At 74.5% G+C, this 114,613-nt stretch carries 91 protein-coding genes and 2 pseudogenes (1 of these 93 running past the window's edge); 39 read left to right on the top strand and 54 right to left on the bottom strand.

Going from position 1 to position 114,613, the window contains the following annotated elements; all coding sequences use genetic code 11:
* Positions 1–376 (bottom strand): annotated as a pseudogene (locus ACIRPH_RS17460) (WD40/YVTN/BNR-like repeat-containing protein); its annotated part reaches 2,103 nt to the left of the window's first position; the annotation flags it as partial.
* Between the two features lie 447 nt (positions 377–823).
* Positions 824–3,313 (bottom strand): glycosyl hydrolase family 95 catalytic domain-containing protein, encoded by a 2,490-nt coding sequence (locus ACIRPH_RS17455; RefSeq protein ID WP_402915425.1) that lies wholly within the window; start codon positions 3,311–3,313, stop codon positions 824–826.
* A 101-nt stretch (positions 3,314–3,414) separates the two neighbouring features.
* Between ACIRPH_RS17455 and ACIRPH_RS17450 the strand changes: the two genes are divergently transcribed.
* Entirely contained in the window at positions 3,415–5,664 is a 2,250-nt protein-coding gene (locus ACIRPH_RS17450) for a beta-galactosidase (RefSeq protein ID WP_402915422.1), read from the top strand.
* A gap of 207 nt (positions 5,665–5,871) precedes the next feature.
* Positions 5,872–7,029: a xylose isomerase gene (gene xylA, locus ACIRPH_RS17445; protein ID WP_402915419.1), complete on the top strand. Its 1,158-nt coding sequence runs from the start codon at positions 5,872–5,874 to the stop codon at positions 7,027–7,029.
* Between the two features lie 287 nt (positions 7,030–7,316).
* Here the strand turns inward: xylA and ACIRPH_RS17440 are convergent, their stop codons facing one another.
* Both ACIRPH_RS17440 and ACIRPH_RS17435 read right to left on the bottom strand, forming a co-directional pair.
* On the bottom strand, positions 7,317–7,571 hold the full coding sequence (locus tag ACIRPH_RS17440) for a DUF397 domain-containing protein (RefSeq protein ID WP_402915416.1): 255 nt from the start codon (positions 7,569–7,571) through the stop codon (positions 7,317–7,319).
* Entirely contained in the window at positions 7,568–8,383 is an 816-nt protein-coding gene (locus ACIRPH_RS17435) for a Scr1 family TA system antitoxin-like transcriptional regulator (RefSeq protein WP_402915413.1), read from the bottom strand. The genes ACIRPH_RS17440 and ACIRPH_RS17435 overlap by 4 nt, the downstream gene beginning before the upstream one ends.
* A 335-nt stretch (positions 8,384–8,718) precedes the next feature.
* Between ACIRPH_RS17435 and ACIRPH_RS17430 the strand changes: the two genes are divergently transcribed.
* Both ACIRPH_RS17430 and ACIRPH_RS17425 read left to right on the top strand, forming a co-directional pair.
* Positions 8,719–9,201: an ATP-binding protein gene (locus ACIRPH_RS17430; protein ID WP_402915411.1), complete on the top strand. Its 483-nt coding sequence runs from the start codon at positions 8,719–8,721 to the stop codon at positions 9,199–9,201.
* A 153-nt stretch (positions 9,202–9,354) separates the two neighbouring features.
* A pseudogene (locus tag ACIRPH_RS17425) lies at positions 9,355–9,516 on the top strand (BldC family transcriptional regulator); the annotation flags it as partial.
* A gap of 539 nt (positions 9,517–10,055) precedes the next feature.
* On the opposite strand, the gene ACIRPH_RS17420 reads toward ACIRPH_RS17425, so the two are convergent.
* The gene (locus ACIRPH_RS17420) at positions 10,056–11,039 is read right to left on the bottom strand and encodes a LacI family DNA-binding transcriptional regulator (protein WP_402915409.1); all 984 of its coding nucleotides are present in this window, start codon (positions 11,037–11,039) and stop codon (positions 10,056–10,058) included.
* A 310-nt stretch (positions 11,040–11,349) separates the two neighbouring features.
* On the opposite strand from ACIRPH_RS17420, the gene ACIRPH_RS17415 reads away from it, so the two are divergent.
* Together ACIRPH_RS17415 and ACIRPH_RS17410 are read left to right on the top strand one after the other, a co-directional pair.
* Complete coding sequence (locus ACIRPH_RS17415; protein ID WP_402915407.1) at positions 11,350–11,730, top strand: hypothetical protein; 381 nt, start codon at positions 11,350–11,352, stop codon at positions 11,728–11,730.
* A gap of 10 nt (positions 11,731–11,740) precedes the next feature.
* A complete protein-coding gene (locus ACIRPH_RS17410; RefSeq protein WP_402915404.1) occupies positions 11,741–12,379 on the top strand; it encodes a hypothetical protein in 639 nt (212 codons plus the stop codon).
* A 118-nt stretch (positions 12,380–12,497) separates the two neighbouring features.
* Here the strand turns inward: ACIRPH_RS17410 and ACIRPH_RS17405 are convergent, their stop codons facing one another.
* Positions 12,498–12,983: a DUF6194 family protein gene (locus ACIRPH_RS17405; RefSeq protein WP_402915402.1), complete on the bottom strand. Its 486-nt coding sequence runs from the start codon at positions 12,981–12,983 to the stop codon at positions 12,498–12,500.
* 96 nt (positions 12,984–13,079) lie between these two features.
* Between ACIRPH_RS17405 and ACIRPH_RS17400 the strand changes: the two genes are divergently transcribed.
* Positions 13,080–13,799, top strand: coding sequence for a MerR family transcriptional regulator (locus ACIRPH_RS17400; RefSeq protein WP_402915400.1), 720 nt, complete (start codon positions 13,080–13,082; stop codon positions 13,797–13,799).
* A gap of 97 nt (positions 13,800–13,896) precedes the next feature.
* On the opposite strand, the gene ACIRPH_RS17395 is transcribed toward ACIRPH_RS17400, so the two are convergent.
* The 6 genes from ACIRPH_RS17395 to ACIRPH_RS17370 form a co-directional block, all read right to left on the bottom strand.
* Positions 13,897–16,338, bottom strand: coding sequence for a PEP/pyruvate-binding domain-containing protein (locus tag ACIRPH_RS17395; RefSeq protein ID WP_402915397.1), 2,442 nt, complete (start codon positions 16,336–16,338; stop codon positions 13,897–13,899).
* A 218-nt stretch (positions 16,339–16,556) separates the two neighbouring features.
* Complete coding sequence (locus tag ACIRPH_RS17390) at positions 16,557–17,276, bottom strand: class I SAM-dependent methyltransferase (protein WP_402915395.1); 720 nt, start codon at positions 17,274–17,276, stop codon at positions 16,557–16,559.
* A gap of 11 nt (positions 17,277–17,287) precedes the next feature.
* Positions 17,288–17,659, bottom strand: a complete 372-nt coding sequence (locus ACIRPH_RS17385) for an STAS domain-containing protein (protein WP_267947713.1) — start codon at positions 17,657–17,659, stop codon at positions 17,288–17,290.
* Positions 17,660–18,010: 351 nt separating this feature from the next.
* On the bottom strand, positions 18,011–19,054 hold the full coding sequence (meaB, locus tag ACIRPH_RS17380; protein ID WP_402915391.1) for a methylmalonyl Co-A mutase-associated GTPase MeaB: 1,044 nt from the start codon (positions 19,052–19,054) through the stop codon (positions 18,011–18,013).
* A gap of 61 nt (positions 19,055–19,115) precedes the next feature.
* Positions 19,116–21,341, bottom strand: coding sequence for a methylmalonyl-CoA mutase (scpA, locus tag ACIRPH_RS17375; RefSeq protein WP_402915388.1), 2,226 nt, complete (start codon positions 21,339–21,341; stop codon positions 19,116–19,118).
* Complete coding sequence (locus ACIRPH_RS17370; protein WP_402915385.1) at positions 21,338–23,263, bottom strand: methylmalonyl-CoA mutase family protein; 1,926 nt, start codon at positions 23,261–23,263, stop codon at positions 21,338–21,340. Before ACIRPH_RS17370 ends, scpA begins: the two co-directional genes overlap by 4 nt.
* Before the next feature lie 435 nt (positions 23,264–23,698).
* Between ACIRPH_RS17370 and ACIRPH_RS17365 the strand changes: the two genes are divergently transcribed.
* Both ACIRPH_RS17365 and ACIRPH_RS17360 read left to right on the top strand, forming a co-directional pair.
* Entirely contained in the window at positions 23,699–24,529 is an 831-nt protein-coding gene (locus ACIRPH_RS17365; RefSeq protein ID WP_402915382.1) for a transporter substrate-binding domain-containing protein, read from the top strand.
* Between the two features lie 179 nt (positions 24,530–24,708).
* Entirely contained in the window at positions 24,709–25,497 is a 789-nt protein-coding gene (locus ACIRPH_RS17360) for a DUF4184 family protein (protein ID WP_402915380.1), read from the top strand.
* A gap of 55 nt (positions 25,498–25,552) precedes the next feature.
* Here the strand turns inward: ACIRPH_RS17360 and ACIRPH_RS17355 are convergent, their stop codons facing one another.
* Together ACIRPH_RS17355 and ACIRPH_RS17350 are read right to left on the bottom strand one after the other, a co-directional pair.
* Positions 25,553–25,951 (bottom strand): spore-associated protein A, encoded by a 399-nt coding sequence (locus ACIRPH_RS17355; RefSeq protein WP_402915377.1) that lies wholly within the window; start codon positions 25,949–25,951, stop codon positions 25,553–25,555.
* A 29-nt stretch (positions 25,952–25,980) separates the two neighbouring features.
* Entirely contained in the window at positions 25,981–27,609 is a 1,629-nt protein-coding gene (locus tag ACIRPH_RS17350) for a serine/threonine protein kinase (RefSeq protein ID WP_402915374.1), read from the bottom strand.
* A gap of 358 nt (positions 27,610–27,967) precedes the next feature.
* Here ACIRPH_RS17350 and ACIRPH_RS17345 point away from each other — a divergent pair, with 358 nt between their 5' ends.
* Both ACIRPH_RS17345 and ACIRPH_RS17340 read left to right on the top strand, forming a co-directional pair.
* Positions 27,968–28,216, top strand: a complete 249-nt coding sequence (locus tag ACIRPH_RS17345; protein WP_402915371.1) for a hypothetical protein — start codon at positions 27,968–27,970, stop codon at positions 28,214–28,216.
* 506 nt (positions 28,217–28,722) lie between these two features.
* Positions 28,723–31,236 carry a protein kinase gene (locus ACIRPH_RS17340; RefSeq protein WP_402915368.1) on the top strand — a complete coding sequence of 838 codons (2,514 nt, stop codon included), beginning with the start codon at positions 28,723–28,725 and terminating at the stop codon, positions 31,234–31,236.
* 58 nt (positions 31,237–31,294) lie between these two features.
* Here ACIRPH_RS17340 and ACIRPH_RS17335 read toward each other — a convergent pair whose 3' ends face one another.
* Both ACIRPH_RS17335 and ACIRPH_RS17330 read right to left on the bottom strand, forming a co-directional pair.
* Positions 31,295–32,629 (bottom strand): zeta toxin family protein, encoded by a 1,335-nt coding sequence (locus ACIRPH_RS17335; protein WP_402915365.1) that lies wholly within the window; start codon positions 32,627–32,629, stop codon positions 31,295–31,297.
* Positions 32,630–32,631: 2 nt separating this feature from the next.
* Positions 32,632–32,907: a hypothetical protein gene (locus ACIRPH_RS17330; protein WP_402915362.1), complete on the bottom strand. Its 276-nt coding sequence runs from the start codon at positions 32,905–32,907 to the stop codon at positions 32,632–32,634.
* 546 nt (positions 32,908–33,453) lie between these two features.
* Here ACIRPH_RS17330 and ACIRPH_RS17325 point away from each other — a divergent pair.
* From ACIRPH_RS17325 to ACIRPH_RS17310, 4 genes are read left to right on the top strand one after another with little or no spacing between them, the layout of a single operon-like run.
* Positions 33,454–33,978 carry a hypothetical protein gene (locus ACIRPH_RS17325; RefSeq protein ID WP_402915360.1) on the top strand — a complete coding sequence of 175 codons (525 nt, stop codon included), beginning with the start codon at positions 33,454–33,456 and terminating at the stop codon, positions 33,976–33,978.
* A 42-nt stretch (positions 33,979–34,020) separates the two neighbouring features.
* Complete coding sequence (locus ACIRPH_RS17320; protein WP_402915357.1) at positions 34,021–34,443, top strand: hypothetical protein; 423 nt, start codon at positions 34,021–34,023, stop codon at positions 34,441–34,443.
* Between the two features lie 15 nt (positions 34,444–34,458).
* Complete coding sequence (locus ACIRPH_RS17315) at positions 34,459–35,304, top strand: hypothetical protein (RefSeq protein ID WP_402915355.1); 846 nt, start codon at positions 34,459–34,461, stop codon at positions 35,302–35,304.
* A gap of 9 nt (positions 35,305–35,313) precedes the next feature.
* A complete protein-coding gene (locus tag ACIRPH_RS17310) occupies positions 35,314–35,736 on the top strand; it encodes a hypothetical protein (protein WP_402915353.1) in 423 nt (140 codons plus the stop codon).
* Between the two features lie 133 nt (positions 35,737–35,869).
* Here the strand turns inward: ACIRPH_RS17310 and ACIRPH_RS17305 are convergent, their stop codons facing one another.
* From ACIRPH_RS17305 to ACIRPH_RS17250, 12 genes are all read right to left on the bottom strand, one after another.
* Positions 35,870–36,361, bottom strand: coding sequence for a DUF4913 domain-containing protein (locus ACIRPH_RS17305; protein WP_402915350.1), 492 nt, complete (start codon positions 36,359–36,361; stop codon positions 35,870–35,872).
* Between the two features lie 246 nt (positions 36,362–36,607).
* Positions 36,608–38,224 (bottom strand): hypothetical protein, encoded by a 1,617-nt coding sequence (locus ACIRPH_RS17300; RefSeq protein ID WP_402915347.1) that lies wholly within the window; start codon positions 38,222–38,224, stop codon positions 36,608–36,610.
* Between the two features lie 22 nt (positions 38,225–38,246).
* Positions 38,247–39,617: a hypothetical protein gene (locus ACIRPH_RS17295; RefSeq protein WP_402915345.1), complete on the bottom strand. Its 1,371-nt coding sequence runs from the start codon at positions 39,615–39,617 to the stop codon at positions 38,247–38,249.
* 68 nt (positions 39,618–39,685) lie between these two features.
* Entirely contained in the window at positions 39,686–40,339 is a 654-nt protein-coding gene (locus ACIRPH_RS17290; RefSeq protein ID WP_402915343.1) for a hypothetical protein, read from the bottom strand.
* Positions 40,340–40,386: 47 nt separating this feature from the next.
* A complete protein-coding gene (locus ACIRPH_RS17285; RefSeq protein WP_402915340.1) occupies positions 40,387–42,201 on the bottom strand; it encodes a type IV secretory system conjugative DNA transfer family protein in 1,815 nt (604 codons plus the stop codon).
* A gap of 8 nt (positions 42,202–42,209) precedes the next feature.
* A complete protein-coding gene (locus ACIRPH_RS17280) occupies positions 42,210–43,763 on the bottom strand; it encodes a hypothetical protein (RefSeq protein WP_402915337.1) in 1,554 nt (517 codons plus the stop codon).
* A 12-nt stretch (positions 43,764–43,775) separates the two neighbouring features.
* Positions 43,776–45,245 (bottom strand): SCO6880 family protein, encoded by a 1,470-nt coding sequence (locus ACIRPH_RS17275; protein WP_402915335.1) that lies wholly within the window; start codon positions 45,243–45,245, stop codon positions 43,776–43,778.
* The gene (locus ACIRPH_RS17270; RefSeq protein WP_402915332.1) at positions 45,246–46,820 is read right to left on the bottom strand and encodes a hypothetical protein; all 1,575 of its coding nucleotides are present in this window, start codon (positions 46,818–46,820) and stop codon (positions 45,246–45,248) included.
* A gap of 47 nt (positions 46,821–46,867) precedes the next feature.
* Positions 46,868–47,740 carry a hypothetical protein gene (locus ACIRPH_RS17265; protein WP_402915330.1) on the bottom strand — a complete coding sequence of 291 codons (873 nt, stop codon included), beginning with the start codon at positions 47,738–47,740 and terminating at the stop codon, positions 46,868–46,870.
* Positions 47,741–47,760: 20 nt separating this feature from the next.
* On the bottom strand, positions 47,761–48,105 hold the full coding sequence (locus ACIRPH_RS17260; RefSeq protein ID WP_402915327.1) for a hypothetical protein: 345 nt from the start codon (positions 48,103–48,105) through the stop codon (positions 47,761–47,763).
* 1 nt (position 48,106) lies between these two features.
* On the bottom strand, positions 48,107–48,442 hold the full coding sequence (locus tag ACIRPH_RS17255; protein ID WP_344185299.1) for a hypothetical protein: 336 nt from the start codon (positions 48,440–48,442) through the stop codon (positions 48,107–48,109).
* A 16-nt stretch (positions 48,443–48,458) separates the two neighbouring features.
* The gene (locus ACIRPH_RS17250; RefSeq protein ID WP_402915323.1) at positions 48,459–48,992 is read right to left on the bottom strand and encodes a hypothetical protein; all 534 of its coding nucleotides are present in this window, start codon (positions 48,990–48,992) and stop codon (positions 48,459–48,461) included.
* Between the two features lie 601 nt (positions 48,993–49,593).
* Here ACIRPH_RS17250 and ACIRPH_RS17245 point away from each other — a divergent pair.
* The 7 genes from ACIRPH_RS17245 (at position 49,594) to ACIRPH_RS17215 (ending at position 58,824) form a co-directional block, all read left to right on the top strand.
* A complete protein-coding gene (locus tag ACIRPH_RS17245) occupies positions 49,594–50,214 on the top strand; it encodes a hypothetical protein (protein ID WP_402915322.1) in 621 nt (206 codons plus the stop codon).
* On the top strand, positions 50,214–51,677 hold the full coding sequence (locus ACIRPH_RS17240; RefSeq protein WP_402916008.1) for an NlpC/P60 family protein: 1,464 nt from the start codon (positions 50,214–50,216) through the stop codon (positions 51,675–51,677). Before ACIRPH_RS17245 ends, ACIRPH_RS17240 begins: the two co-directional genes overlap by 1 nt.
* A 46-nt stretch (positions 51,678–51,723) precedes the next feature.
* Entirely contained in the window at positions 51,724–52,125 is a 402-nt protein-coding gene (locus ACIRPH_RS17235) for a hypothetical protein (protein WP_402915319.1), read from the top strand.
* A gap of 194 nt (positions 52,126–52,319) precedes the next feature.
* Positions 52,320–53,333 (top strand): AAA family ATPase, encoded by a 1,014-nt coding sequence (locus ACIRPH_RS17230; protein ID WP_402915316.1) that lies wholly within the window; start codon positions 52,320–52,322, stop codon positions 53,331–53,333.
* A complete protein-coding gene (locus tag ACIRPH_RS17225; RefSeq protein ID WP_402915313.1) occupies positions 53,333–54,460 on the top strand; it encodes a DUF58 domain-containing protein in 1,128 nt (375 codons plus the stop codon). Before ACIRPH_RS17230 ends, ACIRPH_RS17225 begins: the two co-directional genes overlap by 1 nt.
* Positions 54,448–56,712: a transglutaminase-like domain-containing protein gene (locus ACIRPH_RS17220; protein ID WP_402915311.1), complete on the top strand. Its 2,265-nt coding sequence runs from the start codon at positions 54,448–54,450 to the stop codon at positions 56,710–56,712. The genes ACIRPH_RS17225 and ACIRPH_RS17220 overlap by 13 nt, the downstream gene beginning before the upstream one ends.
* 48 nt (positions 56,713–56,760) lie before the next feature.
* Positions 56,761–58,824, top strand: a complete 2,064-nt coding sequence (locus ACIRPH_RS17215; RefSeq protein WP_402915309.1) for a protein kinase — start codon at positions 56,761–56,763, stop codon at positions 58,822–58,824.
* A gap of 97 nt (positions 58,825–58,921) precedes the next feature.
* Here ACIRPH_RS17215 and ACIRPH_RS17210 read toward each other — a convergent pair whose 3' ends face one another.
* The 5 genes from ACIRPH_RS17210 to ACIRPH_RS17190 form a co-directional block, all read right to left on the bottom strand.
* Entirely contained in the window at positions 58,922–59,359 is a 438-nt protein-coding gene (locus tag ACIRPH_RS17210) for a spore-associated protein (protein WP_402915306.1), read from the bottom strand.
* Positions 59,356–61,575: a fibronectin type III domain-containing protein gene (locus ACIRPH_RS17205; protein ID WP_402915304.1), complete on the bottom strand. Its 2,220-nt coding sequence runs from the start codon at positions 61,573–61,575 to the stop codon at positions 59,356–59,358. Before ACIRPH_RS17205 ends, ACIRPH_RS17210 begins: the two co-directional genes overlap by 4 nt.
* Positions 61,576–61,852: 277 nt before the next feature.
* The gene (locus tag ACIRPH_RS17200; protein ID WP_402915301.1) at positions 61,853–63,328 is read right to left on the bottom strand and encodes a PQQ-binding-like beta-propeller repeat protein; all 1,476 of its coding nucleotides are present in this window, start codon (positions 63,326–63,328) and stop codon (positions 61,853–61,855) included.
* A 116-nt stretch (positions 63,329–63,444) separates the two neighbouring features.
* A complete protein-coding gene (locus ACIRPH_RS17195; protein ID WP_402915298.1) occupies positions 63,445–64,065 on the bottom strand; it encodes a YigZ family protein in 621 nt (206 codons plus the stop codon).
* A 125-nt stretch (positions 64,066–64,190) separates the two neighbouring features.
* Positions 64,191–65,777, bottom strand: a complete 1,587-nt coding sequence (locus ACIRPH_RS17190; protein ID WP_402915295.1) for an SLC13 family permease — start codon at positions 65,775–65,777, stop codon at positions 64,191–64,193.
* Between the two features lie 403 nt (positions 65,778–66,180).
* On the opposite strand from ACIRPH_RS17190, the gene ACIRPH_RS17185 reads away from it, so the two are divergent.
* Positions 66,181–66,798 (top strand): superoxide dismutase family protein, encoded by a 618-nt coding sequence (locus ACIRPH_RS17185; protein ID WP_402915292.1) that lies wholly within the window; start codon positions 66,181–66,183, stop codon positions 66,796–66,798.
* Between the two features lie 22 nt (positions 66,799–66,820).
* On the opposite strand, the gene ACIRPH_RS17180 is transcribed toward ACIRPH_RS17185, so the two are convergent.
* Both ACIRPH_RS17180 and ACIRPH_RS17175 read right to left on the bottom strand, forming a co-directional pair.
* The gene (locus ACIRPH_RS17180) at positions 66,821–67,540 is read right to left on the bottom strand and encodes a YidC/Oxa1 family membrane protein insertase (protein WP_402915289.1); all 720 of its coding nucleotides are present in this window, start codon (positions 67,538–67,540) and stop codon (positions 66,821–66,823) included.
* A 111-nt stretch (positions 67,541–67,651) separates the two neighbouring features.
* Positions 67,652–67,942, bottom strand: coding sequence for a DUF6412 domain-containing protein (locus ACIRPH_RS17175; protein WP_402915286.1), 291 nt, complete (start codon positions 67,940–67,942; stop codon positions 67,652–67,654).
* A gap of 225 nt (positions 67,943–68,167) precedes the next feature.
* On the opposite strand from ACIRPH_RS17175, the gene ACIRPH_RS17170 reads away from it, so the two are divergent.
* The gene (locus ACIRPH_RS17170; RefSeq protein WP_355013198.1) at positions 68,168–68,485 is read left to right on the top strand and encodes a hypothetical protein; all 318 of its coding nucleotides are present in this window, start codon (positions 68,168–68,170) and stop codon (positions 68,483–68,485) included.
* 126 nt (positions 68,486–68,611) lie between these two features.
* Here the strand turns inward: ACIRPH_RS17170 and ACIRPH_RS17165 are convergent, their stop codons facing one another.
* From ACIRPH_RS17165 to ACIRPH_RS17150, 4 genes are all read right to left on the bottom strand, one after another.
* Positions 68,612–68,845, bottom strand: a complete 234-nt coding sequence (locus ACIRPH_RS17165) for a helix-turn-helix domain-containing protein (protein ID WP_402915283.1) — start codon at positions 68,843–68,845, stop codon at positions 68,612–68,614.
* Positions 68,845–69,342, bottom strand: a complete 498-nt coding sequence (locus tag ACIRPH_RS17160; protein WP_402915281.1) for a DUF2975 domain-containing protein — start codon at positions 69,340–69,342, stop codon at positions 68,845–68,847. The genes ACIRPH_RS17165 and ACIRPH_RS17160 overlap by 1 nt, the downstream gene beginning before the upstream one ends.
* Positions 69,343–69,753: 411 nt before the next feature.
* Positions 69,754–70,698 carry a sugar kinase gene (locus ACIRPH_RS17155; RefSeq protein ID WP_402916006.1) on the bottom strand — a complete coding sequence of 315 codons (945 nt, stop codon included), beginning with the start codon at positions 70,696–70,698 and terminating at the stop codon, positions 69,754–69,756.
* Positions 70,699–70,745: 47 nt separating this feature from the next.
* Positions 70,746–72,344: an amidohydrolase family protein gene (locus tag ACIRPH_RS17150; RefSeq protein WP_402915279.1), complete on the bottom strand. Its 1,599-nt coding sequence runs from the start codon at positions 72,342–72,344 to the stop codon at positions 70,746–70,748.
* A gap of 187 nt (positions 72,345–72,531) precedes the next feature.
* Between ACIRPH_RS17150 and ACIRPH_RS17145 the strand changes: the two genes are divergently transcribed.
* Entirely contained in the window at positions 72,532–72,912 is a 381-nt protein-coding gene (locus ACIRPH_RS17145; protein WP_402915277.1) for a RidA family protein, read from the top strand.
* A 189-nt stretch (positions 72,913–73,101) separates the two neighbouring features.
* Here ACIRPH_RS17145 and ACIRPH_RS17140 read toward each other — a convergent pair whose 3' ends face one another.
* Both ACIRPH_RS17140 and ACIRPH_RS17135 read right to left on the bottom strand, forming a co-directional pair.
* Positions 73,102–73,788 carry a class I SAM-dependent methyltransferase gene (locus tag ACIRPH_RS17140; RefSeq protein WP_402915275.1) on the bottom strand — a complete coding sequence of 229 codons (687 nt, stop codon included), beginning with the start codon at positions 73,786–73,788 and terminating at the stop codon, positions 73,102–73,104.
* A gap of 421 nt (positions 73,789–74,209) precedes the next feature.
* The gene (locus ACIRPH_RS17135) at positions 74,210–74,809 is read right to left on the bottom strand and encodes a TetR/AcrR family transcriptional regulator (RefSeq protein WP_267947662.1); all 600 of its coding nucleotides are present in this window, start codon (positions 74,807–74,809) and stop codon (positions 74,210–74,212) included.
* A gap of 191 nt (positions 74,810–75,000) precedes the next feature.
* Between ACIRPH_RS17135 and ACIRPH_RS17130 the strand changes: the two genes are divergently transcribed.
* Positions 75,001–76,806, top strand: coding sequence for an MDR family MFS transporter (locus tag ACIRPH_RS17130; RefSeq protein WP_402915270.1), 1,806 nt, complete (start codon positions 75,001–75,003; stop codon positions 76,804–76,806).
* A gap of 52 nt (positions 76,807–76,858) precedes the next feature.
* On the opposite strand, the gene ACIRPH_RS17125 is transcribed toward ACIRPH_RS17130, so the two are convergent.
* Together ACIRPH_RS17125 and ACIRPH_RS17120 are read right to left on the bottom strand one after the other, a co-directional pair.
* On the bottom strand, positions 76,859–77,308 hold the full coding sequence (locus tag ACIRPH_RS17125; RefSeq protein ID WP_402915267.1) for a GNAT family N-acetyltransferase: 450 nt from the start codon (positions 77,306–77,308) through the stop codon (positions 76,859–76,861).
* Between the two features lie 149 nt (positions 77,309–77,457).
* The gene (locus tag ACIRPH_RS17120) at positions 77,458–78,681 is read right to left on the bottom strand and encodes a cell division protein DivIVA (RefSeq protein WP_402916004.1); all 1,224 of its coding nucleotides are present in this window, start codon (positions 78,679–78,681) and stop codon (positions 77,458–77,460) included.
* Between the two features lie 394 nt (positions 78,682–79,075).
* Here ACIRPH_RS17120 and ACIRPH_RS17115 point away from each other — a divergent pair, with 394 nt between their 5' ends.
* From ACIRPH_RS17115 to ACIRPH_RS17105, 3 genes are all read left to right on the top strand, one after another.
* Positions 79,076–79,639, top strand: coding sequence for a gamma carbonic anhydrase family protein (locus ACIRPH_RS17115; protein WP_402915264.1), 564 nt, complete (start codon positions 79,076–79,078; stop codon positions 79,637–79,639).
* A 325-nt stretch (positions 79,640–79,964) separates the two neighbouring features.
* A complete protein-coding gene (locus ACIRPH_RS17110; RefSeq protein WP_402915261.1) occupies positions 79,965–80,513 on the top strand; it encodes a hypothetical protein in 549 nt (182 codons plus the stop codon).
* A 154-nt stretch (positions 80,514–80,667) separates the two neighbouring features.
* Positions 80,668–81,417, top strand: a complete 750-nt coding sequence (locus tag ACIRPH_RS17105; RefSeq protein WP_402915258.1) for a hypothetical protein — start codon at positions 80,668–80,670, stop codon at positions 81,415–81,417.
* Positions 81,418–81,537: 120 nt separating this feature from the next.
* On the opposite strand, the gene ACIRPH_RS17100 is transcribed toward ACIRPH_RS17105, so the two are convergent.
* The 7 genes from ACIRPH_RS17100 to ACIRPH_RS17070 form a co-directional block, all read right to left on the bottom strand.
* A complete protein-coding gene (locus ACIRPH_RS17100; protein ID WP_402915256.1) occupies positions 81,538–82,725 on the bottom strand; it encodes a sensor histidine kinase in 1,188 nt (395 codons plus the stop codon).
* A complete protein-coding gene (locus ACIRPH_RS17095) occupies positions 82,722–83,978 on the bottom strand; it encodes a sensor histidine kinase (RefSeq protein ID WP_402916002.1) in 1,257 nt (418 codons plus the stop codon). The genes ACIRPH_RS17100 and ACIRPH_RS17095 overlap by 4 nt, the downstream gene beginning before the upstream one ends.
* A gap of 374 nt (positions 83,979–84,352) precedes the next feature.
* Positions 84,353–85,210: an ABC transporter permease gene (locus ACIRPH_RS17090; RefSeq protein WP_402915253.1), complete on the bottom strand. Its 858-nt coding sequence runs from the start codon at positions 85,208–85,210 to the stop codon at positions 84,353–84,355.
* Between the two features lie 75 nt (positions 85,211–85,285).
* A complete protein-coding gene (locus tag ACIRPH_RS17085) occupies positions 85,286–86,284 on the bottom strand; it encodes an ABC transporter ATP-binding protein (RefSeq protein ID WP_402915251.1) in 999 nt (332 codons plus the stop codon).
* A 964-nt stretch (positions 86,285–87,248) separates the two neighbouring features.
* Positions 87,249–88,151: a serine hydrolase gene (locus ACIRPH_RS17080; protein ID WP_402915248.1), complete on the bottom strand. Its 903-nt coding sequence runs from the start codon at positions 88,149–88,151 to the stop codon at positions 87,249–87,251.
* Positions 88,148–89,041 (bottom strand): LysR family transcriptional regulator, encoded by an 894-nt coding sequence (locus ACIRPH_RS17075; protein WP_402915245.1) that lies wholly within the window; start codon positions 89,039–89,041, stop codon positions 88,148–88,150. Before ACIRPH_RS17075 ends, ACIRPH_RS17080 begins: the two co-directional genes overlap by 4 nt.
* Positions 89,042–89,118: 77 nt before the next feature.
* A complete protein-coding gene (locus tag ACIRPH_RS17070; RefSeq protein WP_402915242.1) occupies positions 89,119–89,754 on the bottom strand; it encodes a TetR/AcrR family transcriptional regulator in 636 nt (211 codons plus the stop codon).
* 64 nt (positions 89,755–89,818) lie between these two features.
* On the opposite strand from ACIRPH_RS17070, the gene ACIRPH_RS17065 reads away from it, so the two are divergent.
* Positions 89,819–91,153, top strand: coding sequence for an alpha/beta hydrolase fold domain-containing protein (locus tag ACIRPH_RS17065; protein ID WP_402915239.1), 1,335 nt, complete (start codon positions 89,819–89,821; stop codon positions 91,151–91,153).
* Between the two features lie 430 nt (positions 91,154–91,583).
* Here the strand turns inward: ACIRPH_RS17065 and ACIRPH_RS17060 are convergent, their stop codons facing one another.
* A complete protein-coding gene (locus ACIRPH_RS17060; protein WP_402915236.1) occupies positions 91,584–93,791 on the bottom strand; it encodes a (Fe-S)-binding protein in 2,208 nt (735 codons plus the stop codon).
* 691 nt (positions 93,792–94,482) lie between these two features.
* Between ACIRPH_RS17060 and dnaK the strand changes: the two genes are divergently transcribed.
* The 5 genes from dnaK to clpB all read left to right on the top strand — a co-directional run bounded on the left by dnaK (position 94,483) and on the right by clpB (position 101,738).
* Entirely contained in the window at positions 94,483–96,339 is a 1,857-nt protein-coding gene (dnaK, locus tag ACIRPH_RS17055) for a molecular chaperone DnaK (protein WP_267947649.1), read from the top strand.
* Positions 96,340–96,376: 37 nt separating this feature from the next.
* Entirely contained in the window at positions 96,377–97,144 is a 768-nt protein-coding gene (gene grpE, locus ACIRPH_RS17050; RefSeq protein ID WP_402915233.1) for a nucleotide exchange factor GrpE, read from the top strand.
* A 139-nt stretch (positions 97,145–97,283) separates the two neighbouring features.
* Positions 97,284–98,447: a molecular chaperone DnaJ gene (dnaJ, locus tag ACIRPH_RS17045; RefSeq protein WP_402915231.1), complete on the top strand. Its 1,164-nt coding sequence runs from the start codon at positions 97,284–97,286 to the stop codon at positions 98,445–98,447.
* The gene (locus ACIRPH_RS17040; RefSeq protein WP_402915228.1) at positions 98,444–99,040 is read left to right on the top strand and encodes a heat shock protein transcriptional repressor HspR; all 597 of its coding nucleotides are present in this window, start codon (positions 98,444–98,446) and stop codon (positions 99,038–99,040) included. The genes dnaJ and ACIRPH_RS17040 overlap by 4 nt, the downstream gene beginning before the upstream one ends.
* Positions 99,041–99,125: 85 nt before the next feature.
* On the top strand, positions 99,126–101,738 hold the full coding sequence (gene clpB, locus ACIRPH_RS17035; protein ID WP_402915225.1) for an ATP-dependent chaperone ClpB: 2,613 nt from the start codon (positions 99,126–99,128) through the stop codon (positions 101,736–101,738).
* A gap of 177 nt (positions 101,739–101,915) precedes the next feature.
* Here clpB and ACIRPH_RS17030 read toward each other — a convergent pair whose 3' ends face one another.
* From ACIRPH_RS17030 to ACIRPH_RS17020, 3 genes are all read right to left on the bottom strand, one after another.
* Positions 101,916–102,902, bottom strand: coding sequence for an NAD-dependent epimerase/dehydratase family protein (locus tag ACIRPH_RS17030; RefSeq protein ID WP_402915222.1), 987 nt, complete (start codon positions 102,900–102,902; stop codon positions 101,916–101,918).
* A gap of 158 nt (positions 102,903–103,060) precedes the next feature.
* Positions 103,061–104,323, bottom strand: a complete 1,263-nt coding sequence (locus tag ACIRPH_RS17025; RefSeq protein WP_402915219.1) for an RNA polymerase sigma factor — start codon at positions 104,321–104,323, stop codon at positions 103,061–103,063.
* A 55-nt stretch (positions 104,324–104,378) separates the two neighbouring features.
* Positions 104,379–104,804 (bottom strand): YciI family protein, encoded by a 426-nt coding sequence (locus ACIRPH_RS17020; RefSeq protein ID WP_402915216.1) that lies wholly within the window; start codon positions 104,802–104,804, stop codon positions 104,379–104,381.
* A gap of 395 nt (positions 104,805–105,199) precedes the next feature.
* Here ACIRPH_RS17020 and ACIRPH_RS17015 point away from each other — a divergent pair, with 395 nt between their 5' ends.
* The 4 genes from ACIRPH_RS17015 to ACIRPH_RS17000 all read left to right on the top strand — a co-directional run bounded on the left by ACIRPH_RS17015 (position 105,200) and on the right by ACIRPH_RS17000 (position 114,470).
* A complete protein-coding gene (locus ACIRPH_RS17015; protein ID WP_402915213.1) occupies positions 105,200–105,886 on the top strand; it encodes a DUF1449 domain-containing protein in 687 nt (228 codons plus the stop codon).
* A 194-nt stretch (positions 105,887–106,080) separates the two neighbouring features.
* Positions 106,081–108,126 (top strand): SPFH domain-containing protein, encoded by a 2,046-nt coding sequence (locus ACIRPH_RS17010; protein WP_402915210.1) that lies wholly within the window; start codon positions 106,081–106,083, stop codon positions 108,124–108,126.
* Positions 108,127–108,137: 11 nt separating this feature from the next.
* Entirely contained in the window at positions 108,138–113,162 is a 5,025-nt protein-coding gene (locus ACIRPH_RS17005) for a DNA repair ATPase (RefSeq protein ID WP_402915207.1), read from the top strand.
* 273 nt (positions 113,163–113,435) lie between these two features.
* The gene (locus ACIRPH_RS17000; RefSeq protein ID WP_402915204.1) at positions 113,436–114,470 is read left to right on the top strand and encodes a hypothetical protein; all 1,035 of its coding nucleotides are present in this window, start codon (positions 113,436–113,438) and stop codon (positions 114,468–114,470) included.
* The last annotated feature ends 143 nt before the right edge of the window (positions 114,471–114,613 follow it).

The following is a 114,613-nucleotide window of genomic DNA, read 5'->3' as shown; positions in this document are numbered from 1 at the left end:
TCACCACGCCCGTCCAGCCCCAGTCGTCCCAGCCCACCCAGTCGAGCAGGGGGTCCCAGCGCTCGGTGGCGGTGTCCCAGCGGTAGGCGCCGCCGATGTCGGTGCGGGCGTAGGCCAGGCCGGGCTCGGTCTCGTTGAAGACGATGCCGGGGACGAAGCCTCCGCCGGCGATCTGCGCGTTGTCCCACGTGTACGCGTCCTGTGCGGGGGACGGCCCGGAGGGGGCGGCTCCGGCGGTGGTTCCGGCGGCCCCGACGGCCGTCGCGGCGAACACCGTCGCGGCGGCGGCGGCCAGCAACCGCCGCGCGCGGGCGGAGAGCTCGGGGGGATCGGACGGTTCGGGGGGTCCGGCGGGGCCGGGCGGGTGCGGAGGCATGTGCGGGCTCCTCGGTGGGGGGAAGCGTCCGCCGCCGGGAAATCCGGGGCCCGGGGGCAGGCGCGAATTCACCATTAGTCTGATTAGGCGACTAAGTAGCGGCAAGGGGTGTTGGGGCACGAATTTCGAAGCGCTTCGACTACGGTGCGGCCCCGCCTCCTCCGCCTCCGCGACCTCCTCCGTCTCCGCGGGCCCTGGGGCCTCAGCGGCCCCGCCTCCTCCGCCTCCGCGACCTCCTCCGTCTCCGCGGGCCCTGGGGCCTCAGCGGCCCCGCCTCCTCCGCCTCCGCGACCTCCTCCGTCTCCGCGGGCCCTGGGGCCTCAGCGGCCCCGCGGACACGCGGGAGCGGGGCCGGCTGGACCCGCCGCCCCCGCTCCCGGCAGCGCCGCGCCGGGGCGGCGGACGCCGCCGGCCCCTCCCCCGTCCCGGGGTCGGGGCGGCCCCGTGTCAGTCCGCGGGGTCCCGGTCGCGCCCCGTCCGGAAGACGACCCCGACGGCCCGTTCCGGTCCGACGCGGACCGTGCGCCGGGTCGCGTCGGGGAGCCCGACCACGGCGGTGCGCGGCTCCACCGAGCGCAGCTCGGCGCGGGCGGCGCCGCCCTCCCAGTCGAGGCTGTCGACGATGATCCCGCCGCGCGCCCGCAGGCCCTCGACCCGCCCGCTGCGCCAGTCCGGGGGCAGGGCGGGCAGGAGGTCCAGCCGGCCCTCGGAGGAGCGGACGAGCATCGCGGCGACGACCGCCGGGAACCCGCCGCCGATGTCGACGTTGAACAGCGCCCCCCTGTTGTGGGTGGGCACCAGGGTGGGCCGCCAGTAGCGGGTGGCGAGCAGGCCGAGGGCTTCGTGCGCCTCCCCGGCCAACCCCAGGTTGGCCGCCGCCAGCCCCAGCTGGACGAGGCCGAACGCCATCTCGTCGGCCTCCTGGCCGCGCCACCAACCGAGGCGGGCGCGGACCGCGCGGACCGCCGCCGCCCGCAGGCGGGGCGAGGCGAGGGCCGGGTCGGTCTCGTACCAGAGCGGGTAGAGGTGGGAGGCGTGGCGGTGGGCGTGGTTCTCGGTCTGCTCGACCGCCCCGGGGGCCGCGGGTCCGGCCCACTCGGCGAGTTCACCGCCGCGGGCGACCCGGTAGCCGGGCAGGCGTGCCCCGAGCTCCAGCCAGCGGCGGGCGCCGCGGGCCCCGTGGCCGCCGGGCGCGGATCCGTCGAGGACGCGGTGGGCGCGTACGAGGTTGCGGACCAGGTCGCGGGCGACGGCGACGTCCATGGTGGCGTTGACGGCGGCCTGGCCGTCGCCGTCGCCGGGGGTGTTCTCCGGGGAGTAGGAGGGGACGAGGCCGTCGTCGGTGACGAAGTCCTCGTAGAACTCCCCGGCCGCGGTGAGGAAGGGCAGGGCCCGGTCGCGCAGGAAGGCCCGGTCGCGGGTGTGGGAGTAGTGGTCCCAGTAGAGGCGGGACATCCACGCGGCGCCCGCCGTCCAGCAGGTGAGGCACCACTCGGGGCCGAAGTGGTTGTGCCGCCCGGAGGTGGAGGCGTGCGCGGGGAGCACCGCGCCCCGGCACCCGTGGAGGCGGCGGGCGTTCTCGGCGAGGTCGTCGGCCATGCCGTCGAGGAGGTCGAACACGCTGGTCATCAGTTCGGGCGTGCCGGTGGCGTGGAGGGCGGCGACGGCGGAGGGGAGGTTGCCGTCGAAGGTGTACCCCGAACGCCAGGGCGGGTCGTAGGTGCCGCTCCACACCCCCTGGAGGGTGGGCGGGAGGTCGCCGCAGCTGGAGATGACGGCGTACCGTCCGGCGTCGACCAGGCGGGCGACCAGGTCGGGGGTGGGGCCCGCCTCCAGGAGGTCCTCGCCGAGGGGCGCGCCGCCTCCGGCGGGGACCGCGCGGTCCGCGGCGCTCCCGTGGGCGGGGTGTCCCCCGGAGCCCCCGAGGCGGAGACGGAACCGGTCCATCAGCTCGCCGTGCGCGTCCCGGTTGCGGGCGAGGATCCCCTCGAAGTCCACGGCGGGGGGAGTGCCGGGGGCGCCGGAGGCCGGCGCGTCGCCGAGGCCGCCGGGCCCGGGGGTCTCCGGGGCAGGAACGGGCGGGGCCCCCGGACGGGACCGGGACCCGGGCCCCGGCGGCGGTTCGGGGGCGGCCACGCGCACGCGGGCGAGGATCCTGACGCGGGCGGCGCCCCGGAGTTCCAGACCGTCCTCCACGACGCGGACCCTCCCGCCCTCGGCGACGACCTCGCAGGTCACCGTGTACCCCGGCAGGGTCCCGGGCGGACGTGCGGGGAAGCCGACGCGCAGCTCCATCAGCCCGGGGGCCGTCTCGGACTCCACCGCCAGCGGGACCGGCGGGCTCTCCTCCAGGAGGGTGAGGCGCAGCAGCCCGTCCAGTCCGTCCCCGTCCCCGGGATCGGCGGCGGGCGCGGGGCCGGGCCCCACCGCGCCGCCCCCGGGGCCCGCGACCGCACCGGCGGAGGTGATCTCCACGGCCACCGCGTGGTCGGGGCGGGAGGCGAGGACCCGGTGCGCGACACCGCCCGGCAGATCCTCGGTGACCAGGCCCGTGTCCAGGTCGCACCGGCGCTCCACCGCCCCCGGCCGGGGTTCGAGCGGGACGAACGACAGCACGGCCGCCCCCACCAGCGGGTCGATCCACCGGGTCCGCGCGTACCCGGGATCCTCCTCGGCCGCCGTCCGGACGATGAGCGCGGCGGCCTCGCGCGAGCGCCCGCGGAGGAGGAGCCGCCGGACCTCGGGCAGGACGCGGGAGGTCCGCGGGGCGGGCAGGGACTCCGTGACGGGCAGGAACAGCCGTTCGTGGCTGAGGGTGACACGTGTGCGGGCGGCCGTGGAGTGCACGAGCGCGCCCAGGCGCCCGCTGCCGGTGACCAGCGCGTCCTCCCAGTCCGTGACCGGGTGGCGGGTGCGGACCTGACGTGTCGCGGACATGCGGGCTCCTCGCGTGGGGGTGTCGCCGGGGGACGCGGTATCGCCATACTTTGTTGGCCGACGCGCCGAACCGGCCCGCGCCCACCCTAGGAGGAGCCCCCATGCCCACCCCGCCGTCGCCTCCCCCGGACCGTCCCGCCCCGGAGGGGAGGCCGCACGGGGCGCCGCCGACGGCGCCGCCCCCCGCCCCGCCCGCGACGCCGCCCGCCCCGGCGGCCGCGGCCCCTCCCCCCTCCCGGCCCCCGGCCGCGCCGCCCACGACCCCGCCCGTCACACCCCCCGCGGCTCCCCCGGACCGGCCCGCGGCCTCTCCCCGGGCGGCCTCCGCCCCGGTCTTCCGGGCCTCCCCGTCGTCCCCGCTGTGGTTCGGCGGCGACTACAACCCGGAGCAGTGGCCGGAGAAGGTCCGGGAGGAGGACGTCGACCTGATGCTCCGCGCCGGGGTCAACCTGGTGACGGTGGGCGTCTTCTCCTGGGGTCTCCTCGAACCCCGCGAGGGCGAGTACCGGTTCGAGTGGCTGGACCGGACCATGGACAGGCTCGGCGAGGCCGGGATCGGCGTCGCGCTGGCCACGCCGACCGCGTCCCCGCCGCCGTGGTTCACCCTCGCGTACCCCGACGCGATGCCGGTGACCGCCGACGGCACCCGGCTCACGCACGGCAGCCGCGACACCTACGACGTGTGCGCCCCGGCCTACCGGGAGGCTTCGGCGCGGATCGCGCGCGCCCTGGCGGAGAGGTACGCGGGCCACCCGGCACTGCGGATGTGGCACGTCCACAACGAGTACGGGTCGTGGTCGCACTCGGACCACACCGCTCGGGCGTTCCGCGACTGGCTGCGCAGGCACCACCACGACCTGGGGAGGCTCAACGAGGCGTGGACGACGGCGTTCTGGAGCCAGCACTACTCGGAGTGGGAGCAGATCCTGCCGCCGCGCGCCACGCAGTACCTGCCGAACCCGGCGCACGTGCTGGACTTCCGGCGGTTCCTGTCCGACGAGATGCTCGACCACTTCCTCGACCAGCGCGACGTGCTGCGCGAGGTGCGTCCGGACGTGCCGGTGACCACGAACCTGGCGTTCGGGGACTGGGTGCCGGTGGACCCGTGGCGGTGGGCGGAGCACCTGGACCTGGTGGCGGTGGACGACTACCCCGACCTGACGGGGCAGGGCGGCGCTGAGCAGACCGCGTTCGCGGCCGACCTGGCGCGTTCGTGGGCGGCCCGGATCCCGGGAGGGGGCAGGCCGTGGCTGCTGATGGAGCAGGCGGCGGGCGTGACCTACACGGGCGAGCTGACCCGCCCGAAGAGCCCCGGCGAGACGGTGCGGCACAGCCTGGCGCACGTGGCACGGGGGTCGCGGGGGGCGATGTTCTTCCAGTGGCGGGCCTCCCGGGGCGGCGCGGAGCAGTGGCACTCGGGGATGGTGCCGCACGCCGGCCCGGATTCGCGGATCTTCCGCGAGGTGTGCGAGCTGGGGAGCCTGTTGCCCCGTGTGGCGGAGGCGAGCGACGCGGAGGTGGTCGCGGACGCCGCCGTCACCTGGGACCCGGAGTCCTGGTGGGCGCTGGGGAGCCCGTCGCTGCCCTCCCGGAGCGTGGACTACCTGGAGTCGGTGCGCCAGGTGCACCGTGTGCTGTGGCGGTCGGGCCGCACGGTGGACTTCGTGCGCCCCGACCGGGAGCTGCCCCGGGTCCCGCTGCTGGTGGTCCCCGCCCTGTACCTGCTGTCGGACGCGGCCGCGGAGCGGTTGGCGCGCTACACCGAGGGCGGCGGGACCCTCGTGGTGACCTACCTGAGCGGGCTCGCCGACCCCTCCGGGACGGTGCGGACCGGCGGGTACCCGGGGGCGCTGCGGGATCTGCTGGGGGTGCGGGTGGAGGAGATGTACCCGATGTTCGCCGGGGAGACGGTCGGCATGGACCTGGGGATGGTCCGCGAGGAGGTGACGACGTGGAGCGAGCACGTCCACCTGGCCGGGGCGGAGGCCGTGGCCAGGTACGCGGGCGGGCCGCTGGACGGGTTCCCGGCCGTGACGCGGCGGCGCTACGGGGCCGGTGAGGCCTGGTACGTGTCGGCCCGGCTCTCGGACCGCGGGCTGGGCCGGGTGGTCTCCGAGGCGGCGGGCTCGGGTCCGTTCCCCGAGGACGGGCTGGACGTGGTGCGCCGGGTCGGCCCGGACGGGGCGTGGGTGTTCGTGACCAACCACGACGACCGGTCCCGGCGCATCGACCCGGCGCGGCTGGGGCTGGGGCCGGACGCCGTGGACCTGCTGTCGGGTGCGTCGGCGAACGGGCTGAACCTGCCGGGGGGCGGGGTCGCCGTCCTGCGCGGGCATCCGGTCGCCGTCTGACCCGCGCCCGGTGCGGGGCCGCGCCCTCCCCTCCCGCCGCCTGCCCCGCACCGGCCCGCGGCGCGAACGGAACCGGGATCCGGCCGGGCGGGACGGGTCCCCGCCGCCGGACCGCACCCGGTCCCGACACCGGACCGCCGCACCGTTGACATTTAGTTGTCTGTCTAGACAAACTGATCGGAGGCCCCTACCCCCAGGAGACACGTCATGAGCGACTACCGGCCCGTGCCCGCGGACAGGTTCACCTTCGGCCTGTGGACGGTGGGCTGGCGCGGCGCCAACACGTTCGGCGACGCGGTGCGGCCGCCCCTCGACGGCGCCGACGCGGTACGCGCGCTCGCCGGCCTCGGCGCCCACGGGATCACGTTCCACGACGACGACCTCGTCCCGCCCGGGAGCTCGGCCTCCGACCGCGAGGCGATCCTCAAACGGTTCCGGGCCGCACTGGAGGAGACCGGGCTCGCGGTGCCGATGGTGACCACGAACCTGTTCACGCACCCGGTCTTCCGGGACGGCGGGTTCACCTCCAACAGCCGGGACGTGCGCCGGTACGCGATCCGCAAGGTGATCCGCAACATCGACCTGGCGGTGTCCCTCGGCGCCCGGACCTACGTGTGCTGGGGCGGCATGGACGGAGCGGAGTCGGAGGCGGGCAAGAACGACCACGCGGCCCTGGACCGGCTGCGCGAGGCGTTCGACATCCTGTGCGGCTACGTCATCGAGCAGGGCTACGACCTGCGGTTCGCGATCGAGCCCAAGCCGAACGAGCCGCGCGGCGACGTGCTGCTGCCGACGGTCGGGCACGCGCTGGCGTTCATCAACGAGCTGGCGCACCCGGAGATGGTGGGCGTGAACCCGGAGGTCGGGCACGAGCAGATGGCCGGGCTGAACTTCGCGCACGGCGTGGCCCAGGCCCTGTGGGCCGGGAAGCTGTTCCACATCGACCTCAACGGGCAGCGCGGGGTGAAGTACGACCAGGACCTGAGGTTCGGCGCGGGGGACGTGAAGGAGGCGTTCTTCCTCGTGGACCTGCTGGAGAGCGCCGGGTACGAGGGCCCCCGGCACTTCGACTTCAAGCCGCCCCGGACCGAGGACATGAGCGGGGTGTGGGAGTCCGCCTCGGCGTGCATGCGCAACTACCTGATCCTCAAGGAGAAGGCGGCGGCGTTCCGTGCGGACCCGGAGGTCGTGGCCGCCCTGGAGGCCTCGCGCGTGCCGGAGCTGTCGGTGCCGACGCTGGGCCCGGGGGAGAGCCTGGCCGACGTCCTGGCGGAGGAGATCGACCTGGCGGAGGTCGGGGAGCGCGGTTACCACTTCGAGCGCCTGGACCAGCTCGCCCTGGAGCACCTTCTCGGCGTCCGCTGACCCGGCCCCGGAGCGGGGGCCGCCCGGCCCCGCAGAGCATGGAGGGCCCCGCCGCGGGCCCGGACGGACCGACGGGGTCCGCGGTGGGAGCGGGTCGGCCGGGGCGGGGCGGCCGGGAGAGGGGCGGCGTGACCTCGGACGAGTACGGGAAGCGACCGCGCCCTGACGCTCCGGGAGGGGACTTTGGTCACCGGCACAGGCGGTGACCTGCGGGTAGTCTGGTCGGGCAGAACACGACCGCCCCCTGCCAACAGCCCTGGCAGGGGGCGGAACTGTGTGCGGGACTACTAACCGCGGAGTGCGAGACGCAGTGCGTCCCATTCGCGGACCGGCACCGACAGGTGGCCGGACCCGCGGTTCTGCGTGTCGCGCAGGAGCACGCGCGAGGCGGCGGAACCGGTCCGGGCCTCCACGCGATCGCCGTCGGCGCCGCCGTAGCCGGACTTGCGCCGGGTCTCGCCCATCGCGTGAACGCGTGCCTCCACGCAGTTCCCGCCGTCGCCGTTGCTGTAACTGGACTTGTGCCAGCTCTGGCCCATCATGCGCTACCGCCTCGAATCTGTTCCATCAGAGACCGTGATGCGGGAACCGGCAGGGCGGCGCTCCTCAGCTCCGCGAAGGTCCGGTCGTAGCTGGCCACGATCTCCGGTTCCTTGAGGGACATGCCCGCTTTGTGGCCTTCGACGTAGGCGAAAGTGCCACGGTCAGGGGCAGAACTAAGCATAAACGCGCCCCCCAGACCGGCGTGGCCCTCTGTGCGCATCGGGACGACCTGGAGGGTGATCCGGGGCCGGTGCGAGGCCTTGATCAGATGGGTGATCTGGGCCGGCATCACGCCGGGGTCCGAGAAGCGGCGGAGCAGCAACGTCTCGTCCAGCAGCACCGTCACCCTGGGGGGATGGGGTCTCTTGAGGATCTCCTGCCGTTTCAGCCGCGCCGTGACGATCTGCTCGATGGCGTCCGGGGAGGCGTGCGGCGAGCCGATCTGGATGACGGCCCGGGCGTAGTCCGCCACCTGGAACAGGCCGGGCACCAGCCCCAGGGCGTACTCGCGGATCTCCACCGCGACCTGCTCCGCCTCGGCGACGTCGCGGAAGTAGGTGTTCATCCCGGACGGCGAGAAGGCCGTGTCCCAGGAATTCACGAGAACGTCGTGTGCGATAAGCGCCCTGTCGATGCGTACCACTTGCTCACGCCGTGTCCCTTTGATACCACGTTCCAACTCGCTGACCGTACTCTGGGCGATCACGGCCGCCCGAGCCAGTTCGTGTTGCGTCATACCTGCTTGCAGGCGGTATTTGCGCACCAGTAGACCGAACCGCTCGCGTGCGGAATCCACTTCTCCACACCTCATCGCTCATATCGCTGGATTATCGTTTGTCATCGCGCGGCATACGAAAGGCAACGTCTTTCCTAATGAATGTAGACCAGGAAATGCCACAAGTGGAAGAGTCGTCGCCGGGAGGGGCCCGGACCGGCCACGATGCGGCGGCACGGGGTGCTCCCGGCCGCCCGCCCACCGGTCGGGAGGTGCGCATCCGAGCCGGAAGGACCGGACACGCGGGGCCGCTCCGTCCACCGGGGAACAGGGTGGGGCGGCCCCCCGGCACGAGTCGGCCCGGAGGCCGGGGACGCAGACGGCCGCCGGGACGAGGCCCACCCGACGACAGAGACCACGAGGTGAGACGTATGCAGCCTGCCGCCGCACCCCCGGCGCCTCCCGGCCCGGACCCCGAACCCGTTCCGTACCCGCACCGCCTCCGCTTCGAGGAGCGCCACCGGAGCGGCATCGTCCTCGGCCCCGAACCCGACTACCGGACCCTGGACTCCTGGGTGCGCGGAACCGTCCTCGGCCCCGCGTCGGACAGGGTCGCACGCGTCGCGGTCGCCCTCGCCTCGAACGCCCACCGCCACTCCCTCAGCGGTGAACCGGGCGGGAGCGTACGCGTCGTGATCGACCAGAACCCGTTCCTGCTCACCGTGCGCGTGACGGACGACGGCCCCCGGCCCGGGGCGGAGGTGCCGTATCCGCGCCTGGGGGCGCCCGGCCGGGGGCCGCTCTCCGGTCTGCGCCTGGTCGAGGAGCTGACCGTGTACTGGGACTGGGAGTGGGAGTGGCGGGGCACCACGATGGGCCCGCTCACGATCCGCGCCGTGGTCGAGACCCCCTGAGCCGGGTGCGGCGGTCGGCCCCCGCCGCCGCAGCCCCGCGCACCCGCGGAACCCGCAGACCCGGGAACCGCAACCGCATCCGCATCCGCATCCGCACCGCCCACCGACCGAGGAGACCGCTCCGTGCCCGCCCCTTCGCTCCGGCCCGACCTCATGGACACCGCCGAGGACCTCCTCACGCCCGGCGAGGTCGCCCGCCTGTTCCGCGTGGACCCCAAGACCGTCGCCCGCTGGGAGAAGGACGGCCGCCTGTCCTCCGTCAAGACCCTGGGCGGCCACCGCCGCTACCCCAGGTCGCAGATCACCCACGTCCTGCACGCGGGAACGGGCAGCGGCGAGGTCGTCCGCGCCCTGGAGGAGGTCCGCGCCCTCGCCCTGGAGGTCGGGGCGGTGGGCGACGCCGGACACATCGCGGCCCTCATCGACACCCTGCGCTCCGGCCGCGGCTGACCGCGCCGGACGGGAACTCGTACCACCGGGCCCCGCGGCCGCGCCGTCCCGGCCACGACAGGGGCCCGACACCGGAAAAGGTCCCCATCTCCCACACTGTTAACAAAAGTGTTCAATACCGACACCGAGCATTGTCCGGACCGGAACGGGAGAACCATTCCTTCTTTTCCGAACTCCCTGAACTGCGAGAAGGCGAAGGGGCGCGATTTTCTTCGCCTCTTCCGCGAAAAACGGCCTCCCCCTCGCTTTTCTCCTCTATCCTGTGGCCGAACAGGCATCCCTATCCGCACAATGTCCCCGACCGCGGTCGACCGACCCCCGGCGCCGGGGGCGGCGCGCCCGACCCCTTTCACCCGAAAGGAATATCGGCGGGCGCCGTCCGGCCTCGGGCGGGAGCACGGTGTTCAGGGCCGGGGCGCGGTGCTCTCCCTCGTGGTCAGCCTCGGCACCTGGAGGGTCACCCCCGGGTGCGCGGGCCCGTCGATCTTGTCCATGAGCAGGCCGACGGCGCGTGCGCCGACCTCCTCGGCGGGGAGGTCCACCGAGGTCAGCGGCGGGACGCCGGGCGGGACGGGCCCGATGGCGACCACGGAGAGCCCCGGGACGGTACGCCCGTGCTCCGCGAAGGCCTCGAGCAGCGGACCCACCGAGGGTTCGTTGTGCACGATGAGGCCGGTGACCCCGGGGTGTTCCCGGACCAGGGCTCCGGCGACCTCGCGGACGGTCTCGGGGGAGCAGGGGTGCGTGGTGGCGACGACCCCGCGCTCGGCCGCCGCCTCCTCGAACCCGGCGACGGTGCGCTCGGCGAACCCCGTGCGCCGCTCGTACACCGACGGGGGCTGTCCGACGAACGCCACCTCGGTGTGTCCCAGGTCCGCCAGATGGTGCACGCAGGCCGCACCGGCGGCCGCGAAGTCCAGGTCCACGCAGGTCAGACCCTCGGTGTCCTCGGGAACCCCGATCAGGACGGACGGCAGGTCCAGGGAGCGCAGGACGGGCACGCGCGCGTCCTCGGCCTCCACGTCCATGACGATCACGCCGTCCACCATCGCGCTGCCGGCGACCCTGCGCAGCCCGTCGGGCCCCTCCCCCTGCGTGAGGAGGAGGACGTCGTGGTCGAAGGCGCGGGCCGCGGTGACCACCGAGACCGCGAAGCGCATCGCGACGGGGACGTGGACGTCCTCGCGCAACGGGATGACCAGGGCGATCACGTTGCTCCGGCGGCTGGCGAGCGAGCGGGCGCCGGCGTGGGGCTGGTAGCCGAGCGCGTCGATGCTCTCGCGCACCCGGCGCGTGGTGGCCTCGGAGATCGAACGCTTGCCGCTGAGGACGTAGGAGACCGTGCTGGGCGACACTCCGGCGTGCCGGGCCACATCGGAGATCCGCAAGTGCCGTCCCGTCCATCGTCGAACCGGTTCGAAGCGATGTTACGCACCGCGCCGGACCGGCGCAACGCCTCGCCGCCACGGCCCGGAGCCGGTGGTTCCGGCGGGGGCCTGGGCGTATCCGGCGCGCGGACGGCGGTGGACCGCGCAACCCCGGGGGCGGCGGGGCGGGGGCCGGACGCGCACGCGGCTCCGGGGCGGAGGCCGGTGCGGTACGGCGCCGGGCGAACCGGTATGGCCGGAATCAGCCAGAACAGGGCGCGGAGCGCACACCCGTCGTTAGGGTCGGGATGTCCTGCCCCTCGGAGGCCCCATGTCCGGCACCCCCGTCCTCACCGTTCTCGTCTCCACGCTGACCGTCCTCCTGTTCGCGCTCCTCGGCCTCGTGGTCCTGGCCCTCTCCTTCGCGGCGCCGCCCGGCCGCAAGGGGCTGGTGGCCGCGAGCGGCTCGCTCATCACCGTCGGAGCGCTCCTGGGCGGACTCGTGCGGGCGGGCGGCCACTACGTCCTCACCGGCCTCGGGTACGAGGCCGTTCCTCCGCTCCTGTTCACCCTGGTCGCCCTCGTGCCCGGCCTCGTGTCCGCGGCGGGACTGCTCCTCCTGGTCGTCGCGGCGACCAGGCGCGCCCCGGGCCCCCACGGTCCCCCCGGGACGCCGCCTCCCCCCGTCTCTCCGACACACCAGGCGTCCTGAGGAGGCCGACGTGTACATCCTGAGCCTCCTCGTCACCGGCGTGGTCGTCGCGGGACCGCTCGCGGCGGTCGGGGTCGTCGCCCTCGTACGCGCCCGCAGGGCGGCCCGTTCCCCGGGCACGGTGCGGACCGCCGGCGCCCTGCTCCTCGCCGCCGCCCTCCTCCAGGCCGTCGGCGCCCTCCTCCCGCCGGCGCTCATCGCCTCGGGGCTGCCCCCCGACCGGTACCTCCTGGTCAACGGCATCGCGCCGATGGTCCTCGACGTCCTCGACGCCCTGCTGGTCTGCGGGGCCGTCGTCCTGCTGATCGCGGCCCTGATGCGGGCGAGGCCCCACCCGGCCCGGGGGCCCCGGCATCCGGGGGCGCCCGTCCCGGGACCGCCACCGCGTCCGGCCCCCCGGGGGCGGCCGGACACCGGCTACCCGGCTCCGGGCCGTGCGGCCTCCGCCGGGTACGGCTCGCAGCCGGTGTACGGCGCTCCGGGCCCCGACGCCTCGGGCCCCCGCGGCGTGCCGTACGGCGACCGCGGTGCGGACACCGGCGGGAGCGGCGGTGACGGCGGCGGCTCCGGAGGTTCGGGCTGGGGCGGCTGGGGCGGCGGAGGTGACGGTGGCGGCGGTGGTGACGGAGGGGGAGGCGGCGGCATGTGACCGCCCCCGGGAGACGGGGGCCGGGCGGCGGGCGGCGCCACCGGCCGGGTTCCGCCCCGACCGCCCCGGCGCCTCCGACGGCGGACCGGCGGGCCCGCCCCTCCGGCCGCCGGGTCCGCTACCGGAGGCGGGCCGGGTCCTCCCCGGCACGCCGCTCGTAGCGCGCGCGTGCCAGGCCGTGGGCGGTGCCCAGCAGGTCACGGACGGCCGACTCCGTGCGCGGGCCCGGGTCGACCACGGCCAGCCAGCCCAGCGTCCCGTAGACGGGGTGGGCGACCAGGACGTCGGCCTCACTCGGGTCGGACCCGTCCGCGGCCGCGTCACGCGGCCGGCGTCCCATCCTCTCGGCGAAGGCGTCCTTGCCCGCGGAGATGTTCAGGCGGAAGGCGCCGGGGCGGTCCAGGCGCGACGACGTGTCCTCCGGGTAGTCCTTCGTCACGATCGTCGCGAACGGCTGGGTCGTCTGCGGGACCTCGCCGTCGGGAGCGTAGTAGAAGAACGCGTCGCCCCAGCTGAGCTCGGGCGAACCGTCCCCGGGCCCGGGCCGGAGGGTCAGAACCCCGTCGAGGCCGCCGACGAACTCCATGATCTCTTCCATGTTCATGCCTTCTAGTATTCACTTCATGTGCTTGTGGAGACCTGGCGCCGAGAAAGCCCGGGAAGACCGGTGAAAAGTCGCAAGTCGGCTGCTCTGCGAACCGTGGACGTCGCACGCCGTGCCGGGTACTCGGTCCAACAGGTGCGCAATCTCGAACGGGACGGTGTGCTGCCGCCGGCGCCGCGCACCGGGGCGGGCTACCGGGCCTACGACGCGTCCCACCTGGATTCCGCACTCGCCTACCGGGCCCTCGCGCACGGCGCGGGGCCCGTGGAGGCCAAGAGGATCATGCGGGCGGTGCACGCGGGCCCCGGCGGGGAGCCGCTCGCGCTGCTCGACGCGGCGCACGCGCGGCTCCACACCGAGCGCCGGGCACTCGCTCTGGCCAGGAGGGCCGCCGGCCTGATCTCCGCCGAGCTGATCGGTGACGTGCGCCCCTCGGACGCCATGGGCATCTCCGAGCTCGCCGCCGCGCTCGGCGTGCGGCCCTCGACGCTGCGGCACTGGGAGGCCGAGGGCCTCGTCGCGCCGACCCGTTCCCCGCCGCGCGGTGCGCGGCGGTACCTCCCCGACGACGTCCGTGACGCGCGGATCGTCCATCAGCTGCGCCTGTCCGGCTACCGTGTCGCCACGCTGCGGGCGATGATGCCCGAACTGCGGCGCGCCCGCCGGTGGGAGGAGGTGGCGACCGCGCTGGACGCCCGGGACGCGGGCATCGACGCCCGGTCGAGGTCCCTCCTCGACGGCGCCGCCGCCCTCGCCGCGCTCGTCGCCCGGGAAGGGGAGCCGCCCCCCGGGGCGAAGGGGGACCGGCGTGGGTGAACCGGGCCCCGCACGCCGCCGGCGACGGGGGGAGGGGGCTCCCCCTCCCCCCGCCCCCTCCCACCCCCGCCCCTTCCCCGCCCCTCGGTCCCCGTCCTCAGTCCTCCAGTCGGACCGTGCCCGCGCCGCCGTCGATCGTGATGGTCCGTCCGTCGCGGACCAGCTCGGTGACGCCGGGCACGCAGATCACGCAGGGGATGCCGTACTCCCGGGCCACGGTCGGTCCGTGCGCCACCGTCGAACCGGTCTCCACCACCACCCCGCCCGCGGTCATGAACAGCGGTGTCCATCCCGGGTCGGTGGTGGGCGCGACCAGGATCTCCCCCGGCCCCAGCGACGCCCCGACCGGGTCGTGGACCACCCGTGCCACACCCGTCGCGGTGCCCGCGGACGCGGCCACCCCGACCAGTGCGCCGTCCCCCGCGGAGAGGGCGGGGAGGGTCGTCTCCACGTCCGTCCCGTCGGACAGCAGCACGGGGGGCACCCTGCGGCGCCGGCGCTCCCGCGTGTACACCGCCCGGCGCTCGGCGACGAGCTGTCGCCGGTCCGCCCCGTCCAGCGCCTCCCGGGCCTCCTCCAGGTCGAGGAACATGATGTCGTCGGGAGCGTCCAGCCTCCCCTCGGCCACCAGGGCCTCGCCGACCAGGAGGAGCTGGCGCCGCATCTCCCCGATCGCGAACAGCCACGCGAACTTGGGGTACTCGCGGAGGCCGGACAGTGCGCGCGCCCGGTCGAAGAAGAACGCGGCCAACCTGGCCCGCACCGGTCTGGACCCCGTCGCGCGGCGCACCAGCTCGTCCCGCATGCGTTCGGCCTCCGCCGCCGCGCGGGCGAAGCGCCGGTCCGGCGCCTGGTCGGGGTCGTCCACCCGCAGGTAGTTGGCGATCACCCCGAACAGCGGCGCGGGGTCCTCCGCCCAGCGGGGCACGCCGACGTCGATCTCGGCCGCGCCCCGGTGGCCGTAGCGTTCCAAGAAGCCGCCGAGCCCGAACTCGGGCAGCTCCCCGGCGCGGTACAGCTCGGCCAGCCGTTCGGGGGGCGTCTCCACGAACAGGGCGCGGTGGTGGCCGGCCTCCTCCGCGAGGCGCCACAGGGCCAGGTCCATCTCCGTGGTGACGTTGTGCGGCATGCCCCCGAGGACGGTGGCGACCTCACCCGGGTTCGCCACGCCCCGGAGCAGGAGTTCCGGCGCCTTGGCGGAGAGGATGCCGGTGTACAGGGCCCCCAGCATGGGGGTCATACCGCCCGTCATCACCGGGACCTGGACCCCCTCCGCGAAGGCCAGGCGCTCACCGGCCGTGACGACGCCCCTGGAGGACTCGGTGATCTGCCGCCGGATCCCGGGGCCGGCCCGCAGGACCCGGCGCCTGGCGTCGTCGGGGAAGGCGAGGGCGGTCACCGCCCCCGCGACGAAGTCGCGTGTGAGCGGCGCGAGCCCGGCGACGATCCGGGCCACGGCGCGCGGGTCGACGCGCCCGCCGCGCCGGGGCGCGAACCGGGGGTCGGCGAGGAGCGCGCGCACGGACGCGGCGGTCCGGGGGCCGTAGACGCCCGTCAGCCCCGGCAGGAGGCCGCGGATCACCCGGTTGCGCAGGAACGGCGTGAGGTCGAGGTAGAACCTCCCGCCCACCTCGGCGACCGACCGCTCCCCCGCGCCGCCCCTCGACGCCCCCACCGCGCGGAACCACGCGAGGCCGGCCACCCGGAGCGCGGAGAACCCCATGGGGGTGAAGGGCCGCAGCATGCCCTGCATGTTGCCGGACTCGAGGTAGGCGCGCGGCCCGTCGGAGGGCGGGGGGAGGGGGAACAGGGTGGTGATCGGGCGCGACTGGAGGATCCAGGCGGTCCCGTCGTGGTCGACGGCCCACTCGACGTCCTGCGCGGCGCCGAAGTGGGCCTGGAGCCGTGCGCCCGCGGCCCGGAGCTCGTCCACCTCCCCGGGGGAGAGGCAGCCGTCCCGGGGTCCGTCGGTGCTCCCGTCGGGGCGGACGACGTAGTGGTCGGGCTCGGCCGTGCCGTCCACGACGGCCGTGCCGAGCCCCGGCACGGCGTCGAGGACCGTCTCCCCGCGGGTGCCGGTGACCGGGTTCGCGGTGAACAGCACCCCGGCCGCGCGGGGGCGCACCATGCGCTGGACGATGACGGCCATGCGCACGGAGGCGTCGTCGATGCCGAGGTCGCGCCGGTAGGCGACGGCGCGGTCCGTCCACAGGGAGTCCCGGCACCGCCCGACGGCGGCGAGCACGTCCTCGACGCCCTCGACGTCGAGGTAGGTGTCCTGCTGTCCGGCGAAGGAGGCTTCGGGCAGGTCCTCGGCGGTGGCGCTCGACCGGACGGCCACGGGCCCGCCGCCGAGCGCCGTGTACGCGGCGGCCACCTCGTCCTCGGGGACCGCCCCGGAGGCGTCCGCCGCGGTGGTCACGCAGAAGCCGGGTGGGACCCTCTCACCCGCCCTGATCGCCTCGCCGAGCCCGGCGGCCTTGCCGCCGACCAGCCCGGCCGAGTCCGCCTCGATCCGATCCAGTGGAATCACCCGCACGGCCGTCACCTCCGTCTTCCCGTCCTCCTCCATACTTCCCCGCGGGAGCGGGGTGCACCGGGTTGTCCACAGGGCGGATTCGGGTCGTTCCCCCCGACTGCCGGGCGGGGCGGGAGGGCCCCGCGCCCGGCTCCCCGGGGAGCGGGGGCGGCCGCGCCGCGCGCGGCGCGGGGCGGGAGGGGGCCGGGGCGGGAGGGGGCCGAGGCGGGGCACCTGGTTCAGGCGGGGCGGTGGTACACCAGTGAGTACCGCCAGAACAGCAGCCTGCGCAGTCGGGCCCCGGGCAGGCGCCTGCCGACCGCCTCGGCGATCTCGCCCATGTCCATGTCGGGCTCGCGGACGGGCATCTCGGCCGTGGGGCCCACCTTGTGCAGGTCGGGCGTGCCGGTGAGGGCGCGCGCCAGCCCCAGGCCGACGCCGATCGCCCACTGCGGGCCGAGCGCGGCCAGGCCCACGGCCGCGTCGGTCCCGCCGCGCTCCCGGTAGTGGCCGAGGACGGCCAGGGTCCCGCCGGGGGCGAGGGCGGACGCCATCCGTTCGAGGGACGGCCCGAACGGCATGTGGTGGAGGCTGGAGACCGCGCTGACGAACCCGTACCCCGCCGGGTCCAGTTCGGCCTCCTCCAGGGAGGCCACCCTGTAGTCGATCGGCAGGCGGGGCGGTGTCAGCGTCCGTGCCAGGTCGATCATCCGGCTCGCCGGGTCGATGGCGTCCACGGCGAACCCCCGCGTCGCGAGGACCCGGGCGAACCTGCCGCCGCCGCAACCGACGTCGAGGGCCCGGGGCCGCGCGCGGAGCGTGTCGCGCGAGGCCCCCGAGGGGCCCCGGCGGTCGGCGCGCGGGCCGTGCCCGAGCGCCTGGCGCAGGAGGTGGCCGTGGTAGTGGCTGTTGTGGTCCCACGAGAAGTCGACGGGACCCGGGGGGAGAAACCGGCTCATGCGGCCGGAGACTACCCGGCCTGCCGCTTGGCCTCCAGCGCCTCCATGGCGGCGACGGCGGTGGCCACGGTCTGGTGGACCGGGACCTGGCGGTGCAGGCCGACCAGGCGGACGACCTTGGTGACGCGTTCGTTGAGGGCGGCCAGTGCCAGCGATCCGCCCATCTCGCGAACGGTCCGGTAGGCGTTGATGATGACGTTCAGGCCGCTCGAGTCCATGAAGTCCAGACCGGACAGGTCCAGGATCAGCCAGGGACCGTGGTCCTTGACGGCGGACTGGACGTGTTCCTGGAGGTCGGCGGCGGTCGCGATGTCGAGTTCTCCCTCGATCGCGACGATGACGCTGCGGCTCTCTACCCGCGTGCTCAGCCCAAGCCTGTGCACGTTCACTCCTCCCGGCCCCACATTGAGATGGTGAGGGGTCCCTCGCTTAACCATACGCAGACAGGCGAGTCGCGCCCACCCGGCCCGGCGCCACTCCCACGGAACCGGACCACCGAGGGCAGGACGCTTGCGCATCCGCGAGTCTGGTAAGTCGTTGGACACACACGGTATAAGCGAACCGCCCGTTCGGGAATGGCATAGGGCAAGAAATTTTCGCCTCGTGGGCACGAACCCCCCTCCGGCCAGGTGGTATCACCCGTTTACGCTGGGTCATTTCACGACATGGAACCCCCTGCGGCCGCACCCGCGTCGAACACCGGCGCCGGTCCCCCCTGTCCGGTCACGGTGTGTTCACCCCTTCGGGGAAGCGTCACCCTGGGTGAAGGCCTCCAGGAGGGTGAGCGCCGCGAGGGTCGCCGTCGTCTCCCCCGAGCGCACCCCGTCCTCCGCCCCCGGGATGAGGGAAGTCACCCCCGGGTCCCGCAGGAACGAGTCCATCAGCCTGTCCCGCACCTGGTCCCACATCCAGCTGACGCCCTGTTCCCGGCGGCGCTCCCCGAAGGCGCCGTCCGCCTCCAGCGTCCGGCGGTGCCGGAGGACCGCCTCCCACACCCCGTCCAACCCGTCCCCGGAGAGGCCGCTGCACGTCAGGACCGGCGGGCGCCATTCCGGGTGCACCGGCTGGAGCAGGCGCAGCGCGCGCGACAGCTCGCGGGCCGCCTTGCGGGCGTCGTCGGCGTGGGGCCCGTCGGCCTTGTTGACCGCGACCACGTCGACCAGTTCGAGCACGCCCTTCTTGATGCCCTGGAGCTGGTCGCCCGTGCGGGCCAGGGTGAGGAGGAGGAAGCAGTCCACCATCGCCGCCACGGCCACCTCGGACTGGCCGACGCCCACCGTCTCGACGAGGACCACGTCGAACCCGGCCGCCTCCATCAGCAGCATGGTCTCCCGGGTCGCCCGGGCGACGCCGCCGAGCGTCCCCGCCGTGGGCGAGGGCCGGATGAACGCGTTCGGGTCGACCGCCAGGCGGGCCATCCGCGTCTTGTCCCCCAGGATGCTCCCGCCCGACCGCGTGGACGACGGGTCCACGGCGAGGACGGCCACGCGGTGCCCGGCGCCGGTCAGCCGGGCGCCCAGCGTGTCGACGAAGGTGGACTTGCCCACGCCCGGCACCCCGGTGATGCCCACGCGGTGGGCCTTCCCGGTGTGCGGGAGCAGCCGGACGAGGAGTTCCTGCGCCGACCGGGCGTGGTCGGGACGCCGTGACTCCACCAGGGTGATCGCCCGTGCCAGCGTCGGCCGGTGCCCGGACAGGACCCCCTCGGCGAGGGCGGCCACGTCGGCCGGCCGCCTCCCGCCACCCCGCGCCCCCGGTACGGATCCCTCGTCGCCCACGCCTTCTCCCCTTCCGGCCCCTCGGCCCGTGTCGCCGTGCCGCCTCGCTGCCGGCGGCCCGCTACAGTCCCTCCCCGTGGCCCCCCAGCCGCTCCTCCAACTGGTCGAGCAGGTCGACGGCGGCCTCCGCGATGACCGTCCCCGGGGGGAAGATCGCCGCCGCGCCCGCCTCGCGCAGCGCCTCGAAGTCCTGCGGGGGGACGACCCCGCCGACCACGATCATGACGTCCTCCCGCTCCAGGGCGGCCAGCTCCTCGCGCAGGGCCGGCACCAGGGTGAGGTGCCCCGCCGCCAGCGAGGACACGCCGACCACGTGCACGTCGGCCTCCACCGCCTGTGCGGCGACCTCGGCCGGGGTCTGGAACAGCGGGCCGACGTCCACGTCGAAGCCGAGGTCGGCGAACGCGGTCGCGATGACCTTCTGGCCCCGGTCGTGGCCGTCCTGCCCCATCTTGGCGACCAGGATCCGGGGGCGGCGGCCCTCCGCCTCCGTGAACTCGTCCACCCTCCGGCTCACGCGCTCCATGAGCCCGGCCGCGTCCGCGCTGCCGGCGGCCTCGTTCCTGTACACACCCTGAATCGTACGGATCTGCCCCGAGTGGCGGCCGAAGACCTTCTCCATGGCGTCGGAGATCTCGCCGACGGTGGCCTTGGCGCGCGCCGCGTCCACGGCCGCGGCCAGGAGGTTGTTCGCCAGGGACTCGTCCGCCCTGGACTCGCGCCCCGCCGCCTCCGTGAGGGCCGCCAGGGCGCGGCGCACCCCGTCCTCGTCCCGCTCCTCGCGCAGGCGGCGCAGCTTGTCCAGCTGCTGGGCGCGCACGCTGGAGTTGTCGACCCTGAGGACGTCGATCTCGTCGGCCGTGTCGGGGCGGTACTTGTTGACGCCGATCACGGGCTGGCGGCCCGAGTCGATGCGCGCCTGGGTGCGTGCGGCGGCCTCCTCGATGCGCATCTTGGGCAGTCCGGCGTCGATCGCGGCGGCCATGCCGCCCGCGCCCTCCACCTCGCGGATGTGCGACCACGCCTTCGCCGCCAGCTCCTGGGTGAGGCGTTCGACGTAGTAGCTGCCGCCCCACGGGTCCACGACCCGCGTGGTCCCGGACTCCTGTTGGAGCAGCAGCTGGGTGTTGCGGGCGATCCGCGCGGAGAAGTCCGTGGGCAGGGCCAGGGCCTCGTCCAGGGCGTTGGTGTGCAGCGACTGCGTGTGTCCCTGGGTGGCGGCCATCGCCTCCACGCACGTGCGGGCCACGTTGTTGAACACGTCCTGGGCGGTGAGCGACCAGCCCGAGGTCTGGGAGTGGGTGCGCAGGCTCAGCGACTTGTCCCCGGTCGCGCCGAGGTCCCTGACCAGGCGCGCCCACAGCAGGCGGGCGGCGCGGAGCTTGGCGACCTCCATGAAGAAGTTCATGCCGATGGCCCAGAAGAACGAGAGGCGCGGGGCGAAGGCGTCCACGTCCAGCCCGGACCTCTGGCCGGCGCGGATGTACTCGACGCCGTCCGCGAGGGTGTACGCCAGCTCCAGGTCGGCCGTGGCCCCGGCCTCCTGCATGTGGTAGCCGGAGATGGAGATGGAGTTGAAGCGCGGCATCCGCCGCGACGTGAACGCGAAGATGTCGGAGATGATCCGCATCGAGGGCCGCGGCGGGTAGATGTAGGTGTTGCGGACCATGAACTCCTTGAGGATGTCGTTCTGGATGGTCCCCGACAGCTTCTCCGGGGGGACGCCCTGCTCCTCCGCCGCGACGATGTACAGCGCGAGGACGGGCAGCACCGCCCCGTTCATCGTCATGGACACGCTCATCCGGTCCAACGGGATGCCGTCGAACAGCTGGCGCATGTCGTAGATGGAGTCGATGGCCACGCCCGCCATGCCGACGTCGCCCGCCACCCGGGGGTGGTCGGAGTCGTAGCCGCGGTGGGTGGCCAGGTCGAAGGCGACGGAGAGCCCCTTCTGCCCGGCGGCGAGGTTGCGCCGGTAGAAGGCGTTGGACTCCTGGGCCGTGGAGAAGCCGGCGTACTGGCGGATGGTCCAGGGCTGGTTGACGTACATGGTCGGGTACGGGCCGCGCAGGTACGGCGGGATGCCGGGGAGCCCGTCCACGAACTCCAGGCCCGCGCGGTCCGCGGCGGTGTACAGGGGTTTGACGGCGATGCCCTCGGGGGTCTCCCACTCCAGGGCGTCCGCGGCCTTGCCGGTGGCGGACTCGACGGCCGCCCGCCAGTCGGCGGGAGCGGTGGGGCCGGCGCCGGGCGGTTCCGGGGCGACGGCGGAGAAGTCGGGGATCATGCGTGCGCCCCCTGGGCTTTCGTGGGTGGAGCGGGCGGCTCGGCGGCCAGGACGTCGACCAGGTCCGTGAGCAGGGCGACCGCGTCGCAGCCCCGGTGGGCGAAGGCGTCCACCCCGGCCTCGCGGTAGGCGTCGCGCGGCGATCCCGCGAGCAGCACCCTGCGGGCCCCGGCGCCCTTCAGCGCCCGCGCGACCGCCTCGGCGTGCTCCTCGTACACCTTGTCCGAGGAGCAGATCACCGCGACCCCGCACCCGGAGGCGGCGAACGCCCCGGCCGCGGCGTCGGCGTCGGCCAGCGGCCCGGGGTCCTGCACCCCCACACCGCCCGCGGCGAGGAGGTTCGCGGTGAACGACGCGCGGGCCGTGTGCACCGCGACGGGCCCGAGCGTGGCCAGGAACGCCGCCGGTCGCGTCCCCGTCCGCGCCTCCCGTGCGTCGCTGCGGTCCCGCAGCGCCTCGAAGTCCGCGGCGTACCGGCGGACCGGGAACCAGGCCCCGGTCACCGCGGCCGGGTCGGGCTCGCGGACCAGCCGCCTCTCGGCCGGGTCGGGGTACTCGCTGACCCCTGTCAGCGGCGACCTCCGGTGCGCGAGGTCGCGGCGGCGGCGCTCCCACACCTGGTCGACGCGCTCGCGCAGCGAACCGTCCGCGACGGCCTCGGCCGCGCCGCCCGCCGCCTCGATCTCCTGGAAGAACTCCCAGCCCGTCCGGTACAGGTCTCCGGTCAGGGCCTCCACGTAGAACGAGCCCCCGGCCGGGTCGATCACCCGCGCCAGGTGCGACTCCTCGATCAGGAGCGACTGGGTGTTGCGGGCGATGCGGCGGGCGAAGTCGTCCGGCAGGCCCACGGCCGAGTCGAACGGGGCGACGGTGACCGCGTCCGCGCCGCCGACCCCGGCCGCGAAGCACGCCACGGTGGTGCGCAGCATGTTCACGTGCGCGTCGCGGCGGGTCATCATCGCCTCGGACGTGGCGGCGTGCAGGCTCATGGAGCGCCGGCCGGCGGGCACGCCGCTGGCGGCGAGCACCTGGTTCCACATGCCGCGGACCGCCCTCAGCTTGGCGATCACGCTGAACTGGTCGGCGTTCGCGGCCAGGCGGAAGCCGATCCGGGAGGCCGCCTCGGCGACCTCCAGCCCGGCCGCGTGCAGGGCCCGCAGGTAGGCAGTGCCTGCGGCGATCGCGAACCCCAGCTCCTGCGCCTCCGAGCCGCCCGCGTTGTGGACGGGGGTGCCGTCCGCGACGAACAGGCCCAGGCCGGGGCGCTCCCGGGAGAGTTCGGCGGCGAGGCGGGCCGGGTCCATGACGTCGGGCCGCTCGCCCGCGCGCGCCGCCACGGTCAGGGGGTCGAAGCCGAGGTGGGAGACGATCCGGCCGTCGGGCACCCCCGCGTCCGCGTGCGCGCCGAGCAGTGCCGCCGCGGCGTCGGCGTGGTCGGCGCCGGGTTCCAGGACGACGGGCGCGAGGTCGAGGTGGACGTCGGCGAGGGCCTCCCCGAGCGCCGAGGGGGGCAGGCCCGCGCCGCCGACGGCGATCCACAGCGAGCCGACGCCGTTCATGAGGTCGGCGTGCAGACGGCGGCGGAGGACGGCCGGGTCGGCGTCGGTGTGGCGGGCGCGGATGTCCCAGCCGTCGGGCACGCTGCCGCCGGGCCGGTAGCCGCGGGTGAACGGGGGCAGTCCCGGGAAGCCCGGGTCCGCGGCCGGGGGCTCCGAGGTGTAGAGGGGCTCGATGTCGAACCCGTCGTAGGTGTGCGTGGCCAGCGCCGACTCGGGTGCATCGGCGAGCTTCTCCTCGGGGACACCGCTCTTGCGCAGCACCCCCGCGACGAGTTCCCGCCACCTTTGTGGGGTGGCGTCGGGAAACCCTTCGGCCAGGTTCGGGGCGCCGGTTCCGGCGGCCCCGCTCTCAGGGACGTCCATACACCGGATGGTAGAGAACCGTGTTCGGTTGCGGGGCTCCGGGGGCCCGTGCCGGGCGTGTCCGCGCGGCGGCCGGGCACGGGGGTCGGGTGGTGTGCCCGCGTCCGCCCAGGTGGCGGGTGAGGAAGCGCTCGGCCGCGCGGTGGAGAGCGCTCCTGTTCCGCCGGTGGCGGCGACCCTCGCGGGGGAGGGCCGGGTACCCGGCGCCGGCCCCTCGGGCGCGGAGGGCGTCGGCGGTCCGGTCGGGCCCGGCACGGACGCCGTCGGCGCGGCGGCGCCGGGGGCGGCAGGGTCCCCGTGCGGCCTCGCCGTGGCCGGCGGAGCCGCGGGCGGTCGGTCCGGGGGGAACCTCCGTCGGTAGCATGACGCGCGTCACACGGCGTCCCGCGCGGTCGGCCTCCGGCGGTCCGCGGGACGGAACACGGAGGAGACACAGTGAAGACCCGCGCCACCGCCCTCACCGCCCTCACGGCCCTGGCACTCGCCACGGGATGCTCCGCCGCCGACACCGGCGGCGCCGGGAACGCCCCCGACGGGGAACGGGTCGCCGGGAGCCGGCTCGACGAGATCCTGGAGAGCGGCACGCTGCGCGTGTGCACGACCGGCGACTACCGGCCCTTCACCTACCTCGACCCCGCGACGGACGAGTTCACCGGGATCGACGTCGACATGGCACGGGATCTCGCCGACGACATGGGCGTGGAGGTCGAGTGGGTCCGGACCAGCTGGGACGACCTGATGGGCGACTTCCTCAGCTCCTGCGACATCGCCGCGGGCGGCATCTCGGTCAGCACCGCGCGCGCCCGGCAGGCGTACTTCTCCGATGCGCTGATGGAGGACGGCAAGACGCCCATCACCCTGTGCGAGAACGTCGACGACTACCGGACGATCGAGCAGATCAACCAGCCGGGCGTCCGCTCGATCATGCCCAGCGGGGGGACCAACGAGATCTTCGCCGAGGAGCACTACCCCGAGGGGGAGCTCATCCGCCACGACAACAACACCATCTTCGAGGAGATCATCGCGGGCAACGCCGACGTCATGACGACCGACGCGTCCGAGACGCTCTGGGTGGCCAACGAGTACGAGGAACTGTGCGCGGTCCACCCGGACGAGCCCTTCGACTACTTCGAGAAGGCCTTCATGCTCCCCCTCGGCGACGAGGTCCTGAAGCACTACGTCGACCAGTGGCTGAACATCGCCCTCAACGACGGCACCTGGGACGGGATCGTCGAACCGTGGTTCGGCGAGGACGCGGAGCTCTGACCCCGGCGGCCGGGGGCGGAGCGGGCCGGACGCGGAACGGGCGCGCCCCGCGGCCCGGCGGTGCGGCCGGGCCCGTCTCCCGGGGCCCGCGGCACCGGGTTCCACGCGCTCGACCGCTCCTCGGGACGCCCGGTCTCCCGGCCCCCGGGGCCCGCTCGGGGGCCCGGTAGCCTGCCGCCGTGCCCTTCACCCTCAGCCACGCCGCGGCCGTGCTCCCCCTGACGCGCACCCGGCTCCCCCCGGCCGCGCTGGTCGTCGGGTCGGTCGTGCCCGACCTGCCGTACTACCTGCCGGTGCCCCTTTCCGCGACGACCACGCACACGCCCGCCGGGCTGTGGCTGGACGTCCTGCTCGGCGGGGCCGTGCTGGCGGTGTACACGTACGCTCTCCGGCCCCCTCTGCACGCCCTGGCCGGCCGGGCGCCCGTGCCGGGTCCCGGCGGGTCCGGGTCGGGGCGGCCGGTGCACGCCGCGGCACTCGCCGCGGCCGCCCTCGCCGCGGGAGCGGTCACCCACATGGCCTGGGACTCCTTCACTCAGGCCGGGGGCGCCCTCGTCCGGGCCTGGCCGCCGCTGAGCGCACAGGTGGTGGGCCCGCACCTGCTCCACAACGTGCTCATGTACGCGAGTTCCGCCCTGGGCCTGGCGGTCCTGGCGTGGTGGGCGTGGCGGAGGCGCGGCCGGGCCGGGGAGGGGGACGCCTCCCCCGGAGCGCCCGGCCCCGGCGCCGACCGGGCGCGTGGTCTCCCGACACCGCGGGCGCGCACCGTCGCACTGGCCGCCGTCGCCGCGTGCGCGGTGGCGGGCGCCGTGCTGAACGGCCTGTCCGAGCGGGCGGCGGCGAGCGGCTACGACCTGGTGCGCTGCCTGCTCGTCGGCGCGGTCACGGGCACGGCGCTCGGCCTCGCCGCGTGGACGGCCGCGTGGTGGGGACGGTTCGTCCCGGCGACGCGTGCGGGAGTCCCCTGACACGGGGACCGCCCTTCGCGCGAAGGTCCGGCCGGGGGGAGCAGCCGCGCCGGGGTCATCCGCAGTTGGTGCCGGTGCGGACGACCCACTCCCCGCCGATCACGCCGCCCCAGTCCACGCACTGCCCGGCCGCGTCCAGGTAGACCGGGCCGGCGTACTGCGTGAAGTTCCCCGGGTCGGTCTGCCACGAGGAGGAGTCGCTGCGCTTGAGGGCGGCGTCCATGTTCATCGGGGAGCCGGGGTCCGAGCGCTCGACCACGACGCAGTTGCGTCCGTTGGCGTTGTTGTACGTGAGGTGGACCGTCCCCCCGGCGATGGAGGTCTGGTTGACCTCCGTGTAGCCGCTCCCGCACTGGCCGCCGTACGCGGCGGAGGCGGGGGGCGCGGTGAGGGCGGTCGCCGCCAGCGCCAGCCCCAGTGCTGCGGCGGCCCTGCGGGCGAGGGGCCTCGACATGTCTCTCCTCACGGTTGCGGTCTTCCCGGCTACCACGGCGGCGTGCCGGAGCCGCTGGCGCGGTGCCGCTCCACCAGCCGGGTGATGGTGACGGCGCCGTCGTCGGCGGTCGTGTAGGTGACCTCGGCCGAGATCGTGCGGCCCCCCTGGTTCACGTAGCCGGTGAGGGCCGACGGGCTGGAGGCCACGGTCCCGGCCTCGCCGTCGCCGACCGCCCCGGCGCCGTCCTGGCAGAAGCTCCACGCGCACAGCACGGTCGCGCCGTCGAGGAGCGCGTACCGGGCGGAGCCGCCGGAGGGCTGGAAGGCCACGACGTGGTCGCCGGAGGGCTGTGGACCGCTCGCGCCGACCCCGGCCCCGACGAGGGCGGTCGCGGTGGCGGTCCCTCCCCCGCCGGGGTCGTCCTCACCGGCGCCCCCCGCGTCGTCCGAGGCCCCCGCGGCGGGGGCCTCGGAGGGCGGCGGGTCCTCCCCGTCCTCCTGGACCGCCGCGCCGGGGCGGCCCCCGACCTCGGAGGGCTCGTCGCCGCTCCCCGCCTCTTCCGCCGCACCGCCGTCGAACCAGGCCGCGACGGGCAGCGAGTCCCAGCCGCCCGCCACGGCGGCGCCCCCGACGGCCGCCCCCGCGAGCAGGAGCAGGGCCGCGGCGGCGGCGAGCACGGGCCACGCCCGCGACCGCCGCCCCCGGGGGGTCCTGCGGGGAACCGCGACCTCGCGCTCCTGCGGCATGCGCACACCGTGCCAGCCCGCGTGGAGCGTGGTGGCCACGGCGTCGCCCGCCCCCTGCGGGCGGGTGACGGGGGTTCCGCCCAGGTTCGCCGCCGCCATCACCCCGGTCACGAGGGCCAGGGCGTCGGGCCTGCGCGCGGCGTCCTTGGACAGGGCCCGCCGGGCCAGGTCCGCGAGCGGCCCGGAGAAGCCCTCCATGTCGGGTTCCCCGCTCAGCACCCGGTGGGCGACGGCCGCCGGGTCGCCGCCGCCGAACGGAGGACGGCCGGTCGCCGAGTAGGCCACCAGCGCGCCCCAGGCGAAGACGTCGTCCGCGGTGCTGATCGGCTCGCCCCGGTAGTGGGCCGGGCTGATCCAGCCCGCCGAGCCCAGGAGCGAACCGGTGCGGGTGAGCGCCGTCTGGTCCAGGGCCCGGGCGATGCCGAAGTCCAGGACCCTCGGGCCCTCGGGGGACAGGATGATGTTGGCCGGTTTGAGGTCGCGGTGCACCACCCCGGAGGCGTGGATCTGCGCGAGCGCCTCGGCGATGCCGACGGCCAGGCCGTACCGGAGGCCCTCCGGCAGCGGACCCTTGTTCTCCTTCAGGTACGCGGAGAGGGTGAGGCCGCGGATGAGCGGCGTGGCCAGCCACGGCTGCTCCCCGCGGGTGTCGGCGGCGAGCAGGGGGACCGCGCAGGCGCCGCCGACCCGCGAGAGCATCTCCACCTCGCGGGCGAAGCGGTCCCGGAACTCGGGGTCCGCCGCGTACTCGGGGTGGACGACCTTGACCGCGACGAGGTCGCCGTCGTCGGCGCGGGCCGCGTACACCACGCCCATGCCCCCGGCGCCCAGCCTCTTGAGCGGCGTGTAGGGACCGACCGCGGCGGGGTCCTGGGGCAGCAGGTCGGTGGCGGTCGCGGGAAGCGACGCGGAGGGGCGTGCGGGAGACATGGTGACTCACAGGTGAGGGTGCGTGGGGCCGGGATCGACGCTTCGGAGACAGGGAGCGTCGGAGAATCAACCGGACAAGGCATCTTAGCGCCGCGCTCGGAGCGGCGGCACGGCAGGGCGCTTCCACACCTGCGGGGGGAGCCCTGTGACCGGGGCCGACCGGTCTGTCGGGGCCTCGCGGCCCTCGGGGCCGCCGCGGCGGCGACGCCCCACGGGTGTGCGGGCACGGCCCGCACGGCGCCGGGGGGGTCGGCGCACGCCCCCCGGGGGCGGGGACCGTGTTAGCATCCCGTCCAACTCGGGGCACGTCGGCCCCGGTTCCCCTCCAGGACGCCAGGAAATACGGAGGATCCACCGCATGAGGAACCCCTTCAGACCACAGGACCATCCCAAGAACCCGACTCCGGGGACGCAGGGCACGGACTCCGGCACGAGCGATCCCGACAAGACCGGGGGGCGCCTGTCACGCGCCCTCAAGGGGAAGATGCCCGAGAACCCGACGCCCCGGAAGGAGACCCCGGTGACCGGCCGCCGGATGGGTGAGAGCAGCTCGGACTGGAGGCGCCGCCAGGGCACGGGTATCGACAGGCACGGCCGTTCCACCTGATCCGGGACAGGACACCGCTTCCTGTGCACGCCTGTCCGGCGCCGGGGCGCGAACCCCGGTGAGGCCGTGCGGGGCGCCCGCGGGGCACGGGCCCGTGGACGGATGAACGTCTTCTCCCCGGCGCGCCGCCCCCGTCCCGAACGGTGGACACGGGCGTGGAGGGCCCCGGTCCCGGCCCTTCCCGGTGTCCGCCCCGTGCGCTACGCTCCCAGAGCCGCAAGGGCGCCGGCGCCGCGCGCCGAGCCGACCGCTCCGCTCCGTGGGCCCCTCGCCCGGCCGGGCCCGGAACGGTCGCGATACGCCGGTTCGCTTCACGGGACCCGCGCCCCTGCTGTCGTGCGCCCGACCCCCGAGAGGGCCGTTTCCCCGACCGGCGTCCGGGCACTCGTCGAGCGCCGACGGCCCCGGGCCCGCCCCGAGTTCCCCGAGAGTCCCCGAACCGGACCCGGACGAGGCCCGACCGCGGGGTGAGGGCCCGGCGGGCATGCCCCACCAGGAGGGACGCCATGAGAAGGACCAGCCGCCGCGAACCGCCGCCGCAGTTCCCGGGCATGCGCGACCTGACGACGCTGCACTGCGGCAGGAACGCGCTCCTCTACCGGGCCGAACGCGAGTCCGACCGCGCCCCGGTGGTGGTCAAACTGCTGGGGCGGGGCCCCGGCGCCGCGGGGCCCGACGAGGCCGGGATCTGGGACCGGCTCACCCCCGTGCCCGGCGTCCAGCCGCTCCTGGCCTCGGGGGTCACCGAGGCGGGCCGTGCGTTCGCCGTGACGGAGTACCGCGGTGGGGGCGACTACGCCCGGGCCCTGGCCGAGGACGGGCCGCTCGCGGTGGACGAGGTCCTCGCCGTCGGCCGGACCGTGGCGCGGGCGCTGGAGGGCATGCACGGGCTCGGCCTGCTCCACCACGCGGTGACGCCGGCCAACATCCTGCGCGACGCGTCCGGGCCGACCCTGACGGACTTCGGCTCGGCCCTGCCCCTGGACCACCCCTTCCCGCCCGTGTACTACACGCGGGCGACCCTGGACCACGCCCCTCCCGAGGAGGCCGCCGGTTCGCCTCCCACCCCCGCGTCGGACGTGTACCGGCTGGCCTCGACCCTCTGGACCCTCCTGGCCGGGCACGCCCCGTTCGCCGGTCCGGGCCGGGAGGAGGCCGGTCCGCGGGAGTACCGCTCCCGCCTGCTGTCGGGCACGCCGCCGGAGATGGACCGCGAGGACGTCCCGGACGGGCTGCGCGCCGTCCTCCTCCGGGCGCTGGCCACCGACCCCGGTCGGCGGACGCCGACCGCCGCGGAGTTCGGCCGGGCCCTGGAGCCGGGGCCGGCCGGGCAGGACGCCCCCCTCCCGGACCGGGACCGGGTCGCCGTCGCGGTGGGAACCGCGGACGAGGGGCCCGGGGCGCCGGCGGCCGGGGTCCCGGCCGTTCCGGCGGCGCCGACCCCGGAGGAGGCCGGCCCCGCGGACGGCGCGGACGGCGCGGACGGCGCGGACGGCGTCGTGGCGGAGGAGCCCGGCGGGGAGCCCGCTCCGGAGGCCGAAGGACTCCCTCCGGAGGAGCCCGCAGGGGAGCCCGGCCCGGAGGCCGAAGGAGCCGGATCGGAGGAGCCCGGCGAAGAGCCCTCCGAGGAGCCCGGCGAACCCGGCGGGGGCACCGCCCCGGACCCGGACGACGACGGGTACACCGACGGCGCCCGGTACGACGACGAGGACGCCGACTGGTACGGGGGCGACGACGTCCCGGACGGGCACGGGGGCGGTGACGCCCCGGCCGAAGCAGGAGAACCGGTGTCCGCGAGCGGCGGCCCCGAGGCGGATGGCCCCGCACCGTCCTCCGGGCCGAACGCGCCGGCCCCTGCCGACGGCCCGTCCGGGGCGGACACGGCGGGTACGGCGGGTACGGCGAACGAACCGTCCGGGACGGGCGGGCCGGACCGGCCGGTCCTCCCGGCCGCCCCGGGCGGCGAGCGCTCCGAGGCGCACCGGGCGGCCCCGGCCACGGCATCCGTGCCGGCATCGACCGGGGGCACGGCCGGGACGGCCGACCCGGACGACGGGCTCCCGACCGGTTCCGAGGCCCACGGGCCGCGCCCGGCCGCGCCCCCGGCGCCGGTCGCGTCCTCCACGTCCGAGCCCCCGTCCCGCGCCTCCTCGCCGCCGGTTCCCGACCTCGACGACCCTCCCTCGGAGGCGGGGTCCGGGGCCCCGGTGTCCGCTCCCCCGGATTCGTCGGCCCTCTCCGCCCCCACGCCGGTCCTCGGTCCCGGACGCGCCGGGGAGGCCCCCGCCGGAACCGGCTCCGCGCCCGCCGGGGGCCGTCCGCCGGCGGCGGAGAGGACCGCTCCCTCCCCCTTCTCCTTCGAGGCCATCACACGCGGGGCGGAGCCGATGACCAACCGGTCCGCGCCCCCGGCCCACGCGTGGAGCGCCCCGAGCGCGCCCCGGACGTCACCGCGGACCGCCGACGCCGGCTCCGACTGGACCGGCGAGCGGCACGCGCCCGCGAACGCGGCGGCGTGGGCCCCGGCCCCTCAGCCGGAGCACCGCCGCACGGCGGTGCTCCTCCCCGTCCTGATCGGCCTCGCCCTGGTCACGGTCGTGGCCGTCGGCGCGCTCCTGGTCACCGGCCGGGACCCCGTCGCCCCCTCCGCGGAGGCGCCTGCCCCGGCCGGGGGCGGAGGGGCCGCTCCGGAAACCCCCGCGGGCGGTGACGGGTCCGCGGAGGGGACGGACCCGTCGGCCATCGCCCCGACGGCGGTGGAGGTCGCCGACGACCTCGTCGGCGTCTCGCTGTCCTGGACGGACAACACCGGCGGATCCACCCCCCACTTCGTGGTCGGCGGGCCCGTCGGGGCCCGCACCACGTCGATGGCGAACGTCCCGGCCGGGGCCTCGTCCGTCGACGTCAGCGGTCTCAACCCCGAGGTCGAGTACTGCTTCCGGGTGGTCGCCGTCCGGTCCACGGACGTCATGGCGCCCTCCGAGGAGGTCTGCACCTCCCGGGGCGCGGCGGGCGGCTGACCCCTCCCCGGGGCCCGCCCTCGCGGGCGGCCCGGCCCGTGGGGAGCGGGCCGCCCCCTCAGGCCCCCCGGCCCCGGCCGCGTGCCGCCCTGATCGTGGCGCGCGCCGCCGGGACCGCCGCACGCAGCCCGCCGAGCGCGGGGCCGCCGGCCCCCCGGCCCGGTCCCCGCCGGGCGGGGGCCAGCGGGCCGCGTGCGAGCCGTCCGCGCAGGCGGTTCTCGCGTTCGGCCTGCGGGGCGGGGATCTGCTGTCTCCGGCGGCGCTCCTTCTCCAGGTGGGGCCGGGCGACGTCGGCCGTGTCGGATCCGGCGCCGCGCTCGGAGAGCAGCGCGTCGAGCCGCTTCCCGTCCATCAGGAACAGCGCCGGCGACGCCGGGAGCAGCGCGCTGCGGACCCCCTGCCGGGAGGCCCGGTTGACGTAGCGCTGGACCCCCTGCCACGCCTGGTGCCGACGCAGCGCCGCCTCGTCGTGTCCGTAGGCGATCCGGGCGAGCCGGTCCGCGTCCCCGTGCAGGAGTTCGACACGCGGCAGGGTGGTGGGGGTGAGGGCGCCCTGCGCCGTGGCCAGGGCCAGGGTGGACCAGTACTGGTCCAGCCAGCGGCGCGCGTGCTCGGGGGTCGGGGGCCTGCCCCAGGCCGCGGTGAGCGCGGCGCCGGCCCCCGCGACCCTCTCCCACACGGTGCCGAGGCGCCTGTTCCTGTAGAGGAGCGCGCCGGCCCGGTCGATCAGCGTCACGCCGCGCGTGTTCCCCCGCTTCTCCAGGGCGTCCAGCTTCGGCGGGATGTGGGGTTGGCAGTCCTCGTGCGAGGCGTCCTGGGTCCACCGGGGCGTCTCGGCCCCGGGCAGGAGGTAGCGGGTCAGGGTGTCCAGGCGGCTCTGCCAGAGCGGTGTCACCACGACGACGACCTCGACGGCGACCGGTGTGCGGGGGCGGTCGCCGACCGGGGAGCCGTCGGGGGCCGCGGCCGGGGTGGTCTTCGCGGCGACCTCGAGGGGGTAGTCGGTCCGGAAGGAGTTCTCCAGGACCGCGGTGTAGCCGTGCTCGACCGCGTAGTCGATCGCCATGTCCCGGAGCGCCCCGGCCACCTCCTCGGTGACGTAGGGGAACGCGGAGGCGTCGCGGTCCACGTGCTCCCAGGCGTCCTCGCGCTGCTGGAACTTGCGCAGGTCGTCGCGGTCGATCACCACGGCGTCCGGGTGCTCGCGCAGGACGTACTCCTGCGCCCTCGTCTTGCCCGCCCCGGGCTGCCCGGTGATGAACACGACCGTGGCCCCGCCGGAGGGCGTCCTCCCCCCGAAGAGGTAGGGGACCACCCTCTCCTCGAAGACGCGCCGCAGCTCCTCGGGGGTCATCCGGAAGTCGGCGGGGTCCAGGGGCTGTGCGTCGGGCACGCTCACCGCCCCCGCAGGGCGTCGGCCTCGCGCCGCCAGGCGCCGATGCGGTCCGCCACCCGGTCGCGGCCGCCGAGCACGGCCTCCCGGCGCTCGTCGGCGAGCTCACGGACGCGCCGCCACGCGGCCTCCCCCTCCTCCGGTCCGGCACGCCGGGCGATCCTCGCGTACTCGGCGCCCAGCGCGTCCGCGGTCTCCGCGAGCACGTCGTGCAGGACACTGTCCGGCACGGCCGCGTAGGGGTCGTCCGGGTCGGGCGGTCCGAAGGGGGTGACCACTGGGCCTCCAGGGAGGATCGGGAGAGGTGGCGGGGCGGGCGAGGCCGGGGTCCCGGGACAGCGGCTCCCCGAACGGCCCGTGGCGGTCGGGTGCGGGCCGGACGCGGCGGCGGACGGACCGCGACGACCGGGCACGGGGGCGTCGACGCCATTGTCCGTAGGTGAGACGGAAACTTATCCATTCATATTCGACGGAGGCACCGATCGCCTTCCCCGCCCGTCGGCCGCGGAAACAGAGGCATTCCGCTCCTGCCGTCGACGCGAAATCCTAGCGCCCGCGTCACGGAACGGCGAGCCGGCGGGCACCGCCCCTCCCCCGCCGACGTTCCGCACACGGGACGGCACCTACCGCATCCGTCGGCGGCGGCCCGCCTCCGGAATTTCCGCATTCTTCATCTTGTGATGCAAGTCACACACCGGGCCCACCTGGGAAACCCTACGCTTGGTCCCCATGAGCAACAGAAGCCCAGACCAAGGATAAAGAGCGGAGATCCTTTCGTGCCCACCGGATCTTTTATGAGCCTCCTCCCGATATTCCTCCAACTCATGATCTGGTCCTACGGGGTCATTGCGGGAATGGGGCTCACGCTCAGCTATTCCATTCGGTCACGCCTGAACATCAACAACACGAAGAGCGACCGACTGCTCCAGAGCGGACCGCTTCCAGGCGAGGAGAACCAGTACTTCCCGTCGACGAAGGAGAAGATCGGCGATCTGAACATCGCGTCCAGGGAGGAGCTGAACGCACTCGACATCCGGATCGCCGACCTCAGGGACGGCCTGCGGGCGACCCAGGAGGAGACCCGCCAGGTGGTGGTCCACGGCGACAGGGCCAAGAGCCTCGCCTCCTTCCTCGAGGGGACCTCGAAAAGGTATGACGGACTGCTCAAGGAATCGCGACTGGTCCTGAAGGCCCTGGGGGTGGACGGTGACAAGGAGTCCACGAGCACCCCGGACGGCGCCGCGACACCGTCGGCGGGACAGTCGAGGGCCCGCCCGTCCGGCTTGGTCGTGGTGCGCAGCGAACGAAGGACCCGCCCCCCGAACCGGAGCGCCGGCCCCTCCCTCTAGGAATGTCGTGACCACCGCAATGCCGAAGAAAAGGTTCTTCCCATGATCGATGAGCGGGTGCTGGCCGTCGCCGGCGTCGCGGTTCTCATCCTGATCGCCCAAGGCCTGATCCACCTCTTCCTGACCGCGGCCGGGGTGTACCTGTCCGACCGCGCCCAGGCGGAGCCGGATTCATCCGACGACCGGAGGGCTCTGCTGGAGTACCGGTCGCTCCTCCGCGAGAGGTACCACCGCCTCGCCGCCGGGGACGGCGGGCCCCCCGGCGACGGGCCCGTTCCCGGAGGGGGGCCCGGCGACCGGCCGGCCGCCCGGGGGGAACGGGACGCACGGCTCGGTGAGGCCAGGGCCCGGGCCGCGCTCGTCAGGGACCGCCCGTCCCCCTCATGGCCCGGCATCCGGGCCGGCGCGCTGATATGGCCCGCCCTGGTGCTCCTGATCGCCCTGTCCGCCGTATCCAACTGGTAGCAGCGAGGAACACGCATGGTACCCATTTTGGTCGCCTCCATCCTCACGATCGCTTTCAGCGGCCTCATGTGGGGGATATCGACACAGATCAGAGACGCCTTCAAGAGCGCCAGGGTCAAACAGAGGGGAAATCACCTCAAGGCCAAGATGAGCGCCTCGGAGAAGACGAAGAAGCTGGCGGAGATCGATGACCTGCAGCGGGAACCGGAGATCCAGCGCGACAAGCGGGTCGAAAGCCTTGACAACCAGGCCAACGCCGTCAACAACGCCAGGCTCCACGCGAACGAGACGGCGCGCAAGCGGGGCGAATTCCTCCCCATGGCCGACCTGATGGAGAAAACGGGGGCCCTCGCCATCGGTTTCGTCCTCACCGACAAAGGGATCGCGGCCGACGCGGACAACGGGCTGATCGCCGCAGCCATCGGCGAGCGCACCGCGCTGGCCGACGCGGGGGACGACACCACCGAGGTCACCCGGGAACTGAGGAAGAAGGCGTCCTCCGGACTCGTGGTCGAACAGTACGAGGTGAAACCGGACAACCCCCTCTCCGGTGAGGACCTGGAAACCCTCAAAAGGCTCGTCGACGAGGGGAACCACCTCAGCTCGTTCGTCCAGGAGGCCTTGCGGGAAGGCCTGGAGATCCGCCCCGGCAAGGTCGCCAAGGCCCGGACCGAGCACGGTTTCGCGGTTCCCGGCAGCACGAGCGCCCTGCCCCCGCTCTTCCTGGGGGAGCTCGGACCCGCGCGGGGTATCTCCACGGCTCTCCAGAACCGGTCGGGCCAGGCTCCCGCGCCCCGTACCGCGCCCGCGCCCGGCAACCGCCCCCAGCCCCCCGCGCCCGGCCGGGCCACGGGTTCCTAGACAGGTCGGATGACACCCATGGTTCTTATTCTCTGCTTCTTCGCCGGGGCGTTCGTCTTCTCGACGTCCCTGCGCAGGGTCATGGAGCACCAGCTCGACGCACCGCGCATGAACACCGCCCTCGCCGCGGAGCACGAGCGGGCCCGTACGGAGCTGGCCGGGCTGGAACGCGTGGACGCCCTGTTGGACGCGTGGGAGGAGCGGCGTCCGGACCGGGAAGGGGAGGCCGCCGCCGAGGAGCGGAAGCGGATCGACGCGGCGTTCATCTCCGGGCGCGCCGAGGCCGAACGCGCGGCCGAGGCCGTCCGGGCGGGGCTTCCGCGCAAGGAGGGGCTGCGGTCCTTCGCACGGGTCGCGGACGTCGTCCTCGTCGTCGTCGGCGCGGCGCTGATGGTGGTCAGCCCGGTCCTCGGTGTCTCCATGGTCCTCTGACGGGCCCGCGGCGCGCGTGCGCGCGCAGGGCCGCCGGCGGGGTGCCGGGCGTCCGGGACCCCGGCAGGGCGGAGGGGCCCGCCGCGGGTGCGGGCGGGCCCCTCCGAGCCCCGTCACCGCGTTCGTGCGCCGGTCACCACTCGTCCTCGAACCAGCCCTCGGGGGACGGGTCGGCGGGAAGGGGGCGCGGCTCCTGGTGGCGGCGCGAGGTGCATTCGCGGAAGGGCCCGTTGTCCCCGAGGAGGATGCCCATCTGGAAGTCGAGGTGGTCCCGGTACCAGACCGCCATCCCGGTGCCCGCCTCCCACCGCAGCACCTCCCACGCGTGCCACAGCGCCTGGAAGCGCGACACCGCCTCGGCGTGCCGCCACCACTCCTTGCACCAGCGGAACTGGCCGCCCTCGGGCCGGACGTAGACCGGGAGGAAGCGCAGCCGCACGAACTCCTCGACGTTCTTGAACACCGGCTCCGGCGCCGGTTCGCCGTCGTCCTCCCCGCCGTCGACCCCGGCGACGGCCGAGGTGACGTCCGGGGCCTCGGCGGTGAGGCCCCCGCCGACGGCCGGGGCCTCCCGGGGCTCCTCCTCCGGGAGGTCCGCTGTGTGGTCGTGGGGTTCGGTGCTCATGGTCGGTGTCGTCCTTCTTCGCGTTCGTGGTCGTGTCGGGGCCCGTAGGGCCGGTCGGGTCGCAGGGGCGGCCGGGGCCCGTGGGGCCGTTCGGACCGCAGGAGCGGTCGGGTCACAGGGCCGGTCGGGTCACAGGAGCGGTCGGGGCCCGTGGGGCCGTTCGGACCGCAGGAGCGGTCGGGTCACAGGGCCGGTCGGGTCACAGGGGCGGTCGGGGCGCATGCGGCGGTCGGGCCGCTCCACGGGTCACCGCGCGCGGGCGGTCCGGGTGCGCGTGGTGGTGACGGAGCGGCGCCTGCGCTGTCCCTCGTGCACGGCCGTCAGCCTCCTGGCCGCGCGCTCCTGCTGGGCGCGTCGCGCGGGGAGCCCGCGCGGCGAGTCGCCGGCGGCGGCGCGGGCCGCCTCGCCCCGCCTGTAGAGCACGGCCTGCGCGCGGGTCCGGGCGAGCTCGGTGCGCTTCTCCCGGCGCTCGCGCTGCTCGGCCGCGCGTGCCCCGGAACCGCGTGCCCCGGAGCCGCGGCCCGGCGCGTCCCCCTCCCCGGTCCGCGCCCCGAGGGCGCGTACCTCGTCCGGACGCAGGACGGCGCCCCCGTTCGCGTCCCGGGCGCCGCCCAGCTGGGCACGGGTCACGGGGAGCCGGGAGTCGCCCAGGACCAGGGACGGGCCCAGGGCCCTGGTGGCGTCGTGCGCGCGCAGGTCCGCCTTGACCGCGTTGCCCGCGGCGACGGAACCGGCCCGGTCCGGCAGGCCGCCCACCGGGTAGCCGCGGGCCCGGTCGAGGGTGTCGAGCAGGGCGTCCCCCGGCGGGAAGGCGTCCGCCGCGCCCCCGGCCGCGCGTGCCCGCGCCCTCTCCAGGTTCCTGTCGTGGTCCTCGCCGAACCCGGGGAGGCTCTTATTGGCGGCCGCGTTGGCGCGCACGTCGGCCAGGACGGTGACCGGGACCCTGCCGTCGAGGACGGCCGCGGACAGCGACTCGGCGTCGTCGCGGAGCTTGTTCAGGTCGGCCCGGTTGTCCTTGAACCAGGGGACCGCCTTGGCCCAGTACTCCTCCATGGTCTCCAGCGGACGCCCGTCGGCCTGCGGCGAGGCGCCCGCCATGACGGAGTTGGCGTCGATCCGGGAGGACGCCGCGCTGCCCGTGTGGTTCGGGTCCCGCAGCATGTGGCGTTCCATGGACTCCGCGAGCTGCGGGTGCTTCCCGGCCAGCTCGGCGAAGAACCTCTCCTGGGCCTCCCGCGCCCCGGGCTCGGTGGAGTTGGCCGCGCTCAGCCAGTGCAGCGCGAGCTCCCGGGGGTTCATCCCGGCCGTGTCCAGGGTCTCGTCGAGCCCGCGCCGCCACAGGTGCTCCGGGGGCGTGTCCGGGTCCGGCCCCTGAGCCCGCATGCCGACCCGCAGGGCCTGCTCGATCCGCCCGGTGCGGTAGTCGGCGCGCAGCACCGCGTCCACGTCCCGGAGCGCCGTGTTCCGCTGGACCTCGCGGACCCGCTGGACGTCGGCGCCCAGGACGTCGGCGACCAGGCGCGGGTCGGCCCGGCGGAGGAGGCCGAGACCGCCCATCGCGACCTCGGGCGAGTACCCGACGTGCTCCTCCGCGAAGAACTGCTCCCCCCTGCTCTGCCTGCTCCGCTTCCGCAGGGAGTGGTACAGGGAGCCCCTGGCGAGGGCCCCCGAGTTGCTGATCCCTCCCGGGCCGACGGAGGAGCCGATCGCGGCGAGGAACAGGGCCTCGCGGATGTCGGCGTCACCGCCGCCGCCGGACCCCGCGTCCGAGGACGCGAGGAGTTCGACGAGCCGCGCGCGGTTGCGGCGCAGCTCGTCGGCCTTCTTCCCGCTGATCTGGCCCTTCGGCCGCTTCGGGCTCATACGGTCCTCCTGTCTGGTCCTGTCACGGGGTCGCCCTGCCGTTCCGTCCGGCCGTGCGCCCTCTCCGGACGTGGTGGGGCGCGGCGGCGGGGCGGGCCTGCCCGGCCCTCACCCGGCCGAGGGCGGGGGCGCCCTGACCGGCCCCGGCGCTCCGCGGTCCGGCGGAGGGCGCGCCGGGTGGGAGGGCGGGGGACGCGGGCGCGGTCCGGGCCGGGGCCGCCGGGGCCCGGGGCAGGTTCCGGCTCGCGGGGTCCGCCGCGGCCATGCGCTCGTTGAACCGGCGCCGCTGGACGGTCGCCTTGGCCGCGTTCCAGCGGAGGAGCTGCTTGGCGTCCTCCTTCGGGACGCCCCTCCCGCTGAGGCCCTTGAGGTCGTCCACGCGGTCGTCGACCTGGCCGACGTAGGCGTCGTGCGCGGCCCGCGCGGCGTCGACGGCGCGGCGCCCCCGGTCCTCGGCCCCGCTCACCAGCACGTCACGGCTCTGCTCGGCCGTCCGCACCAGGGCGTCGCCCTGTCGCCGGGCGTCCGCGACCCGCGCCGCTCCGGCCGCGTCCGTCCTGCGGACGTCCGCGTCGCCGGCCCTCACCGCCGCGGCGATCGCCCGGTTGCCCCGCGCCGTGGCCCCGGCCACCCGCCTCGTGCGCCGGTCCTCCGCCGCCCGGACGAGCGCGTCCCCCCGGCGTCCGGCGTCCCTCTCGGCGACGGCCCCCCTGCCGGAGGCGGCCTCGACCAGCTCCCGCCGCCGCCCCTTCGCCCGTTCGACGTCGGCGTCCGCGGACGACCTGACCCGCTCCTTCACGCGGTCGACCTGACGGCGGGCACCGGTGATCCGCGCGTTCCTCCTGTCCCGGGCGGCCTCCAGCTCCGCCGCGGCCCGCGCCCGGGCCCGGCCGACCGTCCGATCGCGTGCCTGCTCCGCGGCCCGCACCATGCCCTCGCCCCGGGCCCTCGCGTCGGCCACGTACGCCTCCGCCCGTCGGCGGGCGCCCTCCAGCGCCCGGCCCGCGCTGCCCTTGGCGAGCTCGGCCCGCGCCCGGCGCGCCATGACCCGCGCGCGGATCGGGACTCGGCCCTTCCGGACGCGCCACCGGACGAAGGCCGCGGCGAGCCGCGCCACCGGGCGGAGCACCGTCATCGCGAGCCCCAGCACCGCCTGGAGGAGCGCCCGGAGGATGCGCACCAGGTAGTCCAGGATCCACGCGGCGAACCTCGTGACGGAGGAGAGCGCGGCCTGGGTCTCCGAGGCCACGTCGCCGGCCCCGCTCACGCCCTGGGGCGCGTCCGGCGGGCCGATTGCCATGTTCCGCCGGTCGTGGGCGGTGTGCTGCCTGGCGGCGGGCTCGCCCCCCACCTGTGGAGGGGGCGGTTCAGCGGTGGCTGTCCGGGGGGCCATGGTCCCGCTCCTTGCCGGTCGGTGCTGCTGGGTCGAAGGTTCCGGTGCGCGCGGCGGAGGGCGTGCGCTCAGGCACTCGTCCCCCTCCTGCGCCGCTGCGCCGGGTCCCGCCGCCGTGCCGCGGGCCGGACGACGGCCCTCCCCTCGGCGGCCCGGGGCGCCCTCCCGGACCGGTCGTGCAGCTCGGTCCGGGGGAGCGGCGCGGAGGCGTCCGCCGCGCGTGCTCCCGGGACGGACGCGGCAGGGGTCACACGGGGGCCGGCCTCCTCCCGGGCGGGGACCGGGCGCACGAGCCCCTCCTTCTGGTCGAGGAGGGTGAGGAACCCCGTGAGCGCCTTCTCCCCCCGGTCCCTGTCCGTCCGGAGGGCGGAGTGGAGGTCGGCCGCGGCTCCCCGGCGGCCGGCCCTCCACGCGAGTTCGAGGTCGGTGACCCTGGTCCGGTTCCTGGAGAGGTCGAGCGAGAAGTAGGTGTGCGCCTTCTCGACCTCCGCGATCACCCGGCCGCTCAGGTCCCGGGCGGCCCCCGCGACGGCCCCGCCCCGCGGTCCCACGGCCCTCTGGTACTCCACGGCCGCGGCGCAGACCTCGGCGCACCGCCGTCCCGCCCTCTCCCGGTGGGCGTCGATCTCGTCCAGCCGGTTCGCGATGTCCCTCTGGAGGGGGGTGAGGGAGCGCGGCAACAGCGTGTTCAGCACTCTCGTCCCGCGACTGGTCTCCGCCATGGTCCCTCTCCTCGTCCTCGCCGGTCCGGTCGGTCGCCGGCGCCTGTTCACGCGCCCCGGGGCGCGTCGTACCTCGCACGGGCCCCGGCGGTGATCAGCGCCTCGGCGTCCTTGATCGCCGCGGTGACCAGCCTGGCCTTGTCGGTCCTGTACCAGGGGCGCATGCGCAGGATCGTGGGCCGGGCGGCCGTCGCGAAGAGCAGGCACTCGCCCTTGTCGATCTGGCGGATGTCGGACCCCTGCATGATCTCCTGCCTGCGGAGCTGCACGGAGTGGTTGCCCTTGCCCTCCCCGTAGCTGAACGACGTGGTGGAGACGTCGTGCTGGCCGATGAGCTTGGACAGGGCGTCCACGATCTTGTGGTCGTCCAGCCCGGCGCCGAACACCTTCACGGTGGCCGCGGACCACATCGCCTCCATGCCGTTCTCGGTCCAGACGCGCACGCCCTGCCGGTAGCTCTGGAGGATGGTGACCGGGACGATCCCACGCGATCCCAGGTGGGAGTACATGTCGGGGAGGTCCGCGATCTTGCAGATGTTCGCGGCCTCGTCCAGGACGGCCACCAGGGGCGGGTCGAGCCGCCCGCCCTGCGCCTCGGAGGCCTCCTCCCCCGCCAGGAAGATCGCGTCGGTCAGGGCCGCGATGAGCGGCGCGGAGGCGGCGCGGGACTTGCTGAGCAGGTGGAGCGTCTGCTTGCTGGTGACGAACGACCGCGGCTCGAACTCGGGGAGCGGACGGGCCCCCGGAGGGGTCACCCACTCCATGATCCTGGGGTCGTCGAGGCAGCGCGCGGCGGTGCGGGCCGTGGTGTAGATGCCGTCACGGGTCTCCGCGACGATGTTCTGGGTCTCGCGCAGGGCCTCGGCGTAGGCGGTGAAGCCGTGCTCGAAGAGGACGTCCACCGGCTGCGGGAGCTTGGTGTCGTGCAGCCACTCCCCGACGGTGGACAGCGACCTGCCCGAGAGCGCGGCGGCGAGGATGAGCTGGGAGAGGAGCGCGCGGGCCGCGGGGCCCCACATGTCCTTCTTCGAGTCGTCGTCGATGGTGAGGACGAAGTGCCCGGCGAGGCGGTAGGCCTCCTCGACTCCGCGGACGTCGGTGAGGGGGTTCCACCAGAACTCCTGGCCCTGGTGGGTGACCTGCTGGGGGTCGAACAGCCACACGCGCTCGCCGGTCGTGTGCTCGCGGATCCGCGCGGTGGCCGACCACACGTCGGCCTTGTTGCTCGTGGCCAGCGCCGGTCCGGGCGCGTCCAGGACGTAGGGGATGGCCATCGCGGTGGTCTTTCCCGCGCGGGGCGCCATGAAGGCGAGGACGGTGTCCTCCCACGACGCGAACAGGCGGGCGCCCGTCCGGTTCCCGTCACCGCGCATGTCGCCGACGGCCAGGCCCACGTCCGCGTCCTTGAGCCCCCTGCCCCGGCGTCCGGCCAGCGACCTCCTGCGCAGCCGCACCGCCTTGTCGGCGGCCTCGGGCCGGGCCAGCTCCGCGACCGTCTCGTTGTCCTTGTTCAGTGCGCCGATCGCGTCCGGCTGCCCGTACAGGGCGTTCCGGAGCCGGTGGAGGACCCACCAGAGGAGCGCCGCCGACAGCGCGGCGAAGACACCGAACAGCAGGACCACGGGGAGGGTCGGCGTGCCGGGCCAGACCGTGCCGGTGTCCCAGACGACCAGGGAGACGACCCACGCCATGCCGAACCCGCCGACGGTTCCGCCGGTCAGGGAGGCGACGATCCGCGCCGCCAGCCAGAAGAGGAAGAAGAGCCCCACCGTGCCCCAGAGGGCGACCAGCACCAGCAGGGGCGGCGCCCCCGCGGCGGCGGCCCCGCCCTTCACCTGGTACTTCGGGCGTTCACGTGACATGGTCGTCCTCACTCCCTCCGGATGGCCTGGTCCGTGTCGTACAGGGTGAGTTCGTCACGGGTGAGCGTCATCTGCACCGGGATGCCGAGCCGCTCGGCGCCGGTCTTGATCAGGTACTTGCCGCGCCCGGGGTGGCGTGCGCCCGGCTGCCAGGAGTCCGGCGAGGACCACGACGCCACCAGCCCCTGCTCGGGGCCGGTCATCGGGGTGATCCGGTTGACGGAGGCCAGCTCGCGCGGCGGCAGCCCGGCGAGGACGGTGATCGCGGAGCGGTCCACGAAGCCCCGGGCCTTGGCCCGGTCCTCCTCGGTGGCCAGCGCCTCCAGGTCGCCGAGGGAGTGCGTCACCATGACGGACGCCATGCCCTTGGAGCGGTTGAGCCGGGTGAGGGAGTCGGCGAACTCCACCAGGCCGGGGGCCCCGCGCAGGGCCCGCCACAGCTCGTCCATCACGCCGATGTAGGACCGGCGCCGGATGAGGCCGTGCTCGGAGAGCACGGCCGCGGCGTCGACCATCCCGAAGCCGTAGCTCCACGTGCACAGCATCGCCGCGGTCAGCAGCTTGTCGCCGGCGGCCCCCACGCGGGAGATGTCGACGCTGATCCCCGGCGCCTCCATGTCGAGCGGGCTCGTGGTCTCGCCGTCGAAGACCCCGGCCAGGGAGCCGGTGCACAGCAGTCGCAGGGTGAAGACGAGGTCGTCGACGCGCTTGTCGTACTGGTCCCGGGTGTCGGCGCGGGCGAAGGACCGCAGGGACTCGGGCCCCTCCTCGACGACCTGGAGGACGTCGATGACGTTGGGCTGGCGCGTCCCGGCCAGCCGCTCGTCCAGGAGGTCGACCGCGGCGCCGAGGACGACCTCCTCGGCGTTGGCGATCCTGTCCTCGCGGACCAGCGTGCACAGGGCCATCAGCAGGGAGATGCGGCGGGAGCGCACCTCCCAGCGCAGCTTCTCCCGCTCCACCTCGGTGAGCCGGTCCATGACCCCGCCCAGGGGGCCCGCGTCGAGCGGGTTGATCCGGTCCAGCCCGCGCCCGATCCGCACGACCTGCCCGCCGAGGTGGCCGATCAGGTCGGTGTAGTCGGGCTTGGTGTCGCCGAGGATGATGGCCTGCGACCCGAAGGCCACCGCCCCGGTGACGAGGCGCTTGACGAACGTGGACTTGCCCGTGCCCGGCTGCCCCAGCACGAAGCACCCGGGGTTGGTGATCAGCCCCGCGCGCAGCCAGGCCATCGGGTCGAGGCAGACGACCTCCCCCGAGAGCAGGTCGCGTCCGATCGGGGTGCCGATCGAGGGCGGCTTGCTGCTGGTGACGAACGGGAACAGGCCGCACGCCTGGGCGGTGGTGGCCTGGTACTCGACCGCGTTGGGGATGTTCGGCGAGGCGCCGCCGCCCCGGTGCCGCCAGCCGAGCAGGGGGGCGATGACCTCCCTGTCCCTCTCCGCCGACCGGTCCGGCCGCTCCGCCCTCTCCTTCTGCTCCTGCCTCTGCTTGAGGCGTTTGCGCTCCGCCCGCTGCTGGCGGCGCTCCTCGCGCCGGCTCTGCCGGTCCACGATCGCCATCGGTGCCCCCTTCTAACCCATACCGCGTTGGACGAGGAACGGCGGGCACACGCCGAGGGGCAGGGTCGTGGCGAACGCGACGTCCTGGCTGCCCCAGGCCCTGCGCAGCCGGATCCGGGAGGTCTCGGCCGCCGACTCGGTGTGCGCGACGGCCTGCTTGAGCCTCTGCTCGTCGTCGACGGTGGCCGTCGTGTACAGGCTCACCTGCACCAGACCGGCTCCGCGCGTCTCCTCCTGGGCCGCCTGCCGTGCGTACGCGAGGTCCTGGCTGTCCCTCGCGCTCACCCGGTGGCGGACCCGCCAGGACAGCTCGCTCTTGTACTGGGCCGCCGAGTTCTGGCTCTCCAGCGCACGTGCCGCCGCTGCCGCCGGCCAGGGCCGGAACAGCAGCGTGGTCCGCTTGGCCCAGCGGGTCGGGGAGAGGAGTTCGGCGAGCACCGTGCTCGTGACGTGGGTCCTCGGCGCCTCCTGCCAGATCCAGGAGACGCTGGTGCCGCTGTCGTGGGTGTAGCGGTCGTGGTGCGCCTCGGCCTCGACGGGGGTCGCGTCCGTCCAGTCGAGCGTCCCGATGTCCTCGGGCGTCGAGTGGAGCAGGGAGCTGAGGTCGTTGAGGGCCGTCGGGTCGTAGGCGGTGCGCACCATGGCGACGAGCTGCTCGGGCGTCGCGCGCCCCAGCACGGACACCCCCGTGGTGGCGAGGCTCGACTCGATCTGGTTGAGGTAGCCGCTGACCTCCACGGCCGCCTGCATGCGGTCCTTGGGGGCCACCGGGAACTTGCGGGGGTCGTAGGTGATGCTGATCCGGGTCTCGACCTGGGCGCTCACCGTGGGGGCGCTCAGCACGAGGTCGCGCATGATCTTGCGGGCCGCCGCCGGGGACTGCGGGTCGATGTCCGCCTCGACGTTGTTGCGCAGCGCGCTCCCGGGGTCGGGCCGCGACTCGACGGTGACCGTGACCCACTGCACCCACGGCATGTAGCCGAGGGAGGCCAGCCACTGGTGCCAGCTCGCCACCCAGGTGTCGACGTCGGCCGGCTCGGCGAGCCACACGGAGTTGGAGGAGACCAGGACCGTCGCGGTCATGTGCCCCAGCCGCCGGTTCCAGGCGAGGCCGAACCGCCCGCCCTTGCCGTCCTCGCAGGAGAGCAGGGTGACGGGGGCGAGGATGCCGGGCAGCTGGAAGGCCCGCGGGTGCTCCACCATGACGCCCGCGCGGTAGCGGGTGTGCCCGAGCACCTTGGCCCACCACCACCGCAGACGGGTGAGCAGGAAGCTCAGCAGGGACTCCCCCTGGACCGGCACCGCGGCGAACACGAAGGCCACCGCCATGACGGGGAGGAGGTAGAGGGCGAGGCCGGGCGCGAACATCCCGGCCAGCATCAGGACGACCAGGCCTCCGAGGAGGACGAGCGTCGCGGTGAGGCCGAGGCCGAACAGCCCGATGCTGCGGCGGCGGCGCCACCCCCCGTACGTGCGGACCACTTAGACCATCCTTCCGTCGGCTCCGTCGGCGAACTGCGCCCCGGACGCGCCTTCCGGCGACACCGCTGCGGCGCCGCCCGGGTACCCGCCGCCGGGGGCGCCGCCCGAGGCGCCGCCCGACACGGCCCCGGTGTCGGCCGCTCCCGCTCCCGCGGGGGCGTCACCGACCGCGCCGGGGTCGGAGCCGCCGTCACCGCCCGCGCCCGACGCCACCGTCTGGCTGTACCCCTGCTCCGAGCCGCTGACGGTCGTCGAGCCGACCGACTCCGTCGCGCCCGCGGCGGCCGTGCCCCCGCCGTCCTGTGCGCCGCCGCCCTCCGGGCCGCCCAGGGCGCCGTCCACGCTCGCGGTCCCGTCCGCGCCGCCCGTGCCGCCCAGGGGGCCGCCCGCACCGGCGCCGAGCCCGCCCTGGGTGCCCATGGCGCCGGTGTCCACGGCGCCCGTGCCGGCAGCGCTCGCGGCCACGGCCGACGACCCGCCCCCGGGGGGCTGTCCCCCGCCGCCCTCGTCGAGGTTGCGCGACACCGCGGCGGCGCGCTCGTTGGCGCCGGCCGCGGCCGCGGCCTGGGCCCCGCCGTCGGCGGACGGGGCGCTGCCCGAGGAGGAGGAGGAGCCGGACGCCGACGAGGGGGACGCGTCGGCGCCGCTGCCGCTCCCTCCTCCGCCCCCGCCGACGGAGCTGATGCCGCCCGCCGCGAGGGCCATCATCCAGACGCTGCCCGAGCTCATGAGCTTCATCAGGACGGGGAGGGCGCCGGTGGCCATGAGCATGACCGCCGCCCCCAGGAGGTACCTGGACAGGCCGCCCTCGGCGTCGGCGTCCGTGGTCGCGATGAGGACGAGGCCGGACAGGTAGACGAGCAGCAGGAGGGGCTTGTACAGGAGGCAGGCGAACAGCCAGCCGATGACCTTCGGGAAGATCTTCAGCCCGGGGACCAGGGAGCTCGCCGCGGCCAGCGGGAGCAGGCAGGAGAGCAGGTAGACGATCGACTTGAGCATCGCCAGGACGATCATCTGCGCGATGAGCCCGAGGATCACCGCGAGGCTGACCAGGTAGGTGACGGCCTCGCGCGCGGAGTCCTCCGCGAAGCCGAGGTCGTTGTCGCCGACGCCCACCCGCATGATGCTCGGGTAGACCTCCTGTGCCGCGACGAGGAAGCTGACCTGCCGTGACCCGTTGCCGTTGTCGTAGGGCGCCGAATACGTCCCGGTGTCCAGGATCATCTGGGTGAGGCCGCTGCTGAAGCCCGACAGGACGTAGACGAAGAAGAGTCCGGCGAACGTGGTGATGATGACGGTGAGGAGGCCCCTGACCAGGTCCATCATGGGATCGAGCCGGCGGGTCCAGAGCAGGCGGACGGCCGCCAGCAGGATGCCCAGCGTGGCCAGGAACAGGATCAGCGGGTTGAAGACGTTCTGGAGCTGCAGCACGCCCTGGTCGACGACGAGCTGGTTGCTGCCGTACTCCCGTTCGAGGGGCGCCCCGCTGCCGCTGCTGATGAGCAGGCCGAACATCCGCTCGATGACGCCCTGAAGGCTTTCCGTGATCCAGCTCGCCGTTTCCTCGTTCTCCATTCAATCACCCCGATTCCCAGCCGTGTCGCCCATATTCATCCAGAGCATTACTCATCCCTGGGGCAGAAATTGATTCTGATTCCGCCCCTCCCCTCGTTGGCGTCGGCCCACTCGGGGAATTCCTCGCAGATGTACTGCCAGCGCCACGGCTCCACCGGCGGGGGGTTCCTGCCTCCTGGGCGGTATTTCTCCGCGAGATCGTCCGTCCCGTCCGCCAGGCCATCGCCCTTGCAGGCACCGATCTCCTCGATCATGTTCCTGTTGAGCTGGGGGCAGTGGTAAGCGGCCCAGGGCCAGCCGCTCTCGGTCATGAGGTCACGGAGTTCCCTTTCCGGCGTACACGGTGACAGGGAGTGATTGGTGGGGCCACCCGCGTACATCGAATCCTGGAAACAGTACTCGTAGCAGTCCTCCTTGCCGTCGTACGTGCACCGCTCGTCGTCGGGGCCGGTGAGCGGCAGGGTGTGGGAGAGCCGCTCCCACCCGTCGTCGTCGGGGCAGAGGAACTCCTGGGAGTCGGGGTCCCGGAGGGCCCCCTCGCAACCGGCCGCCTCCCGCTCGACGTCGTCCTGCTCGGCGGCGACCCCCGAGATGAGGGACCCGAGGTCGTCCTCGGTCTCGTGGTAGGAGCCCTGGAGCAGCGTCCCGGCGAGGGTCCCGGAGGCGATGAGCAGTACCACCCCGAGGACCACCCAGGGGAGTTCGGCCATGCCGCGCGCGGCGATCCAGGGGTCGCCGGTGAAGTTGGCGTGGATCATGCGCCCGCCGATGATGATCAGCGCGAGGACGCCGACGACGGCCCCGGCCCAGGCGACGTATCCCAGCACCTCGTTCCCCGACTGCTGGAACTGCGCCATCGCCAGCGGGGACCGCGCCGCGTCGGCGGCGAGGATCCGCTCGTACGCCGTTGCGCCCTCCACCCGACCTCCCACGATCCGGTTCACGCCCCGACGAGCGTGGTGACGACGGAAACGGCGACCAGCATCAGCGAGACGCCCATGACGGTCCACACCACGCCGCCGACGCCCTCGGCGGCCACCTCGGAGCGGCCCAGCTTGCCGGCGGCCATCTTCGCGGCCGAGTACAGGATGCCGATGACGCCGATCACGACGACGACGCCCTGGGCGATGTTGAGGAACCGTCCGATCGGGTCCCCGTCGGGGTCCTGGGACCCCCCGACCCCCCAGTCCGGCATCCGCGGACGGACGTCCCACGTCACCTCCGCGGGAAGGACCGCGGCCAGGTGCGCCGCGTCCACCGCGGCCGGCAGGAGTTCCAGGGGCATGTCAGCCGCCCGCGACGTTCGCGACCGCCAGGATGACCGGGATGGCGACGAGCATCAGGGAGATCCCCATGACCGTCCAGACCAGCCCGCCGACACCGTCGGCGGCGAGGTCGGAGCGGCCGAACTTGCCGATGGCCATCTTGCCGGCGGCGAAGAGGATGCCGATGATGCCGATCACGACGATGATGCCCTGGCCCCAGCTGAACACCTGCTGGATCGGATCGTGTCCGTCCTCGAAGGCGGGCAGGTCCGGGTTGGTGTCCCAGCCGAAGGCGCCGTCCATCGGGACGGCGGCCATGTGGGCGACCAGGTCGTTGGTGGCGTTCAGAACGTCCATGCGTATCCAGTTCTCCTTACCCCGGGGCCTGACGCGCCAGGGTCTCGCTCGCCGCTGCGAGGCACGCGTTCCTGATCCGCTCCAGGGCCCGCCGCGCCCTCGCGGGAAGTTTCACCCGGTCCGCCTCGACGGCGTCCACGTAGCGCAAGGCCGGGACGAACGGGAAGCGGACGAGGAGGCCGACCCGGTCGCGCACCAGGCCCAGGCGCGCCGCGGACTCCGCGGGCTCGGGCCCGGCGCCGTCCGCCGCGACGACCAGGGCCGCGGGCCGGAGGCCGTCGGCCTCCAGGACGTTGATGACCTCGGCGGCACGGGCCGTCGAGGCGACGCTGTTCCGGGAGACGAGCACCAGGGGGCGTCCGAAGGCGCCGACGGCGCCGCGGTCGGAGGAGTAGGCGCCCAGGTCCCAGGGGGTGTTCAGCAGCACGCGCAGCGTGGTGGCGCCCGCTCCGCCGTGGCAGCCGAGCACGACGGCCTCCCCGGCCCAGTCGGGCAGGGGCGGGCCCGCGGGTTCGTCCCGGTCCGCGCCGCCGGCCTGTCGCCTCCCCATGTGGTCCCCTCGTCCGTGTCGTGAAGGCGCCGCCTCCCCGGCGGGGGCGGCGCTCCCCGCGCGGCCCGTGTTCCGGGACTCCGCGCCGGGTCGGGGGTCCGGGGGCCGGAGGGCGGTCGTCCGCCCCCGGAGACGTCCGGGCCCCGCCGCACCGGGGGTGTTTCGCGTGAGGACGCGAGAATGCGGTGGCGCCGTCGAACCGGGTTCGGGGGCCGAACAGCAGGCTATATATACCGCACCGAATCGAAACCGATCAAGTGACCGTTTTCATTCCTACTACTTTGCGTGACCGGCCGAGCATTGGAAACACTGGAAAGTGAGCGAGGCCGATCTTCTTTCACGAACGCAAAAGAGCCGATCCACTCTTCTGCGTGATAAGCCTTGATCAATGCCATTGCTGCGCACCGCCGCCCCGGAGGTCTCGACCTTTTTCCAGGAAAGAATCCGCAGCTCCCGGACCGAAACGTTATCGAACATCACCCTTCGTGACCCCCCTGTCGCACCTGCCCCATTGCGCTCCCGGTGCGCTCCCTGTACGCATGGGTGCATCTGTCCGCCCTCACGACTGGTGGGTTCCCATGATCAGAACAGCGTGTCCGTCATGAGCGACTTCGCCGGCGGTTCGCGGGAGAAGACGATCGTGTTCGGGATCCTCGCCGTCCTGGTCGTCGCCCTGGTCGTCCTCGCGCAGCAGCTGCTCTCCGGTCCGGACGACGGGGAGGCCGCGCCCCCGTCGGAGGCGTCCGCCGGGGCCGGGGGGAACGGGGGCGGAGGGGAGCCCGTCGGCGACGTCATGGCGCTGATGCCGTATTCGGAGGCCGAACTGGAGGCCGGGGCGGAGACGGCCCGGGCCTTCGTCGCCGCCTACAGCGAGGTGGACCCCGGGGAGAGCGACGACGAGCGCCTCGCCCGCCTCTCCCCCCTGCTCTCCGAGGACTTCTTCGGCGCCGTCGAGGAGTTCGTGCTCAGCACGCCCAACAGCGGGGCCTCCCGGGGGACCCCCCGGCGCGTCACCGCGGAGGCGACGGCCACGGCGATCCGCAACGTCGGCTCCGGATCGGTCATCGTCGAGGTGGAGGCGCGGTTCATGACGGAGACCGGCGACGACGGCGGGGCCGCGCCGGCGTCGTACGCGGTCACCGTGGTACCCGAGGGCGAGGGCTGGTCGGTCTACGCCTTCCAGGACGCGGCGGTCGGGAACATCGCCGAGGAGGGCGCGTGATGGGCGCCTCGGGCGGCGCCGTCGGGGCCCTGTGGGCGCGGGCCCGCGCCTTCCTCCTCCCCCGGCGCGGACGCGGCGGGGACCGCGGAAGCGCGACCGCGCGCGTGGGCGGGGGAGCCACGGCGCTCGCGGTCATGGGGGGCATCGCCTACGCCGCCACCGTGTGCGGCCCGGCGGGCGGGGCCACGCCGAGCAGCGCCGACGGGGGCGGCTCGTCGGGGGGCGTCGTCCAGGCGTCCGCGAACACGTCGAGCGAGACGATCGGCATCAGCGCGCACGGGGAGCCGGGGTCCTCGCGGAAGACCGTCCGGGTCGACATCCCCGACAACGTCCTGCGCGCGCACCGCATGGCGGCCGAGGCCTACGGCCTTCCCTGGGAGCTCATGGCCGCGATCGGCGCGATCGAGACCCAGAACGGCCAGTACGTCTCGACGGACCCCAACTGGCACTCCGGCCTCCGGGAGGGTGAGCGCAACCCCTACGGCGCCGCCGGGATCGTCCAGTTCGGCGTCCAGGACCTGCGGACCGGGCAGGTCGGCGGCCGGCTCGGCAGCGCGGGCAACTCGTGGGGCGGCAAACCGAAGGAGGCGGTCGAGGACCGCCGCTTCCACTACGCGGTGGGCGAGATGCCGGGCAACCCGACCTACTTCGGGATCGACGGCAACGACGACGGCATGGTCAACGTCTGGGACCCGTGGGACAACATCGCCTCGGGGGCCTTCCGGATCGCCTACTACGCCGACCAGGCGGAGAAGAGGGGGTCGGGCTCCGTCTGCGGGAGCGGCCGTGCGGACCTGACCCCGATCGAGTGCACGGTCTACAAGCACAACCCCGCCCGGTGGTACGTGGCGCAGGTGCTGGAGGTGGCCGAGTACTACAGCGGCTCCGGCCTCGCCCCGAGGTCCCCGTCCCTCGAACTCCAGCAGGTCTCCTCGGCCTCGGGGCAGGGGCGGGACTGCGAGGAGCAGGGCGGCGGCGCGACCCGGGCCGCGTTCCTGGGCGACGTCGGCGAGGAGCACCGGACCGCGGTGGAGTTCGCCAGGCGGCAGATCGGCAAGCCCTACGTGTGGGGCGCCCGGGGGCCCGACTCCTTCGACTGCTCGGGGCTCACCCAGGCCGCGTGGCGCGCAGCGGGGGTGACGATCCCCTGGGTGACGACGACGCAGTGGGACCCGGACAACGCCGAGTACCGAGGGGGGACGGCCCGGCGCGTCCTGGAGGGGGACCTGGACGTCTCCGCCCTCCAGCCCGGCGACCTCCTCCTTTTCCACACCAGCCCGAGGTACGCGAGCCCGTCGCACGTCGGCATCTACTCCGGCGGGGGCCGCATGATCCACGCCGCGAACCCGAGCAAGCCGATCGAGGAGGTGTCGATCGACTCCGAGTACTACCGCTCCTCCTTCGTGGGGGCGGTCCGGATCAGCCCCGACTCCGCCGGCGGCGAGGACAGCTTCGCGGCGTGACGGCCCGTCACCGCGTTCCACGAACCCATCGAGAGGATGATCCACCATGGTCGCACCTATCGTCGTCGCCCTCGGAGGCGCAGCGCTGCGCACAGGGGTGCAGCGGCTCGGCGGCGCCGTCGCCTCCCGCGGCGGGGCCTGGCTCGCCGCGCGAGGCGGCTGGAAGGGCCTGTTGAAGGCGGGCGCCAAGGGCGTCGGGGCCTTCTCCCTGGGCGCCCTCAAGTTCGGGGCGAAGGCCGGGCTCCAGGGCCTCGGGGCCCTCGGCGGCCTGGCCGCGGGGGCCGCCTCCGGCGTCATGGGCGCGGCCGGCGCCGCGGTGGGCGGCGCCACCGGCCTGCTCTCCGCCCTGGCGGGGGCCTTCGAGATCGCGGGCTCCGGACAGAGCTACGGCATGTCGGGACCGATGCTGCGAGGAAAGGGCAGGGGCGCCACACCGCTCCATGCCTGACTCCGCCCTCCCCGGACCGCTCCCCCGGGAGCGGTCCGCACCATCGGTGCCGTTTCGTGCGGTTTCGCCGTGATCGCGCTATCTTCACGCCGGTGAGCGCCTGCCCCGAGTGCTCCCTCCGAGACGCCTCCCCGCCGCCGTGAACGGCGGCGGCGCTCCACCCCCAGCACTTCACGCGGAAAGACGCCCTCTCCATGAACACCCACGTCTCTCCCCCCGCGGACGCCCCCCTGACCTCCGACGACGCGGTCATCCGCGCCGACGAGTTCGACGGCATCGCCGCCTCCGTCGAGGCAGCGGTCCTGGGCAAGTCCGACGTCGTACGCCTGGCCCTGGTCGCGATGCTCACCCAGGGCCACATCCTGCTGGAGGACGTCCCCGGCACCGGCAAGACCACCCTGGCCCGCGCCATCGCCGCGAGCGCGAACGGCGACTGGCGGCGCATCCAGTTCACCCCGGACCTCCTGCCCTCCGACATCAGCGGCGTCACGGTCTTCCACCAGGGGACCCGCGAGTTCGAGTTCCGTCCCGGCCCCGTGTTCGCCAACGTCGTCATCGCCGACGAGATCAACCGGGCCTCGCCCAAGACCCAGTCCGCCCTTCTGGAGGTCATGGAGGAGCGGGCGGTCACCGTGGACGGCGTCCAGCACGTCGTCCCCTCCCCCTTCCTCGTCGTGGCGACGCAGAACCCCGTGGAGATGTCGGGCACGTACCGCCTGCCCGAGGCCCAGCTGGATCGGTTCCTCATGCGCCTCACCCTCGGCTACGCCGACCCGGCGTCCGAGCTCGCGATCATCCGGGGCGACCGGCTCGTCACGCCCGAGGACCTGGAGCCGACCGTCGACGCCGAGCGGATGGCCGCCATGGGGCGCGACGCGCGGCGGGTGTTCGTCCACGACTCCGTCTACGAGTACGTGCTCCGGGTCGCCCACGCCACACGCGACCACCGGGAGCTGAGCGTGGGCCTGTCGACCAGGTCGACGGTGGCCATGGCGAGGACGGCCCGCATGCTCGCGCTCGTCTCGGGCCGCCCCTTCGTGGAGCCCGAGGACGTCAAGCTCCTGGCCCAGCCGGTCTGGGCCCACCGCCTGGTCCTGTCCCCGGAGGCCGCGGTCGGCGGGCGCACCGGGGCCGACGTCCTGGAGGGGATCCTCCGCGAGACCCCCGCGCCGTCCCCGGGCGCGGCCGGGGCCCCGGCGGTCCGCTGATGCCGACCGTCCGGGGGTGGCTCGTCGCCGGGGCGGGCCTGCTCCTCCTCGCGGTGGGCGTCGCGTCCCAGTACCAGGAGCTGGCCCTGCTCGGCGGCGTGGCCGTGACAGCGGTCGCCGCGGCGTCGATCGTGGTGGGGCGTCCGGCCGCCGTGGCGGTCCGGCGCTCGCTCCCCTCCCCTCGCACCTCGCCGGGGTCCGACCTGCGCGTGCGCCTGGAGATGCGCAACCCCGGCCGGCGCTCCGTCGGCGTGGTCGAGCCCGTGCGCGGCCACGGGGGCGAGCGGCCGGTCCGGCTGCCGTCCCTGGGAGCGCGCGCCACGGGCGGGGCCGAGTACCGCGTCCGGGCGACCCGGCGCGGGGTGGTCTCGCTCGGCCCCCTCCGGGTCGGGCGCGCGGACCCGCTGGGGCTCGCCGCGGTGTACCGGGAGTCCGGCGGCGCCGACCGGGTGTGGGTCCACCCCCGGTGGGAGCGCCTGCGCACCGTCCCGGTCGGCCGGGTGGCCGACCCGGAGGGCACGGCCGACGGCGCCCCGGCGGGCGCGCAGACCTTCCACTCGCTGCGCGACTACGTGCCCGGCGACGACCTGCGGCTGGTCCACTGGCGCAGCTCCGCGCGGCTGGACAGGCTCGTCGTGCGCGAGTACATCGACACCTCGCAGCCGCGCCTCCACGTCATCGTCGACGACCGGCCGACGGCCGGGGGCGAGGAGCGGCTGGACGAGGTGGCGAGCGCGGCCGCCTCGGTGCTGGCGACCGCGGTGCAGGCGTCGCTCCACTGCGAGGTGGGCCTGGTGAGCGGTCGGGGGCGCGACAGCACCGGAGGGCTGCCCCCGCTGCTCGACCTCCTGGCCGAGGCGCGTCCGGCGCCGGACGCCGACCTCGCGCAGGCCCTCCGCCTGGCCCGGACCCGGCCCTCCGGGGACACGGCCGTCCTGGTCAGCGGCGCGCTCACCACCGCCGACCTGCGGTCCTTCGGAGAGCTCGGGCACCACTACTCGGCCCTGGTCGCCGTGACCGTCGGCACGGAGGACCGGCCGGGCGTGCCCGCTCCGGTCACCCTGCTCGCCGCCGGCGACGCGGCGGGGTTCGTCGAACGCTGGAACGAGACGTCATGGCCACGCTGACCCCGCAGCGCCCCCCGGGCACCGCGCCCGCCCCCGGGCGGGGACCCGGCACTCCTCTCCGCTCCGTCCTGGCCCCCCTCGGGCTGGTCATGGCCGCCGCGGCGGGGGGCGTCGCCCTCGCCCCCGGTTACGCCGCCCCTGCGCCGGTCTACGCGGTGCTGCCCCTCTGCGCCCTGCTCTCCGTCGCCGTGACCCTGGCGGCGCGGGCCCGCCTGTCCCCGCTCGCCGGGGTCCTCGTCGGCCTCCCCCTGCCCCTCGCGGGCGTGGTGGTGTGCGCGGCCCGGCTGCCCGGCCAGGGGACGGGCGTGCTGGGAGGGACCGTGGAGGCCCTCCTCCACTCCGGGGCGCGCATCCTGACGAGTGCGGCGCCCACCCCCCTGAACGCGGACACCCTGACGCTGCCGCTCCTGGCCACGTGGATCACCGGCGTCGCGTCGGTGCTGCTCTGGCAGGGGAGCAGGCCCGCACTGGCCGTCCTCCCCGGGCTCCTGGCGCTCGTCGGCGCCGTCGTCCTGAACGGCCCGGTGGCTCCGCCGGGTTTCCCCTCCGTCGGCCTGGTCGCGGTCGCCGCGGTCCTGCTCATGGCGGCGTCCTCCGACGACCGGACCGCCGCGCGGGCGCGCGCCGGGTCCGGGGACCTGCGGATCGAGGTCGACGAGGCGGAGGCGCAGACCCTCGGACGGCTCGGTCGGACCCTGGTGACAGCGGTCACGGCGGCGCTGGCGGCCGCCGCCACGGTGTTCGGCGGCCCCGTCCTCCTCGCCCCCTGGGAGGCGGACCCGGGCGACCCGCGCGAGACCGTGCGGCCGCCCCTCGCGCCGGAGGCCGCCCTCAACCCTCTCGGCTACCTCGCGGCCTGGGCCGCCGAACCGGACGACCCACTGCTCACCGTCCGCTCCGAGGAGCCGGTGGACCTGCGGTGGGTCGCCCTCGCGGAGTTCACCGGGACCACGTGGCTGCCCGAGGGCGGCTACCGCGCCGCCGGCGAGGTGCTGCCCGACCCGGTGCCGCCGCCCCCGCACGCCACCGGGGTCAGCGCGGAGATCTCGGTCGGCGACGACCTGCCGGGCGGATGGGCGCCGGTCGTCGGGGTCCCGCGGCGGGTCGGGCTCCAGCCCCTGGGCTACGACGCCGTCTCGGGGACGGTGGTGAGCGCGGACGGCGGCATCGCGGGCGCGCGCTACGAGGTCACCGGCGACGTGGCGGACTGGAGGGCGGCCGAACTCGCGGACGCGTCCGTTCCGGCCGACGCGGTCTTCGACCGCTACCGCGAGCTGCCCCCGGGGGCGCCGCCGGTCCTGAACGACGTGGCGGCGGCCGTCGCCGGGCAGGGGTCTCCGTACGAGCGCGCCGTCCACCTCTCGGAGTACCTGCGCGAGTCCCACTACTTCTCGGCGCGGACGCCCGGGGGCCACGGCTACGCCAACGTGGCGGACATGCTGGCCCCGCCGGGGCAGCAGGGCGGCGGCGGGACCTCCGAGCAGTTCGCGAGCGCGTTCGCCATGCTCGCCCGCGCGGCGGGCCTGCCGAGCCGCGTCGTCGTGGGGTTCGGCTCCGGCTCCGACGAGGGGGACGGCGTGCGCACGGTGCTGACCGGTGACGCACTGGCGTGGGGCGAGGTGTACTTCGACGGCGTCGGGTGGGTGCCGTTCGCCGTCACCCCGGGGGAGGAGGGCGGGGACGACGCCGAGGGGGCCTCCTCCGGCGCGGCCGAGGGGGGGTCCCCCGAGGAGCCGGACGACGCGGACGGCGCGGACGACGGCGCCGACCCGGGCGCGCCGCCCGGGAGGGAGGCCGGTCCGGCGCCGCTGTGGCCCTTCCTGGCCACGGGGGGCCTGCTGCTCGCCGCCGCGGCCGCCGTACCGGCGCTGCGACTGGCGCGGAGCCGGTGGCGGCTGAGGCCCGGCGTCCCCGAACGGCGCGTGCTGGGCGCGTGGCGGGAGCTGCGCGACCACCTGCGCCAGTACGCGGGCGCGCCGCCGCCGGGCCACACCGTCGGCGACACCGTGGCGCTCGTCCGAGCGCTCCTGCCCGAGGAGGGGCGGGAGTGGGCGCGGGTCGACCTGCGCCGCCTCGCCGGGGCGGTCAACCGGGTCGGCTTCGCCCCGGGCGCCGGGGTCTCCGCGGCGGAGTCCGCGCACATCGTCGACGGGGTCCGCCGCCAGTCCCGCGCGCTGCGGCGCACGCTGGGCCGCGGCAGGAGGCTGGCCTGGTGGTTCGATCCCCGTCCCCTGTTCTGGCGGGCGCCGTGACGCCCGCCTCCGACCGTCGCCCGCCGCACGGCGGGGAAGGGGCGTTCCATGAGTAGTACGGGATCCGGCGGCAGCCTCGTCCCGGGGTTCCACTCCCTGGAGGTGCTGCACCGCGGCGCCTCCTCGACCGTCTACCGGGCCGTCCCGGACGCGGGCGGCGACCCGGTCGCCGTCAAGGTCCTGCGCGGCCCGGACGGCGGGGCCGAGTCCGAGCGCGCGCGCCGGCTGTCCGGCGTGCCGGGGGTGGTGCGGGTCCTCGGCCACGGTTCGACCACGTCGGGACGGCCGTTCGTGGCCATGGAGCTCCACGGGGGCGGGGACTACGGGCGGATCCTGGCGGACCGCCGTCCGCTCCCGGCGGACGAGGTCGTGCGCGTGGGCCTGGACGTGGCCGGTGCGCTGGCGGGCGTGCACGCGCTCGGCCTGCTCCACCACGCCGTGGAGCCGTCCAACGTGCTGGCGGGAGAGGGGCGCGCCGTCCTCGCGGACGCAGGCGCGGTGCTGCCCGGGGGCGCGCTCCCGCCTCCGGCCGGGCCGCGCACCGGCGCGCTGCTCCACGCCCCGCCGGAGGCGGTCCGGGGTGAACCGCCGACCGCCGCCTCCGACGTCTACCGGCTGGCCGCCACCCTGTGGGAGCTGCTGGCGGGACGGCCCCCGTTCGGTGACGGGGCGGAGGCCGCCGCCGACCCCTTCGGCTACCGGGAGCGCGTGCTCGGCGGCGGGGTGCCGGGGCCGCCGCGCCCCGGCCTGCCCGCCCCGCTGGTCGCGGCCCTCGCGCGGGCGCTCGACCGGGACCCCGGGAACCGCTACGCCGACGCGGAGGGCTTCGCCGCGGCCCTGGCCCCGGACGGCGCCGGGGCGGCGGGGGCGGCCCCCGCGGCTCCGGCGCGCGGCGGCGTCGCGGACGCGCCGGGGTCGGCGCCGCCCCCGGCTCCCCCCGTGGCGGGCCCGCCGCCGACCGCCCCCGGCGCGGTCCCCGGGCCCGGGGCCGCCTCGGCTGACGCGGGCACACCGGCGGCGGACGCCCCGCCGCGACCGCCTGCCGGAACCGGCCGGGCCTCGGGCGACGGCGCCGAGCCGTCGCACGCTCCCCCGAGGACGCGGGAGGAACCCGGCCCCGAGCGGGGGCCGGGGGCCGACACACCGGCGGCGGACGCCCCGCGGCCCGGCCGGACGGGCGCGCGCACCGTGCCGGGGTCCCCCGTGCCCGACCGGGTCCCGGGGCCGGACGCACCGGCTGCCCGCACCGCCGGCCGGGGACGGAAGGCTCCCGGTCCCGGTCCGGTGCCGGCCGCGGAACTGACGGGGGTCCCTGACGCCTCCTCCGAGTCCGGTGCCGCCGGGCGCCCCGGACGCCCGCCCGCCGACGGCCCGGCCCCTGCGGGCCCGCGCGCCCCCGGAACGGCTCCCCGGACCGACCCCGCACCGCCTCCGGGCGACGACGCCGACCCCTGGCAGGGGCTGGTGGAGTGGGAACCGCCCCGGGCCGCTCCCGCAGCGCCGCCGCCCGCCCCGGCGTTCGGGCCGGGCACGGCGTACGCGGATCCCGCCGCGCAGGCCCCGCACCGGCCCGCCACCGGCGGACCGGCCCCGGACCGCGGATCCGTCCCCCCGCCGGGGGCACGCGACGCCGGGGAACGGCGGTCCCGGCGGCTCCGCCTCGCCCAGGTGGCCGTGTCCTCGGCGGCGATCGTCGTCATCGCCCTGGGGCTGGCGGCCTTCGTGTACCCGGGGCAGGTCGCCGCGCTCCTGGCCTCCGTCGGACTCGTGGAGCCCGGGGAGGACCCGGCCCCCGCACCGGTGGACCCCTCCTCGGCCCCGCACGCCGCCGTCTCCCGGGAGTCGGCCCCCACGGACGTCGGGGTGGAGGACTCCGGCGGCGCGGTGGTCCTCACGTGGACGGACAACGCCGGGGAGGGCACGCCGCACCACGTGGTGGGCGGCCCGGCGGGCGGGGCCTACACGGCGCTCGCGGAGGCGGGACCCGGTGCGGCGCAGGCGCGGGTGACGGGCCTCGACGCCGGGGAGTACTGCTTCGTCGTCATCGCCGTCCTGAGCGCGGACGAGGTCGCGCCGTCGGAGGAGGCGTGCGCGGAGCTCGGAGCGGGGTGACCGGACGCGCCGGGGTCAGGCCCCGGGAGGGGGCGCGCCGCGGGAGCGGGCGCGCCGCGGGAGCGGGCGCGCCGGGGTCCGGCCCCCGAGGGGCCGGTCAGGCGCCGCAGTTGGTGCCGAGCCAGGTGGCCGACCGGTCCCCGACCGCCCCCGACACGTCGACGCACACGCCCTCCGCCTGGACGTAGACGGGTCCGGCGGTGCCGGAGCCCGTCCGCCACTGCGGGGCGCCCGCGCCGTCGGAGCGCCGGAGGCCGACGTCCGCGTAGCCCCCGTTGCCGACCGTCACCGCGCAGTTGTAGCCGGTCGCGCTCTCGTAGTAGAGGTAGACGCTGCCCTGCCCGTTCGGAAGGGGCTTGGGCCAGCCCGCGGCGTTCCGGCTGTAGGTCAGGGCCCCATCCGGGCTGTTCGCGTTGCACAGCGCGACGGGGTCGGCGCCCTGGGCGGCGGTGGCCGAGGACATCACCAGGACCGCGGCGGCCACGACCGCCGCGCCCGCCCAGGTCCGGCGGGCACGCTTCCGGCGGAGGCTCATCTGAACTCCTGTTCGCACCTGGACTGGCTGCTGGTACTGGAATCGGCGGCGGTCCCGTCCGCCCCCACGGCGACCACGGTGAAGGAGTAGCAGCGTCCCGTCCCCCCGCGCCCGAGGGTGTGGGAGAGCTGCCCGCCCCCGGCGGAGGACCCGGTCACCGTCACGGCCCCGAGCCCCCCGTCGCCGCGCGGCGTGATCGTGTACTCGGCCGCGCCGTCGACCTGGGTCCAGGTCACGGTCACGTTGTCCCCGGAGACCGTGTGCGAGACGCCGGACGGGGCGCCCAACCGCACCTCGGGCATCGTGAGCGGGGCGCTGTCGGTCGACGCCCCGCTCACCATGCCCTCCGTGCGGGCGGTGACCGTGAACGTGTAGGTCTCGCCGGGCGAGAGTCCCGCGACGTCCACGGACGTCTGCCCCGAGGTGCGGTCGCTGGGGTTCTCGCCGGATGCGGCCCTGGTGGCGACCAGGTAGTCGTTGGCGCCCTCGACCGCGCTCCAGGAGACGGTGGCCGTGCCGCTGCCCGAGGCCGTGGCCGTCACCTCGGCCGGGGCGTCCGGGGCCTGCGGGCCCGGCACGATCTCGGAGGTCTGGGCGGCCGGACCGGTGCCGTGGGAGTTCACCGCGCGGACCATGAACCGGTAGGCGGAGCCGTTGGCGAGGCCGGTCACCTCGGCCTCCAGCTCGTCCCCGCCGACGGTGACCCTGCCGCCCTCCCAGGTGATCCGGTACTCATCCACGGGCGCGTCCGGCGAGTAGGCCTCGGGCCAGCTCAGGAACGCGGAGCCGTCCCCGGCGGTGACGGACACGGGCGTGGGCGCGCCGGGCGCCTCCCCCGCGTCGGGTTCCCCGTCCGGGGCGGGGTCCGGCTCGCCGGCCCCCGCGGGGGTGGGGTCCGACGCGGGCGCGGACGGCCCCTCGGACTCCGGGCTCCCGGCGCCGGGTTCGGGGGTGGCGCCCCCGGTCTCCGGCCGCTCCCCGGCGTTCCCGCCCGGCAGGGGCTGCGGTGCGGGGGCCCCGCCGTCCGCGTCCCCCGGGCCGGGCGGCGGATCGGCCTTGTCGACGACGGTGGCCCCGCCGTCCGGGTCGACGATCGCGGCCACCCCGGTATGGGGGGAGTTGATGTACAGGCGTCCCTCCCGGACCTCCAGCTCCAGGGGGCCCTCGGCCCCGGGCAGGGAGACGGGGTTGAGCTCGGCGCCCTGCGCGTCGAAGACGCGGACCGTCCCCTCCTCGGGGAACGGCACGTAGACGCGGCCCTCGTAGGCGGTCGCCGTGCCCCCGCCGTCGCCCGCCGGGAAGTGCCCGATCCCGGCGGACCCGGCCGGATCGGTGACGGTGAGGACCTCGCCGGTCCCGGGGAGCGTCACGGCGACGACGTCGCCGTGGGTGCGGACGGGCATCTCCGCGCCCTCCAGCTCCACGGGGACCTCCGTGGCCACGGGGTCGCCGTCGCCGCGCACGGCCACCACCCGCCCGCCCCCGGGGTCGGTCACGAGGGCGCCGTCGTCGAGGACGGTCATGGCGATCCCGGTCCCGGGCTCCGCCACCGCCAGCGTCTCCGTGATGGCGGCGTCCTCGCCCTGGATCCGCACGCCGACGGCCGTGCCCTGTGTGGGCACGCCGAGCCAGAGGGTGTCGGTGCCGTCGAACGCGCCGCCGGTCAGGGGCGCGGGGATGTTGAGGGTGGCCCCGGTCGGTTGGAGGGTGGCCGGATCGACGGCCTTGACCTCGCCCGTGGCGCGGTCGATCACCGCCGCGGTGTCCTCCCCCAGGACGAGCCCGAAGTCGCCCCCGCGCCCGAGCTCCAGCACGCCGGAGTACCCCATGCGCCGGAGGTCGACCGAGGTCACCTTGCCGGTGGCGGGGTCGTAGAGCAGGAGGTACTCGTCGTTCTGGACGACCTGGACGTCCACGCCGGCGGCCTCGGGCAGGGACGCCACGAGGTCGACCGCGGCGTTGTTCCCGTTGACCCGTACGGCCTCGCCGACGGGGCTGGTCCACAGCCAGACGGTGCCGTCGGACATCTCGTCGGCGCGACCGACGGCCCCGGTCCCGAGGACGGAGCTGACGACGGCCGCCGCCAGGAGCGTGACGGTGATCCCGGAGGCGTGGGAGCGGGTGCGCTCGCCGACCGCCCGCGCCCAGCGCCGCAGGGGGGCGGCTCGGGGAGCCGACGGCGCGGGCGCCGCCGGGTCGGAGGAGGGGTCCACCATGCTTGGCTCCCGTTTGCGAGTGGCTCACCATCCCGTCGGCCGGCGGGGGCCGGAGGCGTCGACGGGGGGTTCGGCGCGGATCAGGGGCCGGGGAGAGGATGAAGGCAGAGAATGTCTACCAGGGCACCGACAGCGCAGTCAATGTCGTTCCGTGGTGTTCCGCGCGGTCACCGGCGCCGGGCCCCTTCCGGGCGCGCGGCCCCGCGAAGCGCCCCTCCGGGCGGCGGCCTCCCGCCGCCCGTGCGCCCCGCCCCTCCGGCCGGCGCGCCCGGCCGGGTCAGCCCCCGTCGCCGGGGGAGGCGGACGGGTCCGCGTCCTGCTCCGGGTCGTCCGCCGGCGCCTCGGAGGGGTCCTCCCCCGGCGGAGGGCCGTACACGAAGCGCTGCCGGTCGTGGACGAGGATCGCGTACCCGTCCTCGGTGACCGCCTCCACGTACGCCGAGAGGTCGTCGTCCACCACGTCCATGGTGACGGCGTCGAGCACCAGCTGCTCGTCCGCGCCGGTGCTGCCCCGGGAGTCGCCGTAGACCAGTCCGTCGAAGGCGAAGGCCGGGGAGATCGACCCGGCCTCCTCCTCCAGCCCCCAGAGGACCTCTCCCCCGGCGAGGTCGACGGCGACCGTCGTGGCCTCCCCGCTCGCCTGGGGCAACAGGAGGACGCCGGTGGAGGCGTCGTACAGGTTGCCGACGGTCCCGGCCGGGTCGAACGCGCCCGCGGCGGGGTTGGCGCCCGGCTCCTCCAGGGTCCACAGCAGGTCCCCGGTGGCGGGGTCGTGGGCGGAGAGCGTGGAGGGGGCCTCGGGCTGGGCCCAGCGCAGGAGCACGACCGCCTCGTCCGCGCGGTCCTCCCCTGCTTCCCCGTCCGCCCCGCCGTCCGTGGGGCCGGCCCCGCCGCCCTCCTCCTGGCCGGGCAGCGGGTAGACGCCCATCACCTGCGGCGGGAGGACGGGCCCGGAGGCGTCCAGGCCGGCGTCCTCCCCGTCGACCGTCCACAGCTCCTCGCCCGCCGTGTCGGCGGCCACGGAGCGCGCCTGGAGCGAGGGGCCGCCGGACGCGAGCACCACCATGTCGCCGCGGGCGGCGACGGGCACGCCCAAGCCGGGTCCCCCCGCGCCGCCGTCCCCGTCGGCGCCGTCACCGTCGGGCTCCTCGGTCTCCTCGGTCTCCTCGGGTTCGGCGAACTCGTACGACCACAGCTCCTCGCCGTCGGCGTCGAGCAGCGTGAACTCGCCGTGGGGCTCCTCGGCGCTCCACCCCTCGGGGCGTCGCACCGCCAGTCCGTCGAGGTAGGTATCACCCTCCTCCCGGGGCTCCCACACCGGTTCGCCGCGGGAGTCCAGGACGAACGGGACCCCGTCCGCGTCCGCCATCGACAGGACCCGGGCGCCGTCGGCGGCGGAGTCGAAGCCCCGGAAGCGGGCCTCGCCCTCCCAGAGGGTGTCGCCGGTCGCCGCGTCGTGCAGGAGGTGGCGGTCCTCGCCGCCGGAGCTGATGAGGAAGGACTCGCCGACCGGGCTGATCCGCACGCCGAGGGGGTCGTCGAGGATGTCGTGGGCCTCCGCGGAGTCGCCGTGCAGGTACCGCAGGACCTCGCCCTCGACCCCGGGCGGCGCCTCACCCCCGAACGAGGTCGGGACCGGGGCGGGCTCCGCCTCGGGGGCGGGCGCGGGAGGTTCCGGCTCGCCGGTACAGCCGGCCGCCAGCAGCGCCGCGAGGCCGCAGGTGAGGGCCTGGGGCACCCGTGAGCTGCGCATGGACGGTTTCTCCCAGGGGACGACGACGTATACGGCAAATCCTAAGCTGCCCCGTCGTCCGCCGATACACGTGGACCGCCACTGTTACGGCCACGTGAACGTGGCGTCCGGCGGGATCAGGGCTCGACCTCGACGACGGTGGCGCCTCTCACCTCGAACTCGGCCCGGCCCCCGGTCATCTCGGCCAGGCGGAGGCCGAAGCCGTCCAGGTCGGACTCGGGGAGGGCCACCTCGATGCGGACCCGGTCCTCGTAGGCGACCCCGCGCACGGTCAGCGACGAGTCGCGCAGGTCGCTCTCCAGGCGTCCGCCGAGCACGTAGTCGGCGAACACGTCCACGAGGAGCAGGCGTCGGCGTTCCAGGACCCCGACCGCGTCCACGGCGGCGGACACGGCGCCGCCGTAGGCCCGGATGAGCCCCCCGGCGCCGAGCTTGGTCCCGCCGAAGTAGCGGGTGACCACGGCCACGGTGTCGGTGAGTCCGCGGTGGCGGAGCACCTCCAGCATGGGCACGCCCGCGGTGCCCGCCGGTTCGCCGTCGTCGCTGGAGCGCTGCACGCCGCCGTCCTCGCCGAGCACGTACGCGGTGCAGTTGTGGGAGGCGTTCCAGTGCTCCTTGCGCCGTTCGGCGATGAAGGCGCGGGCGGCGTCCTCGCCGTCCGCCCTGGCCAGGGCGCAGACGAACCGGGACCTCTTGATCTCCAGCTCGTGCTCGCCGTCGCGTCTGATCGTTCGCATGTCGCCTGTTCGGCAGGGGTCGTGGTCCGCGACCAGTGTCCCATCCCGCCGCGGCCCCGCCCGCCCGGAGGGCGCGGGGCCGCGGCGGACGCCGGGGCCGGGTCGTGCCGGGCCCCGGCGGCCCGTCAGGCGCCGAAGACCCACATGACGGTCGTGTACATGCTCAGCATGATCAGGACCAGTGCGACGACGTTGAGCAGGACGCCCGCCTTCACCATCTGGCCGATCCGGATGTGGCCGGTGCCGAACACGATGGCGTTGGGCGGCGTGGCCACCGGCAGCATGAACGCCATGGACGCGGCGAGGGCGGCCGGGACGACCAGGGTCATGATGGGCAGGCCCAGTCCCAGCGCGACGCCGGCCATCACGGGAATGAAGATGGAGGCGGTGGCGGTGTTGCTCGTGAGTTCGGTGAGCAGCAGCACGATGGCGGCCACGATCAGCACGAACACCCAGCCGGGCACGTCACCGAGGTCCGCGACCAGGTCGCCGATCCACAGGCTCAGGCCGCTGGAGCCGAACTGGCCCGAGAGGCTGAGCCCGCCCCCGAACAGCAGCAGCACGCCCCAGGGCAGCTTGCTCGCCTGCTCCCAGTCGATGGCGCGGACCCCGCGGGCCCCGTCCACGGGCACGATGAACAGCACGATGGCGGCGGCGATGGCGATCCCGCCGTCGGTGACGGAGGCGAGCCACGGCAGCGCGGCGCTCACCGCCGCGTTGTCCGCGAGGAACGGCACCGTGACCCAGGCGACGGCGGTGGCGACGAACACGGCCAGCACGGTCCACTCGCCGCGCGTCATGGGCCCCATCTCGCGCAGCTCCCGGCGGATGTGCTCCCGGGCCTCGCCCATGTCCCCCGCCGCCGGCGGGTAGACGACCTTGGTGAGCAGGAGCCAGCAGACGACGAGGAAGACGGCGGCGAGCGGCGCCCCGACCAGCATCCACTGGCCGAAGCCGATGTGGATGTCGTGCTCCTGCGCCAGGTACCCGGCCATCAGGGCGTTGGGCGGGGTCCCGATCAGGGTGGCCACCGAGCCGATGGACGAGGCGTAGGCGATGCCGAGCATGAGCGCGGTGGCGAAGTTCGGGTCGGCCTTGCCGCCGCGCAGCTGGGCGACCAGGCCGATGACCGCGAGGCCGATGGGCAGCATCATCATGGCGGTCGCGGTGTTGGAGACCCACATGGTGATGAAGCCGGTGGCGAGCATGAACCCGCCGATGATGGTGACGGGCCCGCTGCCGACGGCGGCCACGATCGCCAGGGCCACGCGCCGGTGCAGGTTCCAGCGCTGCATGGCCAGGGCGATGATGAACCCGCCCATGAACAGGAAGATGATCTCGTTGGCGTAGGGGGCGGTGACGTCCCCGATCGGCACGCCGTCCAGGAGCACCGGGAAGAGGGCGAGGGGGAGGAGGGCCGTGGCGGGGAGGGGAAGCGCCTCGGTCATCCACCAGACGGCCATGACGACGGCCACGGCGGCGACGATCGCTGCGTTGGAGGAGACCTCGCCCTCGGGGACCATCACCCCGTCGCCCCCGTCGACGGGGAGGGCGATGCCGGGCATGGCGAGGTAGGCGGCGAGGCCGAGGACGGGGCCCAGGAGGAGGCCGACGACCTTGCGGACGACGGTGCGCCGGCTGTCGGTCGCGTTCTCGTCGTCGGTGGGGGATGCTGGCGACGTCCGGGGGGACGCGCCGGGTTCACTGCTCACGGATGAGTCCTCCGATTCTTGCTCTTGTTGTGACGACAGTCTCATACTGTCCATTTCGGGACAAACAAACCCGACTCCGACCTGCACCGGCGCCCGCCGGGCGTGGGCCGGGGAGCGCCCCGGCCCCTGGGCGACCGCCCCCGCGGGCCCTTGGCGCGCCGGGACGCACACCCCCGGAAGGCGCCCCCGGCCCCGCCGCGGCCTCCCGGCGGTACGATCCCCACTGTCGAGGGGGCCGGAAGGCGTCTCGGCCTGGTGCGCGAGAACGGCCCCTCCCCCGCGGCCCTCACACTCAGGACGGCCTTCCCACCCCCGACGCATCACGTTCCGCACAGCTGGTCATACCTTTGTCACCTTGGGTAATGTTGCGGGCGACCGTCGAGAACACACCGGGAGTTCCGTCATGCGCACGTCACCGCTCACCATCGGCCTGGCCCTGACCGCGATCCTCGCCACCGGGTGTGCGCAGGAGGGGACCGGGACCAACGGGGGATCGGCCACCTCGGAGCCGCCCGTCTCCCAGCCGACCGCCTCCCCCAGCGTGACGGCGTCCATCTTCATGCTGCCGGCCGAGGGGGTGGGGGCCGTCACCTACGACGAGGACGCCGTGCCCGAGGGGGCGACCTCCGACGTGCAGGTCCGCGTCCAGGACGGCCAGACGCACGTGCAGTTCACGGGCACCAGCCTGGAGGCCGACCGCGAGTTCGGCGCCCACGTGCACACCCGGCCCTGCGGCGAGCGGCCCGAGGACGCGGGCCCGCACTACCAGAACGAGCCCGACCCGGCGGCGACCGAGGACGAACCCTCCTCCGACCCCGCCTACGCCAACCCCGAGAACGAGGTCTGGCTCGACTTCACCACCGACGAGGGCGGCAGCGCCCAGTCCACCGCCACCGTCGACTGGGAGTTCCGCGACGGGGAGGCCCGGTCCCTGGTCCTGCACGAGCAGCACACCATGACCGGGCACGGCGAGGCGGGCACCGCCGGGGACCGCCTCGCCTGCGTCACCGTCGAGTTCTGACCCGCGAGGCGCGGGCCGGCCGTCAGTCCGGGAGCAGGCGGCGCAGCAGGAGCCGCTCCCCCAGGGCCCACGCCGTCGAGGTCAGCAGGTAGAGGACCGCGGCGAGCGGCACGAACGCGGCGATCACGACGGTCGTGTACTGCATGTAGGTGAGCGGGCCGGTGATCTGCGGCATCCCGGGGCTGACCGCCGCGTTCGCCCGCATCACGGGAAGCATCAGGTAGCGGCGGTTGGCCCACGCCACGAGCGCGATGAGACCGATCAGGACCGCGAACACCGGGGCCACCACGAGGCCGTCGGCGCTCGACGCGAGCGTCGCGCCCAGCCCGACGCCGCCGAACGTGTGCGCCAGCATCGGGTCCGCCGTCGCCCCCGCCCCGATGAACACGCCGTAGAGGGCGATGACCACGGGCATCTGGGCGAGGGCGGGCAGGCAGCCGGCGAACGGCGAGGCGCCCTCCTCGCCGTACACCCTGCGCTGCTCGGCGACGAGCCTCTCGGGGTCGTCCCGGTGCTTCGCGGTGATCTCCGCCAGACGCGGGGCGATACGCGCCCGCGTCTTCTCCGCGCGGACCTGCATCACCCCCAGCGGGACGAGCAGGAGGCGGACGACGACGGTCAGCGCCACCACCGCGAGCCCGGTGGCCAGGCCCCCGGTGAGCGGGGTGAGCAGGGTGGTCAACGCGGCGAGGATCGCCGAGAGCAGGGTCATGCCGGCCGCGATCGGCCCGAAGCTGTACAAGGTGGGTCGGCCCTTCGTCTGGGGTGGGAGACAGACGTCAGGCCGCTCGGACCGCGCCCGGGGGCGCGGGCACACGCGTGGAACGGTCGTCGTACGGGTGTGCCGTGACGGTCAGCGAGCGGCCGGGAGGGCCGCGCCGGGAGCCCTGGGACGGGGCCGTCCGGCCGCGTCGGGGTCCCTGAGGGTGAGCACGGGAAGGCGTGCCGACCTGCGGCGCATCGCGTGCGCGGCGCCCGTGGCGGTGTCGCCGGCGGGCCACGGCGCGGTGCCGTGGAGGACGAACAGGGCGATGGCCGCGCCGACGGCGGCGACCAGCAGCACCAGGGAGCCGGGCGCGGGCAGGAGCTCGGAGGGCACGAAGCCGACCATGAGGAACTCGAAGAACGCGAGCAGGAGCCCCATACCGGCCTCCTTCCCCGTTTTCGCCGCACATGCCGGTCGGGACGCATCCTATCCGCGGCGGTACGGTCCGACAACGTCCCGGGGCGGGCCCGAGAAATCCGCCGACACTCCGCCGGGGCTCCTCACCTTTCGCGGGGCCCTGTAGCTAAATGACACGGAGTAACCATCTCCGCACTCGCCAGGCGCCGTCGTGCCCGTGCGAACCCGGTCGAAAAGGGGAGTCCCGTGCCGATCCGCCCTGCGAACCTCGCCACCATGTCCGCCACCATCGCCGGAGCGATCGCCGGGCTGTCGAGCAGGGACGACCAGGCGCCCCCGGTCAGAGTCACCTTCGAGTCGGGCTACCGGCAGACCGTGGAGAACGGCGGGTGCCGCACCCTCAAGACGGGGCAGGGCGGCGTCACCGAGGTCTCCACCGAGGCGAAGGTCAAGTTCGCGCTGTTCTCGGGCACGAGCTGCCAGGGCAGCCGCGCCCTGGCCTCGGGGCACGGCACGGTCACCTTCGGCGACCCGGTCCTGGCCGGGGCGATCGTCATCGGTTGAGGTCGCCCCGCCGGCGGCCGGCCCCTCGCGGGAGGGTCCGTGTGCGACCGGTCGCCGCGGACCGCCCTCCCGCCCCGCCGTGGGCGGGCGCAACGGCGCCGGGCGTCGCGGGGCCTCCGGGCCCCGCTACCCCTGGTCCGCCTCCTGCCCCTCGTCGTCGGGCACCCAGCGCAGGACGTCGCCGGGCTGGCACTCCAGCGTGCGGCAGATCGCGTCGAGGGTGGTGAACCGCACCGCCTTGGCACGGCCGTTCTTCAGCACGGCGATGTTGGCCGGCGTGATCCCGACGGCCTCGGCGAACTCCCCGACCGACATGCCGCGCCGGACGAGCAGGAGGTCCAGGTCGACGACGATCGCCATCAGACCACCGCGGAGAGCTCGGTCCGCAGGTCCGTCGCCTTGCGCAGGAGGCCGCGCATGAGGACGAGCACCATCGAGAACACGGTGCCCACGCAGGTGGTCACGAACGCCGCGCCCAGGGCGGCGAACAGGTCCATGCCGTCGTCCGGTGAGGGGATCTCGGCCACGAACAGGTGAACGGTCACCCCCGCCGTGAGCAGTGTCGCCACCACGGTGGCCCCGATGACGACGTCCACCCGGGCGAAGGCCCTCCCGTCGAAGATCGCGTCGCGCTCGACCATGCCCAGGAGGGTCCACACCGCGATGAGCGCGACCTGGACGCAGGCGACCCCGAGGATCGCCACCGTCACGTAGGGCACCTGGAGCGGTGCGTAGGGCGGGAAGAACGCGACCTCGTCGGCCGCCGCCCCGGGGATGACCACGAACTGTCCGAAGAGCCCGAGCAGAACGGCCATGGCGATCGCGGCGCGGAGGAGAAGGATGAGGTACTTGTGCATGTATCGATAATCGATTGTTTTCTATCGCAAGTCAATACCTCTCTGCCGGTTCGGAGGCCCGGGGCCCGAGGCGCGGCCGCACCGCCGGAGGTGTGTCCCCCGTGTCCCGGGACGGGGCGCTCCGGCGCCGGGGACGCGGGGACGGACGGCGGGGCCGGGGAGCCCCGGGGGTGTGCCCCGGAGGCGTTCCGGGCCCGTGTCCGCCGGGCCGCCTCTCGCCGCGCCGCCCGCACCCGGACGGCCGGACCCGGGCCGGCCTTCGCCGCCCGTCCCGTGGGAGGGGGCCCGGCGATCGGCGCGGGCGCCGGGCCGCCGGAGGCACCCGCGGACCGCGCCCCGACTCCTTCTTCGGCCTTGCGGTGAACGCACCGGATGCGCCGCTCGCGACGGGCGGCACCCGCGGACCGCGCCCTAGTCCCCCGCAGCCTCCACGGCGCGTCCGCGGATCTCCGCGAGCCCCTCGGGCAGGGCGTCCAGCGTGTCCCCGTGGGAGCGCAGGACCGCGCCGGCGACCGCGTGGCCCAGCCGCAGCCGCCGTTCGGCGGACAGCCCGTCGATCAGCCCGGACAGGAACCCGGCGGCGAAGGCGTCGCCCGCGCCGACCTCCTCCACCACCTCGACCTCCGGGGACGGCTCGAAGACCGCTCCCGCGCCCTCGAAGCACGTCGCACCGTGCTCCGCGTCCTTGACCACCAGCGTCCCGACCTCGGGCATCACCGCGCGCACGTCCTCGGCGGTCGGGGTGCCCCACAGCCGCTCCGCCTCGTCCCGGCCCACGAACACCACGTCGGCGCGGCGGGCGAGGTCGAGGAGCACGGGCGCGGCCACCCTCGCGGGCCACAGCGCGGGCCGGTGGTTGACGTCGAAGGAGCGCAGCGCACCGTCGCCCGTCCGCCGGTCGAGCAGGCGCTCGACCAGGGCCGAGGCGCGGGCGGACAGGGCCGGGGTGATCCCGGACAGGTGCACGATCCGCGCGCCCCGCGACCACACCCGGTCGGCGTCGGCGGTCGAGAGCGCGGACGCCGCCGACCCCGAGCGGTAGTAGAGGACCCCGGCGCCGCCGGGGGCCGTGTCCTTGACGTACAGGCCGGTGGGGAGCCCGGGGTCCACGACGACGCCGCGCACGTCCACGCCCCACCGGGCCACGGCGTCGGTGACGATCCTGCCGAAGGGGTCGTCGCCGACCCTGCTCACCCAGGCGGACGCGTGCCCCAGCCTGGCCAGGGCGACGGCCACGTTCGACTCGGCCCCCCCGGTGCCGACGTGGAGCCGGGTCCCGGCCCCGAGCGGCCCGGGTGAGGTCAGCACCGCCATGGTCTCGCCGACGCAGACCGCGTCGACCCCGCTCGCCGCCACTCCCGGCGCCCCTTCCGTCCCGTCCGCCTCCCGCGCGGTGTGCTCGCTCACCCCCGGTTCCTCCGAACGGACCTTCCGGGCAGGCGGTCGGTGCGGCGCCCGTCCCTGACGGTGAACTCCCCGGAGACCAGGACGTGGTGGATGCCCGCCGGCGACCGCCGGGGCTCCTCGTAGGTGGCGAGGGCGTCCACGGTGTCGGGGTCGAACACGACCAGGTCGGCGACGGCGCCGGGCCGGATGACGCCCCGGTCGCTCAGCCCGAGTCTTCGGGCGGGCCGCGAGGTCAGGTGGTGGACGCACTCCTCCAGTGTGAGGACGCCGAGATCGCGCGCGTAGTGGCCGAGGTACCGGGGGAACGTGCCCCAGCCGCGCGGGTGCGGCTTGGCGCCGACGAGGATGCCGTCGCTCCCCCCGGTGTGGGAACTGTGGCGCATGATGGTGCGGATGTTCTCCTCGTTGCCGACCTGGAGGAGGCAGCCGCTGCGCAGCCCGTCGGCGACGAGCAGGTCCATGTAGAGGTCGCCGGGCTGCTCCCCGCGCTCCTCGGCGAGGTCGGCGACGGACGACCCGACCGCCCACGACAGGGCGGGGTCCGCGACGCCGGTGACGACGATGGCCTCCCAGTCCATGGGGACGCCGTGGTTGCCGTCGGTCCCGTCGACCTCGATCTCGCGCAGGACGCGGGCGCGGGTCGGCGCGTCGCGCAGACGGTCGAGGGTGGCGGCGGTGCCGCCGGTCTGCGCCCAGCTGGGCAGCGGGGCGCCGAGGTAGGTGGCGCTCGCGCGGTAGGGGTAGCTGTCCAGGGTGACGTCGAGCCCGTGACGGACCGTGGCCTCGTCGATGGCGTCGAGGACCTCGGGGGCCCGGCCCCGGTTCTGCGGGAAGTTGACGTGGCAGTGCGCGAGGTGGAGGGCCACCTGGGCGCGGCGGGCCACGTCGAGGCACTCCCGGTAGGACTCCACGACCCTGGAGCCGTAGTTGCGGTGGTGGGGGCAGTAGTAGCCGCCCGCCGCCCTGACCGGGGCGAGCAGGGCGACGATCTCATCGTCCGTGGCGTACATGCCGGGGGTGTAGGTGAGTCCGCTGGAGAGGCCGTGCGCGCCGTCCTCCATGCCTCGGGCGACGATCGCGCGCATGCGGTCGAGTTCGTCCGGGGTGGGCGGGCGGTCCTCCCCCCCGAGCACGGCCATGCGGACGTTGCCCTGGGGGACGAGGTAGGCGGCGTTGACGGGGGCCCCGGCGTCGACGCGGTCGAGGAACTCTCCGACGGTGCGCCAGGAGTGGTCGAGGTCGGGGGCGCCGTTCCATCCGGCGAGCTGGGCGCGGAGCTCGTCCGCGGTGTCGTCGGTGACGGGGGCGTAGCCGAGGCCGTCCTGGCCCAGGACCTCCAGGGTGACGCCCTGGAGCGTCTTGGCCTCGTGCGCGGGGTCGGCGAGGACGGCCAGGTCGGAGTGGGAGTGCATGTCGATGAACCCGGGGGCGACGGCGAGCCCGGTCACGTCCACGGCGGTCCCCTGGCCGCGGGCCCCTCCGGGCGGGGCGACGCGGGTGATGCGCCCGCCGCGCAGGACGAGGTCGGCCCGCCTGGACGGCCCTCCGGTGCCGTCGATGACCCGTCCGCCGGTGAGTACGGTCTCAGGCTGCACTGTTCCTCCGTTCGGGGGCCCGGCCCCTCCGGTCCGGCGTGCCGCCGGGCTGTGACCGGTGTGACCCAAGATACGCTGCCCCGAGGGCAATTGGTAACTTTGTTGCCAATAATTCTGCCGACGACCGCCTGCGATCCTGTACGAGCAACGGCGCGCGCACGCGCCACCCGACCAGAGGAGTTCCCCGATGTCCAAGAAGGCGATCCGTACCGACAAGGCCCCCGCTCCCGCCGGCGCGTACAGCCAGGGTGTCGTGGCGGGCGGGTTCCTGTACACGGCGGGCTTCGGCCCCCAGGACCCCGAGACCGGCCAGGTGGCGCCGACCGTGGGCGAGCAGACCGCCCAGGTCCTGGCCAACGTCTCCGCCGTGCTCGCCGAGCAGGGGCTGACCCTGGACGACGTCGTCAAGGCGACCGTCCACCTGGAGAACCTCAAGGCGGACTTCCCCGAGTTCAACGCCGTCTACGAGGAGCACTTCTCCGCCCCCTACCCCGTGCGCACGACCGTGGGCTCCGACCTGGCGAACATCCTCGTCGAGATCGACGTCGTCGCCAAGCTCCGCGACTGACCCGTCCCGCCGGGCCGCTCCCCCGCCCGGGGCGCGGCCCGGCGGCGCGGCGGCGGGGGCGCGGCCAGGAGGGCCGGGGCCCGGCCGGGGCGCGCACCGGCTCCACCGCACCCGCCGTGCACAGCGCGACCGCGACGGCCTGGGCCGTCGCGGTCAGGGCCGCCGCCCGGGGGCGGCCCGAGGGCCGGGTCAGGGCTCCCGGCGGGCCCGGAACACCAGGTCGTGGGTCGTGTAGGTCACGCCTTCGAGGGTCTGCTCCCCTCGGCGGGCCTCGTCGACCAGCACGGTCCACCCGCTCTCCGACAGGACGGCGGCCAGCTCGTCGCCGGTGTAGAACATCTCCGCGACGGGCGGGCGCGGGACACCGTCCTCCAGGTCGCGGGGGTGGTGCGCGACGATCAGGAGTTCTCCCCCCGGCACGACGGACGCGGCGAGCCCCGCGACCAGGCGGGAGCGCGCGTCCGGGGGCAGGTGCATGTACTGCGCCGACACCAGGTCGAACGCGTCGGCGGGCGGCGTCCACGCGGTGATGTCGGCCTGGCGCCAGGCGATCCTCCCCGCGACGTCCGGACCGTGCTCCGCCGCGTGGGCGGCGGCCCGCTCCAGCGCCACCCGCGAGATGTCGACCGCGGTCACCTCCCACCCGCGTTCGGCCAGCCAGACGGCGTCCGCGCCCTCGCCGCTGCCGACGTCCAGCGCCCTTCCGGCCGCCAGCCCCTCCGCCTCCGCCACCAGGTGGCGGTTGGGGTCGCCGCTCCAGATCGCGGGGGCCGCGGCGTACCGCTCGTCCCAGTCCTGGGCGGTCACCGGCACACTGGGAGTCCCCGTGCCGATCCCGTGTCCGTGCCCCGTGTGTTCGTGGTTCATGTCGACCACCTCCGCCACCACTCTTCACGCCCGGGGCGCCGCATCCGAAATCCTTTGCCGAAACGGCAAAGCGCGTGTCGGCGTTCGCGCGGAAGGGGCACGGCCCCGGGAACCGCCGTTCCCGGGAAGGGCGGGGACCGCGCGCAGGACGGCGGACGCTTGCGCGCACGGGGACCGGATCCGCGGACGTGCTCCCCTCCACGGGGGAGGGCCCGGGGCCGGACGCCCCGGGTGCGCGCGGACGCCGACCCCGGCCGCGCTCCGGTCCTGGGACGTGTTCCGCGGATGCCGTCCGTCGCGAGCGGCGCATCCGATGCGTTCATCGCAAGGCCGACGAAGGGGTCGGGGCGGGGTCCTGTCGACGGAGGAGAACGCCGCGAGGGCCGTGCCGGGGAGACGCGCAGCAGGGCGCGTGTCCGCGGAACACGCCCTACGCGCCGGGGTCGCCGAAGTCCTCCAGGCACAGGTCCAGCAGGGCCTGGATCCGCGCCGTGAGCCGTTCGCGGTCGAGCGCCCGCAGCGCGGTCGCGCCCTCCACCAACCGCACCCGGCTCAGCCCCAGCATGACCGCCGCCACCAGCGACGCGTGCGACCGCTCCCCCTCCCCGCCCAGGTAGGCGGACAGCGGGTCGATCATCGCCGTGGTGATCCGCCCCTGGTAGACCGCCTGGAGGTCGGGGTCCCCGGCCGAGTCGTCGAGGGCGCGCTGGAGAGCGGTGCCCTCGCCGTGGAGGCGGCTCACCGCGTGCTCGGCGAGGCGGCGGGTGAGGGTTCCGTGGTCCCCCTCGATCAGTCCGGGGAAGACGCCGTCCTCGCGCAGGATCTCGGTCAGGAGCCCGCGCTTGGCCCCGAAGTAGCGGTTGATCAGGGCGACGTTGACGCCCGCGTGGGAGGCGATCATCCGCGAGGAGACGGAACCGTATCCCTCATCGGTGAACAGTTCCCGGGCACTGGCGAGGATGCGCGCCCTCGTCGCCTCCCGGCCGCGCGTCGGCCCGGCACCGCTTCCGGTTTCGTCCGGACGGTCCATCTGCACACCCCTCGGCGGCCGCGTTGTGGCTTTCAGGATTCCAGGTTGGCACCTCCGAAGTCCCCGCGCATACCGAAACGGGACCAGAGATACCGATTTGACAGGTCAACACCGTTTACCTATACCAGAGGGAGGACGTCGCCCCCGGCAGTGAGCCGCGGGGCTTTCGTGCGTCCGTGATCGGGGGGCCTGTGGAAGAGTCGTTGCGTCGAGAAGGAGAACCCGGGAGCATCCCCTCGAAGAAGGCGCCGACCGCCATGGCGGGCCCTGATTCCTCCGACCATCCCACCACTGGAACCCCCGACGCCTCCGCCGTCCGCACGGCCCCGGGCCCCCCGGCCGCGCCGGAGCCCCCCGCCGACGACGCCCCCGCGCTCCCCCCGAAGCGCGTCGTGCACCGCATCATGGTCGGCCTCGTCCTGGCCATGCTCACCTCGATGCTCACCAACTCGATCGTCGGCACCGCCCTGCCGACGATCATGGGCGAGCTGGGCGGGCAGGACCGGCTGGCCTGGGTGGCCACCGCCGCGCTGCTGACCATGACCGCCTCCACCCCCGTGTGGGGCAAGCTCTCCGACATCTGGGGCCGCAAGCTCCTCTTCCAGGTGGCGCTGGGCATCTTCATCGTCGCCTCGGTCGCGGCGGGCCTGGCCCAGGACATCAACTGGCTGATCGCCGCCCGCGCCCTCCAGGGGCTGGGCGTCGGCGGCCTGGCCACACTGCCCAACATCATCCTCGGCGACGTCGTCTCGCCCCGCGAACGCGGGCGCTACAGCGGCCTCATCGGCATGGTCTTCGGCGTGTCCACGGTCCTCGGCCCCCTGGTCGGCGGGTTCCTGGTGGACAGCCCGCTCGGTTGGCGCTGGTGCTTCCTCATCACCGTGCCGCTCGCGGTGGTCGCGTTCGTCGTCATCCAGTTCCTCTTCACCATGCCGTTCGTGCCCCGGCGCGACGCGCCCGTGGACTGGGCCGGCGCCGGCCTGATCTTCAGCGCCGCGAGCACCGTGATCGTCCTGCTCAGCCTCGGCGGCACCCAGATCGCGTGGAACTCGCCGCCGGCGTACGCCCTGGGCGCCGCCGCCGTGCTGCTCACCGCGGCGGCCGTCCTGGTGGAGCGGCGTGCCGAGGAGCCGATCATCCCCGCGCGCCTGTTCCGCGACCGGACCTTCGTGCTCGCCTCGCTCGGCTCGGTGTGCGTCGGCATGATGATGTTCGGACTCATCATCTACATGCCGCAGTACCTCCAGATGGTGCACGGGATGTCGCCCACCGTGTCCGGCCTGATGACGCTGCCTCTGGTGGCGTCGTTCCTGTTCACCTCGATCGGCTCCGGCTACGCGGTCAGCGGGAGCGGCCGGTGGAAGGCCTACCCGGTCGTCGGCATGCTGCTGTGCGTGATCGGGTTCCTCGCCCTGAGCCAGGCCCACCTCGACCCGGGGCTGACCACGGTCGTCGTCGGCCAGGCCCTGGTCGGACTCGGCTTCGGCCTGAACATGCAGCTCCTCCTCCTGGCCACGCAGAGCTCCCTGCCCGTCGCGGACATGGCGTCGGGCACCGCCTCGGTGGTGTTCTTCCGCAACCTGGGCGGCGCCACCGGCGTCGCCGCGTTCGGCGCGGTGATGGTGGGGCGGCTCAACACCGAGCTGGCGGAGGCCGCGGCCGCCGCGCGGGCCCAGGGCGCGGCGGACGCCGAGGCCGGGGTGGATTCGGGCGCCTCGGAGCTCTCGGTCGGCCTGGCCGACGCCGCCGAGGCGGCCCAGGGGTCGCCCGAGCTCGTGCACGCGCTCCCCGAACCGGTGCGGGACGTGGTCGTCACCGCCTTCGACCACGCGATGCAGGGCGTGTTCACGGCCGGTGTGCCGATCGCGGTCCTGGGGCTGGCGGCTGTGGCGTTCATGAGGGGCGTGCCGCTGCGCGGCGGCCGGGCGAAGGCGCCGAAGCAGGCGCGGAAGCAGGCGCGGAAGGAGACGCGGAAGGCGCGTCGGGCACGGGCGTGACGTCCGGCCCCCGGGCCCGCCCGGGGGCCGGTGCCCGCGTCCCCGGCCCGCCTCAGAGGTAGCGGCGGAACCCCTCGGCGGAGTTGTCGAACCCGAGGGCCGCGTAGAACCGGTGCGCGCCGTGCCTGCTCTCGTGCGACAGCAGTTCGACCTTGTAGCACCCGGCCTGCGCGGCGCGGTCGAGCGCGTCCTCCATCAGTGCGCGGCCGATGCCGCGCCCCCGGGTCAGCGGGTCCACCACCAGGTTGTCCACGACGGCCCAGGGCTGGGCGTCGTGCGTGAGGTTGGCGACGACCAGCAGGTCGAGGGTGCCGATGATCTGGCCCCGCTGCTCCGCGACCAGGACCGTGCGGTCGGGGTCGGTCTCCATCCTGGTCCACGCCCTCACGGCTGCCGAGGACATGCGGACGTTCGCGCTCTGCGTGTCGGTGGTGTCGCCGAGTTCACGCAGGAGACGCAGGATCGCACCGAGGTCGGACCGGATGGCCGCGCGGATAATCATGGCTTCCGGAATCGTAGCCGACAGCCTGCGACAAGGCGGACGTCCCCCTACAACCAGCTACAAAACACCGAAGGGCGGGGACTGCGTCCCCGCCCCTGGATCCCCTGCTCCCCGGGACCGGCGCACCGGTCGCGGAGAGGTGTCGGGGCCTACGGCTTGCGAATGACCCTGACGCCCTCGTCGCCCGAGGGCGGCTGGCCCTGGCCCGACTCCGGACGCCGGTAGACACCGGTGATACCGGGGTCGCCGCCCGCCGCGTCACCGGCCGGAGCCTGGGCCTGCTGCCCCGGCTGGGCCTGCTGGGCCTGCGGCCGGCCCTGGGGCGCGTCCGGCGCGGGGCCGGTGAACCGGGCGCCCTGGGGCGGGCGGGGAGCCGAACCGGCGTCGCCGCCCTTGGCCCCCTCCTCCGGAGGACCGCCGGCCGCCTTCGACCCGGCCTGGTCCGCCTGGTCCGCCCTGATCACCGGCTTGATGCGCACCGTGGCCTGGTCGGTCTCCTGCTGGAGCGGAGGCAGCTCGGCGGTGGCCTCGTCCTTCTGCTCCGGCGCGGGCCGGGGGCCGGGCCCCTTCTCGGGCGTGACCGCCCGGGCGGCCTGGGCCGCCTCGGACCGGGCCGGCTGCGAGCCCTCCGCACCGGGTCCCGCCGGCTTGGGAGCGGGCTTGGCCGCGGCCGCGGGCCTCGCCGCGGCGGGCTTCTGCTGGGCGGCCGGGCCGGAGGTCTCCTCCCTCGACAGGCCGGTCTCCAGCGCGCCCGCCTTGTCCTCGGCCTCGACCAGGTCGGCCAGGGTCGAGTGCATGTCCTTGAGGCGGCGCAGCGCCTCGGCGTGCGTGGCGGTGAGCGTCGCGAGCCGACGGTCCGCCGTGTCGTGGATCTTCTTCGCCCGCGCCTCGGCCTCGCCCAGACGGCGGTCGCCCTCCTGCTTGGCCTGCTCGCGGAGCTGGTCGGCCTCCTGCTTGGCGCCGGAGACCATCTCGTGCGCCTCGGCGCGCGCGGAGGACACGATGCGCTCGGCGTGCTCCTCGGCGTCCTTGCGGTGCTTGGCGATCTCCTCCTGGGCCTTCTTCTCGACCTCCTTGACCTCGGACTCGACCTTGGAGCGACGCTCCTTGGCCTCTTCCTCGGCGATCCGGAGGATCTCGGCCATGCGCGCGCTGATCTGCTCGTGCTCCGGCTTGACCTGGGCCTTCTCGCGGGCGATGGCGAGATCGCGCTTGTACTGCTCCAGCTCGTCGTCCATCCGCTGCAAGCGCTCACGGATGCTCTTGAACTGGTTGTCCATGCGGACGTAGTAGTCGTCGACGTGCGCCTTGTCGTAGCCGCCCTTGCGCACCGTCGGGAATCGGTCCTGTTGCAGTCCGCCGCCCGGCAACATATCGCTCATGTGCCCTTCATGTCCTTACACCGTTTGACTGCACGTCGTACAACGTGAGAGTTGCCCCGTACCCCATTGTCCTAGGAACACCCGTCGAGTCCTGGAAACGACATCCACTCGATTTTGTCCCTTTTGCCCTGGTACGGCCGCATGAGGGGCACCGGCCGCGAGCAGAGTATGACGCCGCGGACACCGTCCAAACGACCAAGGCGGGCACGCGCGGCTCCGCGGCGTCAGGGATCCCGAGGGGTGGATCGCCGCGCGGACCCCGGTCACGTTCTTACTAAGGTATGCGCGATCATCCCCGTACGGGGGCAGAGCGGTCAACTTCCCGCGGAGCTCACCGCGGGCGGGGACGAGAAGCACAGCCGGAGGACGTATGGAGGGCCACGACATGGGTAGTGCGGCGGACGGCCGGACGGAGGACGGGGCCCTCGGCCCCCGGATCGGCGGCGCGGCCTTCGGGAGGCCCGAGATCCACCCGACCGCGTGGATCGCCCCCGGCGCCACCGTGGTCGGCCGCGTGCGGCTGGGCGCGGAGAGCAGCGTCTGGTACGGATCGGTACTGCGCGCCGACGGCGAGGACATCGTGGTGGGGGACAGGGTCAACATCCAGGACCAGTGCGGCATGCACTCCGACCCTGGCCAGCCCGCGATCCTGCACGACGACGTGAGCCTCGGCCACAAGGCCATGGTGCACGGGGCCGTCGTGGAGGAGGGGGCGCTCATCGGCATCGGAGCGATCGTGCTCGGCGGCGCCCGCGTGGGGCGGGGCGCACTGGTCGCGGCGGGCGCCCTCGTCCCTCCCGGCAAGGCGGTCCCTCCCGGCACCCTGTGGGCCGGGGTCCCCGGCAAGGTGGTCCGTGAACTGAACGACGACGACCGGCTCGTCCTCGCGCACACCCCCGCCCACTACGCCGCGCTCGCCGTCCAGCACCAGGAGGTGGTCTGGGCCTGAGCACCGGGCCGGCCCCGGGCGGGCGCGGCGCCGCGCCCGCCCCTGGTGCGGGAGGCCGCCTCGGGGTCGATACTCCGGCGGGCGCCGCGCCCGTCCCGTCCGCACCTCCCCCACCTCCGGACCACGGGAGGGATGGGGTGTTCGGGACTTCTGGCTAACCCGGGTGACCCCCGCACTGGTCCTCACGAGTCATGCGCGACCGATACGCCCCCGCGTAGCCTGAAATCCTCACGCCCGTGGGGCCGGGTTCGTCGCGCCCGCAACCACGAGGGCCCGGTCCGGGGGCCACCGGCACACGCTCGCGACACCCGGGAGGTGGGCGCGCGTGGAACACGACACACACCCGCGACCGATCGTCCGCTCCTCCCTCCACGACCGCGTGGCGCTCGACGAGATCGACCTGTACTCGGAGGTCCTCATCGCCGTGGCGTGCGCGGACCACCCGCTCAGCCCCGCCGAGATCGACCGCGTGCTGGGCCTCTCCCCCGGCGCCCCCGGGGACGGGCCGCAGGGCGCCGCCGAGGCGCCCGGCCCCGCGTCCGTCCCAGTCGGCCCGGCGCCGCGCACACGGCCGGACACGGGCGCGCCCCCGGGGGAGGACGCCCTCCGCGAGGGCGGATGCGCGGCCCAGGGCGCCCGGGAGGCTCCGGGCTCCGCTCCGGCGCAGCGCAAGGGCGGCGCTCCGTCCAGGTCGGCCAGGCCCTCTCCCCGGGGCCGGGTCCCCGAGCAGGGCCGGCCGCCCGAGGCGCCGCTCTCCGGCCCTCGGTTCCTCCCCCGGCAGCGGCCCGCCCCCAAGCCGGCCCCCCTCCCGCGCTCCGCGCCCTTCACCATGCGGGCACTGCCGCGGCTGCCCCTGCCCCCCTGGTCGTACTGAACCGGCGAAGCGGTTTCCCCCTGCCCAACCCCGTTCGCCCGGAATCGGCCTGATCCGGCCACTTCCTTCCGCTCCAGCAGGGCCTGCACGGGGTATTGGCCTCTCGGGACCCCCTTCCGTCCCTTCGAGGCGCACACCCTTCCAGGAGCCGCAGATGTACCCAGACGAACCGGACCGCCAGGAGCCCCAGGGCGGTGTGGAGTCGCGTTCCCGGCGCAGGCCAGGAGGGGAGGAGGAGCCCGCCCGCAAGGTGACGCTCGCCATCGCCCTCACCGTGACCTTCGTCTTCCTGTTGGCGACCGCGGCCGGACTCGGCTGGTTCCTGTCCGACGGCGGCCCCTTCTCGGGCGGCGGCTCCGCGTCCGGGGAGGACCGGCGCGCGGCCGACGAGACGGGCGGCGACGAGGCGGGCGACGAGGCGGGCGGGGACGCCTCCTCCCCCGAGGGCACTGTGGAGGACCCGCGCTCGGGACTGACCTACCAGCTCCCGGGGGAGGGCTGGCAGCGGCTCGGCGACGACGAGGTCCCCCCGGAGTACTACTCGTACGCCGTGTACGGCTCGGCGGAGGACCCGGACGCGATCATCGTCACCGGCAGCGAGCAGCTCCACGCGGCGGAGCCGATGGCCGTGGCCGGGGTGCGCCTCGCGGTGGAGTCGCTGGGCGGCCTGGTGACCGACGTCTCCTCGCTCGAGGTCGAGCCCTCCGGCGCGACCGACGTGGGCGGCTCCCCCGCGTTCGGGGTGGCCGTGGCCGGCGGCGGGGACGAGGCGTCCTACGGCCGGTTCCTGCTGGTGGAGACGGGTGACCGGAACGGCGCGTTCATGCTCGGCATCAACACGGCCGGAGGGGAGGAGGCGACCGCGGCGATCGACGAGGCGTTCGCGTCGGTGGGCGTCCTCTGACGGGCCCGCCCCCTCCGCGCGGGAAGGCCCGGCCCGCGCGGGGACCGCGGGCGCCGTGCGGGCGGCTCCGCCGGGGCACGGCGGCGCCCCGCCCCGGGAGGGCGGGCCGGCGGCGCCGCCTCACAGTGGCAGCACGGCCCGGAGCAGGAAACCGCCGCCCTTCGTGCGCGCGGCCGACAGTGTGCCGCCGCCCAGGGAGACGCGTTCGGACAGGCCCGCCAGCCCGCTGCCCGAGGAGGACCCGCGCTCGCCGCCGTCGCGCGCCCCGTCGTTGGACACCTCCACCACCAGGGCCCGTCCCATGGCGGTGTCCTTCGCCCGGGTGAAGGCGATCTCGCACGCGGTGGCGTCGCTGTGCCGGAGCACGTTGGTGACGCCCTCCCGCACCACCCACGCGGCCAGGGACTCCCGGTCCGACGGCAGGGAGAGGCCCTCCAGGCCGGAGACGGACACGGCGGTGCCGTTGGCCGCCAGGACCGCGCCGACCGACGCCACCTCCTCCGCGAGGTCCACCTCCCGGTACCCGCTGACAGCCGCGCGGACCTGCTGCAGCGCCTTGCGGGCGAGTTCGTGCACCTCCTCCATCTCGGCGGCGGCCCGTGCGGGCGCGCGGTCGACCAGCCTGCTCGCCAGCTCCGCCTTGACCGCCAGGGCCGACAGGCTGTGGCCGAGCAGGTCGTGCATGTCCCGGGCGAACCGGAGCCGCTCCTCGGTCACCGCCAGCCGGGCCCTGGCCCTCTGGCCCTTCACGGCGTCGTTGGTGACGTCCCACAGCCAGAGGGACGCGAGCGAGCCCGCGGAGAGCAGGAGCGCCCACGCGATCGCGAGGGCCCAGGTCACGAGGAAGGGCACGAACCGGACGTCCACGGGGCTGAACGGGATCAGCGCCCAGGGGAGCGCGAGCAGGAGCACGCTGACGGCCGCTCCGCGTGCGCGGGAGGCCACGAAGACCCCGACGGCCCACCACGCGCCGAGGAAGAACATGCCGCTGACGGGGACCTGCAGGGCCGCGGCGGCGACCGCCGCCAGCGCGACCGAGCCCCAGTAGAGCCAGGGCCTCGGGTCGCGCCGTCCGTCCATCCGGTCCCGGAACATGGTCAACAGGGCCACGCCGAGGGGGACGGCGGCCGCCTCCGCCACCACGGTCCTCCACAGCGCGATCTCGTCGGTGCCGAGGCTGAGCTCCGTCAGGGGCAGGCCGACCAGGACGAGGAGGATGAACAGCATCGAGCCGAGGATGATGCGCCGGGCCACACGGAGCTTGCGCTCGGTCCGCCCGCTCCCGGCGGGGTCGACACCGTGGTTCATCGACGGCCCTCCCCCTGCTCGGAGGAGGCCCCCGCACCGGCGCCGGCCTCCAGGGGCAGGACAGCCCGGAGCAGGAAGCCGCCGTCCTTCGTCGGCGCGGCCGAGAGGGAGCCGCCGTCCAGGGAGACGCGTTCGGACAGGCCCGCCAGTCCGCTGCCCGAGGAGGACCCGCGCTCGCCTCCGTCGCGCGCACCGTCGTTGAACACCTCCACCACCAGCGCCGTCGGCCGGTTCTGCCGCCCCGGCAGCCGGGAGAAGGAGATCGCGCACCGGGAGGCGTCGCTGTGCCGGAGCACGTTGGTGCCGCCCTCCCGCACCACCCACGCGGCCAGGGCCGCGGTCCGCGGGGGCAGGTCGGGGCCGTCCAGGCCGCTGACGGCCACCCTGGTCCCGTTCGCCTCGAGGACGCCTCCCACGGAGGCGACCTCACCGGCCAGGTCCACCTCGCGGTATCCGCTCACCGCCCCTCGCACCTGCTGCAGTGCCGCGCGGGCCAGGTCCTGCACCTCGGACATCTCCGTCCTGGCGCGGTCCGGGGAGCGTTCGGCGAGCCGGCCGGCCAGTTCGGCCTTGACCGCCAGGGCCGACAGGCTGTGGCCGAGCAGGTCGTGCATGTCGCGGGCGAACCGGAGCCGCTCCTCGGTCACCGCCAGCCGGGTGCGCGCCGCCTGCCCGCGGATCGCGTCGTTGGTGATGTCCCACAGCCAGAAGGTCGAGGCGAAGAGGAACCGGAACAGCAGCGCGAAGCCGACGCCGAACACCCAGGTGACGGTGAAGGCGAAGGGCGGGACCCCCAGGACCAGGGGCAGGGTGAACGCCTTGAGCCAGCTCAGGGCGGCGAGCGCCAGGCCCAGGTTCCGGCCCGTCCGGGACGGCACGGCGTTCGCGACCACCCCCCACCAGGTCGCCAGGACCAGGGCGGAGTTGACGAGGCTCTGGACCAGGGCGAAGGAGACACAGCTCAGGACGAGGGACCAGACGACCAGGCGGCGGTCGGCGGCGCGCGGGCCGTCGACGCGCCCCCGGATGAGGAGGACGAGCAGGACGCCCGAGCCCAAGGCCGGGACGGCCGCCGCGGCGGCGATCCACGGGGGGAGGCCGACGTCCGACAGGTAGCCGGCGTCGATCGCGCTCCAGAAGGCCTGGGCCAGGGCCAGCGGGTACGTCGACCAGACGGTGATCGCCCGGGCGATCCTCAGCCGCCTCGTGTTCCTCGCGCTCACGCCGTCCAGGCCGACGCCCCCCTCCACCATGCCCACGGTCCCCTCCGCGTGTCCGACCCGGCGTCCCGGCCCGCGCCGGCCCCGTCGTCCACGGGCGCCGGCACGCACCGGTGCGGCCCCCACCCATCCTGCCAGGACGGTGGGAAGGGCTCCGTGGCGGGAACCCGGCGCCGGCCGGGGAGGGGTCGCCGGGCGCCCCGCTCGCCGCCGTGCCCGCCCGCGCGGGGGCGTCCCCGGACCGCGACGCGATCCCGTGGTGCTCCGGCTGCCGTGCCCGCCCCCGCGGGAGGGCGGGGCCTCCCGGGCCCGGTGTACGAGGTCGTGGAGCACCGTGCCCGCCCGCGCGGGGAGCGGGGGCTGCCGTCCGTCCCCGGCCGCCCCCGCTCTCCGGATCCCGCCCCCGGTCACGGCTGGCGGGGGTCCCACTTGAAGAACCTGCGCACCAGGAGCGCCAGGCCGGCGGTCCACGCGAGCACCACGCAGACCGAGGGGAGCGCGGCCGCCCACAGCCCGAGGTAGCCGGGCCGCGTCGCCGCCTCCAACCCGCCGAACACGTCGTAGCCGGTGAAGGCGGCCTGGGCCATCAGGGTGACCGGTGCGACCGGCAGCAGCATCATCGCTTCCCGCAGGGGGTCCGGCAGCATGCCCAGCGGGATGAACAGCCCTCCCAGGAACAGCAGGATCATCATGGGCACCATCGCTGCCATCTGGGCGGCCTCGGCGTTGCGCACCATCGGGGTGACCAGCAGGCCGAGCAGGGTCATCGGCACGGTGCTCAGCAGCACCGCCACCAGCAGCATCACCGGGTCCTGCGGCATCGATCCGGTGAACGCGGAGGTCACGGCGGTCATCAGCACGGCGACCAGCAGCGAGAAGAGGGCCACCACCCCAATGATGGCTCCGAAGATCGCCGCCTGCGGCACCCCGCTCACCCGGAGCCGCTTGAGCACCAGGGCCTCCCGGCGCGCCGTGAACACGTTGGAGGCGTGCCCGAGGCCGACGATCAGGCCGATGCTGCCGAGCATCCCCGCCATCGACATCGCGGTGCTGTCCACCCCGGGGAAGACCTCGTAGGACTCCATCCCCAGGGAGACCACGAGCAGGAACATGGGCAGGCCCAGGAACATCCACGCGGTCTTGTACCGCACGAACAGGGTGAACTCGGTCCGGGTCAGGCGCGCGGCCTGCCGGAGCCGTCCGATGGTGGGGCGGGGCCGTCCCGGGGCCGCTGCGGCCCCGGTGGTCGCGGTGGGTGTGGTCATGGTGTGCTCCGTACGTCGTGGGGTGGCCCGGGGGCCGGGGGTGTGCTCGGCGGCCGCTCACGCGGCGCGGGGTGCTCAGTCCCGGACGAGGTCCGCCGCGCCGTCCGCGACCCGGAGGAACACGTCCTCCAGGGAGGCGCCGCGCACCTGGAGGTTCTTGAGCGTGGTCCCGTTCCCGGCGGCCCACCCGATGAGCGCCGCGACGGCGTGGTGGGCCCGGTCGGCGACGTCGCCGCCCAGGACGGTGTACGTGGCCCACAGGGAGTGGTCGCGCGTCTCCACGGCCACCTCGGCGCCGGGCAGGCTCGGCAGGTCCCCCGTGCGCACGTCCTCGGGGAGCAGGAAGCTCACCCGGTCGCCCCACCCCGCGAGGACCCCGGCCAGGGTCCCCTCGACCCGCACCTCGCCCCGGTGCATGATCGCGAGCCGGTCGGCGAGCCGTTCCGCCTCCTCCAGGTAGTGCGTGGTGAGGAGGATCGCGACCCCGTCCCTCTTCAGGTCGCCGATGATGCGCCAGGTCTCCTGGCGCGCCTCCGGGTCCATGCCGGTGGTCGGCTCGTCCAGGTACAGGACCTCGGGGCTGGTGACGAGGGCGAGTCCGAGGTCCAGTCGGCGCTTCTGGCCGCCGGACAGCTGGCGGACGGCGACCCGGCGCTTGTCCAGGAGGTTCACCAGGCCCAGGACCTCCTCGGCGTCGCGCGGGACGGCGGCGAGGTCGTGGGCGAGGGAGACGGTCTCCCCGACCGTCAGGTCCTCCAGCAGGCCGCTGCCCTGCAGGACCGCGTTGGTGCGCTCCCGGACGCCGGCCGGCTGGCCGTAGGGGTCGGCGCCGAAGACCCGGACCGTGCCGGAGCTGGGCTTGCGGAAGCCCTCCAGCGTCTCGATGGTCGTGGTCTTCCCGGCGCCGTTCGTGCCCAGGAGGGCGAAGAGCTCTCCGGGGTGGATCTCGAAGGAGACGCCCCGGACCGCCTCGAAGGCCCCGTAGCGCTGGCGCAGGTCCCGGACGACCACCGCGGGCCCGGCGGCGTCCGGTGCGGTGTCGTGGGCCTGGGCTGGGTTCGCTGTCGTCGTCATGCGTCCAGGTTCCCGCGGGGGCGGGCGCCCGGGACAGACGCCGTTGTCACCGGCTGCCGGTGCGGAACCTCCCGGGCCCCGCACTGACAAATGTCATCCGGGCCGGCCTCGGAACACGACGCGGCCACCCGCACACGTCCGGTCCCCCTGGCTCGCGTGCGGGCGGCCCGCGGTGTCAGCGTGCGCGCCCGGCCCCCTCATCACTCACGTCGGGCGTGTCCGCTGATCCCGGGTTCCCGGCCGGTGCACCGACCGGTCCCCTCCCCCGCCGGGCGGGTCGGCCGGACCGGTGGGGAGCGGCCCCCGACCGCGTCCCCGTCCTGTATCCGACCGTGTCCACCCGAGGGCGGTTTTGTCCGTTCCGGCATGCTCGAAACGGACCGACACCTGCGCGCGGTGTCGACAAGAGTTCTACACGAAGTCCGGCTTCCGCGTGGGGAGAACGGCATTCATGAGAAAGTTTCATGCGAGGAATCCCCGTGCCGGTGAGTTCATTTCGCGGAAAACGCCCTCCTGGGCAAACCGGTCCGGGGCGGAGCGCCCCGCGCGACCGCTCCGGAGACACCGCCGAGCACCGGCCGTCCACGCGCCGGGGGCTGACCCGGTGCAGCTCGCCGGGCGTCGGCGGCCCCGGATGACGGCCTCCGTCCGGTCCGCCGCCGCTGCCGTCCGCCTTCCCGGCGGGCCCGCCCGAAACGGCGGTTCCGAACGCGGATCCGGGGCCGGCGCGCCGACCGTCCCTTTTCTTCCGAACTGCGCCGAAGGCGGTTCCCCGGCGAAACGGCTCCGTTCCGTGAAAGGCGCCGCACCGGAACACACCAAAGTTCCACGGGGCCGCCCCGGGCCCCCGCTCCTTTCCTCCGGAAGGGTCCGCCCCGGGGCCGACCGCTCCCCCGGGTGCGGGGGCGGGTGCGCCGTGACCGTGGCGCCACGGGCCGGAGGACCGGTCACGGCGGCGCCGGGTTCACCAGGCGCGGAGGTGGTCGCGCAGGGAGCGCGCCACACGGGCCATGAGCGCCTCGGCCCCGGGCTGGTGGACGGCCGGCACCCGCGACTCGGTGAGCACCGACACCGCGAACACCTGGCCGTCCGCGTGCTCGACCACGCCGAACTCGTGGCGCAGGTTCAGCAGGGTGCCGGTCTTGGACGACCAGGTGGACGCGTCGGAGGTGAAGTCCGGAGCGAGGCGGTGGCGCAGCACGTTGCCGCGCATGAGCTCCCGCACCCGCGCGGCGATCCCCGGATCGATCACCGAGGGCCGCCACAGGGCCTCCAGCAGGTCGGTGAACGCCCGGGCCGAGCCGGAGCTGGCACGGGTCACGTCGAGCTGCGGAATGCGGTGCCCCCGACCCGCCGTGCCCTCCCCGATGGCCAGTGAGTGCGCCAGGTGCGCCTGGTCGGGACCGAGCCGGTCGGCGGGGGTCTCGTTGAGGTCGCGGAGCTTGTGCCGGACGGTGATGCCGCGCAGCCCGGCGGAGCGGAGCCAGGCGTCCACCCTCTCGGGCGGCGTGACCTCGAAGAGGGTGTCCGCGGCGGTGTTGTCGCTCAGGCACGTGCTGAGGTACAGGAGGTCCTCGACGCTGACCTTCGCGGGGTGGCGGAACCTGCTCATCCCCGTGTGCATCGGGAGGTCGCTCCGCCCCGGCTGCACGAGCACCTGCTCGGCGCCGTCGATCTCGCCGGCCCGGATGCGTTCGAGCGTGGCGATGGCGAGCGGCACCTTGACGAGCGAGGCGGTCGAGAACTCCAGCTCGGGCTCGATGCCCAGCTCCTCGCCCGTGTCGAGGTCCCGGACGAGGAACGATCCCCGCAGCCCGCCCTCGTCGAGTTCGCGGCGCAGGTCCCGGACCAGTGCGGTGGCGCTCACCCGTACTCCCCCCGCCCGTCCGGGGCGCCCAGGCAGCGGGCCATGCCGTGGCCGAGGAGCGAACGCAGCCGCTCGGCCTCCTCGCCGGTGTCGGCGGCCACGTCGTAGCCGCGGGCGAGGCTGATCCCGCCGATCGGACGCCAGTGCAGCCCCAGGTCGTCGGCCTGTCGGCGGGAGCACAGGAGGAGGTCGTCCGAACCCAGCGCCTCGGCGGCGGCGGAGGCCAGGGAGGCGGCCACGGAGACCTGGGCGGGTCTCAGTCCGACGGCGTCCCGCAGACGGTTCAGGGGGTCGCGGACGTGGGGGACGTCGTCCTCGGGCTGGATCCAGACGCGTCGGCCCCGCGTGGCCGACCTTCCGCGGTCCACGCGCAGGGTCTCCACGTGGACGGAGCCGACCCGGGGCTCCGCGGCGCTCGCCAGCCCGAGGGGCACCGACCAGGCCCCCTCGCCCGGCGGGGTGCCCGTCAGCGCGGCGCGGACCTCGCGAGAGCCCAGGAGCTCGGTCCGGACGGCCGGCGGTGCGGGCCGGAAGTCCAGGTGCACGCCCTCCCTCCGGGCCTCGGCGCCGAGCGCCGCGAGGTCGCGGGTGGCGCAGATGTCCGGCACGGCGAGGCGCAGGGGCCGCAGCGCGGCGCGCTCGGCGTCGTGCTCCATCTCCTCCGCCAGCTGGACCAGGCGCCGGGCGGACGGGAGCATGTCGCGCCCGAAGCGGGTGAGGACGGCCCGACGGGTGGAGCGGTCGAACAGCCGCGCCCCCAGGTGGCCCTCCAGGGCCGCGATACGCCTGCTGGCCACGGGCTGGGGGATGCGGGCGGCGGCGGCGCCGAGGGTGAAGCTGCCCCTGTCGCTCACGTTCACGAACGCCTTGCAGGCGCCGACGAGGTCCATGCCGGTCACTCTATGTCCCTTCGGCATGGAAGGGGTCCCTGGCTCCGGGGAGCGCATCGACCGGCGGACCCGGTCGGTCAGCCGGGGGCGGGGGGAGGGCCCGGCGACCGGGGGGCGACGGCGCCGACGGCCGCGTCGATCGCCCGCCGCTGGGGCTCCAGGGAGGCGCCCGGCGGACGTCGGGCGGCGCTGAGCCAGATCCCGTCGACGAGGACGAGCAGCAGTTCCACGAGGGAGTCGACGTCCTGTCCCGGCATGAGCTCCCCCTGCTCCGCGGCGTACCCGAGGGCGGCCCGGAGGGCGGTGCGGGCCTGGGAGTCGAGCTCGGCGAGGATCTCGGCGGAGTCGGCGTCCACGGAGGCGCGCGCGTAGAACGCGGACCAGACGCGGGCCTCGGCCAGGCGGTCCCCGTCCGTGGGCAGCAGGTCGAGCAGGACCTGGCGCAGCCCCTCGGCGAAGGTCAGCCTCCCGGGGCCGATGCGCACCCGGGAGATCCGGGCGGACACCGCCGCCAGCGCCTCGCGGAGCGCGAAGCGGAGCAGGTCCTCCTTGGTGCCGAAGTCGCGCTGGACGGCCCCCGCGGACAGCTGCGCCTCGGTGGCGACGGTCCGGATGCTGACGCCCTCGAGGCCCTCGCGGGCGGCGATCCTGTGGAGCGCCGCGGCCACCCGCCGACGGCGTTCTTCCCTGTCTACGTACCTGGGCACGGCCACATTGTGACACACCCCGACGTTTCGATACACTCGTATCGATACGAACGTATCGAATGGAGGACGTATGGATCACCCACCCGGACCCGGCGCCGTCCGACGGCTGGTCGCCGCCGTCGGACGAAGGACCGCCCTCGCGACCGCGTGCGCCACCGCCCTTCCGGGAGCGGCGGCCGCCGCGCTCGTGCTGCTGCCGCCGCCGTCGTGGGACGCGTGGCAGTACGCACTGCTGGCGCTGGAGTTCAGCCTGGTGTTCGCCGTACCGGCCGCGGCGGGGCTGCTGATCGCCCTCGCCGTCCTGTTCCGCCTCCGGGGCCGGAGCCCCCGGGAACGGGACGGGGCCCCGGAGGCGGCCCCCACGGCCGCTCGTGGGCGGCGACGCCTCGCGGCGGTCGCCGCCGCGGCCAACGCGGCCGTGCTCGTCGCGGCCCTGGTGCCCCCCGCCGCGATCTGGTCCACCGCGCGCGCCGAGGGCGCGAGGCTCAGCCTCGCCGAGTACACCGCCGGCCTGTCCACCAGTGCCGACCGCGAACCCGAGACACGCGTCTACCTGCGACTCGACGCATCGGGGGAGGAGATCCCCGGCCCCTCGGACGGCGGCGCCCCCGAGGCCGCGGAGGAACTGGTCCTCGACGTGTGGGAACCGGAGCGGAGGGAGGACGACGCACCGCTGCCCATCGTGGTGAACGTCCACGGAGGAGCCGACGACCTGCCGCAGAGCCTCCTCCCCCGCTGGGACACGTGGCTGGCGGACAGCGGTCGCGTGGTGTTCGACGTCGACTACCGGTACTTCCCGGACGGTGACTGGTCCGCGCCCGTCTCCGACGTCAAGTGCGCCGTCGGCTGGGCCCGCGCGCACGCGGAGGAGTACGGGGCGGACCCGGACAGGATCGCCGTCACCGGCCAGTCCGCGGGCGGCCTGCTCGCGCTCCTCGCCGGGTACACGTCGGCGGAGGAGATCCCGCCGAGCTGCGACGTTCCCGGGACGGCCCCGGACGCGGTCGTGGCCTGGTACTCCGTGGCCGACGGAACCGACGGGGCCCCCGAGGCGCCGTGGCGGCAGCGCCACTCCCCCGTCGGCGACGACCTGGACGAGGGCTCCGTCCGGATGATGGGCGGGACCCAGGAGGAGGTCCCCGAGGAGTACGAGCTCATCTCGCCCCTCCACCAGGTGTCGGCCGACAGCCCGCCCACCCTGCTGGTCATGTCGGGCCACGACCTGTTCCTGGGCACGGAGGACAACCGCCGCCTGGCCGCCCGGCTGGACGAGGCCGGGGTCGCGCACCGGCACCTGGAGATCCCCTGGGCGGAGCACATGTTCGATCTGAACTGGGGCGGCTTCGCGAGCCAGCTCACCCGGCACACCCTCGACGGATTCCTCACCGAGCACCTCGCCCCGTGACCCCCGGGGCCCGGCCCTCCCTCCCCGGTCCGCCCGTGGCCCCCGAGGTCCGCCCGGGGCGGGGAGGACCGGGCGGCGGATCCCGCGGACGGCGGGGCAGCGGGGCGGCGGGAACACGTGCGCCTCCGCGCCGGACGCGGCCGACGCGGGGCGGCGCGAGACGCTGTCCACAGGCTGTGGACGACGCCGACCCGCGCGACCCCGCCACGGGCACGGAGCCCTCACGCCCCCGGGCGGACCCCTGCCCCTCCCGGCGCCCTCCTCCGGCGCGCCGGCCCCTCACGGCGTCCGCGCTGCCCGGCGCCGTCCCGCACGGGCTCCGCGCGTGCCGGAGGAACGCCGGAGGGGCCGGACCCCGACCGCGAGAAACCCCGCGACCCGGGCCCGGCCCCTCCCCGCCCCGGCCGGCGGCCGGGGCGCGTGCCGACGGTCAGGCGTCGGCGGCCTCGGCCTCCTTGGGAGCCTCGCCCCGGACCGAGCGCAGGAGCAGCTGGGAGACGTCCACGACCTCCAGCGTCTCCTTGGCCTCGCCCTGCGACTTCTTCTCGTTGATCGCGTCGCCGAGCATGACCTGGCAGAACGGGCAGGCGGTGGAGACGGTGTCGGGGTTGGTGGTCAGCGCCTCGTCCACCCGCTCGGTGTTGATGCGCTTGCCGATCCGCTCCTCCATCCACATGCGGGCGCCGCCCGCGCCGCAGCAGAAGCCCCGCTCCTTGTGGCGGTGCATCTCCTGGGTCTTGACCCCGGGCACCTGGGCCATGATGTCGCGCGGCGGCGTGTACACCTTGTTGTGGCGGCCCAGGAAGCAGGGGTCGTGGTAGGTGATGTTCTCGTCCACGGAGTTGACCGGGGTGAGCCGCCCCTCCTCCACCAGCTTGGCCAGCAGCTGGCTGTGGTGGACGACCTCGTAGGCTCCGCCGAGCTGCGGGTACTCGTTGGCGAGGGTGTTGAAGCAGTGGGGGCAGCTGGCCACGATCTTCGTGACGCCGGCGTCGTTGAGCGTCTCCACGTTCTGCTGCGCGAGCATCTGGAAGACGTACTCCATGCCCAGGCGGCGGGCGGGGTCGCCGGTGCAGGCCTCCATGCCGCCCAGGACGGCGAACTCGACGCCCGCGATGTCCAGCAGTTCGGCGATGGCCTTGGTGGTCTTCTTCGCCCGGTCCTCCAGCGCCCCGGCGCAGCCGACCCAGAACAGGTACTCGGTGCCCTCGGGCAGCTTGTCCTCGACGACCTGGACCTCGACCGGGTTCTCCTGGGAGGCCAGCTCGGCGATCCAGTCCATACGCCGGTCCTCGGCCATGCCCCAGGGGTTGCCCTTGTTCTCCAGGTTCTTGAGGAGCGTGTTGGCCTCGGACGGGAAGTTGGACTCGACCATGACCTGGTAGCGGCGCATGTCGAGGATGTGGTCGATGTGCTCGATGTCGACCGGGCACTGCTCGACGCAGGCGCCGCAGTTGGTGCAGGCCCACAGCTCGTCGGGGTGGATGACTCCACCCTCCTCCTCGGTGCCGACCAGCGGCTTGTTGAGGAGGGCGAGCACGTCCACGCCCGCGTGGCTCTCGTCGGGCTTCTCGGCGAGGGTCTCCTCGGTGATGCCCTGGAGGAGGTACGGGGCCTTCTCGTACGCGTGCCGCTGGAGGTCGAGGATGACCTTCTTGGGCGAGAGGGGCTTGCCGGTGTTCCAGGCGGGGCACTGCGACTGGCAGCGGCCGCACTCGGTGCAGCTGGTGAAGTCGAGGAGGCCCTTCCAGGTGAAGTCCTCGATCTTGCCCGCGCCGAACGGGTCCTCGTCCGGGTCGGCCTCCTCGAAGTCGAGGGGCTTGGTGCCGGACCTGTCCATCATCTGCTTGGCGGCGCCGAGGGTCGGCGTCCCGTCGGCGTTGCGCTTGAAGTAGATGTTGACAGGCGCGATGAAGCGGTGCCAGCCCACGCCCATGGTGAGCTTGAGCGCCAGCACGACGAAGAACGCGTAGCTGATGATCAGCTTGAACGCGGCGACCAGGGCGATGCCCGGGTCGGCGACGGCGAGGTCGCCGGGCAGGAGCGCGCCCACGGCGTGGGAGATCGGGGTCGCCCAGAGCGGGAACGGGAAGGTGTCGGAGGCGACCTTGAAGCCGCGGATCACGAAGATCGCGAACAGCAGGCCGATGATGTACGCCTCGACGTAGTAGCCGGTCCACTGCTTGGAGTTCATGAAGCGGGACGCGCGGCCGATCCGCGCGGGCCGGTTGACGAACCGGTAGGCGGTCAGGCCCAGGATGCCGACGAGGCTGGTGCCGGCGATGAACTCGATCGCCAGGCCGTAGACCGTCCAGTCGGCGATGAGCGGCAGCGTGAAGTGGGGGTCGAAGACCTCGCCCTGCGCCTCCACGACCGTGAAGGCGAGAAGGGGGAAGGAGACCATCACGAACCAGTGCGCGACGCCGATCCACGGCCGCTTGAGCATGCGCCCGTGTCCGAGGATCTCGATGACCGTCATGGTGAACCGTTGTCCGAACGGCCCCTTGCGCTCGGGCTCCACCGCACGGCCCACACCCACGGTTCGCACGATCTGGCGGATGGCCAGAGCGAACATGGTGAACGCGACCACGGCGAAGACCGAGGTGATGATGCCCAGCGTCAAGTACAGAGGATGCATCGTCCGTGGCCTCCCATCCTGCTTCTCGTCGGCCGGTGCGCCACACACCGGCGGTCGGAACTTATGTTACTAGCGGGTAATCGCGCGCCCGCCACCGGATCGCCCCGCCGCCGGGCGCGGACCCGGCGGGCGCCCGCCCCCTCCGGCCCGGACCGGGGGTCGCGGCAATCGCCCCCGCCCGCACCGAAGCCCGCGGGCGCCGACGCAACAGAACCACGGGGACGCCCGGGACGACCCCGGACACACCGCGCCTCCCCCTATATGTAGCGGACCGCGGACGCCGGCGGGCGCCCCGGGCATCGGTGGGACCACCAGAGATCTCCCCCGATCCCAGGTTGGGCCACGGCGGGGGCGGGGGCAACCGGGAGCCCGGGGCTGTGGACGACCGGACCGGAAGCCCGCCCCCGGCCGGGCCCCGCGCCCCCGCCTCCCCGCCGCCCGGGGCCGCCGGGATCACCCCCGGACGCCCCCGACCTCCCCTGATTTCCAGGTCAAGGATGTCCCCGAGTTGTCCCGGGGTTCGGCCATCTTCCTCGTGGGGAGTGCCCAGGTCGGGAACATCCCGGCCTGTCCGGCCGTTGTCAGGGCGTAGGAACCAACTTGAGTCTGGTCGACTCAACTGACTTGACAGCCCTCGCTCGACGAAGCAAACTTACGCCTGAACGACTCAACTTTGACGGAGGAAGCAACCATGGCTCGTGCGGTCGGAATCGACCTCGGTACGACGAACTCGTGTGTCGCGGTCCTGGAGGGCGGCGAGCCGACGGTCATCGCCAACGCCGAGGGCTCCCGTACCACCCCGTCCGTCGTCGCCTTCGCCAAGAACGGCGAGGTCCTCGTCGGCGAGGTCGCCAAGCGCCAGGCGGTCACCAACGTCGACCGCACCATCCGCTCGGTCAAGCGCCACATCGGCACGGACTGGACGGTGAAGATCGACGACAAGACCTTCAACCCCCAGCAGATCAGCGCCTTCGTGCTCCAGAAGCTCAAGCGCGACGCCGAGGCCTACCTCGGCGAGGACGTGACCGACGCGGTCATCACCGTCCCCGCCTACTTCAGCGACTCCCAGCGCCAGGCCACCAAGGAGGCCGGCACGATCGCGGGCCTCAACGTCCTGCGCATCATCAACGAGCCGACCTCGGCCGCCCTCGCCTACCACCTGGAGAAGGAGGAGGAGGCCACCATCCTGGTGTACGACCTCGGCGGCGGCACCTTCGACGTCTCCCTGCTGGAGGTCGGTGACGGCGTCGTGGAGGTCAAGGCGACCAACGGCGACAACCACCTGGGCGGCGACGACTGGGACCAGGCGATCGTCAACTGGCTGGTCGAGCGCTTCAAGAACTCCAACGGCGTGGACCTGTCCAAGGACAAGATGGCCCTGCAGCGCCTGCGCGAGGCCGCGGAGAAGGCCAAGATCGAGCTGTCCAGCTCCAGCGAGTCGGGCATCAACCTGCCCTACATCACGGCCTCGGCCGAGGGCCCGCTGCACCTGGACGAGAAGCTCTCCCGCGCCGAGTTCCAGCGCCTGACCTCGGACCTGGTCGAGCGGACCAAGACCCCGTTCCAGCAGGTCATCAAGGACGCGGGGATCAGCGTCGACCAGATCGACCACGTGGTCCTGGTGGGCGGCTCGACCCGTATGCCCGCCATCGCCGACCTGGTCAAGGAGATGACCGGCGGCAAGGAGCCCAACAAGGGCGTCAACCCGGACGAGGTCGTGGCCATCGGCGCCGCGCTCCAGGCCGGCGTGCTCAAGGGCGAGGTCAAGGACGTCCTGCTGCTGGACGTGACCCCGCTGTCGCTGGGCATCGAGACCAAGGGCGGGGTGTTCACCAAGCTCATCGAGCGCAACACCACCATCCCCACCAAGCGCTCCGAGATCTTCACGACGGCCGACGACAACCAGCCGTCCGTGCAGATCCAGGTCTACCAGGGTGAGCGCGACATCGCCCAGTACAACAAGAAGCTGGGCGTCTTCGACCTGACCGGCCTGCCCCCGGCGCCGCGCGGTGTCCCGCAGATCGAGGTCGCCTTCGACATCGACGCCAACGGCATCGTCAGCGTCACCGCGAAGGACCTGGGCACCGGCCGCGAGCAGTCCGTCACCATCTCCGGCGGCTCCGCGATGTCCAAGGACGACATCGACAAGATGGTCCGCGACGCCGAGCAGTACGCGGAGGAGGACCGCAAGCGCCGCGAGGAGGCCGAGGTCCGCAACAACGCCGAGTCCCTCGTCTACCAGACCGAGAAGGTCATCAAGGACAACGAGGACAAGATCCCGGCGGACGTGCGCTCCGAGACCGAGGCCGCGGTGGCCGAGCTGAAGACCGCCCTCGAGGGCACCGACGTCGAGGCCATCCGCTCCGCGAGCGAGAAGGTCGCGCTGGCCAGCCAGAAGATCGGTTCCGCGATCTACAGCCAGGGCCAGCAGGGCGGCGCCGAGGGCGACGCCGGCGCTTCGGCCTCGGACTCCGCCGACGACACCGACGTCGTGGACGCCGAGATCGTCGACGAGGACAACGGCAAGGGCAACCAGCAGCAGTCCTGAGCCCCAGGTCGAGTCGAGGAAGGAGGGCACGCCGGACATGGCACCGTCGGACAACACGAACAACTCCGACACCGGTGACGGTGAGGAGAAGCAGGGCCCGGTGATCCGCGACAACCGCCGGATCGACCCCGAGACCGGTGAGGTCCGCGAGCCCAAGGGGGCCACCGCCCCCGAGGAGCCCGCCGCCGCGCCGGACGACTCCGACGAGGACGTCGTCGAGGCCGAGCTGGAGGACTTCCCCGAGATTCCGGACACTCCGGAATCCGTGGTCACGGACGCGATCAACGCGGACGAGCGGGTCATCGAGCTGACCAACGACATCAAGCGCGTGCAGGCGGAGTACTCCAACTACCGCAAGCGCGTCGAGCGCGACCGCGTCGCGGTCCGCGAGATGGCGACCGCCCAGGTCCTCGGCGAACTCCTGCCGATCCTGGACGACATCGGCCGGGCGCGGGACCACGACGAGCTCAACGGCGGGTTCAAGGCGGTGGGCGAGGCCCTGGAGGCCTCCGTCACCAAGCTGGGCCTGGAGCGCTACGCGGACCAGGGCGACGAGTTCGACCCGAACATCCACGAGGCGCTCACCCTGGTGCCGGTCCCCAACATCTCCGTACAGTCGGTGATCGAGGTGTTCCAGCCCGGGTACCGCATCGGTGAGAGGATCCTCCGTCCGGCCCGCGTGGTCGTCGGGGACCCGGTCGACGGCGGCGAGGCCCCGGCCGGCGCCGCCGAGGACGGCGGGGACCCCGGAGCGGACGAGGCCGGCACCGCGGCCGAGTCCGGTGGCGAGGACAACAGCAAGTAGCGGGCACGCCCGTGACCTCCGGCCGTGACCGCCGCTCGCGCGGAGGTCACGGCCGGAGTCGGACCCCGGCCCGCCACGGGCCGGGGTCACGTGGAACCATCGGACGCAACCGGCACCAGCGGGGAGAAGGCACCAGTCGATGAGCACCAAGGACTACCTGGAGAAGGACTACTACAAGGTCCTCGGAGTCTCAAAGACCGCCTCGAAGGACGAGATCAAGCAGTCCTACCGCAAGCTGGCCCGGGAGAGCCACCCCGACGCGAACACCGACGACCCCAAGGCGGAGGACCGCTTCAAGGAGGTCTCCGAGGCGTACAACGTCCTGTCGGACGACAAGCGCCGCAAGGAGTACGACGAGGCGAGATCGCTGTTCGGGGGGGCGTACCGTCCGGGCGGCGGCACCGGGCCGGGCGGGTTCGACATGGGCGACCTGTTCGGGCAGGGCACCTCCGGGGGCGGCGGCGCGGGCGGTGAGCGCCTGAGCGACATCTTCGGCGGCCTGTTCGGCAACCGCGGCCGGAGCGGCGGGGCGACGCGCAGCCGGCGCGGCGCGGACGTCGAGACCGAGACCACGCTGACCTTCCGCGAGGCGGCCGACGGGGTCACGCGCTCCTTCCAGCTGACCAGCGAGGAGGCGTGTCCCACCTGCAAGGGCACGGGCGCCAAGCTCGGCACGGCCCCGCGGATGTGCCCGAAGTGCTCCGGCACCGGGCACGAGAACACCAACCTGGGCGGCTTCTCGCTGTCCGAGCCGTGCAGCGAGTGCAAGGGCCGGGGCCTGGTCGTGGACGACCCCTGCACCACCTGCAACGGCAGCGGGCGCGGCAAGAGCACCCGCACCATCCAGACCCGTATCCCGGGCGGGGTGACCGAGGGCCAGCGGATCAGGATCAAGGGCAAGGGCGCGCCGGGTGAGAACGGCGGTCCGGCGGGTGACCTCTACGTCGTCGTCCACGTGAAGGAGCACCCGGTGTTCGGCAGGAGCGGCGACAACGTGACGATCACCGTGCCGGTGAGCTTCCCCGAGGCGGTGCTCGGCGCGGAGGTCCGCATCCCGACGCTCAACGGCTTCCCGGTGACCGTGAAGGTCCCGCCGGGCACGCAGAACGGTCACAAGCTGCGGGTGCGCGGCAAGGGCGCGACCCGCAAGGACGGCACCGCGGGCGACATGCTCGTCACGATCGAGGTGGCGGTGCCCAGAACCCTCGGCGAGGACGCGCGCGAGGCCCTGGAGAAGTTCCGCGCCGCGACGTCCGACTACGACCCGCGTGACGGACTCGAGGCGCGGGCGAAGGGTGCGTGAACGACGTGAACGACTCCTTCGGCGCTGACGCCCCGGTCTACGTGATCTCGGTGGCCGCCGAACTCGCGGGGATGCACCCGCAGACCCTGAGGCAGTACGACCGGCTGGGGATCGTCTCCCCCGGCCGGGCGTCCGGCCGGGGGCGCCGCTACTCCATGCGCGACGTGCAGACGCTGCGCGAGGTGCAGCGGCTGTCCCAGGAGGAGGGCATCAACCTCGCCGGGATCAAGCGGATCCTCGAACTGCAGCACGAGGTCGAGCAGCTGCGCGAGCAGATCTTCCATGTGGCGAACGAGCTGGAGGCGGCCCGGCGGGCGGTGTCCAGGCGCGGCAGGCCCGCCCGCCCCGAGCCGGGGCCCGCGGTCCGCGGCGAGCTGGTGCGCCGGACACGTGTGACCATCTTCAACACCGCCGAGCCCTTCGGCGACGAGGATCCCCGCGAGGCGGGCCCGGGCTCCCCCGGCCAGCCTGGCGCGCCGGGCCGGGGCGCCTCCGGGCCGGGGGTCCCCGGGCAGGGCGGTCCCGGGCAGGAGGGTCCGCAGCGCGGGACCGGCGGCGCCGAGAGGCGCCGCCCGGAGAACGGGCGGGACTGACGGACGTCCGCCCCCGTTCCAGGGGCCGAGGCCGACCACCGGACATCACAGTGAGTGACATTAGTTTTTCTAGGAGTCACCGAACATGAACTACAAGCTCACCCAGAAGAGCCAGGAGGCTCTGTCGGTGGCCATCCGCCGCGCCACCACGGACGGCAGCCCCCAGACCGAGCCCGCGCACCTGCTGGCGGCCCTCCTCGACCAGCCCGAGGGGGTCACCCGTCCGCTGCTCAAGGAGGTCGGCGCCAACCCCGACACCCTCAAGGACAAGGTCGAGGCCGCCATCGGCGCCCTGCCCAGGGCCGCGGGGTCCACGGTCAGCTCGCCCAGTTCGTCGCGCCAGCTGATCGTCTCCATCAACACGGCGGCGCAGCGCGCCCAGCAGATGGAGGACGAGTACGTCTCCACCGAGCACCTGCTGGTGGGGCTCGCCACCGACGGCGGTGAGGCCGCACGGCTGCTCACCGAGGCCGGGGCCACCCCCGACGCGCTCCTGGAGGCGTTCGAGCGGGTGCGCGGGACGGGGAAGATCACCACCGAGAACCCCGAGGACACCTACAAGGCGCTGGAGAAGTTCGGCGTCGACCTCACCCAGCGCGCCCGCGAGGGCAAGGTCGACCCGGTCATCGGACGCGACGGGGAGATCCGCCGGGTCGTCCAGGTGCTCAGCCGCCGCACCAAGAACAACCCCGTGCTCATCGGTGAGCCCGGCGTCGGCAAGACCGCCGTCGTCGAGGGGCTCGCCCAGCGCATCGTGGCCGGGGACGTGCCGCAGTCGCTCGTCGGCAAGCGCCTGGTCAGCCTGGACCTGTCCGCGATGGTGGCGGGCGCCAAGTACCGGGGCGAGTTCGAGGAGCGGCTCAAGTCGGTGCTCTCCGAGATCAAGGCGTCCGAGGGCCAGGTCATCACCTTCATCGACGAACTGCACACCATGGTCGGCGCGGGCGCCGCCGAGGGCGCCATGGACGCGGGCAACATGCTCAAGCCCATGCTGGCGCGCGGGGAGCTGCGCATGGTCGGCGCGACCACCCTGGACGAGTACAGGGAGAAGATCGAGAAGGACCCCGCCCTCGAACGCCGGTTCCAGCAGGTGATGGTGGGCGAGCCGTCGGCGGCGGACACGATCGCGATCCTGCGCGGGCTCAAGGGCCGCTACGAGGCCCACCACAAGGTCCAGATCGCCGACGCGGCCCTGGTGGCCGCCGCGACCCTGTCCGACCGCTACATCACCGCCCGGTTCCTGCCGGACAAGGCCATCGACCTCATCGACGAGGCCGCCTCCCGGCTGCGCATGGAGATCGACTCCAGCCCGGTGGAGATCGACGAGCTCAAGCGCACCGTCGACCGCCTGAAGATGGAGGAGATGGCGCTGGAGAAGGAGTCCGACCCGGCCAGCGTGCAGCGGCTGGAACGGCTCCGCTCCGACCTCGCCGACACCCAGGAGCAGCTCACCGGCCTCGTGGCGCGGTGGGAGCAGGAGAAGGCCGGGCTCAACCGGCTCGGCGAGCTCAAGGGCCAGCTGGACGACCTGCGCACGCGCGCCGAGCTGGCGCAGCGCGAGGGCGACTTCGGGGAGGCCTCCCGGCTCATGTACGGGGACATCCCGCAGCTGGAGAAGCAGGTCGAGGAGGCGTCCAAGGCCGAGGAGAGCGCGGCGCCCCAGAGCGGCGACACCATGGTCAAGGACGAGGTCGGCGCCGACGAGGTCGCCGACGTGGTGTCCGCGTGGACCGGCATCCCCGTCGGGCGGCTGATGGAGGGCGAGACCTCCAAGCTGCTGCGCATGGAGGACGAGCTGGGTTCGCGGATCATCGGCCAGCGGGACGCCGTCGTGGCGGTGTCGGACGCGGTGCGCCGGGCGCGGGCGGGGATCTCCGACCCGGACCGGCCGACGGGCTCGTTCCTGTTCCTCGGGCCCACGGGCGTGGGCAAGACCGAGCTGGCCAAGGCGCTAGCGGAGTTCCTGTTCGACGACGAGCGCGCGATCGTGCGCATCGACATGAGCGAGTACTCCGAGAAGCACTCCGTGTCGCGCCTGGTGGGCGCGCCCCCCGGATACGTGGGGTACGAGGAGGGCGGCCAGCTGACCGAGGCGGTGCGCCGCCGCCCGTACACGGTGGTGCTGCTGGACGAGGTGGAGAAGGGGCACCCGGAGGTGTTCGACACCCTGCTCCAGGTGCTGGACGACGGCCGTCTGACCGACGGGCAGGGCCGCCAGGTCGACTTCCGCAACACGATCCTCATCCTCACCTCCAACCTGGGGTCGCCGTTCCTGGTGGACCAGTCGCTGGAGGAGTCGGTGCGCCGGGACCGCGTCATGGACGTGGTGCGGGCGACCTTCAAGCCGGAGTTCCTGAACCGGCTGGACGACGTGATCATGTTCGACGCCCTGTCCACGGCCGACCTGACACGGATCGTGGACCTGCAGGTGGACAAACTGGCCGGGCGCCTGGCCGACCGGCGGTTCGGGCTGGACGTCACACCGGGCGCGCGGGAGTGGCTGGCGCTGACGGGCTACGACCCGAACTACGGGGCGCGTCCGCTGCGCCGCCTGGTGCAGTCCACCATCGGCGACCCCCTGGCGCGTGAGCTGCTGTCGGGCGCGCTGTCCGAGGGCGACACGGCAGTCGTGGACGTGGACGACGTGTCGGACAAGCTGCGGGTGACCGTGCGCGGGGGCGACGCTCCCGCGGCCTGACCGGGGCCCCGCGTGCGGGGGCCGCGGGGCACGGCCGGGACGGGCACGGAGGAGAGGCGGGGGGGGCCGCCCCCGGTCGGGGGCGGCCCCCGCCGTGTGCCGGACGCCCCGGGCGGGGCGGGCGGCGCGCGCTCCGTCCCGGCGCCCCCGGCGGAAGAGCGCCGCCCGGCCGACGGGTCACCCGGCGGCGAGCACGCGTGCCTCGACCTCCGGGTCCAGCCCCGGCCCCGGGCGGTCCGTGCGCTGCGGAGCCTCTCCCCCGACCGACAGCAGCCACTCCCAGGTGTCGGTGACGGTCTCGGACACCGGGCGGCAGCGCAGACCGGCCGCGACCGCCCTGCCGACGCCGGCGCCGTGCAGCGCCTCGTGCATCTCGCCCGGCGGCAGCCAGACCGGCAGGTCCGTCCACGGCCGGATGCCCGCCGCCGCGATCACCTCCGGGTCGGTCCAGCGGAACTCCGCGCCGGAGCCCGTGGCGGCGGCGCAGGCGGTCAGCAGCCCCTCCATGGTGGTGTGTCCCGGCGGGCTCACCAGGTTGTACGGGCCGCCCAGGCCCTTCCCGACCGCGTCGAGGGTCCACGCGGCGAGGTCGCGCGCGTCCACGTACTGCAGGGGCAGGTCGCGCGGGCCGGGGGCCAGGACCGGGCCGCCGCGGGCGACGCGGTGCAGCCACCAGGGCAGGCGGCCGACGTTCTCGTGCGGGCCGAGGACGAGGCCCGCCCGCACGGACAGGGCCCGTGCCCCGAAGGCCCGCTCCGCGGCCAGCTCTCCGCCCCGCTTGTCGTTCGCGTAGTCGGTGGCGCCCGCGTCCGGCGCCCCCTCCACCACCGGCCAGTCCTCGTCGGAGCCCGCCGGTGAGGGGTAGGTGTAGACGGAGCAGCTGGAGACGTAGGCGTAGTGCCCGGCGCGGTCCGCGAGGAGGTTCGCCGCGGCGGCCACCGCGCTCGGCGCCGCCGACCAGGTGTCGACGACGGCGTCCCACTCCCCCGCCCCCAGTGCCGCGAGCCCGCCCTCCGCCAGCCGGTCGCCGTGCAGAACGGTGGCGCCCTCCGGCGCAGGCCGGGTCCCCCGGTGGAACACGGTGGTGTCCCACCCGCGTCCCAGCGCGTCCTCCACGACGGCTCGTCCCACGAACTCGGTCCCGCCCAGCACAAGGAGTCTCATGGGGAGGAGTCTGGCGTCCCGCGCCCCGGCGCGCCAGGGGTGGCTGCTCTCGGCAGAACCGCCCGTGACCGGACGCGCCGGCGGGCCCCGGCCGCACGGTCCGGGCCGGACCCCGGACCCGGCCGGGCCTTCGGCCGTGAGGGGCCCGGCCGCCGCGGTCAGCCCGTGCAGGAGACGGCGCGCTCGCGGAGGTGGTCGCGTTCGCGCTCGTTGAGGGTGAGGTCCGCCGCGCGCTCGAACTCCTCCCGCGCCTCGTCCGGGCGGCTGAGGCGCAGCAGCAGGTCGCCCCGCACGGCGGCCAGGAGGTGGTACCCGGCCAGGACCCCGGCCTCGCTCAGGGAGTCCACGATGTCCAGCGCCGGCTCCGGCCCGTCCGCCATGGACACCGCGACGGCGCGGTTCAGTTCGACGACCGGGGACCGGGTGACCACGGCCAGCTCCGCGTACAGCCCCGCGATCCCCGCCCAGTCGGTGTCCTCCACGGCCGCGGCCTGGGCGTGCTTGGCCGCGATGGCCGCCTGGAGCGCGTAGGGGCCGCGCGGTTCGGCCGGATCGGAGGAGAGCGCGTGCCTCAGCGCCCGGAACCCCCGCATGACGAGACGGCGGTCCCAGCGGGTGCGGTCCTGCTCGGCGAGCGGGACGGGCTCGCCGCCGGGTCCGACACGGGCCCGGAACCGCGAGGCGTGCAGTTCCATCAGCGCGACCAGGCCGTGCACCTCGCGCTCCCCCGGCAGCAGCGCGGTGAGCACCCTTCCCAGGCGCATGGCCTCGTCGCACAGCTCGGGCCGTATCCAGTCGCCGCCGGAGGTCGCGGCGTAGCCCTCGTTGAACACCAGGTAGACGACCTCCAGGACGGAGGCGAGCCGGGCGTCGCGGTCCTTCCCGACCGGCACCTCGAAGGGCACCTGCCTGGCGGCGAGCGTGCGCTTGGCGCGCACGACGCGCTGGGCGACGGTGGACTCCGGCACCAGGAAGGCGCGGGCGACCTCCTCCGTGGTGAGCCCGCCGAGCAGGCGGAGGGTGAGCGCGACCCTCGCCTCGGTGGACAGCACGGGGTGGCAGCACACGAACATCAGCCGGAGGAGGTCGTCGCCGTAGTCCTCCTCCAGGACGGCGTCGAACTCGGCCTGCCCGTCGTGTCCGGCGATGTCGCGGCCCAGGTCGTCCATCCGCTTCTGGAAGCGCTCGTCCCGCCGCCAGCGGTCGAGCATCCGACGCTTGGCCACGGTGGTCAACCACGCGCCGGGGTTGTCCGGCACCCCCTCGTCGGGCCACTTCTCCAAGGCGCTGACCAGGGCGTCCTGGGCGAACTCCTCGGCGAGGCCGACGTCGCCGACCATGCGGGTGAGCGCGGCGACGAGACGGGCCGACTCGATGCGCCAGACCGCCTCGACCGCGCGGGTTGCGTCGGTGTGGCTCACGGACCAATGACAGCACCACGAGCCACACCACCGCAAGCCCGGACGAACCGGCCTCTCAGGCCTCGTGCTCGTTGTGGGCGCGCATCTGGCGCTCGCGCTCCTTGAGCTCCTCGGGCATCTCGTCGCCGAAGTCGTCGGCCCCCATGATGCGCCGCAGCACCAGGCTCGTCTCGCCGGCGCCGCCGTGCGGGCAGCGCCTGGCCCACTCCACGGCCTCCTCGTGCGAGGACACCTGGAGGATCCAGTAGCCGGCGATGAACTCCTTGGCCTCCGCGAAGGGGCCGTCCGTGACGCTCGTCCGGCCGTCGGAGAAGGTGACCCGGGTCGCCTCCCCGGAGGGCGCCAGACCCTCGCCGGCGAGCAGGACCCCGGCCTTGACCAGCTCCTCGTTGTAGTCGGCCATCGCCTGGAAGATCTCCGGCGTCATCTCCGTGTCGGCCTCGGCCTGCGGGTCGGACATGATCGACATCATGTAGCGCATGGTGTTCGCCTCCCGTGCGGCGGTGGAGCCTCTCTCCCCCGCTCTCGTCTACACGTCGAACGGAACAACGGAGGATCGACACCGCGGCCGAACTTTTCTCCGACTTTTTTTCCGGGGGTCCGGCCCGTGCCGCCGCCCCGGCCCCGTCGATCCGCCTCACCAGGCCTTACTACCCGGAACGGCGGGGTCGAAGGGTGGTCGCGCGACCGCTCGCCGCACACGGGGCGGCCCGCCGCCGGACGGGCCGCCGCCCGACGCGCGGACGGGGACGCCCGCCCCCGCCCGTGGCCACAACCGGTCATACCGGTGGCCGCCCCGGGGCCGACCTGGGCCGTTCGGTAGAGTTCCGGCACGGTCGCGCCGGGCGGCGGTCACGGAGCGAGGGGGCGGTTCGGGTGGGCTTGTTCTTGGACACCGCCCTCGGGTTCCCGACGGTGCTGCTCACCCCCGCGCTGGTCGTCGTCGCGGGCTACTGGCTGTTCGTCGCGGTCGGCGCCGCCGACCTGGACCTCCTCGACGGCGTGGACGCCGACGGCGACGCCGTGGGCCTCAGCGCGTTCATGGGCAGGGTCGGGCTGGGGGGAACCGCGCCGAAGGCGTCCGTCGAGGACGGCGGACGGCGGGCGGGCGTCCCGGTCACGGTCGCGCTCACCGTGCTCGTCTGCGTCGCCTGGTTCGTGAGCATGATCGGAGGCATCATGACCACCCTCCTGGACACCACGTCCACCCCCCTCCTGCTGGCGCTCGGCGCCGTGGTCCTGCTGATCGCGCTCGTCGCCGCGTGGGCGGTCACCAGCGGACTGGTCATGTCGCTCCAGCGGTTCCTTCCCCGGCGCACCGGCGATTCCAAGCACGAGCTGGTCGGACGCACCTGTGTGATCCGCATCGGCGACGCGGACGAGTCCTTCGGCCGGGCCGAGATCACCACCGCGGGCGGGGCGTCCATCTCCATCCCGGTGCGCACCACCGGCGGCGAGGTCCTGCCGCTGGGCAGCACCGCCCTGATCTTCGACCACAGCCCCGAGGGCGACGTCTTCCTCGTCACCCGCTTCGACGCCGCGCTGGACCCCGGCCGGCCCTGACCCCTCGGCCCCGAGGCGCCGCCGTTCCTGAGCGGCCCCTCCCGAACGGGACGAATCGGTCGGGAGGGAACCGTTTCGGATGGGCCCGCGTCCCATGTGTACGAGCGTCCCTCCCCGGGACGGCCACCCGCAGCCGTCCCGTCCCCCCGAAACGCTCGCTTCCCCCGTACGCCACTCGCGGAAAGAGCCCCCACGTGTTGCTGAGTGCTACCACGAACGGCCAGGAGGCGGCGGACGCGGCCTTCCTCACCGTCGGTGTCGCCGTGGCCGTCGGCCTGGTCGTCCTCCTCGCCCTGCTGCTGATGGTCACGCGCCTCTTCCGCAAGGTCGAGCAGGGCAAGGCCCTGATCATCTCCAAGGTGAGGGACGTCCACGTCACCTTCACCGGGGCGATCGTCCTCCCGGTCCTGCACAAGGCCGAGATCATGGACATCTCCCTCAAGACGCTGACCCTGGACCGGCGCGGGCGGGAGGGCCTCACCTGCAAGGACAACATCCGCGCGGACATCAAGGTGTACTTCTACGTCCGGGTCAACGAGACCGCCGAGGACGTCAAGAAGGTCGCCAAGTCGATCGGCACCGCGCGCGCCAGCGACCAGGACACGCTCCAGGAGCTGTTCAACTCCAAGTTCTCCGAGGCCCTCAAGACCGTCGGCAAGCAGTTCGACTTCGAGGAGCTGTTCACCCACCGCGAGCAGTTCCGCCACGCGATCGTCTCCCTGATCGGCACCGACCTCAACGGCTACAGCCTGGAGGACGTCGCCATCGACGAGCTGGAGCAGACGCCGCTGCACCAGCACGACAGCAACAACATCCTCGACGCGCAGGGCATCTCGAAGATCACGGAGCGCACCGCCAAGGAGCACAAGCGCACCAACGAGTTCGAGAACGACCGCAAGAAGGAACTCGACCGGCAGAACACCGAGACCGCCGAGACCCTCGCCGAGCTGGAGAAGCGCCGTGAGGAGGCGGCCGCGAAGGCCAAGCGCGAGATCGAGATCATCCGCGCCCGGGAGGAGGCGGAGACCGCCCGTGTGCAGGCCGAGGAGCGTCTGAAGGCCGAGACGGCGAACATCCGCACCTACGAGGCGCTGGGCGTCCAGACCCAGAACCAGCAGCGCGAGATCGCGGTCGCCGAGAAGAACCGCGAGCGCGTCATCGCCATCGAGAGCGAGCGCATCGAGAAGGACCGCATGCTGGAGGTCATCGGGCGCGAGCGCGAGACCGAGCTGAGCCGCATCGCCAAGGACAAGGAGGTCGAGGCCGAGCGCCGCGAGGTCGCCGAGGTCGTCCGCGAGCGGGTCGCCGTGGACCGCACCGTGGCCGAGCAGGAGGAGGCCATCAAGCGCCTGCGGGCCGTCGAGGAGGCGGAGCGCCAGCGCCAGGCCGTCATCATCCACGCCGAGGCCGAGGCCCAGGAGAACCTGGTCAAGGACATCAAGGCGGCCGAGGCCGCGGAGGCCTCCGCCAAGCACCGCGCCGCCGAGGAGCTCACCCTCGCCGAGGCCCGTCAGCAGGCCGCCGAGCTGGACACCCGTGCCAAGATCCGCCTGGCCGAGGGCACGCAGGCCGAGGCCGCCGCCGCGGGCCTGGCCGAGGTGCAGGTCCGCCACCAGGACGCCGAGGCCATCGAGAAGGTCGGCCGCGCCGAGGCCGTCGTGGCCCGCGAGAAGGCCCGTGTCGAGGCCGAGGCCGTCGAGCAGAAGCTGCGCGCCGAGGCCGCCGGCCTCACCGACAAGGCCGAGGCCATGGCGGCCCTGGACCAGGTCAGCCGCGAGCACGAGGAGTACCGCCTGCGCCTGGAGGCCGAGAAGGAGGTGCGCCTGGCGGGGATCAACGTCCAGCGCGAGGTCGCCGAGGCACAGGCCACCGTCCTGGCCACCGGTCTGGAGAACGCCGACATCAACATCGTCGGCGGCGACGGGGCGTTCTTCGACCGCATGGTCGGGGCCATCGGCCTGGGCAGGTCGGTCGACGGGTTCGTCAACAGCTCCGAGACGGTGCAGGCCCTGGGCTCGGGCTGGCTCAACGGCGAGGGCGACTTCGGCGGGGCGATCCGCAAGGTGCTGTCCTCGGTCGACACCGAGGACGTCAAGAACCTCACCGTGTCCGCCCTGCTGCTCAAGCTGATCAGCGCCGGCGGGCCGCAGACCGACAAGCTCAACGGCCTGCTCGGCACCGCCCGCTCCCTCGGCGTGGACCACCTGCCCGCGGCCGCCCTCGCCGGCGCCGAGCGGTGAGGCAGCCCTCCGTGTCCGAGACCCGGTCCCAGGAGAACGAAGGCGCCGGGCCCGACGCCGCCGAAGCGCAGTCGCTGGACGCGGGCGCCTACGAGGTGCTCCGCGCCCGGCTGCGCGAGCAGTCCGGCGAGCTGGCCCGGCGGACCGAGGAGCTGAACGCCCGCCGGTTGGAGGTGTTCGGCGGCACCGAGATGACGCTGCTCGGCACCGAGCGCATCCGCACCGAGCACAACTGCGTGCCCCGGGACATCGTCAGCGTGGGCGGCTCCGCCGGCTCGGGCGCCGACGACGTGATCCTGTTCGGCTACAACGTCTTCATCGGCATGCAGCGGGAGACGCACGTCCCCGACGTGTTCTCGCTGCACCGGTACGAGCACGGCGGCGACGGGTTCACGTTCGCCGACGCCGCCGGGGACGCCGTTCCCGGGCTGCTCTCCGACGAGGCGTTCCGGCAGGACTTCGCGAAGCTCTACCGCTACTACCGCGACGCCCGCCTGCTCCAGCTGCGCCGGGTGGAGGACCGGCTGCTGGCCGTGTTCCAGACCGGTCCGCGCACCGAGGACGTGCGCGTGCTGCGGTGGTCGGTGGAGCCGACCGGCGAGACCGCCTACCTCGACGACCGCGGCGAACGCGACCACGTGTTCCCGCCCTCGCACGACTTCACGTGGGTGGAGACCACGCGCGAGGACCACGTGCAGGGCCGCCACCCGCACATCTCCGTCCTCGACGAGCTGTTCGTGGAGACCGTGGGCGGCGACCTCACCATCAAGGTGGAGAACAACACCGAGGTCGGCGAGGGCGTCTACAGCGAGCCGGTGGACGAACCGCTCCAGAGCCTGGCCGACGCCTCCGTGTCGTACGCGAGGGTGGGCGCGCTGATCCTGTTGCGCGTCCTCCCGTACAACGAGACCGCGTGGCGCCACCTGGTCTTCAACACCCGCACCAAGGAGGTGGAGCGCCTCGACGGCATCGGCCAGGCGTGCCAGCGGCTGCCCGACGACCAGGGGCTGATCTTCCCCGGCGGCTACTACCTCGCCACCGGCGCGGCGCGGACGTTCGACACCGACGTCACCGACCTGGAGTTCGAGCGCGTGGTGCGCTCGCCCAACGGCGAGGACGTGCTGTACGTCTTCCACTCCCGCGCGGACGGGCGCAGCCTCCTGCTGCCGTACAACACCATCCGCAAGGAGGTCGCCAACCCGGTCGTCTGCCACGGGTACTCGCTGTTCGACGACGGCACCATGACGGTGTTCAGGAGCGACTCGGGCGAACCGACCCGGGTGCACCCGATGCAGGTGTGGCAGACCCCGTACGTGTCCGACGTGTACGCGGCGGCGCAGCCGGCGGGGACCGGCCCCCTGGAGCGGATCGGCAACGCCGAACTGGTGAGGGGTGTGTCCGAGGCGCTGTCGGTGGCGCGGATGACCACCGACATGCGCCCCTCCACGGAGGTCTTCGAGGCGCTCATCGCCGCGTGCCGCCGGGCGCTCGACCGGTTCCACTGGCTGGGCGAGGAGGAACTGGGCGACCTGGCGTCGCCGCTGGCGGAGGTGCAGGACACCGCCCGGCGGGTGCTGGAGGAGTTCGAGACCGTCCAGGCGCTCACCCGCCAGGCGGCCGAGGCGCTGGCGGAGGCCGAGGACCGGGCGGCCGTGCTCATCCGCACGGCCCGGGGCGAGGCCCCGAGGTCGGCGGAGGGGTGGGTGGCACTGCTGACCGGGCTGCGCCGCGCCCAGGGGCGGGCGGCCACGCTGCGCGAGACGCGGTACGTGGACGCCGCCCGCCTCGACGCCCTGGACGGCAGGCTCGGCGAGGAGATCACGGCGGTCGGCCGCAGGACGGTCGCGTTCCTGGAGCAGGACGACGCGTTCGCCGGCTACCACTCCGAGGTGGACCGGCTGGTCGCGGACGCCGAGACCATCGACGCGGTCAGCGCGGCGACGGCCGTCGGCGAGCGCATCGCCGAGCAGACCGAGGGCCTCCAGGTCGTCACCGAGGTCGTCGGCTCGCTGGACATCGGCGACGCCAAGGTGCGCACCCGCATCCTGGAGCGGGTGAGCGAGGTGCTGGCCGGGATCAACCGGGCGCGCGCCACGCTGGAGACCCGGCGTACCGAACTGCTGGCCCTGGAGGGGCGGGCGGAGTTCGCGGCCGAGTTCGCCCTGCTGGGACAGGCCGTCACGGGAGCGCTGGCGGCCGCGGACTCCCCCGAGCGGTGCGACGAGCAGCTGGGGCGCATCATGCTCCAGCTGGAGAACCTGGAGTCGCGGTTCGCGGAGTTCGACGACTTCCTCGGGGAGCTGTCGGACAAGCGCGAGGACGTGTACGAGGCGTTCTCCACGCGCAAGCAGGTCCTGGTGGACGAGCGGGCGCGGCGCGCCGACCGCCTGGCGTCGTCGGCCGCACGCGTACTGGAGGGGGTGAACCGCAGGGTCGCGTCGCTGGCGACCCTGGAGGACGTCAACACCTACTTCGCGTCGGACGCGATGGTGGCGCGGCTGCGCCGCACCTCCGAGGAGATGCGCGCGCTCGGGGACACCGTGCGCGCGGAGGAGCTGGACGGCCGGATCGCGGCCGCGCGGCAGGAGGCCGGCAGGGCCCTCCAGGACCGCACCGACCTGTTCGAGGGCGGCGCGGGCGGGGAGACGATCCGGCTGGGCAGGCACCGCTTCGCGGTGAACACCCAGCCGATCGACCTGACGCTCACCCCGCACGGCGGCGGGATGTCGGTGGCGATCACGGGCACGGACTTCCGGGAGCCCGTCACCGACGAGGCCTTCGGACGGACCCGGCGCCTGTGGGACCGGCTGCTGGTCTCCGAGAGCCCGGAGGTGTACCGGGCCGAGTACCTGGCGACGTCGATCCTGGCCGCCGCCGAGGAGGGCGCGGACGGGCTGTCGCCGGAGCGGCTGCGCGAGGCCGAGCTGGACGCGGACGGGGCCGGCCTGGCGGGGCTGGTGCGCGAGGCCGCCGAGGCCCGGTACGACGAGGGCTACGAGCGGGGCGTGCACGACCACGACGCCGCGAAGGTGCTGTCCGCCCTGCTGCGGCTCCGCGCGGGCGCCGGACTGCTCCGGTACCCGGGCGCGACACGGGCCGCGGCGCAGTTGTTCTGGGCGTTCGGGGCGGGCAAGGACCGGCGGTCGGCGTGGGCGGTGCGGGCCGCGTCGCTGGCCCGCGCCCGCTCGGTGTTCGGAGCGCGGCGGTCGGCGGCGATCGACGGGCTGCGCACGGAGCTGGCGGGGGCCGTGGACGCCTTCCTGACCGACAGCGGACTGCACCAGGACGCCGACCTGGAACTGGTGGGCGAGTACCTGTTCGAGGAGCTCGCGGCGGACTCCCCCGCCGAGCGCGGGTTCGTGTCGGGTGCGGGCGCGCGGACGCTGCTCGACCGGTTCCACCGGGCCCTGGGCAACGCCCGGGAGACCACGCGGGCGGCGTTCGCGGAGGACCTGCGCAAGCTCGAGGGCGACCTGGCCGCCCGGCACCAGCTGGTGTCGGCGTGGCTGGAGGCGTTCGCGGGCACCCTGGACGGGGTGGACCCGGGCGACCTCCCCGAGGCGGCGGCGATCGAGCTGACCGGGTCCGGCACGGACCGGTACGAGTCGTCGGCCGCCGTGGCCGAGACGGTCGGCGGGATCCTGGGGACCCACCCGCGCGTGCGCGAGCGGTCCCTGGAGGTGCGGTTGGACGAGATCCTGCCGCGCACCCGCCGGTTCCGGCTGGAGGAGGTGCCCGCGTACCGGGACTTCCAGCGGCGCCGCAACGAGCTGGTGGCCGCGGAGCGTGAGCGCCTGCGCCTGGAGGAGTACCGGCCGAAGGTGATGAGCGGGTTCGTCCGCAACCGCCTGCTGGACGAGTCGTACCTGCCGCTCATCGGCGACAACCTGGCCAAGCAGCTGGGCGCGGCCGGCGACGACAAGCGCACGGACCAGAGCGGCCTTCTGCTCCTCATCTCGCCCCCCGGATACGGCAAGACCACGCTCATGGAGTACGTGGCGAGCCGCCTGGGACTGGTGTTCGTGAAGGTGAACGGGCCCGCCCTGGGGCACGCGGTGACGTCGCTCGACCCGGCGGAGGCGCCCGACGCCACGTCGCGGCAGGAGGTCGAGAAGATCTCGTTCGCCCTGGAGATGGGCGGCAACACCATGCTGTACCTGGACGACATCCAGCACACGAACCCGGAGCTGCTCCAGAAGTTCATCTCCCTGTGCGACGGCCAGAGGCGCATGGAGGGCGTGTGGAACGGCCGGACCCGGACCTACGACCTGCGGGGGAAGCGGTTCGCGGTCTGCATGTCCGGCAATCCCTACACCGAGCAGGGCAAGCGGTTCCGGATCCCGGACATGCTGGCCAACCGCGCCGACGTGTACAACCTGGGCGACGTGCTGTCGGGCAAGGAGGAGCTGTTCTCGCTGAGCTACATCGAGAACGCGCTCACCTCCAACCCCACCCTGGCGCCGCTGTCCACCCGCGAGCGGGAGGACGTGTACCGGTTCGTGCGGATGGCGCAGGGCGACGACTCGGCGGGCACGGACCAGCTCGCGCACCCGTACTCGGCGGTCGAGGTGGACCGGATCGTGTCGGTCCTGCGCAAACTGCTGCGGGTGCAGGAGGTGGTGATGGCCAACAACCGGGCCTACATCGCGTCGGCGGCGCAGTCGGAGGACGCGCGCACCGAGCCGCCGTTCCGGTTGCAGGGGTCCTACCGGAACATGAACCGGCTCGCGGAGAAGATCGTGCCGGTCATGAACGACGCCGAGGTGGAGGCCGTCATCGACGACCACTACCTGGGCGAGGCGCAGACGCTCACGTCGGACGCCGAGGCCAACCTGCTGAAACTGGCGGAGCTGCGCGGGGTGATGACCCCCGGGCAGAGGGCCCGCTGGGCCGAGGTCAAGGAGGGGTACCGCCGGGGACGCGCGCTGGGCGGAGCGGACGACGATCCGCTGACCAGGGCGATCGGCGCGATGGGGCTGCTCGCCGACCGGGTCGGCGAGATCGGCGCCGCCATCGACCGCGGCCGCGAGGGGTAGAGCGGCGGCCGGGCCGGGCGGGCGGCGCCCCGGCGTGCGCGGGCCGCGGCCCCGGGGACGACCCGGGAGACGCGGCCCGCCCGCGCGGCGCCGAGGAACCACGGCGGGCCGTCGGCCTTGCGGGGGTTGTGGGGCGGCCACGGGGAATGTAGTTTTCCTTCCACTTCCGCCCTGATCCGCGAAGGATACCGCCGCCCCGAACGCACGGTCGCGCAAGCGCGGCCCCGGGGACGCGGCCCGCCCCCTCCCCCCGCTCGCGAGAGGTGCACAGACATGAGAACGACCCCCGCCGGCCGCGCCCGGCCCCGGTTCCGCGCGCGCCCCGCCGGACGGCTGATCGCCGTGCTGGCCTCGGCCGCCCTGGTGGCCGCCCTTCCCCGGCCCGCACTCGCCTCCGGGGCGGACCCCGGCGCCGACCGCCCCGTCACCGCCGAGGAGCAGGAGGTCATCGACCTCAAGCTGGCCAACTCGCCGGTGAACCCCGGCCCGCTGGTCTTCGGCGCCGCACCCCTCCAGGACGTCAGGACGGCCGCGGGCGCGGCCTCGGCGGACGCCTCGTGCGCGATCTCCCCGCAGGAGGCCACCGCCATGACGCTGGCCCCGGTCTGGCCGGAGGTCGGCGCGGGTTCGCCCGGCGCCCCCTCCCCCATGACGCTGTCCCGGTACGACAACCAGGACACCCTGTACGACCCGGCCCGCCGCGACGGGCTGTTCTTCAACCCCGGCGTCGGCCTGTGGCAGATGGACTCGGCCGGGCTCGGCGCGCACAACACCGCGGGCGAGGCGATCGACACCGCGTGGATCGCCGGGTTCGTCGCCCCGTACATCGTCGACCGGTACTGCGCCGCGATCAACGGGGGCTCGACCGCGCCCGCCGCCCGCGCCACCGCGTGGCGTGACTGGAACGCCTGCGCGGACGGCTCGTGCGACAACGTGTACTGGCGCGCGTACAACAGCGGTGTGACGCCGGACGCGGGCGTGGGACGGCTCGGCGGCGCCGAACCCCGCACCTGCGTCTTCGAGGGCGTCGGCCACGACTGCCTGTTCGTGGACACCGCCGCCGCGGAGGGCGGGAACTGGTGGACCCGGCCCGGCAGCGGGCGATCCCCCGTGCCCCACCCGTTCTACGTGTTCCGGAGCGAGGCCGGGGGCGTCACCCGGGAGGTCCGCAGCTGGCTGGCGGAGGACTCCGGGGCGGGCACGCACGTGACCGTCACCCGGCCGTTCGGCGCGAACGCCAGGGGCGGCCTCACCTGGGCGGACGGTGCGGGCGTCTGCGACACCACCGCCGACCGCGGGGACTGCTGACCGCGGAGACTGCTGACCGGCCCCCGGACCGGGGGGGGGCGGGGCCCCCCGGGCCCCCCCCCCCCGGGCCGGCGGGGGCCGGGGGGGCGGCGCGGCCCCCGGGCCCGGGCGGGGGGGGGGGCCACACCGGGGCCCGGGGGGGC

This window comes from Nocardiopsis sp. NPDC101807 (genome assembly GCF_044766605.1).
Lineage (GTDB): Bacteria > Actinomycetota > Actinomycetes > Streptosporangiales > Streptosporangiaceae > Nocardiopsis > Nocardiopsis tropica.
Note: the sequence above shows the minus strand (reverse complement) of the source record. Positions and strands in the feature narration are given on the sequence as shown.

What these genes read in the sequence shown, in the direction of transcription:
- ACIRPH_RS17235 (WP_402915319.1), top strand. Translation starts at nt 51,724, where the DNA reads ATGGTCGCACCTATCGTCGTCGCCCTCGGAGGCGCAGCGCTGCGCACA.
- ACIRPH_RS17345 (WP_402915371.1), top strand. Translation starts at nt 27,968, where the DNA reads ATGAGGAACCCCTTCAGACCACAGGACCATCCCAAGAACCCGACTCCG.
- ACIRPH_RS17095 (WP_402916002.1), bottom strand. Translation starts at nt 83,978, where the DNA reads ATGGTGGAGGGGGGCGTCGGCCTGGACGGCGTGAGCGCGAGGAACACG.
- ACIRPH_RS17075 (WP_402915245.1), bottom strand. Translation starts at nt 89,041, where the DNA reads ATGGACCTCGTCGGCGCCTGCAAGGCGTTCGTGAACGTGAGCGACAGG.
- ACIRPH_RS17295 (WP_402915345.1), bottom strand. Translation starts at nt 39,617, where the DNA reads ATGGCCCCCCGGACAGCCACCGCTGAACCGCCCCCTCCACAGGTGGGG.
- ACIRPH_RS17405 (WP_402915402.1), bottom strand. Translation starts at nt 12,983, where the DNA reads ATGAACATGGAAGAGATCATGGAGTTCGTCGGCGGCCTCGACGGGGTT.
- ACIRPH_RS17355 (WP_402915377.1), bottom strand. Translation starts at nt 25,951, where the DNA reads ATGTCGAGGCCCCTCGCCCGCAGGGCCGCCGCAGCACTGGGGCTGGCG.
- ACIRPH_RS17255 (WP_344185299.1), bottom strand. Translation starts at nt 48,442, where the DNA reads ATGGACGTTCTGAACGCCACCAACGACCTGGTCGCCCACATGGCCGCC.
- ACIRPH_RS17065 (WP_402915239.1), top strand. Translation starts at nt 89,819, where the DNA reads ATGGATCACCCACCCGGACCCGGCGCCGTCCGACGGCTGGTCGCCGCC.
- ACIRPH_RS17250 (WP_402915323.1), bottom strand. Translation starts at nt 48,992, where the DNA reads ATGGGGAGGCGACAGGCCGGCGGCGCGGACCGGGACGAACCCGCGGGC.
- ACIRPH_RS17100 (WP_402915256.1), bottom strand. Translation starts at nt 82,725, where the DNA reads ATGAACCACGGTGTCGACCCCGCCGGGAGCGGGCGGACCGAGCGCAAG.
- ACIRPH_RS17300 (WP_402915347.1), bottom strand. Translation starts at nt 38,224, where the DNA reads ATGAGCCCGAAGCGGCCGAAGGGCCAGATCAGCGGGAAGAAGGCCGAC.
- ACIRPH_RS17185 (WP_402915292.1), top strand. Translation starts at nt 66,181, where the DNA reads ATGCGCACGTCACCGCTCACCATCGGCCTGGCCCTGACCGCGATCCTC.
- ACIRPH_RS17090 (WP_402915253.1), bottom strand. Translation starts at nt 85,210, where the DNA reads ATGACCACACCCACCGCGACCACCGGGGCCGCAGCGGCCCCGGGACGG.
- ACIRPH_RS17135 (WP_267947662.1), bottom strand. Translation starts at nt 74,809, where the DNA reads ATGGACCGTCCGGACGAAACCGGAAGCGGTGCCGGGCCGACGCGCGGC.
- ACIRPH_RS17200 (WP_402915301.1), bottom strand. Translation starts at nt 63,328, where the DNA reads ATGCGCAGCTCACGGGTGCCCCAGGCCCTCACCTGCGGCCTCGCGGCG.
- scpA (WP_402915388.1), bottom strand. Translation starts at nt 21,341, where the DNA reads ATGATCCCCGACTTCTCCGCCGTCGCCCCGGAACCGCCCGGCGCCGGC.
- ACIRPH_RS17060 (WP_402915236.1), bottom strand. Translation starts at nt 93,791, where the DNA reads ATGCATCCTCTGTACTTGACGCTGGGCATCATCACCTCGGTCTTCGCC.
- ACIRPH_RS17240 (WP_402916008.1), top strand. Translation starts at nt 50,214, where the DNA reads ATGGGCGCCTCGGGCGGCGCCGTCGGGGCCCTGTGGGCGCGGGCCCGC.
- ACIRPH_RS17000 (WP_402915204.1), top strand. Translation starts at nt 113,436, where the DNA reads ATGAGAACGACCCCCGCCGGCCGCGCCCGGCCCCGGTTCCGCGCGCGC.
- ACIRPH_RS17325 (WP_402915360.1), top strand. Translation starts at nt 33,454, where the DNA reads ATGATCTGGTCCTACGGGGTCATTGCGGGAATGGGGCTCACGCTCAGC.
- ACIRPH_RS17415 (WP_402915407.1), top strand. Translation starts at nt 11,350, where the DNA reads ATGTCCGGCACCCCCGTCCTCACCGTTCTCGTCTCCACGCTGACCGTC.
- ACIRPH_RS17455 (WP_402915425.1), bottom strand. Translation starts at nt 3,313, where the DNA reads ATGTCCGCGACACGTCAGGTCCGCACCCGCCACCCGGTCACGGACTGG.
- ACIRPH_RS17195 (WP_402915298.1), bottom strand. Translation starts at nt 64,065, where the DNA reads ATGCGAACGATCAGACGCGACGGCGAGCACGAGCTGGAGATCAAGAGG.
- ACIRPH_RS17315 (WP_402915355.1), top strand. Translation starts at nt 34,459, where the DNA reads ATGGTACCCATTTTGGTCGCCTCCATCCTCACGATCGCTTTCAGCGGC.
- ACIRPH_RS17160 (WP_402915281.1), bottom strand. Translation starts at nt 69,342, where the DNA reads ATGCACAAGTACCTCATCCTTCTCCTCCGCGCCGCGATCGCCATGGCC.
- clpB (WP_402915225.1), top strand. Translation starts at nt 99,126, where the DNA reads ATGAACTACAAGCTCACCCAGAAGAGCCAGGAGGCTCTGTCGGTGGCC.
- ACIRPH_RS17390 (WP_402915395.1), bottom strand. Translation starts at nt 17,276, where the DNA reads ATGAGCCGGTTTCTCCCCCCGGGTCCCGTCGACTTCTCGTGGGACCAC.
- ACIRPH_RS17225 (WP_402915313.1), top strand. Translation starts at nt 53,333, where the DNA reads ATGCCGACCGTCCGGGGGTGGCTCGTCGCCGGGGCGGGCCTGCTCCTC.
- ACIRPH_RS17245 (WP_402915322.1), top strand. Translation starts at nt 49,594, where the DNA reads ATGAGCGACTTCGCCGGCGGTTCGCGGGAGAAGACGATCGTGTTCGGG.
- ACIRPH_RS17440 (WP_402915416.1), bottom strand. Translation starts at nt 7,571, where the DNA reads ATGATGGGCCAGAGCTGGCACAAGTCCAGTTACAGCAACGGCGACGGC.
- ACIRPH_RS17175 (WP_402915286.1), bottom strand. Translation starts at nt 67,942, where the DNA reads ATGGGGCTCCTGCTCGCGTTCTTCGAGTTCCTCATGGTCGGCTTCGTG.
- dnaK (WP_267947649.1), top strand. Translation starts at nt 94,483, where the DNA reads ATGGCTCGTGCGGTCGGAATCGACCTCGGTACGACGAACTCGTGTGTC.
- ACIRPH_RS17450 (WP_402915422.1), top strand. Translation starts at nt 3,415, where the DNA reads ATGCCCACCCCGCCGTCGCCTCCCCCGGACCGTCCCGCCCCGGAGGGG.
- ACIRPH_RS17205 (WP_402915304.1), bottom strand. Translation starts at nt 61,575, where the DNA reads ATGGTGGACCCCTCCTCCGACCCGGCGGCGCCCGCGCCGTCGGCTCCC.
- ACIRPH_RS17350 (WP_402915374.1), bottom strand. Translation starts at nt 27,609, where the DNA reads ATGTCTCCCGCACGCCCCTCCGCGTCGCTTCCCGCGACCGCCACCGAC.
- ACIRPH_RS17220 (WP_402915311.1), top strand. Translation starts at nt 54,448, where the DNA reads ATGGCCACGCTGACCCCGCAGCGCCCCCCGGGCACCGCGCCCGCCCCC.
- ACIRPH_RS17280 (WP_402915337.1), bottom strand. Translation starts at nt 43,763, where the DNA reads ATGGCGATCGTGGACCGGCAGAGCCGGCGCGAGGAGCGCCGCCAGCAG.
- ACIRPH_RS17030 (WP_402915222.1), bottom strand. Translation starts at nt 102,902, where the DNA reads ATGAGACTCCTTGTGCTGGGCGGGACCGAGTTCGTGGGACGAGCCGTC.
- ACIRPH_RS17285 (WP_402915340.1), bottom strand. Translation starts at nt 42,201, where the DNA reads ATGTCACGTGAACGCCCGAAGTACCAGGTGAAGGGCGGGGCCGCCGCC.
- ACIRPH_RS17230 (WP_402915316.1), top strand. Translation starts at nt 52,320, where the DNA reads ATGAACACCCACGTCTCTCCCCCCGCGGACGCCCCCCTGACCTCCGAC.
- ACIRPH_RS17020 (WP_402915216.1), bottom strand. Translation starts at nt 104,804, where the DNA reads ATGCGCTACATGATGTCGATCATGTCCGACCCGCAGGCCGAGGCCGAC.
- grpE (WP_402915233.1), top strand. Translation starts at nt 96,377, where the DNA reads ATGGCACCGTCGGACAACACGAACAACTCCGACACCGGTGACGGTGAG.
- ACIRPH_RS17435 (WP_402915413.1), bottom strand. Translation starts at nt 8,383, where the DNA reads ATGAGGTGTGGAGAAGTGGATTCCGCACGCGAGCGGTTCGGTCTACTG.
- ACIRPH_RS17370 (WP_402915385.1), bottom strand. Translation starts at nt 23,263, where the DNA reads ATGGACGTCCCTGAGAGCGGGGCCGCCGGAACCGGCGCCCCGAACCTG.
- ACIRPH_RS17105 (WP_402915258.1), top strand. Translation starts at nt 80,668, where the DNA reads ATGTACCCAGACGAACCGGACCGCCAGGAGCCCCAGGGCGGTGTGGAG.
- ACIRPH_RS17305 (WP_402915350.1), bottom strand. Translation starts at nt 36,361, where the DNA reads ATGAGCACCGAACCCCACGACCACACAGCGGACCTCCCGGAGGAGGAG.
- ACIRPH_RS17165 (WP_402915283.1), bottom strand. Translation starts at nt 68,845, where the DNA reads ATGGCGATCGTCGTCGACCTGGACCTCCTGCTCGTCCGGCGCGGCATG.
- ACIRPH_RS17115 (WP_402915264.1), top strand. Translation starts at nt 79,076, where the DNA reads ATGGGTAGTGCGGCGGACGGCCGGACGGAGGACGGGGCCCTCGGCCCC.
- xylA (WP_402915419.1), top strand. Translation starts at nt 5,872, where the DNA reads ATGAGCGACTACCGGCCCGTGCCCGCGGACAGGTTCACCTTCGGCCTG.
- ACIRPH_RS17290 (WP_402915343.1), bottom strand. Translation starts at nt 40,339, where the DNA reads ATGGCGGAGACCAGTCGCGGGACGAGAGTGCTGAACACGCTGTTGCCG.
- ACIRPH_RS17310 (WP_402915353.1), top strand. Translation starts at nt 35,314, where the DNA reads ATGACACCCATGGTTCTTATTCTCTGCTTCTTCGCCGGGGCGTTCGTC.
- ACIRPH_RS17270 (WP_402915332.1), bottom strand. Translation starts at nt 46,820, where the DNA reads ATGGAGAACGAGGAAACGGCGAGCTGGATCACGGAAAGCCTTCAGGGC.
- ACIRPH_RS17260 (WP_402915327.1), bottom strand. Translation starts at nt 48,105, where the DNA reads ATGCCCCTGGAACTCCTGCCGGCCGCGGTGGACGCGGCGCACCTGGCC.
- ACIRPH_RS17085 (WP_402915251.1), bottom strand. Translation starts at nt 86,284, where the DNA reads ATGACGACGACAGCGAACCCAGCCCAGGCCCACGACACCGCACCGGAC.
- dnaJ (WP_402915231.1), top strand. Translation starts at nt 97,284, where the DNA reads ATGAGCACCAAGGACTACCTGGAGAAGGACTACTACAAGGTCCTCGGA.
- ACIRPH_RS17120 (WP_402916004.1), bottom strand. Translation starts at nt 78,681, where the DNA reads ATGTTGCCGGGCGGCGGACTGCAACAGGACCGATTCCCGACGGTGCGC.
- ACIRPH_RS17340 (WP_402915368.1), top strand. Translation starts at nt 28,723, where the DNA reads ATGAGAAGGACCAGCCGCCGCGAACCGCCGCCGCAGTTCCCGGGCATG.
- ACIRPH_RS17145 (WP_402915277.1), top strand. Translation starts at nt 72,532, where the DNA reads ATGTCCAAGAAGGCGATCCGTACCGACAAGGCCCCCGCTCCCGCCGGC.
- ACIRPH_RS17430 (WP_402915411.1), top strand. Translation starts at nt 8,719, where the DNA reads ATGCAGCCTGCCGCCGCACCCCCGGCGCCTCCCGGCCCGGACCCCGAA.
- ACIRPH_RS17320 (WP_402915357.1), top strand. Translation starts at nt 34,021, where the DNA reads ATGATCGATGAGCGGGTGCTGGCCGTCGCCGGCGTCGCGGTTCTCATC.
- ACIRPH_RS17125 (WP_402915267.1), bottom strand. Translation starts at nt 77,308, where the DNA reads ATGATTATCCGCGCGGCCATCCGGTCCGACCTCGGTGCGATCCTGCGT.
- ACIRPH_RS17210 (WP_402915306.1), bottom strand. Translation starts at nt 59,359, where the DNA reads ATGAGCCTCCGCCGGAAGCGTGCCCGCCGGACCTGGGCGGGCGCGGCG.
- ACIRPH_RS17215 (WP_402915309.1), top strand. Translation starts at nt 56,761, where the DNA reads ATGAGTAGTACGGGATCCGGCGGCAGCCTCGTCCCGGGGTTCCACTCC.